This is a genomic window from Candidatus Binatia bacterium, from assembly GCA_029243485.1.
Taxonomy (GTDB): Bacteria; Desulfobacterota; Binatia; order UBA12015; family UBA12015; genus VGTG01.
The window spans coordinates 1-115343 of sequence record JAQWRY010000021.1; the positions used below are offsets into that span (position 1 = coordinate 1).

103 protein-coding genes and 2 pseudogenes (1 of these 105 running past the window's edge) are annotated in these 115343 nt (G+C 64.0%); 54 read left to right on the forward strand and 51 right to left on the reverse strand.

Annotation, left to right across the window (positions count from 1 at the left end; translation table 11 throughout):
- A partial coding sequence (locus P8R42_07300) for a DUF4976 domain-containing protein (protein ID MDG2304451.1) occupies positions 1-522 on the forward strand: 522 nt, incomplete at its 5' end.
- Between the two features lie 127 nt (positions 523-649).
- Here the strand turns inward: P8R42_07300 and P8R42_07305 are convergent.
- Complete coding sequence (locus P8R42_07305; GenBank protein ID MDG2304452.1) at positions 650-2110, reverse strand: TolC family protein; 1461 nt, start codon at positions 2108-2110, stop codon at positions 650-652.
- Between the two features lie 440 nt (positions 2111-2550).
- Between P8R42_07305 and P8R42_07310 the strand changes: the two genes are divergently transcribed.
- Positions 2551-3642: an HlyD family efflux transporter periplasmic adaptor subunit gene (locus tag P8R42_07310; protein MDG2304453.1), complete on the forward strand. Its 1092-nt coding sequence runs from the start codon at positions 2551-2553 to the stop codon at positions 3640-3642.
- Positions 3643-5385 (forward strand): FUSC family protein, encoded by a 1743-nt coding sequence (locus P8R42_07315; protein ID MDG2304454.1) that lies wholly within the window; start codon positions 3643-3645, stop codon positions 5383-5385. It abuts the gene before it with no gap.
- A gap of 159 nt (positions 5386-5544) precedes the next feature.
- On the opposite strand, the gene P8R42_07320 is transcribed toward P8R42_07315, so the two are convergent.
- The 6 genes from P8R42_07320 to P8R42_07345 all read right to left on the reverse strand — a co-directional run bounded on the left by P8R42_07320 (position 5545) and on the right by P8R42_07345 (position 13487).
- Positions 5545-7845, reverse strand: a complete 2301-nt coding sequence (locus tag P8R42_07320; protein MDG2304455.1) for a TonB-dependent receptor — start codon at positions 7843-7845, stop codon at positions 5545-5547.
- A gap of 12 nt (positions 7846-7857) precedes the next feature.
- A complete protein-coding gene (locus P8R42_07325) occupies positions 7858-8052 on the reverse strand; it encodes a type II toxin-antitoxin system prevent-host-death family antitoxin (GenBank protein ID MDG2304456.1) in 195 nt (64 codons plus the stop codon).
- Between the two features lie 7 nt (positions 8053-8059).
- Entirely contained in the window at positions 8060-8299 is a 240-nt protein-coding gene (locus tag P8R42_07330) for a hypothetical protein (GenBank protein ID MDG2304457.1), read from the reverse strand.
- A gap of 93 nt (positions 8300-8392) precedes the next feature.
- Positions 8393-9949, reverse strand: a complete 1557-nt coding sequence (locus tag P8R42_07335) for a hypothetical protein (GenBank protein ID MDG2304458.1) — start codon at positions 9947-9949, stop codon at positions 8393-8395.
- Positions 9950-10255: 306 nt separating this feature from the next.
- A complete protein-coding gene (locus P8R42_07340) occupies positions 10256-11761 on the reverse strand; it encodes a multicopper oxidase family protein (protein ID MDG2304459.1) in 1506 nt (501 codons plus the stop codon).
- Positions 11762-12422: 661 nt separating this feature from the next.
- Positions 12423-13487 (reverse strand): saccharopine dehydrogenase NADP-binding domain-containing protein, encoded by a 1065-nt coding sequence (locus P8R42_07345; GenBank protein MDG2304460.1) that lies wholly within the window; start codon positions 13485-13487, stop codon positions 12423-12425.
- Between the two features lie 906 nt (positions 13488-14393).
- On the opposite strand from P8R42_07345, the gene P8R42_07350 reads away from it, so the two are divergent.
- Complete coding sequence (locus P8R42_07350; protein ID MDG2304461.1) at positions 14394-14603, forward strand: hypothetical protein; 210 nt, start codon at positions 14394-14396, stop codon at positions 14601-14603.
- 19 nt (positions 14604-14622) lie between these two features.
- Here P8R42_07350 and P8R42_07355 read toward each other — a convergent pair whose 3' ends face one another.
- On the reverse strand, positions 14623-16362 hold the full coding sequence (locus P8R42_07355) for a S8 family serine peptidase (protein MDG2304462.1): 1740 nt from the start codon (positions 16360-16362) through the stop codon (positions 14623-14625).
- 302 nt (positions 16363-16664) lie between these two features.
- On the opposite strand from P8R42_07355, the gene P8R42_07360 reads away from it, so the two are divergent.
- Positions 16665-16883 (forward strand): hypothetical protein, encoded by a 219-nt coding sequence (locus P8R42_07360; GenBank protein ID MDG2304463.1) that lies wholly within the window; start codon positions 16665-16667, stop codon positions 16881-16883.
- 205 nt (positions 16884-17088) lie between these two features.
- Positions 17089-17232 (forward strand): LicD family protein, encoded by a 144-nt coding sequence (locus P8R42_07365; protein MDG2304464.1) that lies wholly within the window; start codon positions 17089-17091, stop codon positions 17230-17232.
- A 226-nt stretch (positions 17233-17458) separates the two neighbouring features.
- On the opposite strand, the gene aepX is transcribed toward P8R42_07365, so the two are convergent.
- Complete coding sequence (aepX, locus tag P8R42_07370; GenBank protein MDG2304465.1) at positions 17459-19117, reverse strand: phosphoenolpyruvate mutase; 1659 nt, start codon at positions 19115-19117, stop codon at positions 17459-17461.
- 488 nt (positions 19118-19605) lie between these two features.
- On the opposite strand from aepX, the gene P8R42_07375 reads away from it, so the two are divergent.
- The gene (locus tag P8R42_07375; GenBank protein ID MDG2304466.1) at positions 19606-20328 is read left to right on the forward strand and encodes a helix-turn-helix domain containing protein; all 723 of its coding nucleotides are present in this window, start codon (positions 19606-19608) and stop codon (positions 20326-20328) included.
- Between the two features lie 150 nt (positions 20329-20478).
- Positions 20479-21009 (forward strand): TetR/AcrR family transcriptional regulator, encoded by a 531-nt coding sequence (locus P8R42_07380; protein MDG2304467.1) that lies wholly within the window; start codon positions 20479-20481, stop codon positions 21007-21009.
- A 19-nt stretch (positions 21010-21028) separates the two neighbouring features.
- Here P8R42_07380 and P8R42_07385 read toward each other — a convergent pair whose 3' ends face one another.
- The 7 genes from P8R42_07385 to P8R42_07415 all read right to left on the reverse strand — a co-directional run bounded on the left by P8R42_07385 (position 21029) and on the right by P8R42_07415 (position 28137).
- The gene (locus P8R42_07385) at positions 21029-22081 is read right to left on the reverse strand and encodes an acyl-CoA dehydrogenase (protein ID MDG2304468.1); all 1053 of its coding nucleotides are present in this window, start codon (positions 22079-22081) and stop codon (positions 21029-21031) included.
- A gap of 340 nt (positions 22082-22421) precedes the next feature.
- Positions 22422-22610, reverse strand: coding sequence for a hypothetical protein (locus tag P8R42_07390; GenBank protein MDG2304469.1), 189 nt, complete (start codon positions 22608-22610; stop codon positions 22422-22424).
- Between the two features lie 15 nt (positions 22611-22625).
- Positions 22626-23435 carry an SDR family NAD(P)-dependent oxidoreductase gene (locus P8R42_07395; GenBank protein MDG2304470.1) on the reverse strand — a complete coding sequence of 270 codons (810 nt, stop codon included), beginning with the start codon at positions 23433-23435 and terminating at the stop codon, positions 22626-22628.
- Between the two features lie 41 nt (positions 23436-23476).
- The gene (locus P8R42_07400) at positions 23477-24460 is read right to left on the reverse strand and encodes a PHB depolymerase family esterase (protein MDG2304471.1); all 984 of its coding nucleotides are present in this window, start codon (positions 24458-24460) and stop codon (positions 23477-23479) included.
- A gap of 107 nt (positions 24461-24567) precedes the next feature.
- Complete coding sequence (pyk, locus tag P8R42_07405; protein ID MDG2304472.1) at positions 24568-26013, reverse strand: pyruvate kinase; 1446 nt, start codon at positions 26011-26013, stop codon at positions 24568-24570.
- Between the two features lie 104 nt (positions 26014-26117).
- Positions 26118-27044 (reverse strand): thioesterase family protein, encoded by a 927-nt coding sequence (locus P8R42_07410; GenBank protein MDG2304473.1) that lies wholly within the window; start codon positions 27042-27044, stop codon positions 26118-26120.
- Between the two features lie 169 nt (positions 27045-27213).
- Positions 27214-28137 carry a DUF1592 domain-containing protein gene (locus P8R42_07415; GenBank protein MDG2304474.1) on the reverse strand — a complete coding sequence of 308 codons (924 nt, stop codon included), beginning with the start codon at positions 28135-28137 and terminating at the stop codon, positions 27214-27216.
- Between P8R42_07415 and P8R42_07420 the strand changes: the two are divergent.
- Positions 28114-28455: pseudogene (locus P8R42_07420) on the forward strand (DUF2804 family protein). The gene P8R42_07415 and the pseudogene P8R42_07420 sit on opposite strands and share 24 nt — an antisense overlap.
- 58 nt (positions 28456-28513) lie before the next feature.
- Complete coding sequence (locus P8R42_07425; GenBank protein ID MDG2304475.1) at positions 28514-29437, forward strand: hypothetical protein; 924 nt, start codon at positions 28514-28516, stop codon at positions 29435-29437.
- Positions 29438-29570: 133 nt separating this feature from the next.
- Here P8R42_07425 and P8R42_07430 read toward each other — a convergent pair whose 3' ends face one another.
- Both P8R42_07430 and P8R42_07435 read right to left on the reverse strand, forming a co-directional pair.
- On the reverse strand, positions 29571-31415 hold the full coding sequence (locus P8R42_07430; protein ID MDG2304476.1) for a carboxylesterase family protein: 1845 nt from the start codon (positions 31413-31415) through the stop codon (positions 29571-29573).
- A complete protein-coding gene (locus P8R42_07435; protein ID MDG2304477.1) occupies positions 31412-32179 on the reverse strand; it encodes an alpha/beta fold hydrolase in 768 nt (255 codons plus the stop codon). The genes P8R42_07430 and P8R42_07435 overlap by 4 nt, the downstream gene beginning before the upstream one ends.
- A gap of 541 nt (positions 32180-32720) precedes the next feature.
- Here P8R42_07435 and P8R42_07440 point away from each other — a divergent pair.
- From P8R42_07440 to P8R42_07450, 3 genes are all read left to right on the forward strand, one after another.
- Positions 32721-33716, forward strand: a complete 996-nt coding sequence (locus P8R42_07440; protein ID MDG2304478.1) for a DUF2889 domain-containing protein — start codon at positions 32721-32723, stop codon at positions 33714-33716.
- 46 nt (positions 33717-33762) lie between these two features.
- The gene (locus P8R42_07445; GenBank protein MDG2304479.1) at positions 33763-33903 is read left to right on the forward strand and encodes a hypothetical protein; all 141 of its coding nucleotides are present in this window, start codon (positions 33763-33765) and stop codon (positions 33901-33903) included.
- Between the two features lie 81 nt (positions 33904-33984).
- Complete coding sequence (locus P8R42_07450) at positions 33985-34881, forward strand: pseudouridine synthase (protein MDG2304480.1); 897 nt, start codon at positions 33985-33987, stop codon at positions 34879-34881.
- A 435-nt stretch (positions 34882-35316) separates the two neighbouring features.
- On the opposite strand, the gene P8R42_07455 is transcribed toward P8R42_07450, so the two are convergent.
- From P8R42_07455 to P8R42_07465, 3 genes are read right to left on the reverse strand one after another with little or no spacing between them, the layout of a single operon-like run.
- Complete coding sequence (locus tag P8R42_07455) at positions 35317-36003, reverse strand: hypothetical protein (protein ID MDG2304481.1); 687 nt, start codon at positions 36001-36003, stop codon at positions 35317-35319.
- A gap of 22 nt (positions 36004-36025) precedes the next feature.
- Positions 36026-37501, reverse strand: coding sequence for a carotenoid oxygenase family protein (locus P8R42_07460; protein MDG2304482.1), 1476 nt, complete (start codon positions 37499-37501; stop codon positions 36026-36028).
- Between the two features lie 51 nt (positions 37502-37552).
- The gene (locus tag P8R42_07465; protein ID MDG2304483.1) at positions 37553-40024 is read right to left on the reverse strand and encodes a hypothetical protein; all 2472 of its coding nucleotides are present in this window, start codon (positions 40022-40024) and stop codon (positions 37553-37555) included.
- 123 nt (positions 40025-40147) lie between these two features.
- Between P8R42_07465 and P8R42_07470 the strand changes: the two genes are divergently transcribed.
- The 3 genes from P8R42_07470 to P8R42_07480 all read left to right on the forward strand — a co-directional run bounded on the left by P8R42_07470 (position 40148) and on the right by P8R42_07480 (position 43136).
- Complete coding sequence (locus P8R42_07470; protein MDG2304484.1) at positions 40148-40744, forward strand: MBL fold metallo-hydrolase; 597 nt, start codon at positions 40148-40150, stop codon at positions 40742-40744.
- Positions 40745-40906: 162 nt separating this feature from the next.
- The gene (locus P8R42_07475; protein MDG2304485.1) at positions 40907-41914 is read left to right on the forward strand and encodes a class I SAM-dependent methyltransferase; all 1008 of its coding nucleotides are present in this window, start codon (positions 40907-40909) and stop codon (positions 41912-41914) included.
- A gap of 226 nt (positions 41915-42140) precedes the next feature.
- A complete protein-coding gene (locus tag P8R42_07480) occupies positions 42141-43136 on the forward strand; it encodes a serine hydrolase (GenBank protein MDG2304486.1) in 996 nt (331 codons plus the stop codon).
- Between the two features lie 17 nt (positions 43137-43153).
- Here the strand turns inward: P8R42_07480 and P8R42_07485 are convergent, their stop codons facing one another.
- Together P8R42_07485 and P8R42_07490 are read right to left on the reverse strand one after the other, a co-directional pair.
- The gene (locus tag P8R42_07485; protein MDG2304487.1) at positions 43154-43498 is read right to left on the reverse strand and encodes a zinc-binding dehydrogenase; all 345 of its coding nucleotides are present in this window, start codon (positions 43496-43498) and stop codon (positions 43154-43156) included.
- Position 43499: 1 nt separating this feature from the next.
- Positions 43500-43748: a hypothetical protein gene (locus P8R42_07490; protein ID MDG2304488.1), complete on the reverse strand. Its 249-nt coding sequence runs from the start codon at positions 43746-43748 to the stop codon at positions 43500-43502.
- Between the two features lie 331 nt (positions 43749-44079).
- On the opposite strand from P8R42_07490, the gene P8R42_07495 reads away from it, so the two are divergent.
- Positions 44080-44934, forward strand: a complete 855-nt coding sequence (locus tag P8R42_07495; protein ID MDG2304489.1) for a hypothetical protein — start codon at positions 44080-44082, stop codon at positions 44932-44934.
- 40 nt (positions 44935-44974) lie between these two features.
- On the opposite strand, the gene P8R42_07500 is transcribed toward P8R42_07495, so the two are convergent.
- Entirely contained in the window at positions 44975-45235 is a 261-nt protein-coding gene (locus P8R42_07500; protein ID MDG2304490.1) for a hypothetical protein, read from the reverse strand.
- A gap of 84 nt (positions 45236-45319) precedes the next feature.
- Here P8R42_07500 and P8R42_07505 point away from each other — a divergent pair, with 84 nt between their 5' ends.
- The 5 genes from P8R42_07505 (at position 45320) to P8R42_07525 (ending at position 49428) form a co-directional block, all read left to right on the forward strand.
- Positions 45320-45550 carry a sulfotransferase gene (locus tag P8R42_07505; GenBank protein ID MDG2304491.1) on the forward strand — a complete coding sequence of 77 codons (231 nt, stop codon included), beginning with the start codon at positions 45320-45322 and terminating at the stop codon, positions 45548-45550.
- Positions 45551-45721: 171 nt separating this feature from the next.
- A complete protein-coding gene (locus P8R42_07510) occupies positions 45722-47119 on the forward strand; it encodes a hypothetical protein (protein MDG2304492.1) in 1398 nt (465 codons plus the stop codon).
- A gap of 28 nt (positions 47120-47147) precedes the next feature.
- Positions 47148-47606: a VOC family protein gene (locus P8R42_07515; protein ID MDG2304493.1), complete on the forward strand. Its 459-nt coding sequence runs from the start codon at positions 47148-47150 to the stop codon at positions 47604-47606.
- A gap of 65 nt (positions 47607-47671) precedes the next feature.
- The gene (locus P8R42_07520; protein MDG2304494.1) at positions 47672-48565 is read left to right on the forward strand and encodes an alpha/beta hydrolase; all 894 of its coding nucleotides are present in this window, start codon (positions 47672-47674) and stop codon (positions 48563-48565) included.
- Positions 48566-48684: 119 nt separating this feature from the next.
- The gene (locus P8R42_07525; GenBank protein ID MDG2304495.1) at positions 48685-49428 is read left to right on the forward strand and encodes an SDR family NAD(P)-dependent oxidoreductase; all 744 of its coding nucleotides are present in this window, start codon (positions 48685-48687) and stop codon (positions 49426-49428) included.
- Here the strand turns inward: P8R42_07525 and P8R42_07530 are convergent.
- Positions 49418-49858 carry a hypothetical protein gene (locus tag P8R42_07530; GenBank protein MDG2304496.1) on the reverse strand — a complete coding sequence of 147 codons (441 nt, stop codon included), beginning with the start codon at positions 49856-49858 and terminating at the stop codon, positions 49418-49420. The two genes, P8R42_07525 and P8R42_07530, sit on opposite strands and share 11 nt — an antisense overlap.
- A gap of 235 nt (positions 49859-50093) precedes the next feature.
- On the opposite strand from P8R42_07530, the gene P8R42_07535 reads away from it, so the two are divergent.
- Positions 50094-50951 carry an SDR family NAD(P)-dependent oxidoreductase gene (locus P8R42_07535; protein MDG2304497.1) on the forward strand — a complete coding sequence of 286 codons (858 nt, stop codon included), beginning with the start codon at positions 50094-50096 and terminating at the stop codon, positions 50949-50951.
- A 50-nt stretch (positions 50952-51001) separates the two neighbouring features.
- Entirely contained in the window at positions 51002-51700 is a 699-nt protein-coding gene (locus P8R42_07540; protein MDG2304498.1) for a hypothetical protein, read from the forward strand.
- Between the two features lie 34 nt (positions 51701-51734).
- Here P8R42_07540 and P8R42_07545 read toward each other — a convergent pair whose 3' ends face one another.
- The 3 genes from P8R42_07545 to P8R42_07555 are packed head-to-tail and all read right to left on the reverse strand — an operon-like array spanning position 51735 to position 55314.
- The gene (locus P8R42_07545; protein MDG2304499.1) at positions 51735-52958 is read right to left on the reverse strand and encodes an amidohydrolase family protein; all 1224 of its coding nucleotides are present in this window, start codon (positions 52956-52958) and stop codon (positions 51735-51737) included.
- A gap of 26 nt (positions 52959-52984) precedes the next feature.
- Positions 52985-54718 carry an amidohydrolase family protein gene (locus P8R42_07550; GenBank protein MDG2304500.1) on the reverse strand — a complete coding sequence of 578 codons (1734 nt, stop codon included), beginning with the start codon at positions 54716-54718 and terminating at the stop codon, positions 52985-52987.
- On the reverse strand, positions 54715-55314 hold the full coding sequence (locus P8R42_07555; GenBank protein ID MDG2304501.1) for a MarR family transcriptional regulator: 600 nt from the start codon (positions 55312-55314) through the stop codon (positions 54715-54717). The genes P8R42_07550 and P8R42_07555 overlap by 4 nt, the downstream gene beginning before the upstream one ends.
- A 144-nt stretch (positions 55315-55458) precedes the next feature.
- On the opposite strand from P8R42_07555, the gene P8R42_07560 reads away from it, so the two are divergent.
- Complete coding sequence (locus tag P8R42_07560; protein ID MDG2304502.1) at positions 55459-55851, forward strand: hypothetical protein; 393 nt, start codon at positions 55459-55461, stop codon at positions 55849-55851.
- A gap of 200 nt (positions 55852-56051) precedes the next feature.
- Here the strand turns inward: P8R42_07560 and P8R42_07565 are convergent, their stop codons facing one another.
- On the reverse strand, positions 56052-57260 hold the full coding sequence (locus P8R42_07565) for a glycosyl transferase (GenBank protein MDG2304503.1): 1209 nt from the start codon (positions 57258-57260) through the stop codon (positions 56052-56054).
- A 134-nt stretch (positions 57261-57394) separates the two neighbouring features.
- Here P8R42_07565 and P8R42_07570 point away from each other — a divergent pair, with 134 nt between their 5' ends.
- The 3 genes from P8R42_07570 to P8R42_07580 are packed head-to-tail and all read left to right on the forward strand — an operon-like array spanning position 57395 to position 59446.
- Entirely contained in the window at positions 57395-57898 is a 504-nt protein-coding gene (locus P8R42_07570; protein MDG2304504.1) for a 6-pyruvoyl tetrahydropterin synthase family protein, read from the forward strand.
- The gene (locus P8R42_07575; protein MDG2304505.1) at positions 57870-58715 is read left to right on the forward strand and encodes a dihydropteroate synthase; all 846 of its coding nucleotides are present in this window, start codon (positions 57870-57872) and stop codon (positions 58713-58715) included. The genes P8R42_07570 and P8R42_07575 overlap by 29 nt, the downstream gene beginning before the upstream one ends.
- On the forward strand, positions 58712-59446 hold the full coding sequence (locus tag P8R42_07580) for an SDR family oxidoreductase (protein ID MDG2304506.1): 735 nt from the start codon (positions 58712-58714) through the stop codon (positions 59444-59446). The genes P8R42_07575 and P8R42_07580 overlap by 4 nt, the downstream gene beginning before the upstream one ends.
- A 13-nt stretch (positions 59447-59459) precedes the next feature.
- On the opposite strand, the gene P8R42_07585 is transcribed toward P8R42_07580, so the two are convergent.
- From P8R42_07585 to P8R42_07595, 3 genes are all read right to left on the reverse strand, one after another.
- A complete protein-coding gene (locus P8R42_07585) occupies positions 59460-61277 on the reverse strand; it encodes a sodium/solute symporter (protein MDG2304507.1) in 1818 nt (605 codons plus the stop codon).
- A gap of 18 nt (positions 61278-61295) precedes the next feature.
- A complete protein-coding gene (locus P8R42_07590) occupies positions 61296-61856 on the reverse strand; it encodes an HAD-IA family hydrolase (GenBank protein MDG2304508.1) in 561 nt (186 codons plus the stop codon).
- Positions 61857-62624: 768 nt separating this feature from the next.
- Positions 62625-62786, reverse strand: a complete 162-nt coding sequence (locus P8R42_07595; GenBank protein ID MDG2304509.1) for a hypothetical protein — start codon at positions 62784-62786, stop codon at positions 62625-62627.
- 62 nt (positions 62787-62848) lie between these two features.
- Between P8R42_07595 and P8R42_07600 the strand changes: the two genes are divergently transcribed.
- Complete coding sequence (locus P8R42_07600) at positions 62849-64390, forward strand: MFS transporter (protein MDG2304510.1); 1542 nt, start codon at positions 62849-62851, stop codon at positions 64388-64390.
- Positions 64391-64446: 56 nt separating this feature from the next.
- Positions 64447-64599, forward strand: coding sequence for a hypothetical protein (locus P8R42_07605; protein MDG2304511.1), 153 nt, complete (start codon positions 64447-64449; stop codon positions 64597-64599).
- Positions 64600-64603: 4 nt separating this feature from the next.
- Here the strand turns inward: P8R42_07605 and P8R42_07610 are convergent, their stop codons facing one another.
- From P8R42_07610 to P8R42_07630, 5 genes are all read right to left on the reverse strand, one after another.
- Entirely contained in the window at positions 64604-67858 is a 3255-nt protein-coding gene (locus P8R42_07610) for a CusA/CzcA family heavy metal efflux RND transporter (protein MDG2304512.1), read from the reverse strand.
- A gap of 7 nt (positions 67859-67865) precedes the next feature.
- Positions 67866-68777, reverse strand: coding sequence for an efflux RND transporter periplasmic adaptor subunit (locus P8R42_07615; GenBank protein ID MDG2304513.1), 912 nt, complete (start codon positions 68775-68777; stop codon positions 67866-67868).
- Positions 68774-70099, reverse strand: a complete 1326-nt coding sequence (locus P8R42_07620; protein ID MDG2304514.1) for a TolC family protein — start codon at positions 70097-70099, stop codon at positions 68774-68776. Before P8R42_07620 ends, P8R42_07615 begins: the two co-directional genes overlap by 4 nt.
- Before the next feature lie 86 nt (positions 70100-70185).
- Positions 70186-70602 carry a hypothetical protein gene (locus tag P8R42_07625; GenBank protein MDG2304515.1) on the reverse strand — a complete coding sequence of 139 codons (417 nt, stop codon included), beginning with the start codon at positions 70600-70602 and terminating at the stop codon, positions 70186-70188.
- A 259-nt stretch (positions 70603-70861) separates the two neighbouring features.
- Complete coding sequence (locus tag P8R42_07630; protein MDG2304516.1) at positions 70862-71047, reverse strand: glutathione S-transferase; 186 nt, start codon at positions 71045-71047, stop codon at positions 70862-70864.
- 83 nt (positions 71048-71130) lie between these two features.
- Between P8R42_07630 and P8R42_07635 the strand changes: the two genes are divergently transcribed.
- Positions 71131-71940, forward strand: coding sequence for a hypothetical protein (locus P8R42_07635; protein MDG2304517.1), 810 nt, complete (start codon positions 71131-71133; stop codon positions 71938-71940).
- 162 nt (positions 71941-72102) lie between these two features.
- On the opposite strand, the gene P8R42_07640 is transcribed toward P8R42_07635, so the two are convergent.
- On the reverse strand, positions 72103-72918 hold the full coding sequence (locus P8R42_07640; protein MDG2304518.1) for a phytanoyl-CoA dioxygenase family protein: 816 nt from the start codon (positions 72916-72918) through the stop codon (positions 72103-72105).
- 987 nt (positions 72919-73905) lie between these two features.
- On the opposite strand from P8R42_07640, the gene P8R42_07645 reads away from it, so the two are divergent.
- The 4 genes from P8R42_07645 (at position 73906) to P8R42_07660 (ending at position 76489) form a co-directional block, all read left to right on the forward strand.
- Positions 73906-74634 carry a glycosyltransferase family 2 protein gene (locus P8R42_07645; protein MDG2304519.1) on the forward strand — a complete coding sequence of 243 codons (729 nt, stop codon included), beginning with the start codon at positions 73906-73908 and terminating at the stop codon, positions 74632-74634.
- 565 nt (positions 74635-75199) lie between these two features.
- Positions 75200-75358, forward strand: coding sequence for a hypothetical protein (locus tag P8R42_07650; protein MDG2304520.1), 159 nt, complete (start codon positions 75200-75202; stop codon positions 75356-75358).
- A gap of 3 nt (positions 75359-75361) precedes the next feature.
- The gene (locus P8R42_07655; protein MDG2304521.1) at positions 75362-75490 is read left to right on the forward strand and encodes a hypothetical protein; all 129 of its coding nucleotides are present in this window, start codon (positions 75362-75364) and stop codon (positions 75488-75490) included.
- A gap of 36 nt (positions 75491-75526) precedes the next feature.
- The gene (locus tag P8R42_07660; GenBank protein ID MDG2304522.1) at positions 75527-76489 is read left to right on the forward strand and encodes a hypothetical protein; all 963 of its coding nucleotides are present in this window, start codon (positions 75527-75529) and stop codon (positions 76487-76489) included.
- Between the two features lie 208 nt (positions 76490-76697).
- Here the strand turns inward: P8R42_07660 and P8R42_07665 are convergent, their stop codons facing one another.
- Positions 76698-79301 (reverse strand): TonB-dependent receptor, encoded by a 2604-nt coding sequence (locus P8R42_07665; protein ID MDG2304523.1) that lies wholly within the window; start codon positions 79299-79301, stop codon positions 76698-76700.
- Positions 79302-79484: 183 nt separating this feature from the next.
- Entirely contained in the window at positions 79485-80954 is a 1470-nt protein-coding gene (locus tag P8R42_07670; GenBank protein ID MDG2304524.1) for an NAD(P)/FAD-dependent oxidoreductase, read from the reverse strand.
- Positions 80955-81082: 128 nt separating this feature from the next.
- Between P8R42_07670 and P8R42_07675 the strand changes: the two genes are divergently transcribed.
- The 3 genes from P8R42_07675 to P8R42_07685 all read left to right on the forward strand — a co-directional run bounded on the left by P8R42_07675 (position 81083) and on the right by P8R42_07685 (position 83123).
- A complete protein-coding gene (locus tag P8R42_07675; GenBank protein MDG2304525.1) occupies positions 81083-81706 on the forward strand; it encodes a TetR/AcrR family transcriptional regulator in 624 nt (207 codons plus the stop codon).
- Between the two features lie 5 nt (positions 81707-81711).
- The gene (locus tag P8R42_07680) at positions 81712-82575 is read left to right on the forward strand and encodes a phytanoyl-CoA dioxygenase family protein (GenBank protein MDG2304526.1); all 864 of its coding nucleotides are present in this window, start codon (positions 81712-81714) and stop codon (positions 82573-82575) included.
- A gap of 146 nt (positions 82576-82721) precedes the next feature.
- Positions 82722-83123, forward strand: a complete 402-nt coding sequence (locus tag P8R42_07685) for a DUF1330 domain-containing protein (protein ID MDG2304527.1) — start codon at positions 82722-82724, stop codon at positions 83121-83123.
- A gap of 9 nt (positions 83124-83132) precedes the next feature.
- On the opposite strand, the gene P8R42_07690 is transcribed toward P8R42_07685, so the two are convergent.
- Positions 83133-85670, reverse strand: coding sequence for a TonB-dependent receptor (locus tag P8R42_07690; GenBank protein MDG2304528.1), 2538 nt, complete (start codon positions 85668-85670; stop codon positions 83133-83135).
- A gap of 340 nt (positions 85671-86010) precedes the next feature.
- Here P8R42_07690 and P8R42_07695 point away from each other — a divergent pair, with 340 nt between their 5' ends.
- The 5 genes from P8R42_07695 to P8R42_07715 all read left to right on the forward strand — a co-directional run bounded on the left by P8R42_07695 (position 86011) and on the right by P8R42_07715 (position 92485).
- Positions 86011-86334: a hypothetical protein gene (locus P8R42_07695; protein MDG2304529.1), complete on the forward strand. Its 324-nt coding sequence runs from the start codon at positions 86011-86013 to the stop codon at positions 86332-86334.
- A 566-nt stretch (positions 86335-86900) separates the two neighbouring features.
- The gene (locus P8R42_07700; protein ID MDG2304530.1) at positions 86901-89255 is read left to right on the forward strand and encodes a tetratricopeptide repeat protein; all 2355 of its coding nucleotides are present in this window, start codon (positions 86901-86903) and stop codon (positions 89253-89255) included.
- Positions 89256-89504: 249 nt separating this feature from the next.
- Positions 89505-90632 (forward strand): right-handed parallel beta-helix repeat-containing protein, encoded by a 1128-nt coding sequence (locus P8R42_07705; GenBank protein ID MDG2304531.1) that lies wholly within the window; start codon positions 89505-89507, stop codon positions 90630-90632.
- 159 nt (positions 90633-90791) lie between these two features.
- Positions 90792-91364 carry a hypothetical protein gene (locus tag P8R42_07710; GenBank protein MDG2304532.1) on the forward strand — a complete coding sequence of 191 codons (573 nt, stop codon included), beginning with the start codon at positions 90792-90794 and terminating at the stop codon, positions 91362-91364.
- A 188-nt stretch (positions 91365-91552) separates the two neighbouring features.
- Complete coding sequence (locus P8R42_07715; protein MDG2304533.1) at positions 91553-92485, forward strand: acyl-CoA/acyl-ACP dehydrogenase; 933 nt, start codon at positions 91553-91555, stop codon at positions 92483-92485.
- Between the two features lie 64 nt (positions 92486-92549).
- Here the strand turns inward: P8R42_07715 and P8R42_07720 are convergent, their stop codons facing one another.
- Positions 92550-93242: a crotonase/enoyl-CoA hydratase family protein gene (locus P8R42_07720; protein ID MDG2304534.1), complete on the reverse strand. Its 693-nt coding sequence runs from the start codon at positions 93240-93242 to the stop codon at positions 92550-92552.
- A 354-nt stretch (positions 93243-93596) separates the two neighbouring features.
- Entirely contained in the window at positions 93597-95039 is a 1443-nt protein-coding gene (locus P8R42_07725) for an MBL fold metallo-hydrolase (GenBank protein MDG2304535.1), read from the reverse strand.
- Between the two features lie 207 nt (positions 95040-95246).
- Here P8R42_07725 and P8R42_07730 point away from each other — a divergent pair.
- A pseudogene (locus tag P8R42_07730) lies at positions 95247-95351 on the forward strand (DUF3604 domain-containing protein).
- Positions 95352-95366: 15 nt separating this feature from the next.
- Here the strand turns inward: P8R42_07730 and P8R42_07735 are convergent.
- Together P8R42_07735 and P8R42_07740 are read right to left on the reverse strand one after the other, a co-directional pair.
- On the reverse strand, positions 95367-97427 hold the full coding sequence (locus tag P8R42_07735; protein MDG2304536.1) for a hypothetical protein: 2061 nt from the start codon (positions 97425-97427) through the stop codon (positions 95367-95369).
- A gap of 65 nt (positions 97428-97492) precedes the next feature.
- The gene (locus P8R42_07740) at positions 97493-97627 is read right to left on the reverse strand and encodes a hypothetical protein (GenBank protein ID MDG2304537.1); all 135 of its coding nucleotides are present in this window, start codon (positions 97625-97627) and stop codon (positions 97493-97495) included.
- A gap of 290 nt (positions 97628-97917) precedes the next feature.
- Here P8R42_07740 and P8R42_07745 point away from each other — a divergent pair, with 290 nt between their 5' ends.
- Both P8R42_07745 and P8R42_07750 read left to right on the forward strand, forming a co-directional pair.
- Positions 97918-98361, forward strand: a complete 444-nt coding sequence (locus P8R42_07745) for a hypothetical protein (GenBank protein ID MDG2304538.1) — start codon at positions 97918-97920, stop codon at positions 98359-98361.
- A 130-nt stretch (positions 98362-98491) separates the two neighbouring features.
- Positions 98492-99922, forward strand: a complete 1431-nt coding sequence (locus P8R42_07750; protein MDG2304539.1) for a carotenoid oxygenase family protein — start codon at positions 98492-98494, stop codon at positions 99920-99922.
- Positions 99923-100036: 114 nt separating this feature from the next.
- Here P8R42_07750 and P8R42_07755 read toward each other — a convergent pair whose 3' ends face one another.
- The gene (locus tag P8R42_07755) at positions 100037-100528 is read right to left on the reverse strand and encodes a hypothetical protein (protein MDG2304540.1); all 492 of its coding nucleotides are present in this window, start codon (positions 100526-100528) and stop codon (positions 100037-100039) included.
- A gap of 122 nt (positions 100529-100650) precedes the next feature.
- Between P8R42_07755 and P8R42_07760 the strand changes: the two genes are divergently transcribed.
- Positions 100651-101067, forward strand: coding sequence for a nuclear transport factor 2 family protein (locus P8R42_07760; GenBank protein ID MDG2304541.1), 417 nt, complete (start codon positions 100651-100653; stop codon positions 101065-101067).
- Positions 101068-101181: 114 nt separating this feature from the next.
- Here the strand turns inward: P8R42_07760 and P8R42_07765 are convergent, their stop codons facing one another.
- The 3 genes from P8R42_07765 to P8R42_07775 form a co-directional block, all read right to left on the reverse strand.
- Positions 101182-102366, reverse strand: a complete 1185-nt coding sequence (locus tag P8R42_07765) for a hypothetical protein (GenBank protein ID MDG2304542.1) — start codon at positions 102364-102366, stop codon at positions 101182-101184.
- Positions 102367-102427: 61 nt separating this feature from the next.
- A complete protein-coding gene (locus tag P8R42_07770) occupies positions 102428-103570 on the reverse strand; it encodes a right-handed parallel beta-helix repeat-containing protein (protein MDG2304543.1) in 1143 nt (380 codons plus the stop codon).
- Positions 103571-103694: 124 nt separating this feature from the next.
- A complete protein-coding gene (locus P8R42_07775) occupies positions 103695-104432 on the reverse strand; it encodes a hypothetical protein (protein MDG2304544.1) in 738 nt (245 codons plus the stop codon).
- Positions 104433-104605: 173 nt separating this feature from the next.
- Between P8R42_07775 and P8R42_07780 the strand changes: the two genes are divergently transcribed.
- The 4 genes from P8R42_07780 to topB all read left to right on the forward strand — a co-directional run bounded on the left by P8R42_07780 (position 104606) and on the right by topB (position 110995).
- Positions 104606-105088, forward strand: coding sequence for a YchJ family protein (locus P8R42_07780; GenBank protein MDG2304545.1), 483 nt, complete (start codon positions 104606-104608; stop codon positions 105086-105088).
- A gap of 934 nt (positions 105089-106022) precedes the next feature.
- Positions 106023-107891 carry a glycoside hydrolase family 2 TIM barrel-domain containing protein gene (locus tag P8R42_07785; protein MDG2304546.1) on the forward strand — a complete coding sequence of 623 codons (1869 nt, stop codon included), beginning with the start codon at positions 106023-106025 and terminating at the stop codon, positions 107889-107891.
- A 27-nt stretch (positions 107892-107918) separates the two neighbouring features.
- Positions 107919-108644, forward strand: coding sequence for a DUF2293 domain-containing protein (locus tag P8R42_07790; protein ID MDG2304547.1), 726 nt, complete (start codon positions 107919-107921; stop codon positions 108642-108644).
- A gap of 173 nt (positions 108645-108817) precedes the next feature.
- The gene (gene topB, locus P8R42_07795; protein MDG2304548.1) at positions 108818-110995 is read left to right on the forward strand and encodes a DNA topoisomerase III; all 2178 of its coding nucleotides are present in this window, start codon (positions 108818-108820) and stop codon (positions 110993-110995) included.
- Here topB and P8R42_07800 read toward each other — a convergent pair.
- Entirely contained in the window at positions 110992-111744 is a 753-nt protein-coding gene (locus tag P8R42_07800) for an HAD-IIB family hydrolase (GenBank protein ID MDG2304549.1), read from the reverse strand. The two genes, topB and P8R42_07800, sit on opposite strands and share 4 nt — an antisense overlap.
- Before the next feature lie 236 nt (positions 111745-111980).
- On the opposite strand from P8R42_07800, the gene P8R42_07805 reads away from it, so the two are divergent.
- Positions 111981-112148, forward strand: a complete 168-nt coding sequence (locus P8R42_07805) for a hypothetical protein (GenBank protein MDG2304550.1) — start codon at positions 111981-111983, stop codon at positions 112146-112148.
- 61 nt (positions 112149-112209) lie between these two features.
- Positions 112210-113217 carry a hypothetical protein gene (locus P8R42_07810; protein MDG2304551.1) on the forward strand — a complete coding sequence of 336 codons (1008 nt, stop codon included), beginning with the start codon at positions 112210-112212 and terminating at the stop codon, positions 113215-113217.
- Between the two features lie 319 nt (positions 113218-113536).
- Here P8R42_07810 and P8R42_07815 read toward each other — a convergent pair whose 3' ends face one another.
- Positions 113537-114139 (reverse strand): TetR/AcrR family transcriptional regulator, encoded by a 603-nt coding sequence (locus P8R42_07815; GenBank protein MDG2304552.1) that lies wholly within the window; start codon positions 114137-114139, stop codon positions 113537-113539.
- An 81-nt stretch (positions 114140-114220) separates the two neighbouring features.
- On the opposite strand from P8R42_07815, the gene P8R42_07820 reads away from it, so the two are divergent.
- On the forward strand, positions 114221-115343 hold the 5' portion of the coding sequence (locus P8R42_07820; protein MDG2304553.1) for an acyl-CoA dehydrogenase family protein. 41 nt of this gene lie beyond the right edge of the window; only the first 1123 of its 1164 coding nucleotides appear in the window; it begins with the start codon at positions 114221-114223; the stop codon falls past the right edge of the window.

Below are 115343 nucleotides of genomic sequence, written 5' to 3' on the forward strand. Positions count from 1 at the left end.
GTCGTGTCTTGCGCTGAATGTCGCGGACGACCTTCTCCGCGCTTTGTCCCTTTCCCATCGGATTCTCCTTCCGTTTGGGCCGGGAGTGTCTCTTATTTCATCGACCTATTTGGTCCAACCGTCTCTGAACCCGAACACCCGCTCCAGATTCCGGCGGCGCGTCAGGAATCGCAGTTCGTCCAGCCGATCGACTTCTATCCGACGTTTGCCGAGCTCGCCGGGATCACCGGTGCCCCGGTCAACGGCCAAAGCCTCGTGCCGTTGTTCCAGGGCAACGCGGGCAGCTGGCGCCAGTCGATCCTCATCGAGCACTTCAGCCCCGCGGCCGGCGTCGACACCTCCCACGGGATCCGCACGCACGAATGGAAACTCATCCGCACCGAGGCCGTCTCGGGCGTGACCGTCGAGCTCTACAACATGGAGAACGATCCCTTCGAGCTGAACAACGTCGCCGACGAGCCGGGGAGGGCCGGGGTGGTCGCAAGCCTCAGCGCGCAGCTCGATCTGTTGAAGCTGGAATAGCGGGGAGACCGCGGATAGCCGACATGAAGCCCCTTTTTGGCTCCAATCCGACCTAATGGCGCCTTACCGGACGTATGCGTGCGCCTCTTTCTGCCTCATGGACGGCTACAGTTTCTTTCTCAAGCCCCTACCAATCCGAGTAAAGCGCGCCAGGCGAACGCTCAAGTTTCCTCCCCGCTTCGAGAAAACTCTCACTCATTTCCCCCGCCCCCAGAGCCAGATGTGCGAGCGAAGAAAGCAGGGCTGCATCGCTCTCAGCACGCGCCCGCTCTGCCTGCGCACGGGCCGCACGTGCGAGAACCAGCGTCGGCATGTCGACCAACCCCTGATTGAAACCTTCCAGAGCACTCGCAAACCGCGTATTGGCCGCGGCAACCAGCGACTCGACCGATTTGCGACGGGCGATCGCATTGCGTGCTTTCACGTAGTCTCGCCAAACCTCGGCGATCGCCTTGTCGCGCGCTTCTTCTAGTTTGGCCTCCGCAGCCGCGAGAGCCGCCCCCGCCATCCTTTGCGTATTCATGCGAGCGAAGCCGTCGAAGATCGCCCACTCGAAGGTCAGAAAAGCAGCGTACCTCTGCAAATTGAAATCGAGGTCATCCAGGGCTGGCACCTTGCGAATCGAGTTGTTCATCTGACTCCAGCCCGCGACGCCGAGCATCCCGATGCGTGGCAGAGCCGCGGCTCTCGAACGACGCAGGCTGGCTTCACGTGCTTCTAGCGCAGCCGCTCGAGCCAGCAGATCAGGCCGCTGCGCCAGGGCGCGGTCGATGAATTCCTGGAGAGGCACCTCAAGAGACGCTGGAAGGTGGCTCACATCGAGGCGTGCGATCAAAAGCTCGGTTCCCGGAGGCAAACCCGTTACCTGCGCCAATTTCACGTAGGCAACTTCGGACTCGGCGCGCGCCCTCTCCCTAGCATAATCGGCCGCAACCGCCTCGCTACGAGCTTGAAGCAAGTCCGGTTCGGTCAACTTACCCAGACGGTAACGTGCCTCGGCTGCTTCTTCGACGACCCGAGCCGCTTCCAGGGACACCTCGGTCGCGCGTTCGTGATCGGCGGTCGCCTGCCAGAAGGAAAATGCCTCGACGACCGCGAAGGCGACGAGTTGGTGAGTGGCGTCAAAAGTCAGATTGGCAACCGAAAGGTTCTTCTCGGCGACCTCCACCACCGCCTCGCGCGCTCCGAAATCAAAGAGCAACCAGCGCAAATTCGCTGAAGCACTACCGCGCGTGAATCCTGCCGCCACATCGAGATTGAGAGTTTTTTCTCCAGCTCCCGCCAGCAACGCGCCCAGAGCATCGTCGCGCCGGCCCAGTGCGCTCAGGTCGGCGCGGGTCTCGACATCGAGATCCCAGTAACCGCCCCCGTAGGAAGCGAGGAGTGCAAGGGACGGATAGTATTGCGCTTCCGCGAGCCCAACACCTGCCGCGGCGGCGCGAGCCACCTCCCAGGCGATACGGGTCGCCGGATTACGACGCTGCGCCAGGTCAATCAGCGCCGGAAGATCATAGACGATACCGAAGTCCGGCGGCGGAATCTCGCGGTGCGCTTCCTCGACCTTTACCGCCAGTCCCGCTTTGGGCACGGGAGCCCGCCCCGCCGCGGGATCTTCCCCCACGAGGCGCCCAGGTGCGACTGCCGCACAGCCACCAAGCACGAGATTCATCAAGAAGAGGGCAGCCCATCTGCGGTGGCGCGCTTGCAACATCGACTTCTTCCTACTAGTTCGGGCCGAGAGGTCTAAATGGACCTGCGAAGAATTCAGCACAAATCTCCGGGTGTACCGCCGAGCGCCTGGACACTGCCCCTACCTTTCTTGACCGGATGTTCTCCATATATGGAGATCGGAGGCGCGTACTTTCCCGGCTGGCTCCTCTCCTTATTCCTCGGGGCTGCCGCCGGCGCAATGCTGCGCACGGCACTAGTACGCAACGGCATCGATTCTTTCATCGAACCTCATGCCCTAGCGTGGCCTGCGATCATCACTGCCCTGAGCGCCTTTTCTTGGCTGCTATTTTTCTCCCAATGAACGAAGACGAGACCAACGAAGCACCGCTGGGCCTGCGAGAGGCAGAGCCCGACCCGCGTGCCACCCGATTGGGTCAAATCATCGGTTGGGGCGCCGTTGTGGCCGCGATCATTCTGGTCGGCGCCGTCGCCTGGATTACCACCAAACAACCGCGCTCCGACGAAGGACGGGTCACCGCCAACGTCGTCGGCATAGCTCCCCGCGTCAGTGGCCCCATTATTGACATTCCGATTGAAAACGACCAGGCGCTCCAAGCCGGCGACGTGCTCTTCGAAGTCGACTCTGAACCTTACGCGCTGGCCGTCGCGGTTGCACAGGCAAATCTCGACGCGATCGAAGGCGAACTCATCAATGCGCAAGGAGCGGTCAAAGCCCAGAGGCTCCAGGTCAAGGCAGCACGTGCGGTCTTCGTGCAGGCAAAGACCGCCCTCGCACAGGCGGAAGAAACCTACGAACGACTCGAGCCATTGCTCGAGAAACGATTTGCGACGCCCGAAACTGTCGATACGGCGCGGCACGCTCGAGATATGGCCGCCGCTGCCGTATCCGTCGCGGCGGCCGAGGTTGCCGCTGCTAAGGCAATCGTTCGCGACATCCAACCACTGAGGGCACGGCGGCGCGCCATTGCGGCCCTCCTCCAGGAAGCCGAACTCGCCCTGGAACACACTGTGGTTCACGCACCGTTTGCTGCACGCGTAGTCTCACTGACCATATCGGAGGGGGCGTTTGCCCGTGTCGGCCTAAAAACGATCACGCTCATCGACACGCGTCGTTGGTGGGTCGTCGCAGATTTTCGCGAAAGCGAACTGCGCCACATTCGGGTCGGAGACCGGGCCCAGATCACTCTGGCCACCGATCCCGATATCGACATCGGTGGTACGGTAGACGGAATCGGCTGGGGGGTGACCCCCATGCCCAAGGACCCCTTCCCGGGCCTGCCTATCGTTCTGCGCCAACTCGACTGGGTGCATATCGCGCAAAGTTTTCCGGTTCGCATTCGCCTCGACTCCGATACCCCTCCCCACCTACTACGGGTCGGCGCGACGGCCTCAGCAAATATCCTCGGCAATCTCGCCCCCGAGAATTAAATGTTTCGCGAAATAGCCGGGACTCTACGCGAAGAACTTCGCTACGATTCAGAGCGAGCTCGACAAGCAATTCAGGTTACAATCAGCGTACTTCTCGTCGTGCTCGTGATGCTTGCGACCCAGATGCCTTTCATCGGCATAGCGCCCTACATGGTGTTTCTACTGTCGCAGGGTGAAAGCATCTCGACGCGGGCGGCGGCGATTCTCGCGTCGGCAGTGACCTTGACCGCCTGCCTTCTCATCGTGCTTATCACCCTCATCGCATTCGACGCCCCCTGGTTTCGGGTGCCTCTATTCACACTGTTGTTCTTCGGCGGCTTCTATCTCATGCGAACATTCAGCCAGCCCAAGGCTGTTTTGGGTGCGCTGGTGATCCTCGGACTCGCCCTCGTCGCTTTCGACAAAGTTCCGACGCCCACCTATCTGTTTACCCAACTCGCGTGGCTCGTAGCGGTCCTCGGGCTCGTGATCGCTGGGAGTCTATTGGGCGGATGGGTCACCCGTATCCCCAGCGGACGCGAGCGGCTTCGGCATGTGCTGGTGACCCGAATGATGGCCACCGAACAAACCCTCCGAGTTTCCCTCAATCCGCAAGCCGGATTGCGCTTGGCCCCCCTTCCCGGAGAACGCATCAAAGTCCAGGAAACTCTCGAGCGTACGATTCTCGTCGGTCGCCTGACCGCGCGCCAGGGGGACCACTATGCGGCCATCGAGCAACTCTGGACGGATCTCGATGAAGCTTGTGACGCGTCGGGGCGCGAAACTACGGCGATCGATCGAGGCTCGCTCGCGCGAGCAGTCACGTCCCTTCGTTGCGCAATTTTGGAGGAACGCGCACTCAGCGAGTGCGAGCGCCGCGCGGTCCACACCGTCGGGGAAGGGACGTACTCCCCCGCTCTGCGGTCCGCCGTCCAAAATCTCGACCGGGGCTGGACTCGCATCCTGATGGAAGGCGAGACGATCGCTTCCTCCGTAAAGTCGCCGGAAATGCTCCCAGACGACTTCGGAACCAATCCCCTATATGCCTCCTTCGCGCTCCGCGCGACCCTGGCCACCATGGGCTGCTACCTCCTCATGGTAACGACTCACTGGGACGGCATCCATACTTCCATGGTAACGACCGTGGTCACGGCATTGGCAACGACCGGCGCACAAGTACACAAGCAAGCCCTGCGTATTTCTGGAGCCGTAGTGGGCGGTGCGGTCGGAATCGTCATGGTGACCATGGTGATCCCCCGCTACGATTCTCTCATAGCCCTGCTCGTCATCATTGGTCTCGGCACCCTGGCCGCCGCCTGGATCTCGCTTGGAAGCACGCGAATCTCCTACGCCGGCTGGCAGATCGCACTCGCTTTCTTCATGACCGTACTCCAAGGGGCACATCCAGCAACCAACCTCGACGTCATCTGGGACCGCTGGGCAGGCATTGCAATCGGCATCTTCGCCATGCAACTCGCCTTTCGAATCGCTTGGCCCCAAACAACTGTCGAAGCGCTTCGAGACCAACTCCAGCGCATCCACGGGGTGATCGACGCATTCGCGCGACGCGACGCCAACTCGTCGGATTCCGGCACGGGCTCCCCGCGCGAAATCGCAGCGGAACTAGTTCTTGCGGCCGAAATAATGGAAGAAGCCGGAGTCGAAGCGCGCTTCCGCAAAACCGACCAGGTAAAACTGGCGAAGGAGAGCCGTGAACTCTGCAAGATGCGCTCCCGCTTTGCGGCTGCACTGGCTGACTCTTGAGCACGGCCAACCTTGGCTACCAAAAGCCGCCTGAACTTCACCTCAATCTCAACAACCGATTCTGAATGCAAGGCGATGGTCGGCCCCGGGGAGAGAAAGAGAAGGAGCGGATAGCCGACATGAAGCCCCTTTTTGGCTCCAATCCGACCTCACGGCGCCTTACAACTGGTAGCTGAGTTCGATGCCGACCGTGCGCGGGATCGCGAAGTACCGAGCCACGGTGCCAAGGTCCTCCGCGAGGGGAGGAATCCCCCAGTTGAGGTAGGCTTCGTCGGTCAGGTTCTTGGCCCACACCGCCACTTCGCTCCGGGAGTCATCGAATCGGTACCCGAGTCGCGCGTGTAGAAGATTGTAGCCGCGTTGGATGAGCCCGGTGAGCTCGGGTTCCTGAAAGTGAACGCTGCTCTGGTAGTACCAATCGAGGCGTGGCGTCAGGGTGCCCGCGAGCCACGGGGTGCCTGCCCCGGCGAACTCGAACGAGTACTGCAGGGCCACGTGCGCTTGTAGTTGTGGTGCCTGTCGGAAGGTCTCGCCGCCGCGTTCGAGCGGTTCGCCGGTCAGTCGGTCGAAGCTCTCGAACTCGTCGAAGCGTGCGTCGAGCAAACCCAACGACCCTTGGACCAACAGGCCGTCCAGGGGGATCGCCAGGAGTTCGATCTCGGCGCCTTTGTTCGTCGCGCTGGCGGCGTTCTGCACGATGACCTCGATCGTGTCGGGCAGTCCATCCCCATCTTCGTCCGGGCCGCTGACGATCGTCGACTTCTGGATGTCACGGTACTTGCCGAGGAAGATCGACGCGTTCAGCGTCAGGCGCCGCTCCCATGCGATCGTTTTGAGGCCGAGCTCGAAGGAATCGAGTGTCTCGGGGAGAAACGGCTCGAGCCGATCCGAGCTCAGGTTTCCGAACGTGCCGTTGAAGCCGCCCCCGCGGAAGCCGCGGCTGTAGGTGAAGTAGGAGAGGGCGTGCTCGAGCGGCAGCGCCTCCAGATACTCTTCCGGGAGGCGCATCGCGATGCTCGCCATCGGAGTCCAGGCGGTGAAGATGGCGCTGTTCGACGCGGCGGCGGACGATCCCCCGGCCAGGAGGTCCACGTTGTTGCGCGAGAGACCCTTCTTCTCCTCGGTGTAGCGGAGACCCGCCGTCACGCTCAGCCAGTCCGTCGGATCGCCCGTGACCTGGCCGTAGAGAGCCCAGTTCCAGTTGTCGACGTCGGTCAGGCTCTCGACCTGGGTCACGTCACCGATCCCCGGGAGGCTGATGCGCGTCGTGAACGCGTCGTTGGCGACCTCCCAGAAGCCGAAGGCTCCCGCCACGAAGTTGATCCGTCCGTCGAGGCTCTGGCCGTTCGCCTGCACTTCCTGGCTGAGCTGTCGTGCGAATCCGGGCTCGCCGTCGAGCGGGCCACCGCCCACGGCGGACAACTGCACGACCGGCAGCTCCGTCATGTCGATATCGTCCCGCGAGCGCGGCCTCTGCTCACGCCAGGCGCTCACGGACTTGAGTTGCAGGTCCTCGACCGCGCCGACGTCCCCCACGCTCCAGGCAATGGTGCCCCACAGCCCGTAGCTCTCCACGTCGGCGATGCTGGCGACGTCGGCGCCGAAGCGAAAGGGCTCCGAGTTCTCGCAGGCCTCGAGGAACTCGTCGATCCGGACCGGCGGCGAGTCGTTCTGTACGACGCACTGGCCTCCTCGGCTGCGTGCGTGGTTGCGGGCCCAGGTCCCGCTCACGTCGATCGTCACATCGTCGTGCGCGAGGAAGCGCAGCGATCCGAGGAAGGCGAGCGAGTTGCGGTCCGTCCATCGCTCCTCCCGAAACCAGTTGTCCGTGTAGCCGTCTCGGTTGGTGGAGGCGACCGAGAAGCGAGCCAGAAGGCGATCGTCGAGGGCCTTGCTCGCGATGGGGAGGTTCAGGGTCGCTCGTGTCGCAATGGTGTTGAACGATCCGGCGCGCACGAAAACGAAGCCCGTCGTCTCGGGCTGAGGCTTCACCGTAGTGATGTTGATCGCGCCACCAACCGTGTTCTTCCCGAACAGGGTCCCCTGCGGACCGCGCAGAACCTCCACCTGCTCGACGTCGATCACGTCGATGATGGCTCCTTGGGTCCGGGAGAGGTAGACGCCGTCGACGTAGATCCCGACGCCCGGATCGAACGCGATCTCGCCCTCGCCTCGAACGCCGCGAATGACGACGGACGCTTCTTGATCCGTGCGCCCGGTCAGGAACTGGAGGTTCGGCACCAGCTGCTGGATGTCGTCCAAGCGGGTCACGCCGGCTTCGCGCAGCGTCGAGGGGCCGAGGGCGGTGACGGAGACCGGCGTGTCCTCGAGGAGTTCGGCCCGCTTGCGTGCGGTCACGACGATCTCCTCGACCGCGGACCCCGTCTGGGCCTGGGCTGTTGCCATGCTCGCGAGGATTACGAGCAAGACGAGGACGGAGACCCGCTGGGCATCGACCATCAGTCAACGGTATCATGGCGGGTGCCGGCGGTCTCGGTGACCCGGGGCGGACGGACCCGCCGCCGGCACCGACGACCGAACCCGCGAGTCGCGCCTGATCTCAGACCTCGAGCGATCCGTCACGAGAACGGTTTCCCCGCGCGCTGCGATCCGAACGTACTCGCTGAGCTTGCTCTTGAGCGTCTTGAGGCCGACGGCAAGACCCATTCCCGCCTCACTCCGGCACGATCACCAGCCGCGGGGGCATCGGCCCCTCCCTCGAGTCGAGCCACAACGTCGCCGGGCCGCTCTTGGGTTCCTTGAGGACGGCCCAACCGTGGTTGGGCGTGCCCGACAGGAACGCGGCCACGTCGGCCGTGACGTCGAAGACCACCTTGCCGGTTTGACGGTTGCGGATAGCCGCTGAGGCGCGTTCGTGCCCGCGACATACCCGCGAAACGCCCAACTGCTTCAAGAGCCCAGAGAAATCAAAGGGCAAAAAGTGGAGGCGGGGGAAATCGATCTTCGGCGCTTGGCTTCTCGCGAGCAAAGTGACGGTAGCCGTCAATCAGCGCTGCCAGACTTCGACCCGATTCCATTTAAACTTGTACGTTTTCTTCGAGAAGCCGAGGGAGCCGAGCGCTCGGTCGGCGGGGCCGTGCTCCAAGGACGGCGGCTCGGTGATGTGCACGAGTACGCGCTCTGCGTGCCGCGCCCGGGAACGGATCCCTGCGTCGGACCCTCGTTGAACCGCCCACTCGCCAATCACGTACACTCTCGGGTCCCTGAACACCGGGGCGAAACCGATCTGATGGCTCGGCGTCGCAACCAGGTCCAGCGCCTTCGACGAACTCGCCGCGTGCGCGAAGGTACTCGTGTTGGTGACGATGACCACGTCACCGTCGCGCATCGAAGCCTCGATGAACTTCGTGGCCGACTCGGAACCGGAAAAGAGAGCCGGCGGGGCGGGCCGATAGCCGACGATCACTATCGTCGCTGCGGCGGCGACCGCGAGTGCATCGAAACTGAACCGCAGAGCGGCGACCGAGCCTATACGCTGACGGGCTCGGTGGACGACCGCGCCGAGGCCGAACGCGATTGAGGGAACGAGCCAGAGCATGTGCCGGCCACCGGGCGATACGACGAAGGCGTTCGAGGGCCCGAACGGGAGCTGGCCGAGGAAGGATCCAAAGAAAGCGATCATGATCAAGAGCAGGAGGAAGCGCGCCACCAGGTTCTCGGAGCGGGAGCGAGTCTTGATCGCGGAAACGACCAGCCCGCAGATCGCGAGGACTACGCTGAGCGCAAGCCCTTCGCCCGAGCCCCCGGGGAATACCTGGGCCACGCGATGCAAGTGCTGCCAAACCTCGTGAGCCAGATCGACCGGGCTCCAGGAGAAGGTCATGTGGGCATCGAACTTGCGCGCCAGCATTTGGTTGAGCTCGGCGACGTCGACCCTGGAGCGGGCGACGACGAAGTACAGCAGCTGAATGGCGGCCTGGGAAAGGAGTGCGGCGATCCTGACAGCCCGATCTCCCACCGGGTGGAAGACCAGCACGATTGCTGCGGCCGCCGTGGCAATCAGAGTGTAGCCGCTGAAGGCCCCGATGGTGATCGCGGCGGCAACCCAGCCGACCGCGAGCGGCCAACGCCAGGTACGGGCGGCCAGCCGTGGCACAACGAGCGCAAGGACGAGAACCCACAGAGTGTCAAAAGTATACCCCTTGACTCGCCCCGAATAGAGGATGTGGATCGGCGCTACTGCGAACGCTGCACTCAAGAGTCCGGCGATGGGAAATCCGTAGCCGACGCTCCGGAGTGCAATGTAGAGGAGCACCACTCCCGCCACTCCGGCGCCTAGCGAAGGAACGCCAAGGTCGGGCAACTGACCACTTCCCAGCCGGTTTACGGCCATCAGCAGTCCGGTGAAAGCAGGGTGCGCAGGCCCAACGGTCATGAGATTCGTCATGCTGCCGTGGATGGCGCCGGCGGCGACCCACGAATCGTCGAACCAGAGGCCGTCCGAGGGGAGGCTACCCCGCCGCAAGAAAAACGAGACCAGTCCCAGAGTGGCAATGGCAACTACGTCGAGAGCGCGCCGAAGCGGGCTGGGGAACCGCGTCACCCCCGGCTAAGCCTCAATACTGCGTCGCATGAACAACCGGATTCTCCCACCAGACGGATCCTCTCAAGAGGCCAAGGCCGATGCTTCTAGCAGATCCCCCACTCCAGCGATAACAGACATGACGGTAGCCCATGAGGCAGAAAGAGGCGCACGCATACGTCCGGTAAGGCGCCGTTAGGTCGGATTGGAGCCAAAAAGGGGCTTCATGTCGGCTACCGCCACTTCTAGCCGCGAAGTCTCTCGCACCGGCACTGCGCCATCGCCCCCGCACGTGAGCCCACCTCCACAACGAAACTCCGGTTGACCTCAGGCTCGGTAGCGAAACTCGCGCGCCATGCCGGATGCCAAATGGTAGAGATTGTGACAGTGAAAGAACCAATGCCCGGGGTTGTCGGCTGTAAACTCAAATTCAATCTGCTCGCCCGGCCCGGCAATGACCGTGTCTTTCATGGGGGCCATCGGGTCACTCCAGTCGCCCGGCTTCCGAAGCAAACGGAAGAAATGTCCATGGAGATGCATCGGGTGATACATCATCGTAGGATTGCTGATCCGAACTCGGACGCGTTCTCCAGACCGGATCCAAAGTGGCTCCGCTTTGCCGTCGGGCGAAAACAGTTCGGGGTAGTACTCCCCGTTGATCGACCAGAGATATTTCTTCATGTCGCCGCCCAGCTTGATATCGAAGGTTTTCACCGGCCCCTCGGGCAGCGTCGTCGGATAGGGCGATCGCAAAGAGGCATAGTCGGCGGAGCCGATGCTTGGACCTGAAACGACCGGGCGTTTCCGCGAGGCACGGGCAGGAACGTCCCGTGTGTGCACTACGCCGATCGCTTGCTTCGTCGAACCGAGCGCAGCGGCATGAAGAGTAAAGCTCCCAGACTCCTTGAGGGTCACCAGAAAATCATACCTCTCCGCCGTGCCGATCACGATATTGTCTCCGCGCACCGGATCTACAGGTTGACCATCTGCCGCAATCAATTCCAGCTCGTGCCCCTCTAGAGACACGCGAAAAAAGCTAGCCGTTGATCCATTGATCAACCGAAAACGAATACGCTCACCCTTCCGAGCTTCCAGTGTCCACGGATCTTTTTCGGACTTCCCGTTCAGCAGGTAGCCCGGGTAATTCACATCGATGTTGAACGTCTTGTCTCCCGGAAAGGTGTACCCACTTTTGGGCGCTGGCTCCGCGGCCGCGGTGGCCGGCACTTCACCTCGAAATTGCGGAATCATCTCGTAGGGTGACTGGTTGAGCCAGTCAGAGAGAAACACAACCGCTTCGCGATCGTAGGCGTGGATCTCATTGCGAGCCTCAATAATCAACGGCCCATGAAGACCCGTCTGCTCCTGCAACTCATAATGCGAATGATACCAGTAGGTCCCCGATTGAAGCAGAGGATACTCGTAGTAGACCGATTGGCCGGGCCCAATCGGATACTGGGTCAAACCGGGAACACCGTCCATGTAATTCGGAACAATCATCCCGTGCCAATGCACAGTTGTCGGGACAGAAAGCCGATTCTCGACGAGCACCTGAAATCGTTCGCCCTCTTTGAAGCGGAGTTCCGGCCCCGGCAACTGATCCCCGACAAGAGTCGCGGGTGTCGACTTGCCCAGCGGCGAGACATTCTCATCCGTAATCGAGAGCACCGCCGCGGGGCGAGTCTGAGCCGGAGGCGCCGTCTGTTTGGGTCCCTCTTTACTTGCGGAGGGCGTAGAGCTCAAAGCCGCGCCCGGTCGCGCTAGAACCAGAGGAAGGGCCGCGCCGGCCACAATCACACCGCGCCTTGAAATCTTACGGCCTTCAGAATCCATCAAATCTGCCTTTCCTCTGTTTCTGCAGAAACGCGTGAACGCTTCCCCCGAGTTGGATAACACTTATCCCCCAGGCGCTCCTCGTTGAAGCGGCTTGGCTTCCCTTTTTTTCTGTAGACCAATCAAAATCCCGGAGGGGTGAGACGTATATCACAACTTCTCAATATTCCCTGGCTCATCCCCGGCCAACGAATTTGAATTCACACCGGGGTTCTCGGCAACATGCTAAAGGCCCTTGGCTTCCTTGTGCCCCCAACACTGCGGGATAGCCACCGTGCAGGGCATCATCTCGGAAGTGACACGAATGGAGATTTCAATTTTCCCAAACTCCGACTCAACCTCGACGACGTCGTGATTGACCAAACCAAGCCGATCCGCATCTTGAGGAGAGCCAATAGGGTTTTCCCGGTACCCGGCTTTCCCTTGACGGGCAGGGGACGCTCCAGAGCGATCGACTTGGCACCGTAGGTGCTCTGCTGAGAGGTCCCGGGCGGTCGAACGGGCTCACGAGGCGTTTGGCGTCGAACTCGACGTCGGCGAGCTTCGCGCCGCCGAAACCGTGCTGAACCACCGGCAGCGGCTGCATATCGCGCTCGAGCGTCGACCAGAGTCGGATACTCGAACTCCCGATGAAGACGACCGCGTCCTCGGCCATCGAGCCTTAGGGCACGGCGAGCTTCAGCCCGCGCCGCTCAAGGTCGGCAAGGTAGGGGGCCGGCTCGATCACCTGCTCGGGCAGCCACACGCCCGGCTCGACATCGCCGCGGTGGACGTGCGCGGCCAGCGTGGCGACGCCCTGGGAGGTCCATTCCGCTTCGCTCGCCCCGACGGCGCACAGTGAGGCGCTCTTTCCGTTGCGCGATACCTCGACACCAATCAGCATCGTTCCCTGTTTCGTGCCCGCCGTCACCCGCAACAGGCCGCGTGCCACGAGGCGACGGATTCGGGGCACGGCGAGCGCCTTCGTGATCCGAGCCCTCGCCGCAAGGTGCATGACTTGGCGCAGCGAGGCAGGCTCCATGAGGATGGCCGTCACGGATTCGGCTCCGAGGGTGTCGGCGTAGGAGAACCAATCGCGCACGGCGTAGGCCGTCACCTGCCCGCGCGGCTCGGGGAACCGGAACTGGACGGAGACGGCGTAGGGCATCGTCGGCCGTGCCGCTTCGGGAAGGACAAGCGGCTTGGCCGCCTCCCGGAGCATGTAGCTGAAGGTCTGGGGGCCGAGCGACCCGGCATCGCCTACCGCGGTGGAGACGATCCTGTCGGCGCCTCCCAAGTCGGCGCTCAGCTTGCGCGCGATGACGTTGCTGATTCCCGGCATCACACCGGTCCCGAGCAGGATCCGCGAGCCACTGGTCCGCGCGTCGTTGTGGCGCGCCCGGATTGCCTCGACGTCCGTTCCGACGACGCCCACGTAGTTCGTGCCCGCCGCGATGGCGGCGCCGACGACCGCTTCCTCGAGCGAGTCGACGGTGTTTACAACCGTGCGGTGGTCGCCGAGGGCGGTGGCCAGCTGGGCGGGATCGGCGGCATCGACGGCGATCCCCTGCATACCGTGACCAGAGGCCTCAGCGAACTGCTGCGCCTTGGCTTCGTTAGGCCCGCCGACCACGATCCGACCCTCGAAGAACTCGTCCAGGAGTTGTGCCGCCCGGCCGCCGATCGTTCCGTAGCCTCCGATGACGAGCAGCTTCTCTCGTTCACTTGCATCGCTTGCCTTTGGCATACCTGACCCTTTCCCTTGATCGGGCAGTTTGTGCGGACAGGAAGTTCAAGAGCCCATTCTGCATCCTTGGACGTGCATGATGTCTACTCAATGAGGGAAAATCAGGGATTTCGATGACTGGCCCGGGCCCGTAAGCGACCGACAGCCCAGAGGAGCAGCTCCATCTTTCGATACCAGTGACTCACGACACCGTGCACGGGGCCTCCTTGAACTGGTCGCACTCGGTGGCGCTGACAACAGCCTGCCTGCCTTTGATGTCGAGACAGGCGAGCAGATTCTCTATCAGGGCGCGCACGCGGACTGGGTTCTCTGCACGACCTTCCCGTCCGACGGCACTCACCTCGCCTCGGTTGGCCGAGATCGATCCCTCAAGCTGACCAAGTTCGCCCACCCAACAATTCATCGACAATGTAACCAGCATCACACCCGGGGTCCTGAAGGGTGGCCTGATGGCCATCAAGCGTCACCCCGGGCGTGACGAACTCCTGGCCGGAGGTGCTGATGGTGCTCCCAAGCTCTACCGGATGTATCGCGAGAAGAAGCGAGCCCTCGGCGACGACTACAATCTGATTCGAGCGTACGAAGGGCTGCAGTGCGTGTCTACGACACGGGAAAAGAGATGGGGCATGGACCTACCCAGTTCCCGCCCTTCCCTCCCCCATCAAATGGCGAGCCGGAAGGACTGGGTAGCCCGATCGAGGCATCCAGCTCTGCCCGGGCAGAAGAAATCGCCCCCACGGACCGCAAGGACCAGAACTCATGATGATGCTTCAGGGAACACTCCTCCTCGCACTGGCCCTCACCCCGTCCACGGGTGAAGCCAAGCGTTCCCCGTAACCGGCAGAGCTCGACGACCCCGACCTCCTCACCGCCAACAAACGAATCACCAACCTCGCACTCGAGCTCATGCGCGCCCAGACGCTGCAGAGGCTTGCCGGCGAGAACGATGCGCGCACGCACCGTTTGCAGGCGCTGCGCGACTGGGGCAACAACGTGAAGGAGCACGGTCTCAAGGAGGCCTTTCGCCGGCGAGACGAGCCGTTCGGCGAGGGGTTCGCCCGCGTCGGGAAGCCCGAGGGGCGAAACACCGCGGTGCGGGGCACCCACCGGAAGTGATGGGGCCCCACCCCTTCGATCAGAACGCGCAGACCTCGACCTCACAGCTCTGAGGATCACAGGTCTCCGCAGCGGGATCGCAGTCCCGCTCGAAGGGGCACGTGTCCGGCGTATCGCACGTGTCGGGAATATCGCACGAATCGGACACCGGGCAGGTCGCGGCGACCTCGCAGGTGCACCAGACGTTCGAGCACGAGCAGCTCATGCCGCTCAGTATGTCCCATGGATGGAACAGGATCTCCTCGACCCCGCAGATCGCCGCGTCCGTGATGTTCTTGATGCCGCAGATCACGGTATCCCAACCGCACTCGAACCCATCGACGATCTCCTCCATCTGACACTCAGCCCACGCCCACTCGATCGGTGAGACCTGGCGGTAATTCGCGAGCGGCGCCGGAAGAACGAGCACCGGCGACCAGAAGATCGCGCCATCGAGCTGAATCCGCGGCGTCACGCGCCCTTGACGGAGGTCGGTGATCGGCACGCCGGTGTCCTTTAGCGCCTGCAGCACCTGGTACTGACCCAGGTCGCCGCGGAACGACGTCACGGCCGCAAACGCACCGGCGACATGCGGCGCCGCCATCGACGTGCCACCCAGCGTGAGCCCCGCAGCGGTGATGTCCGTACCCGGCGCGAGAAGATCGAGCGACGTGCCGCTGTTCGAGAACTCGGCGACCGCATCGCGCTCCGTCACCGCGCCGACGGAGACGGCGAACGGCGAGCATGCCGGCACCGAGATCAGGTTGGCCTCGGAGTCATTGCCCGAAGCGACAATTGGCATGATGCCCACCGCCTGCGCCTCCGCGAACACCGAGTCGACCGGCGAGATGCAGCGGCCACGCGCACCCATTCCATCGGTACCGAGGCTCAAGTTCATCGCAACCGTATTGAAGAGAAATTTCGTGCCGATCAGGAAGTCGATTGCAGCGGCGATACCGACCACGTTCGTGACCGGACCGCTCGGCAGCATCTCGAACACGTCGAGAGCGAGGATGTTGGTCTCCGGTGCGGTGCCCAACACGATCCCCGCGACGTTCGTGCCGTGCCCGTCGTCGTCGAGCGAACCGTCCGGAAGCGCGAACTCGGCCGCGAACGCGACGCGGCAGCCCGCCGGCTGACCGGGCGACGTGCAGGACCCAAAGGCTGGATCCGTGAAGTCGACCCCAGTGTCGAGGACTGCCACCGACGTGCCGCGACCCGTGGCGCCCTCGAAGGCCGCGGCTGGCTGGCCGACCTGCGGCAAGCTCTCGGCCAGGAAGGGCACGAATTCGAAGTTCTCGTGCACCGCCACGACGCCACCGACGCGCTCGAGGCGCTCGATCTGCTTCTCGTCCTGGACATGAACCGCAACGATCGGCAAGTGCTTGAAGGCACGCTCGATCTTCACGTCGTACGTCTTCGCCGACTCGGCGAACGATTGAGCGAGCTTCGCGAACTGGCGGGACTTGTAGCGCCGGATCCCGCGATCGTCTTCCTGAATGCGGCGACGCGAGCGCATCTTGTCGACGCGCTTGTGAATCTTCGAGGCGTCGAGCTCGATGATCATGCTCCGCGGACCACTGTAGTCGTTCCGCGGAGCATCCGCGGGCTTCGGACCAAGCTCCGGCTTCTTCTCGGGACTGCGCTCGAAGCGCGGCTTCGGGTCGTCGAATAGACGGCCCGGATTGAGCTTCTCGATCGGCTTGGCGTCTCCTGCGACGGCAGAGAACAGAACGGTGGCGATCGCCACCACATGATACACGGCGTAACGTACACGCATTGGAATCCCCCTTTAGGTGAGCGGCAAGCGGCGAACCGCCGACCGGATGGACGGCGAACAGCCACTTCCGCAAGCGGGATGCCAGGAAAAGCCTCCCCATTTCCGGGGATCTGCAAACCGCGCGAGCGGCCAGGCGCAAAGCTTGGTTTCCGATCACCGCCTCGCGCGGTTGGCGGACGATGCCTCGGGGAGGCAGGCCCCGCCGCACAAGAGAATCTACATTCCCCGGGCGAATCGAGCTGTGGTACCTGAGGGATCATGTGCCACCCCCAATTCTTGATATGACTGCGAGGGTTCGAGAAATGTCCGCGGCGGCGCTGCTCTGCGTCGCCGTGCTTGCCGCCGAAGCCGCTAAGCTGCCACCCGCCCGGAAGCTCTTCGTGGTCGATACCGGTACCGGCCACCGTCTCGGCGAAGCGGTGTCGATCGACGGCGAGATCGCCGTGATCTTCGCTCCGGGCGACGACCGCGGTGACGTACGAGGCGCCGCGTACGTCTACGAGCGCCACGGGGACCAGTGAAGCCGCGTGGCGCGCTTGCCGGGAAACGCGCAGGCGGTGGTCTCCGGGCGCACGGTACTCCACGGCCGTTGGGGCCCCGAGGTCAGCGAGGTCCGAGCCTACGAGCACGACGGATCGCGATGGGTCGACCGAGGCGAACGTCATTACCGCCAATCTCGAAATCCATCCCAAGATTCACGAACTTCTCGCGATTCTCTCCGATGTCTTGAACTCAGCCAAGATCGAGTACTGGGTCGACCAGGGAACTCTTCTAGGTGCCTATCGCCACGGAAAGTTCATCGCACGCGACTCCGAGGCAGACATCGCGATCAGGAACGAAGAGCATTTCGAAGCGCTTCCCCGGATGTAATCTTTCCCACCGGTCAGATCGAGGGTGAGGCAAAAATGTGCCCTTACCCAGCAAGAGTGCGCGAGTGTCTCCAGATCCAGCACGGCTACATCGGGGAGGGCGCAATCTGGGACCCCGGTGCGAACAGGTGGATAGAAGACTAGCTGACCGTCCTTCACAGCCGGCGTCACCCGTGGTCGGGGCGTCGCAAGCCGCCATCGCAGACATGTCGGAAGTTCTTGCTCAGCTACACGATTGCCGGACGGCCCAATTCGAAGCTCCCCGCCTGAACGACGTCCGCGAGCGTGTCGACGTCGAGCCAGTGGCCCGCGATGTACACGACGCGGACCTCCTCGCCGGCCTCGAGCAGTGCGTTGAGCAGGTCGGGAATCTGCGCGGTGCGGTTCTCGGGAGCGCACAAGAGCTTGTCCACCAGCGCACTCACCCGCTCCCGGGCAGCGGCCGAGACCTTGAAGAAGCCCGTCCACTCCCCGTGGAGTTGCTCGGCCGGGAGCTGGCTCGCGACCCGTACGAGCTTCACGGTCGTGTAGAAGCTGCGGCGCGAGTCCGGCGCAGAACACTCTACGTAGTCTGCATGCCGCCCGAGGTTCGTGCTCGCCTGCCAGCGTGTGTCGACGACGACAACGAGGTCCCCGTCCGACTCGAGCAGGACCTGTGGGATGTACTTGTGGAAGAGGACGTCGCCGTAGGAGATCAGCAACACCTCTTGGCCGGACGCACGGCCGGCCCCCCCGTCCGGCTCCGCCAGCGCGCACGCGAGCGAGTAGAGTTCCCCAGTCGAGTCGTGCTCGTCGTTGTCGACGTAGGAGACCCCCTGCAGGTCGAAGGCGTCCTTCGAGAAGCCTCGTACGACAGAGATATTCTTGACCCCAACCGCGTTGTACGCGTCGACGATATGCTGCAGGAGCGGCTTCCCGCGCACCTCGATCAACGCCTTCGGTCGCGACTCGGTCAGCTCGCCGAGTGCGTCCCCCCGCGAAGCCGCCAGGACCACCGCGCGAGCGGTGCCGCCCGCCTGCGGCAGGTAGCGATCCTCGGCCTCCTGGAGTTCGGCGGCGCCCTGTAACCGAAAAATCTCGCCGACCGATGCGACGCGGTCCTCGAGCGACAGCAGGTTCTGCTCATGCATCAGCGTGGCAGCGGCACTCTGCATCGAGGTCACGGCGGCGCGCAGCATGTGGTTGGCCCAGATCACCACCGAGAAGCCCGCCGCGCGGAACGCCTCCGTGGGCGTCGCGTAATACTTGGTGGGCACGATCACGACCGGAGCTCGGTCCCCCCACTCTTGCTTGAACACGAGCACCTCGTCGGCCGTCGTCCGGGCGCTGTGGATCAAGATGGCGTCCGCGCCGGCCTCGGCGTAGGCGGCCGCTCGGGTCAGCGCCTCGCCCTGCCCCCAGCCGGCGACTAGCGCCTCGACACGCGCGACGATCGAGAAGTCGTCGTCGCGCTGGGCATCCTTGCCGGCCTTGATCTTGCCGCAGAACTCGTCGATCTCCTCGAGTGGCTGCGCCCCACCGTTGATGAAGCTGTTTTTCTTGGGAAACAGCTTGTCCTCGATACACACCGCAGCGACCCCGCGCTGCTCAAGCTTGGCGACCAGTCGCCGGAGATTGTTGAAGTTGCCGTAGCCCGTGTCCCCGTCGAGCAGGATGGGCACGCTCGTGGCGTCGCTCATGAACTCGAGCATCTCGAGGATCTGCGTCCAGCTCGCCTCGTTCGAGTCGCGAACTCCGAACTGCGCCGCGAGGCACAAGCCGCTCGCCCAGATGCCCGAGAAACCGGCCTCCTCGCCGATTTTGGCACTCAGCCCGTTGTGCGCCTCGATCAGGAACTCCAGTTCCTGCGACCGGAGCATTCGCCTGAAGCGTGCCGTCTTGGTCATGTTGCCCCTTTCCGTTCGCGAAGATCGCCGCCGGCCGCACCCTGCCATTCCCGACCATTCATTGACCTCGCGAGGCGACTCGCGAGCACTTGGCGTATAGCCGCCTCCGGTCGCCATGACACGCGAGCCCCCCCGAGGAAGACCACGAACGGGCCTCGGCACGACCGTTCTCACCAGAGTGCGGGACGCTCGGCCAGGGGTCGGGAATCCCTGGCCGGCAGCTACCTGCCCCGGCTGCGGTATCTGCACGAGACCATTGGGGGTTCCAATCGAGCATCGCTCCTCGCGAGATGACGACGAAGCCCGGCGTCCAGCGGGGTTAGTCGGTTAGAGGGACGACTTCTTGTACGGCGTCGGGGGTGCAGTTCGGGGGATCGTTGCCGGCGTCCTCGGCGACCGGTTGGCTCTCGCCCCCGCGCGGCTCTCGAACAAGACGTCCCGTGCCTCCTCCCTGGCACAGTCAACACCGTTTACGTAGAAACCATCCTGTGCCCCGGGCGACGAACGAGAAGGCGCCACGACGGCGCAAGCGCTCGACTCCACTAACCCGGTCCAAGATCGCGGAGGTCACCCTCGACCTGATGCGCGAGGGCGGGGTCGAGGCCGTATCCATGCGGCAGATCGCCGATCGACTCGGGGTGGACGTCGCGGCTCCCTACCGGCACTTCGGCAACAAGGAAGATATTGTGCAGGCAGCCGGAGATCTGGCTGCCCGCGCCGTCGACCTTCGAGCGCCGGCAAGTGGCGACTGGGAAACGCGATTTGCCGAGCTCTGCACGACCATCCGTAGCCGCCTGCGCCGACACCCGGAGCTCAGCCTCTTCGGGGGCGGCTCCGCCGGCTCCAGCCCTTTCAACGCCAAGGCGTTCGGCCTCATTGCCGGTGTCCTCTTCGAGGCCGGGCTGCGCGGAAACGAGATTCAGTTTGCCGCTCAGCACACGCTCGACACCCTCACCGCGATAGCGCATGACGAGATCCTGCGCCTCAAGAACTCATCGGAAGACAATCATCGCTTCCACGAGACGTTCATGGAGCACCTCCCGGACGAGGTGCGTGCCGATCTCCCACCGCAGCGTGGCCGATCGACAGCGCGACTCTTCGACGAGTACTTCCAGTACGCGGTCGACGCCCTGCTCCGAGGCCTGGTTGGCCAACTGAACCCGAAGGACGCACCGCCGAAGCGGCGGGCAAGCCTCCGCAAGACCCGCTAATTCCTACGCCAGTGGTCGGCTCTACGCACTGCTTGGGGCAAACCGCGACGGTGATCCGAAACGGCGCGGACGACATCTGCCTGCCCAGCCACGCACAAGTAGTGTACAACCTCATTTCGCGTTCGGTCACGCCTGCTAAGGTGCTCGTCCATGACGGAAGACGCGCGCAGTGGTCGCGAGCTCTGGCTGGAGGCGGGACAGGAGCTACTCCGTCGTGGCGGCATCGTGTCCGTGAAGCTCCAGGCGCTCACCGATGAGATCGGCCTCACCACCGGCAGCTTCTACCACCACTTCAACGGCATGAAGGACTACCTGGACCAGTTGGCCCGCTTCTACGGTGCCGATCAGGTGCGGAAGAACCTCTTCACCGTCAATGATGCAGATCCGCGCATGCGACTGCGTAAGCTCGGGGCAATGGCCATCAAAGACCGAATGGTGCCGTTGGATGCAGCGATGCGCGACTGGGCGGGCAGCAACCGCATTGCCGCGGCCTCCGTGCGAGCCGCCGACGAGCACTTGATGCGCTTCATCGCCAAGGCGTTCCGAAATCTCGGATACCCACGCCGTGAGGCGCAAGTCCGAGCGCAGCTCTTGCAGTCGGTCGGCGTCGCCCGCGTCATGCCACCGTGGAAGACGCTCGCCGGCGATACCGGCCTGGTGCTCAAGATTCTGGCGCCCTGACCACCCGCGACGTCGAACGTCACACCATGTCGGTCGGCTTCACGGGAAGATCCAACGCGACTCGTCCGGCGAGCTCCGTCGTACGGTCCCAGTCGAAGATCACATGGCCCTTCAAGACCTCGAGATCGCGTTGGATCCGCTGGAACGGGGATGAATTGAAGTAGACGCTCGCACCCGCGCCTTCCGCGATCGTGCCCACGATCGAGCGAGCCGCGCGTACGGTCGCCGCAGCCGTGAGTCGCAGCGCCATCCGGCGCTCCAGCGGCACGTTTCCAGTTCCCGCGCAGCCCTCGAGCTCATCGATCGCGACATCCCAACGGGACCGAGCACCAGCGAGTTCGCTGACGACCGTGCCGAGGCGCATCTGCGCGGCGGGCTGCTCGACGGCGCGATCTCCGAGCGAATAGGCCAGCACACGCGCGGCGATCCGCTCGCGGTACAACGCCACGGCGCGTTCGGCCGCACCCAGTGCCGGCGCGGCCGCGACAAGGGCCAGCACCGGTGGCATCGGCAGCATCGACATCCCGTCGCCATCGAGCACATCACCGCCGAACATCAGCTGCGCCGCCAACATTGCGCGGTGCGACGGGACGAACACCTGCTCGAGGCGCACGGCGTCACTGCCGGTCGCGCACATGCCAGACGTGTGCCACACGTCGTCGATGGTCACCTCGGACCTCCGCACGACCACGAATCGAGTCACCAGTTCCGGTTCGGCCTGCACGGCGTGCACCATCACCCAGTCCGCATGGTGAACGCCGGTCGCCCACTCCCACCGACCGTCGACGAGGAAGCCGCCCTCCGTAGCCGTCAGCGTTCCGGTCGGTGCGAGTGGTGCCGCTGCCGACGCCCAAGGGTGCCCGGGAGGGAACAGTTCCGGTCGAGCCGCCGCGGGGAACTTGCCAAGCATCCAGCTGTGCAGAATCAGGAACGAGACGGTCCACGCCGACGCGGCACAGCCTTGGCCGAGAATGCGGGTGCTGCGCGCGAGGGAAGACACCCCGAGGCCATGTCCACCGAGCGAGGTCGGCACCACCATGCGCAACAAGTCGAGGTCAACCAAGTCGGCCATCGTCGACGGTGGAAGTCGTCGAAGAGTCTCTGCCTCATCGGCCCGTTCGGCCAGTGAGTGCGACAACTGCTCGGATCGATCGAGGGCGTCTGCGTGAGTGAGGGGCATAGCTGTCTCCGGCAGCGTAACCGTCCCCTTGCGGTCTTGTCTATAGGTTTACTTATGGAGATTGAATAGACTGAAGCTCCTCCACATCGAAGGAAATCCGAAGGGATCCCGACCGGGGTCCTCCCAGCTGGCAGCCGCATTCCTTTCGGCCTACCAGGCGACTCATCAAGACGACGAGATCGAGACGCTCGACGTCTTCTCGGCCGACCTGCTTGCCGGCTTCCGTCAGAAACTAGAGCTCGACCTCGGCCAGACTCGTCGGCGCGCTGAAGCTCTCGGCCGCTTGCCGTGCGACGCGTTCACTCGACACGACATTGCCTCCCTTGATCATCGCATCGAGCGTAGCCGCCGCGTTCTTCGGTGTCGGCAGCGGCTGGTCGTACGCCCCCGCGTTCGTGCCGATGAGGTAGCCGACCCTCATGGAATCCCCTTCAGATCACATCCCGAGGTCGCCGGCGGTACCTCGCCACGCGAGCGACCCCCCGTCGATGAGAATGTAGGCGCCGTTGATGAAGCCAGCTTCGGGGCTCGCGAGAAAACACACGAGCTCGCCGACTTCCGACGGCTCCCCTAAGCGGGGAACCAGGCCGGTCGCGATCAACGACTGCTTGAAGGCCACCGGGTCGTCGGACTGCTTGATGTAGTCGGTCACCATGTTGGTGGCGATCGCGGTCGGGCCGTAGCAGTTGACGCGAATCCCAAGCGGAGCAAGATCGACGGCCAAGTTCTGCGTCTGGAGCCGGATGCCGCCCTTGCTCGTGCCGTAGGCGGAGTTGTTCGGGTACGCCGATTGGCTTCCGGTGGACGCCGCGTTGATGATCGACGCGTTGTCGCTCTCGCGCAGGTACGGCACCGCGAACTTCGAACATACCCAAGGCGCCACCGCGTTGACCTCGATCACCTTCTTGAAGACGTCGATGGGCATGTCGGCCACGTTGCAGGACGCCGGGTCGGTCAGACCCGTCTCGTGGATGCCGGCGTTGTTGTGCAGCACGTCGATGCCACCGAAGGCGTCGGCGGCGGCCTCCATGAGCGCCTTCACCTGATCCGAGTCCGTGACGTCGCAGTGTTGATAGACCGCGTCCCCTCCGTCTTCCCGAATCGCCTGCGCGACCGCCTCGCCGTTCTCGTCGTTCATGTCGCTCACCACCACCCGCGCCCCCTTACTGGCAGCGAGCTTGGCGGTGGCTTCGCCGATGCCGGTGCCCGAACCGGTGATGACGAATCGAAGGTCTTGGACACCCATCTGGCTTCTCCTTGGTGTGAGGTGTTGGTGTGACCGGATCTCTAGTGATCGGTGTAGACGCCCACGACGCACGAGAACCCATCGGGCGGCGTGGTGAGGACGAAATCTTCCACGGGTGTTCCCTTCGGGTGGGACAAAACGGTTTGCGCGGCCCAGGCCGTGAAGGCGGGAGGCCACACGTGCCCGTGGGTGCCGGAGCAGGAGACGGTCACGACATCGGATTGGGCTGCGTAGTACTCTGACGCCAGTTTGGTCTCCACGTCATAGAACGACGTGCCGCCAAAGGTGTCTTCGGGGCCTCCCCAGAGCACGACCACAATGGAGCTGTCCATGATGATCGGGTCGACCGGCTCGATGTGGAGTTGGCTCAAGTATCTGTAGTTGCCCGATGCGGCCACGCCGCCGGCAAACAGATCGGAGTTAAACATCATGTTGCGATGGGTCATGGTTCCGCCCGCCGAGATGCCACCCCCATAGATGCGGTTCTCGTCCACCCGGTAGGATGCCGCGACACACTTCACCATCGATTCGATGAAGCGGACGTCTGGGCCTTCATCGTTGGTTTGGGTGATCGCGCCGTCGAACCAGGGCTCCCAGAAGCGTCCGTCGTTCGTGCCCTGAGGCCCGATTCCTCGGCAGGTTCTGTTCTCGGTGGTGCAGGTCCGAAAGGGGGCGACCACGATCCAGCCGCTGTCGACGAGGCTCTCGAGTTGGGATCTCTCGTTGGCGACGAACTCCAACTCGGTCGCAACGGTCCCGGTGAGAGAAACGAACAGCGGGCGCGCGGTATCGAGCGTCTCCGGAAGGAAGACGTGGAACTCGCGGGAGTCCCCATCCGAGAGAAAGCCGCCATTCCCGCCTTCCTGCGCGGTGAAGTTCTCGGGGCAGCTGCCTAAGAGCCGAGCCGGATCCTCGTGATTGCTGTTGCTACCGTCGCCATCAGAACAACTGCTGAGCGCGACGGCGGATAGGAGAACCAGGTTGCCTAAGGGGAACCTCAGCACCGGAACTTTGACGAGATCCACTCGCGCTCTCTAGCACCGCATCCGAGATTGTCGGCATCCTACGGAAAGCGACCACGTTTCCCGCTTCACCCCACGTACCATGAGACCGTGTTTCCCAAGATCTTCCGCTACTCCGAGCGCCGGAGCTGGATGCCGGTGACCAGATCCCCGCCGGTCGTAGCGAAGTCGGACACGACCACGACGTCGTCTCCCGACGTCACCGCTCCCATGTCCCGCAGCTTCTGCAGCCCGGCGTCGATGGTCTTCTCGGGGTTCTGGGAGAAGCGTATACGCAATGCGACGATCGAGCGCGTGAGCCAGAGCTTGCGGCGCGTCGTGCTCATGTTCGTGAACGCGTAGATGACAGCTCTCTGCGGCCGATAACTCGCGACCAGCTGACCAAAGGATCCACGGCGCGTGATGACTAGGATGGCACCGGCGCCGATCGAGTCGGCAAGGCGGCAAGCACTCTGAGCCAAATGCTCCCGCTGGGTCTCCGGAGCAGGTCGTTCCTTGTAAAACGGCAGTCCGACCTCGCCCTCCGTCGCACACGCGATCTTGTCCAGGGTCAGAACGCAGCGCTCCGGATGGCGCCCCACCGCGGTCTCGCCGCTCAGCATGATCGCGTCGACCTGCTCGTAGACCGCGTTCGCAACGTCAGTAACTTCGGCACGCGTTGGCATGGGATTGTCGATCATCGACTCGAGCAGGTGCGTCGCCACGATGACCGGCTTACCGGCGATCGCACATTTCCGCACCAGCCGCCGCTGCAGCGCCGGGAGCTCCTCGAACGGGATCTCGACTCCGAGGTCGCCCCGGGCAATCATCACCACGTCGGTCGCCGCGAGGATGGAATCAAAGTTCTCCACCCCTTCATGGTTCTCGATCTTCGCGATCAACTTCTGATGACCGCCGGACGCCTCGACGATCTCCCGGACATGCGCGAGATCGTCTTCTGAGCGAACGAAGCTCAGCGCGATAAAGTCTAGGTCGTGCTTGATCGCGAAATCGATGTCGTGCCGGTCCTTCTCGGTGATCGAAGGGAGGTTCACGCGGATACCGGGCAGGTTCACGTGTTTCCGCGAACCCAGAGTGCCGCCGTCCAGGATTCGGCAGCGCAATCGATGATCCTCGACCTCGAGGATCGCCAAGTTGATGAGGCCGTTGTCCACGGTCACCTGATCGCCCACGTTCAGATGCTGTACGAGGTCTGCGTAGTCCACGTGCACGGACCGCTCTTCCGCGTCGTCCGCGATGACCGCGAGGTAGACTTCCTCGCCGGTCTTCAGATCCAGGCTGTCGGTGAGCTCGCCAGTGCGGATCTCGGGGCCCTGCAGGTCCATGAGGATCGCGATCGGGTGCTGTAGCTTGCGGTTCAGCCGCTTGATGGTCCGAACCACCTCTAGGTGCGACTTGTGGTCTCCGTGCGACATGTTCAGCCGCGCTACGTTCATCCCCGCCTGAGCGAGCTTGGTGAGGATGTCCGCCTGACCGGTAGCGGGACCCACCGTGCAAACGATCTTGGTCCGCCGAGTCTGGTGATGGTTGAGCCCGACCTTTTCCTTTTCCGCCATCGCGCTCCGAGAGTGCGGATCCAGGTGCCGCGTGTCAAAGCGAGCGCACCACGCGCTAGGAGCCTAGAACAGACAGGCGCCATGCGACGCGGACGAAGGCTCCCTTAGAGAAGATCCGGATGGCACTGCGACTCGAGTCGCTTGCGAGCCGCCGCCGGAATCTCGATCGCGCGTCGCGCCCCCGTGTCGAAGGCGATGTCCACGGTCGAGCTCATGCAGAGCACGTCCCCTGAATCGACATCGAAAACCCAGGAGTGCCGGTACGACGTCTTCCGTCCCACCTGAACCTCGGTCCCGAAACTCTGGATGCGCGTCCCCGCGCAGGGAAGCCTACGCAGGATCCCCCGGCTCTCCAGGATGGCCCAACCGAACTGCCCACCGCCCTCGAGTGGCTGAAGCGGCATGAACCCGCTCCGGTCCGGAAGAGGCACCCCGCCCCACACCAACTCCCCGTAGCGAACTGCGGGGAAAAACCCGGCGTCGGTGCATTCGTCCTCGCGCAGTTCCCTCACTTCCCGCATCGCGATCCCGCGAGTGCGCGCTTCCTCGAGAGAGAGCCCGCGCGGCTCGCGAGACAAGTCTACGGTTCGGGGTCGGCCGTGCTCCGGCCACTCGACCCGCTGCTTCGCGGCCCGGTCTGCAACCATCTCAGGAATCGGCCGGAGGGCCCGCGTGCGCTCGTCGCACAAACCCATGTCGTGGACGAACGTCGCCGCGCGCTCCCCACGCTCCGGATTCAGGAGTTCGTGGTACAGCCGCAAACCGTCCGCGCGAACATCAAGAACACCGCCCTGCACGACGAGCCGTGCACCCTTCATCTGCTCGCGATAGTGCCGCGTAAAGCTGCCGCGAAGCTCGAGGACGCTTCCCTCGCCTGCGCACCATTCCGGCGTGAGGCCCATCTGGCCGACCAGCGCACGCGTCGCACGGACCGCCTTCTCCGCGTAGAAACGGACGTTCATGTGCCCCAGGTGGTCGATCTCCTCGGGGCCCACCGTTGTCTCGTGCAACACCTGCAACTCGGTCGTCATCACGTCAGACCGAACCAAACCGCCGGGGCGCCGTCGACTTGACAGCCGTGCCTTCCCCACCGAGACCAATCTCGGCACATTGGGAGAACCCCATGCCCGAACCCATCATCGCCCGCGATCTCGCCGAGCCTTCAACGAAAAGCTGAGTGCCTCGGGCAAGCTCGACCACTTACCGGAGGACATGAGCTACATGGTCGCGCGCGGCTTTCAGATTCACGACGTGTTCCATGTGCTCACCGGCTTCGACTCGAGTCCGATGGGAGAACTCTCGCAAGCGGCCTTCCACTTCGCGCAACTGCGGCATCCGCATCACGCGCAGGAAGGACGAGATCGACGCCCCACCGGCGACACTACGACGCAAGTGGAAGCTGGAGTCGCGCCGACGTCGAGCATCGGCAGAGCGAGAGCCACGCCGCCTGCTTTCAACAACGTTCGTCGGCTGAGTCGTCGATTCCACATTGTTAGCGCCTCGAGAAGATGCTGCTGGTCGCGAACCCGCGGATCGTCGAACGGAATGGATAGTCTGCACCGCTGCACCGGTTCCCAACGTGACGAGCTGCGACACCAGGTTGCGGGCCACCTGGTCGAGCTGTTTGTCGAGCAGCACGCTCTTGTACTCAACGATCCCATCGAAGGTGCGGCCACTCGGCGTAACGCCGGTCGCGTCCACCGGGACGTTCCGACGATACTCCGTTCGGAAGCTTCCGACGGGATCGAACTGCTCGAGCGCGAATCCCGGGCGGTCGACTTGGTCGGCCACGGTCGCGGGGTCGGAGAGCGCGCCCTGCTGCGCCAGGTCCAGGAGCTCGTCGTCCGGCCCCCCCCCCGGCCACAGGAAGTACGCGAGTCGCATCGCGATCTCAAAGTCGTCGAGCTGTCCCGGCGCGTAGGCTTGGAGGTGATCGAGGAACTTGAGCGAGGTGGGAATTGCGGCGAGGGGGACGCGTACCGCCTCGACGAACGGACGAGGAGGGGCCGCCTGCCACGACCTCGTGCTACGGCGGTCCTTTGGAGCCCGTGGGTCGGGTTCAAGCAGTTCCAGTACTTCGGTGTGATTCGTGACGGGCTCATGTTCGGGTGCGCACTCGCGCATCTGAGACACGCCGCGGCGGCCTTCGCGAAGTCTACGAGCCCGGCACCGGAATGCGGGTGGAGCGAAGCGTGCAGGTGCCGCTCGGCCTTCTGGAACTGGGCCTTTTTCTCCGGACGCTCCGAAGACGGCACGAACATCGCACTCAACGTCTCGTGCGGTGTGAATAAAACGAGCTTCTCCGAGAACTGCCTTTGGTTCGATGGGAGACGGGTACTCGTTGGCCTGTGCCCGTTCGCCTACGATTGGAAGGACCCACTTCGACCATGGCGTGTCGAGAGCGAGGGCGGCGCCGTGAAGCTCGACTTCGCCCCAAGAGGCCAGCACGCGAAGTGGTCGGGGGCTTGGTTCGGCTGCCGGATTTGTCTAGGACCACGTGGTGCATTGGATTCATGTGATCGCCGTTTTCGGAACTCTTCTCTCCTCTCCCGCCCTTGCGGCCGAGCAGGCAAATGCAGAAGCGTCACTCGCCGCCCCCGAGAAGACCAAGGCGCGGCATACCATTCGCGTCGAATGGAAGGGCCCGCGCGGGCGCGGCGATGCCATCCAACTCTTCGACCCGAAGGGAAACGACGGCCACGGGCAACAGGTGCGTGAGATGCGTCTCATCCCGCGGCGCGCCGTAGATCCAATCGTCGAGTTCGCCGCTCCGGCGGAGCCCGGAACGTACGAGCTCCGGTATTGGAGCGGAACGAGAAAAACCGCACTGGTCACCCGTCTGATCGAAGTAATCCCCGGAACGATCGAGATCTCGGCTCCCGCGACCGTCGAGGGCGCCGGCACCATCACGATTCAGTGGCAGGGCCCGGGCGGCGAGTACGACATTGTGCGCCTGCACGACGAGAATGCAGACTACGGCAACCACGGCGAGCGCCAGATCGTTCGCCAAAGGCGAGTCCGGGCCGGGGACTTCGAGGGAAAGCGAGTGGAGCTCATCGCTCCGACCGTTCCCGGGAAGTACGAGCTGCAGTACATCAGCGGGCAGCACCACGACACGGTCCTCGCCTCGCGGCCGATCGAAATCGAGGCGACCCAGGTAACTCTCGACGCCGCGGCGAGTGTGGTCGCCGGCGAGCCGCTCGAGATCCGATGGGTCGGACCCGCTGCGACCGACGACGAGGTGCAGATCACCGACGCTCAGGGCAAGCGGCTTGACGGTGTCATGGTGAGCCGAGGAGAGAAGACGGTACAGATCACCGCTCCGAAGATCCCCGGCGCGTACGCCCTGCGATACTGGAGCCATGCCAACTTCGCCGTGCTCGCAACCCGACCGGTCCAGGTCGTCGAACCGGCCGCGGGGTAAGCGCGCGGTTCTCGACCGGCCCGCTCACATCGGGCGACAGCGGAAGCTCGTAGGAGGCTTCGACGACGAGCCCGGGAGACACCCTGTCCTCGAGCTGACCGGGGCGCCGCAGAACCGCTTGAAAGGCTGAGCCTCAGGCCCCTTCCCAGGGGTACATCGCGATCGGATAATCGTCGCACTCACCCGCCGCGTACTCCGCGTATTCGGCGGCATCGGATTCAGGGCCGCGGCGCGACAGATCCGCAAAGACCTCACAGCGGTCGCGGGTCGTCTCGAGACGAGGGTCCGCACGAACCTGAGCGAGGATCTTCGGGAGATCGAGGTCGTCGGGCGAGGTCCGAATCCCCCCGTCGTTGCTCGTGTCGAACAAGAGCATCTTCGGCTCCCCCGCCCCGCGGCCCCAGGCGGGCCACGCCGGAAGGTCGCCGGTGCGACCCCGACCGGGATCACCCGCGTACGCGAACTGCGTCCAGTACGACATCATCGCATCGGAAAGCTCCCGATCCGTCGCCTCATTGTCCGGGTCGAACACCAGCCAGGTCGCCGGCCCAAGGGTCAGCCAGCCGAAGACGAAGGGGATCTCGAGGGCGTGCGCCGCTCCGACAATGCCCGGTAGGTCCCAACCCAGCGGCGAACGCAACTCATCCCAGTCGAAGCGATACGCCCAAATGTTCGGATGGTGCTCGCGAATGCCGCGGGCGGGATCGTCGACACCCAGCAGCTTCCACTTCTTCGTGCCGTACTCGCTCGCCGCGTCGTACAGGGGCTTGTTGTTCACCCACAACGGCATACCGCCGACCTGCGTCACGTTGTGCGAGCCTCCCATCGCAAACAGCTTCACTTCGTCCCGGTTCGTTCCGAAAATCGCGGGAACAGCGTTGAACCGACCGGCCGCGTACGCGTCAGCCGCCGGCACTTCCGGCAAAACGAAGCCGTCACGAATCAACCCAGGCGAGGGATACATCCCTCCGAACCCGAACCCATCGAAGAACGATAGGATATCGGCCGGCGATTTCGCACGAAGATACGAGGCGATCTCGGGCGCGGACATCTTCTCGACGACCGCCTTCGCGGTCTCACGATCGGTCGCTTTGTCGTCCTGCTGGAGGAGATAGAGAAGAAGCTCCGCTGAGCTGAACGGCGCCCCCGGCACCGCGGCATCCTCGTAGTTCTCCGCTTCATCGCGGGGCGTCGTGCGCGCCGTGCCACTCTGCGCAATGGCGCGATGGAACAGCCCCTTTGCCTGGGGAGACAGCAACATCGCGTGGGTATCCGTCCCGCCCGCCGACTCGCCGAACACCAATACTCTGTTGGGGTCACCGCCGAATGCGGAGATGTTGTTCTGAACCCATTCGAGCGCCGCAACGACATCCAAGGTGCCGTAGTTCCCCGAGGCGTCCGCCGGCCCTTCCCCTGCGCGCAATCCCGGATGCGTGAACCATCCGAACACACCCAGCCGGTAGTGAATGGTGACAACCACCACGGGACCCGACTTCGCGAGTAAGCTCGCGTCGTAGACCTTCGCGTCGCCCACGCTGTTCCCGCCACCGTGGATCCAGACCATCACGGGGAGACGATCCTCTCCCGTCGGCACGGCGTCCGGCTGCACCGCCGGGGCGTAGACGTTCAAGTACAGGCAGTCCTCGTCCCCCACGGGTTGGCCCTCAGGCACATCGGCGTCGGGTGAAAGACCGGGAAACTGTGGGCATGCATTTCCGTGCGCCAACGCCTCGCGCGTCCCCGTCCAAGAGTCGGGCGCGCGCGGAGCGCGCCAGCGCAACTCGCCCACCGGCGGGTTCGCAAACGGGATCCCCCGCCACGTGTGCGCGCCGTCCTCGGTCACGAAGCCGACCAACGTCCCCTGTGGAGTCACGCGCTCCGTTCCCGGTGCGGCCTCCGGCGGCAGAGCTTCGTTCGAAGAACAACCCATTCCAACCGTGACGCAACTGAGAAGAAGGCAGCGCTGAATACGAGTCATAGAGGCCTCCCAAGCCACGTCTCGAGAATTCCTTCGAAAGCGGGATCCGTTGAAACCCAGTGGCCGCAGTCGAGTCCGAAGACCGAGCCTCCACCACCCTCGACGTAGTCGATCCATTCCGGCGAGTGGAACGGAAAGGGTTTTCTTTTCCCGTACACGAAGAGCACCGGCCCTTGTGGCCAGTCGCCCTTCGTCTGCGGCATCCCGCGCCCACGGGGCAGATCCCGCCAGGCATTGCGATACGGGTAGTTCATGCCGGAGTGGATCTGCGCGAGCGGCATCGGCGCACCGAGGGCTCGAGCCAACGTGCGCGTCATCCAATCCCCGATCGGGCCCCCGAGCAGGAAGGCGGTGATCAACCAGCCCTGGTAGGCGAGGACTCCGAGAATCGCGAGCGGCCCAGCTTCCACGTGCGGCGCGATGTCGAGCGCGGCGAAGCCTCCGATGAGATCGCGGCGTTCGGCGAAGAGGCGGTAGGCCCAGTAGCAACCCCAATCGTGGGCGATCAGCGTGACCTTCTTTCCGGGACAAACCTCGCCGATCATCTGGGCGAGCGCTGCGACGATCTCGTCGGTGTCGTGACCCCAACGCGCAGTTCGTCGACCATCGAAGTTGGGCATCGTCGTCCGCACGCAGCGGTAGCGATCGGACAGCGCGGCGACCTGGGGCTCCCACAGCGTCGCGTCGTCCGGCCAGCCCTGGAGGAAGACGAGGGTTTCGGCCTCTTCGGGCCCCTGGACAATCGGGCTCAGACGCAAGCTCATTCCGGCAGTATCGGGGATGGGGGGCCAGCGGCGCAAAGACTCCTCTCCTGTGGCTCCTGGCGCACACGACGCTGTGATTGGATCCCGGGATGAGCGAGCAGAACCGAGATGCAGACGTATCAGGGCTCCTGCCATTGACGGCGCGTTCGATTCGAGGTGGACCTCGACCGCCTGCGCTCCTGCGACTGCTCCATTTGCAGCCGGAGGGGCGCTCTCATCCACCGGGTCGAGGCGAGTCAGCTTCGGATCTCGACGCCTCTCGACGACCTAACTCTGCACCAGTGGCACACCCGCACCGCGGAGGACTACTTCTACCCCACGTGCGGGATCCTGCCGTTTAGGCGCCTCCGGGTACCGGGCCCCGACCGAGGCCGCCGACGGGACCCCGGAGTTCTCCGGCTGGAGCGTAAACATCCGGTGCCTCGAAGGCGTCGATCTCGCGGCGATCCCGGTCGTGCGCGTCTAGGGAAGCCGGCTTCCCTAGAGCGCCGGTCTCGATCGGCCACGTGCGCTTCGACCACCTCATTCGATAAGGAATCGAATGCAATTGCCGGTGAAAGGCCAGCCGCTCCACACGCGTTCGCTGACGATGTCCGTGTCCGTCGACGAGAGCGGGCGATGGCGCGCGCGAGGCAACGTGATCGACGTCCGCAAGACGGGGTTCGCGGCCATGCCCACGAGCCTCCAGCCTGCGGGGCTCATCCACTCGATGTCGATCGAACTCCAGATCCATCCGGACACGCTCTGCATCGAGCGCGTCGAGAGCCAACAGTCCGTGGTGGCGGTCGAGCCCTCTTCCCGCAGCGGAGGGGAATGCTGCCGTGATCCTGCCGACAACTTGAAGGCGCTCGAGGGCGAGCACCTTGGGCCCGTCTTCTCGAAGAAGCTCTCACTCACTTTCGGTGGACCGCGCGGGTGCTCTCACCTGCTGGCGCTCTTCTTCTTCATGGCGGCGGCCGTACCGCGCGCGCAAGAGTTCGAGCGCGAACGGGCCGCCACACGCGGCTCGGAGCGTGCCCCCGGCGAGTGCCTCTTTCAGCGCAGCCTCTCGCTGGACGGACTCGAAAACCATGACGGGAACGTCGAGCTCTCGGTTCAAGTCGGTGACTACCACCTGCTGCCCGAGAGAATGACCGAGGGAACGATGGAGCGACTCGAACGCGAGCACGACATTCGTCTCTTCGCGCACGTCGACGCGAGCGATCAGACTCTCAGCGACTTGCGCGCCGTCGAGCGAGAACGAGACTACGCATCCCTCGCGACCGCGGAGTGGCGCGACCGACCGGAATGGGGCCGGGAACTGGTTGGATCTCCGCTACTTTCCGGGTTCGCCGCTCGCGTGATGCAGAGCTGTGGCCCGCACCCCCACCAACGCTTGCTCTTGGACGCTCTTCTGCAGCTCGCACCGGGCCACTACCAGGTCCTCGCCGCGTTCGCGGATCAGTGGGCGGCGGGCGGAACGGTCTCCGGCGGTGGCAGCGGGATGGCGGCGAACTGCTACATGTGGCGCCCCGACGGCACACTCGGCCCCCCCTAGACGCGGGCACTCGGTCTGGTCAGACCTCGCGGCCGTCATACTCTGCATGGCCGCCAGCCGGACCGTGGACATCCTCTCCGACGGCCCGGTAAATGCGATGTTGTTCGTCTACCTCGCCGTCGAGATCGTCGTGATGAGCCTCGCGCTGTTGGGGCTGCGCACAGCGCCGGCCGCAACCGCCGCTTAGGCACGCGCGGGACTCGATCGAGTCCGATCGGACAGACAGGTGTTGTTCGAGGCACCGCGGGCGTTCTAGGATCGACACGGCGTGGGGCTCAACCAGGGATTCCGATACCACGAGAGAGCCGGGCGCACGGACGCACCGCGCACTCTTCTCGACCACCTATCCCAGGTGCATCGACACTCCTCGCGGGACGAGTGGGAGCAGCGCATCTTTAGCGGGGAGGTCCAACTCCGAGACCGGACCGGCCGCCCCCTCGACGAGGTACGAGAAGGCGACGAGATCACCTGGGACCGCCCGCCGTGGGAAGAGTCCGACGTCCCCCGATGTTGCGCGCTTCTCTACCGCGACGCGGACCTCCTCGTCGTCGCCAAACCCCGCGGGCTTCCAACCGTGCCGGCCGGCGGTTTCCTCGAGAACACCCTGCTCGCCGTGGTCCGCCAACGGGAACCAACCGCGACGCCGATGCATCGACTGGGCCGTGGCACATCGGGCTTGGTCGTCTTCGGGCGCACCAAAGCCGCGCGCTCTGCGCTGGCTCGCTCGTGGCGGGACGGTACCGTGCAACGCACCTACCGTGGACTCGTCGAGGGCACGCCATCGCAAGCGGTCTTCACGATCGAAACACCCATCGGCTTGGTCGCACACACACGCCTCGGAACGGTCCACGGCGCGTCGGACGAGATTGGCGCGCGGGCCGCCCGAACCGACGTTCGCGTACTCCGCGTCGGTCCGGAGGGCACGGTCGTGGAGATCGACATCGAGACCGGACGGCCGGATCAGATCCGCATCCACCTCGCGTCGGCTAACCACCCGCTCGTCGGCGATCCGCTTTACGGCCCCGGGGGGATTCCGCACCCGGGATCCGAAGCCCTTCCCGGGGAGGGTGGCTATTGGCTTCACGCCGCACGCCTCGCGTTCCCCCACCCGGCCTCTCGCGCGCAGGTCGTCGTCGAATGCGCTCCGCCCGCATGCCTCCGCTAGTGCACCCGCAGCGCACTGGTCTCGGTCGCCAGCCCGCTTCGACGCCGAGCCGAAGCCCGGAGGTCAGGTGCCCGTCGTGGCGAGCGCTTCGAGAATGTCGTCGGGGCGTGGGCCAACCCGCCGACTCCCCTTTCGGCCGCGAGCGCTCCCGACATCAAGGCCAAGCTCCCAGAGGGCCATAGTGCCAGCGCGAAGTCGTTCAGGGCGCACCTCGACGGCTCCGATTTCCTTCCGCACCTGACCGGCAAGGCCGACAAAGGCCCCCGCAGGGAGTCGTGCGACAGACCCACGATCCCGCTCTCATTGAAAATGGGATTGTTGAGCTGCGCATCGGTCGAAACGATCATCCGGAACGAGGCAGAACTAATTGTAGTCCGCGATAATTAGTTGCCGAACCGCTGTTCAGGCGCGGCGTCCGCACGGAGATTCCGACCCTCAGAAGATGGAGAACCGAGGGCCTCGCGGCTGCGGAATCTTCTGGTCCTCGGGGAGCATGCAGAGTCGATCCATCCGTGTGGTGCTGCCGTCGGCGTACTCCCAGATCAGCTGGTCGCCCTCGAGGTAACGCTGGACCACGACGGGGCCCCAGCCGAACACGTGGAAATCCAGAACCCCGTCGTTCCAGATCATGCTGGCCGATGTCCGCCCGCAGTATTGTTCACCGCCGATCGTGAACAACACCGACCCCTGGGTGTCATTGGTGGTCTCGCCGAGCGTGCTGTTGGGGCCGGCGTCGTGAATGATGCCTGCAGAGGTAACCACCGTACGCCGACCGCATTGTTCCACGCGTTCGACGTGACCGACATGCCCACCCTCGACGCCGATCCACAGACCACGAATATCCGCGGCGCCGTCCACGAGCGGCTCGGTACATTTCGCCAAGATCGGCAGAGGAAAGTGGCTGTAGCCGCAACCCGGCGTGTTGCCCTTCGGAATGTCCGCCGCCGTTTTCCCGCTGCCATCGAGCTCGCGCAACTCACAGTAGTCGACCGTGCTGCCATCGCCCGCGAGTGTCGCCGGATCCGTCGTCAGCGGCGGACGCGCGGAGAGATACAACTGCCAGAATGCCGCGAGGAACAAGACAACGACGGCAACGACGACCCGAAGGAACCATTTCTTCACGAGACGCAACTCGGATTCGATCTCAGGGCTCGTCGATCCACATGCCGTGGAAGCCGGCCGGAACGCGCACGGGGATCTCCACGGTCGCCACTTTCTCCATGGCCTCGGCATCGTAGATGGCCAGATGACTGCGATTCGATCTCGCGTCGTGGCCGAAGCCCACGAGGTAGCCGTGATCCTCGGCGCTCCCGTCCGCGGCCGGCACGAAGTAGACCTCGTCGCTCGCGTGTCCGGCGGGCAGATCCAGTCGTTGCGACGAGCCTCGCTCCAGATCGTACTTGATCAGGCCATTCACACCGCGGAGTACGCCTTCCGGGGTATCGACTCCGAAGTGAGCGGCGTAGCCGTATCGGTTCTTTCGGCCCAGTAGACTGCGGTCGAACTGAGGGAAGTCACAGATCTGTTCATCGAGCTGCTCTTCGCGCACAGTCCCCGCCGCGGGGTCGATCGTGTAGCGCCACAGATTACCGGTCTGCCAATTCGAGGGACCGCCCCGCCAGAGCTCGGGCATCCGTGCCACCTCCAACACGACCTTTCCGTCCTCGGTGTCGTGGGCGTTCATCGTGTGGACGATCATGCACTGGTCGATCTCCACCCACACGACGTCCGCGTTACCACCGTTACGGGGCATGACGCCGAGTCGACTCGGGTGCTCATCATCCCAAGCGAGCGGGAATCCGGACGTGAGCAGGTCGAAGTCGAAACCGATCGGTACATCGATGAAAACAACGTGATTTTCGCTCACGGCGAAGTCATGCATCATGCTGAAGGCGGGCAGGTCGATCTTCTCACTGCGAACGAGAACGCCGGCGGCGTTCACCTGATGGTAGGTGAGAAAGTCGCTGAAACCGTACCCGAAGAAGAGCATCTCGCCCGTGCGCGGGTCGACCTTGGGATGGGCGGTCATGGCCGTCGTGAGCTTGCCGTCGTAGTCGTACCACCCGCGCGTCCCGAGCTCTCGATCGATCTCGTACGGCAGGCCCGTCTCGGCCACGGCCAGCACTCGACCGTCGTGCACCGCGATCGCGGTGTTCGCCTGATGAGCCGTACGCGAAGGCGGCCCGAGGCCGCCCTGCGGCGGGTCCGTCAGCAACTCGGTCTGGATGTAGCGATTCCGGTACCACTCGGCGGCACCATCGCGGATGCGGACACCGTGCAGCATTCCGTGACCGAAGAACCAGTGGGCGCTCTCTCCCGTGACCGGGTTGGGACCATTGCGCATGTAGACGCCATTAAGCTCGGGCGGAATCGACCCCACCACCTTCAGGTCAAGCACGTCGCGCTCCGCGTCGACCGGCGCGTAGTTTCCGTTCAGCCACCACGTCGCCGGATCTCCAACCGGGATCTCGGGGTCGACCACGCCGGGACGTTCCGCTCCCGAAGCGTCGAAGGGTGCATCGACATCCGAGCAAGCGGCGAGCAGGCCGCTGCCCGCAAGAGCCGCCGCACCGGCGCCCGCGTAGTGTAGGGCCTCACGCCTCGAGTAGTTCTTCTTCATCGCAGTTCCTGCCGGTACCATCGCATAGACCCTGCGCCTCCGCTAAAACGTTCATTCTGACTCCTCAACGTTCCTCCACGGATTCCACGCGTAGGTCCGAGTGTTTTCCCGCACGAAGACGCTAGCCGGCTCGCTCCCGATGAACACATCCCACGGTGTCGTGACCCGCTGAAGCTCGAACGCATCCCGCCCGGCGCGGACACCCTCCTCTTCCATCGTCTGCCCGTCGTAAAAAACCTTGTCGCAGCTCCCGTTCCGTCTGCAGACCCAATCACCCGCCTCGACGAAGTCGAGCGTTGGAAGTGCGCTCTCCGTTTCGCCGAGCCGGATGTCGGCCTCGAACACGAGCGCACCGGATTGTAGCCGAGTTCGCAGCCGATTCGATGACAGCGTGTGCTCGACGACGCTCGGCAACCGAAGAATCAGCTCCGGATCGGCGGCGACCTCCTCGGTGAGCAGATCGATGATCAGCGCATGAGGACGCCCGTCGTCTCCTTTCACGAAAACAGTCCACTCGGCACGAGTGCCGCTCGGCATTCCGTCCACGTCGTAGACACGAAGCGAGAGATAATAGTCGGCCTCGCCGTCACTCTCGAGAAGCCGCAGCGGTACGAGGCGGGTGTTCTCGGGCAACTCGAGGGCGTCCTCCAAGCCGCCGGGGTCGGTGATCACGAAGTTGAAGTACGCCGAGGGGACCGCCGTTCCGACCGTGAAGCCCGCGAGCGCGTCTCCTTCCCCCGCAACGGCAGCTTCCGCGATCCCGAGAACCGCGGCCGGGTAGAAGTTGTTCTTGAAGTCGACCAACGACTGCAGATGATCCGCGGTGACGTCGAGGTATTCGGCATCGAGGTTCCACCACGGCGAGATCACGATCTCGAGGGGATTGAGATAGACGTAGGAGTGCTTGGGGACCGGCTTGAGGTACATGCTCCAGTGGCTGTTATCGGAGATCTCGATCTCGGCCTCGGGAATCCGGACTCCCTCGCGGTTGTGCACCGTCGCGTTGTACAGAGTGCGATCCGCCACGCCGTTTCCCCAATGGATGAAGTCGTTCGCGGCCACGAACCGCCGTGCGAACGCGACGCGAGCTTCGGGATCCTGGGGCCAAACGACCCTGGAGGAAAAGTAGAGTCGCTCCGCACCCCCGTCTCGATCTTCGACCCCCACGTACGAGACGATGCCCCCATCCTCGAACTCGTGCGAAACCGGTTCCGGGGAAGTGAGGAGGTTGACGGAGTCCGCGGAAACGTTGGCGGCCGCCGCCTGCACGACGAGAAAACGCGGATGGCCGTTCTCGGGATCCTCGACGAAAACGGACCACTCAGCGCGCGCGCCGGCGACCAACCCTCCCGAGGAATTGTAGATGTTGAGCACGAGGAAGTACGTAGGCTCGTCGGTCTCGAGGATTCGCAGAGGAGCCAACACGAAGCCCTCGGGCAGCTCGCTCGCCTCGAACGCCGCGATCTCCGCCGGCCCCTTGAACTCGAAGTTGATAAAGATGGAGTTCGGATTCCCGCCGACGTCGAAGTTCATCCAGGGCACGTTGCCCCCGTCGGAGACGCTCTCGGCGTAGTCCACCGCATCCATTGCGTGGACGAGCTTCTTCAGAAGAACGCGCGATTCCAGAACCTCTGCCGGAGTCTTCTCTAGAGACGAGCTCGGGATCTCCACATCGACCGTGCCGCTCTCCCCTACGGTCAGAGGCGCCGTACCCGTGCCCGCGATCAACGCGTTGAATCGCGCGACGTACTCGGCGGCATTGTCGCTGTGAATGCGGACCCGACCCTCGAACGAATTCGCCCCGAACGTGAGCGCACCACTGACGACCTGCGCCTGTCTCAACGTGGCGGCACCCGGCCCCTGCGCATCGACTCGTCCGTAGAGGGCCGGCAATCCCGAGAGGAATGCGAACGGCTCGGCTCCGTCCAAGGCGAAGAGGAAGGGGCCGATCTCACCCGCGCCAACGCCCGGATCCTCTCCTTGAAGAGTATCGATCGCCGCGTGGAGAGCGGCTTCGCGGCCGACGAGGAGGCGACCATCGGGGAGAAGGCTGAGCTGCAGGTCCGACTCGCGGTCGGCGTAGATCGTGTGGCCCTCATACGGCGCGGCCTCTGAGAGTTCCGCCCTGTCGAACAGATCGCCAAGCCTTCGGACCTGCAGTTTTGCGACGAGGAGGAACCCGTCCTGCACATCCGTGGTCTGGGCGAGAAGGACCCTCTCCATCGTCGCGGCGATGTCCGCACCCAGAGTGAACTGCTTGATCGTCTGGAAGGGGGCATTGAGCGCCGCATCCGCGCCTTTGCCGTGAAGAAGACCCATGACGGCTTCGGCCGCATCCCCGGAGAAGAGCGCGTCAATCTCCAGTTCGAGAATGGCCCGAGTACTCTCGGGCAAAACGGTACGGAGCGGCGGCGGATCGCCGACCGGCGGACTCACTGCGCCCGAACCATCATCGCCGCATGCGCTCAGAAACAGGACCGGCAACAGCAAGAGAATCACAGAAAGGAGCCGCAGAGGTCCCATGGGTCGCGACCCTTTCAAGGAAGGAAACGAATGACTAGGGCCATCGGCCTAAAAAGCGCATGGACTCAGCCGATCCGAATTCTCCGGGGTAGATCGGCGGCCCGCGCGGTGTAGTCTCCTTCCATGCAAGAGCCCCTTCCCGGAATCTTCACGTGGGCAGCATTGTCCGAGCCACACGGGTACGACTTCAACGGCACCGTCGTCCTGCATCCCGAGGGAAACCTCTGCATCGACCCGGTCGAACCGAGCACAGACGTGCTCGACCAACTCGACCGACTCGGCATCTCCCGGATTCTCGTCACCAACCGCAACCACACGCGCGGTGCGAACGCGGTGCGAGATCGAACGGGAGCACGGCTCGCACTCCACCCGGCAGACGCGCCACATGCTCGTGAGCAGGGTGTGCCGCCGGACGACGAGTTGGCAATCGGGCAGCGCGTCGGGCCGTTTACCGTAGTACCCGTGCCCGGAAAATCTCCGGGCGAGATCGCCCTCCACGATCCGGACCGTCGGATCCTGGTCGTCGGCGACGTGCTCATCGGAAACCCGCCCGGTGGACTCTCCTTGCTCCCGGAGAAGGTCATGGACGACCCAGCCTTGCTTCGCAAAAGCGTCTCTAGCCTCCTTGAGATCGACTTCGACGTGGTGCTGGTGGGTGACGGCGTTTCGGTCCTCACCGGCGCCAAGGAGCGACTTCGCGAGTTGGTAGCGGGCTTCTAGGCGGCGGAGAACCCAGGGGCGACACGAGCACGGGCCCATGGGATCCGAGACCGAACACGACTCCTCGTCCGTTTCGGGGACGTCGCAGTTGATCGGATCGCGCGCCACTGCGCAGGTCTCGCACCCTCATGCTAGGGCCTTCTCGAACTACGGAGGCATGCAGTGAACTCGTACAGGATCAAAACCGCATTCATCGGACTCAAACGCTTGGCCACTCTGCCCGAAGAGGACAAGCAGGCATGTATCGACGCGTATAAGTTCTTCCAACGAATGCAGGCCGGCGAGAAGACCGAGACCGCAGACGAGACGAAGGCGGTCGCGGACTACTACAAAGTCCTGAACAACATGCTTTCGGTCTTCGACCTGGAGAAGCTCTACATCCCTCCACAGCTCGATGAGTCCGAGGGCTTGTACGGGAATCAGCTGCTGTGCGAGCAAGCCGTGCTGAAGGAGATGGAACTGAAGGACCCTGCGGGTTCTCACCTCCTGGACATGGGATGCGGGCGCGGACGAATCTCCCACTACTTCGCCACGATGACCGGCGGCCAGGTCTCCGGCTACAACATCGATCCGAATCAGATCGAAAATGCGATCGACTGGGCCGCGGAATGTGCGATGAGTGACCGGCTCCACTTCAAAGTCGGCAACCACCACAACCCGCTCGAGTACGAATCCGAGACCTTCGACGGATGCTTCTCCTTCCAGGCCGTTTGGCCGTTCTTCAAGAAGGACGAGTTGGATGCCCACGCGAGAGAGATGTACCGCGTGCTGAAACCCGGAACTCGGTACGCCTGCTCCGAGTATCTGCTGAGCCCTTACTTCGATTGGAACAACGAAGAGCACGCGGCCCTTCACCGATCGTTCCTGCCGACTCTCGCAGCGACGCAATCCATGTATCCGGCCGACGTGTGTGCCGCCCTGGAGAGGGCCGGATTCGAGATTCTCCTCTCGGCGCCGTCGAAGAGCGAAGCCTGGCCGCTCTGCGAGCAAAAGCGAGACTTGATCCTCATGGGTCGGAGAGCGGTTCGTGGTCTCCAGGCGATTCGCGTCTTGCCCCCGTGGGTCGAAGAGTCTCTCGATCTTCTTCAAACCGGCGGGCAGGCCTGGACGGACGCCGAGAAGGCCAAGATCGCGGATCTGAATTGGAGGATCGTCGCGGAGAAGCGGTAGTCGAAAAACCCACTTCCGGGCTTCAGTGGTCGAGGTATGTCGCTCATACCCACCCCTGGGTCCCTCGCTCGGTGCTCCGCGAGAGCTTCCGCGGAGACCGCGTTGCCGCTGATCGCACCGGGCGACCCCGACGGCAGCCGGCGATACCGCATTCGGGCTGATCTACGTCGCGTACTTACTCGGCTGGCAAAACGCGCACACCCCGCGCGTGTGGTACCCAGCCGGGATGCTCGAACAGAAGGTCGACCTACAGATCGGGGCCCTCATCGCGATTGCGGCCTCGTGGGTTCTGCTCCTCTACGCGGGATGTGCGACGGCCGATGAAGTACCCGGCGGAGAGATCGATCTCGACCTCACGCCCAACTTTCAGCTCGACGACGGGTCGGACCTGCACTCGCTCGCGGATGCCGCTACTCGAAACCTACTGACCCCGGTGCGAGGGCGAGGAGCACGCTTCGGCCCGCGCCAGAAGGACCGATACTGTCGTCTCAAGGGGTCCAACAGTGTCCAGTGGGCCGTGAACGATCTCTCGACGGGCGAGGTCCTTTCGCGGAGCCCCGGAGCCGACCGACTCTTTTTCGGGGCGTCCACCTCAAAGATCTTCGTTGCCGCCGCCTTCCTCGACAAACAGAAAGGCGAGCCCAACAAGGAGCAGCTGGGGCTCCTCGCTCGGATGATCGTGGTCTCCAACAACGGCGCGTGGCTCGCGCTTCAACGGCAGACCGGCAACGACGGCACGAACGACGGTGGCCGCGCCGCCGTGGACGCGTTCGTGAAACGCATGGGCTATCCGACGATCAAGGGCTTTCAAGGTTGGATGAAGCGGCCCGACGGCTCCCGCGTGCACGGCAACGAGCTGAACGCGATGGAGGTCGCACAGTTCCTGCGCGACACCTACCAGCGCAAGTACGAAGGCGCGGACGTGCTCTGGAAGATCATGCAAGCCACCAAGACGGGGGGCTCCAAACTCAACAAGTACACACCGAGCGACGTCTACATCAGCGGCAAGACGGGCACCTACAGCGGCCCGAACGAGAGCCCGCAGACGGTCAACCTACCGACCATCAAGTCCCGAAACCACGCTGCCGCCGTGAGCATCGACGGCCGGATGTACGGGCTCGTTGTTCTGACGAACACGGGCGACAACGAGGACGTCGCCGTCCTCGGGGGCGGGCTCCAGCGAGAGTACCTCGGGGTGACACCGAAGGTGTCGTGCCCCTGAGGCTCTTCGACAGCCTGCTAGGGAACCAGGACCGCGCGCCCCGTGATCCGACCGTGTTCGAGTTCATCGAGCACCGAGTTCACATCGTCGAGGCCGTAGCGCTTCGCGTCGACCCGAATCCGCTGCTGCTGCGCCAGGTGGAGCAACTCGGCCAACTCGTTGTGCGAACCCCAGTAGCTCGTCGTCAGCACGCCTTCCGCCCGCAAGCTGAAGAAGGAGAACGGAAGTGTGCCGCCTCCCAATCCCACGATGACGACGATTCCCTGGCGCGCGGAAACCGCGGCGCCGAGAGCCATCGTCGAATCGACCCCGACGAGATCAATGACGGCCTGCGCGCGCGCGGCTGAACCGGCTCCAGAAATTCTACGGCGCGTCGATGCGGTGCATTGCGCCCTGTCCGAAGACGCGCCCGAGGGCTCGACGTGTGCCTGCGTCGACGTCGGAAAAGCGAGCCTCGACGAGGGTCCGCTCCGAGTCGAGGAGCCACGGCCGCCCCGTGCACTTTGCTGCCGGCATCAGGATCCCGGAGTTCAGCAAGACGGAGAGAGGCGGAACCGCGACCAGCGTGTGAGCGACCCCATTCTCGTAAAGACCGAGAAGAACCGCCTGCACCCACGGCGAGTGACCGACTCCGAAAGCCCTTGCAAAATAAGGCCCGGGGGCCGGCGGGGGAGCATTTCGGGCCCCGCCACGAGGCGGGCCTCTAGAAAATGGCCGCCGGGAGTGCGATCCGGGGCGGTCACACTCCGAGCCCCCCGGGGAATAGACCACGAACCCTTGGTAGAGAGCGCCTAGAGGACACTTCGTTGTGATCGCTCCCCCATGGGCTACGTTAGTCGCGGTGACCCCTTCTACGGAAACGGACTTTCAGCGACAAAATCAGGCCAAGGCGGACTTTTCTCGCATCTACAACGCCCCAACGCCTCACGCCTATCTGAGCGAGATGGCTAATTTGGGCTACCAGATCGGCGAACAAGCCAAGCCCTACCTGAGTGCCGCGACCGAATTCCTCCGAGCGCGCAACGATTCGGAACAGCCGGTTCAAATGCTGGATCTGGGATGCTCATACGGGGTCGCCTCCGCACTCGTCAAATACGGGTGTAGTCTCGAAGAGCTGTTGGCCTTCTTCGACAACCGCGCACCCGAAGCGCGACCCGAGTGCGTTCAGTCAACCAAGCGTTGGCTCGAAGCCGTACCTCCCCAGCAGGACATGGGCGTCGTCGGCTTCGACTCGTCCGAGTCCGCGATCGCCTTCGGTCAGGCCACGGGCCTTCTCGATGCGGGAATCGCACACGACCTCGAGCAACCCGGCGTCTCAGCGACGCCGGCGGAACGCCAGATTGTCCGGAGTTCGAACCTTCTCGTGAGCACCGGCGCCGTCGGGTACATCACCGAGCGCACGTTCTCACAGGTCCTCGCCGAGCTTGGGAAGGATCACCCGGGCGAGTTCGGCCCCGCCGCGGTCCTTACCGTGTTGCGGATGTTCGACATCGAACCGATCGAACGCTGCTTTGCCAACGCAGGCCTGGAGTTCGCGCCGCTGCCCGGCGTCCTGCTGCCTCAGCGAGCCTTCGCCGATGAACAGGAAAAGAACGAGATCATCTCGATTCTGAGTGATCGGGACATCGACACCGAAGGCGCCGAGTCCGATGGAGTCCTCTTCGCGGAGGTTTGGCTGGCCGCTCCCCCGCAAGGCCTCGACGACTTCCGCCGATGCATGGCGAGAGTCGCCGCCCAGGACGACATCGAGCCTCTGTTGGCGACGCACTGCGAAGTCGCGATGGCCGGCTGCGCCTGATCAGTTTGCTCTCGCGCGCCGTCTACTCCCGCTTCGGATCCTACCGGGCCCGCAGCCGGGAGCCGGCCGCACGGGGTTGGATGTCCTCGAAGATATGCGCGAAGCCGGTCTTTGCGATCATCCACGTTCCGTCGATCTTCACGAACTCGTCCTGGTAGATCCCGGTGCCGTGCAAGACGGTCCCGGCGGGCACCCCGTCACTCGGTTTTGGACTGATCACGAAGAAGTTCGCGGATGGGCGGTAGGGGCCCACGGGGCACATCCACACCATGGCGCTCGATCTTCCCAAACAAGACGACATCTCACTCTCCTACTCGATGGCGTCGTGCTTCTGGATGACGAAGATGCCCTGGATGGGCGAGCTCGACTTTTTCCATGTCGACCGGTGGCCCTACGGCGACGCACGGCGTTCTGCCGCGAGCTCGTGCGCCGGCAGATCTACCTCAACGAATCGAACAAGATTCATCTCGCGAAGAACCCTTACTGGACGGGCCGGATCGAGTCTCTCATTGAGACCTTCCCCGATACAAAGTTCATCGTGAACATGCGCGACCCCCGAGCCACGATTCCGAGCCTACTCAAGCTCAACCGTGTTGCCTGGAAAGGACTCGGCTAGGACCAAGCAAGGCAGCAGCCGAGCCTCGAAATCCTCGCGGAGCAGTCGTGGTACAACTACCGGCATCCGCGAGCACCTCGGCGACCCTTTCGATCGCTTCGGCTGGGACGACGACGGAAAAGCCAAACCGATCCGGTAAGACTCAGATCCAGTAGGGAGGAATCGAGGCTCATGGCGACGGAGAACGAGAAGCAACTGAACGAGGTCCGCGACGATCTCAGGTCGGCGTTCGACGATTTGATCGGCGAGCTTCAGGCCGCCCGCGACACGATCGACGATCCGCAGTACTTCCCGCCCTCGCCTTCATCGCGCGTCCTGGCCGAGGGATATCGCTACCTCGCGGGTTTCGTCCACCATGGCATCGAGCGCGCCTTCCACGAGGACCCGGACTTCCCCGCCTTTCGCAACGCGTTGTCGATCTTCAACAAGTCGACGATCGAGAACGCCGATGCGATCTATTTCTACGCGCCGATCGACGGCCGGAAGAACTACCGCGTAACGGGACAGGTCGCGGATTCCCGTCACTGGCGGGGCGAGCCGCGGCTCCCGAACGGGGCGGCCGCTCCCCAGTATCTGATCTTCGAGGTCGCCACCGGACCGATGGCCGGAGACAGCGGGTCACTGACCGAGCTCACGCCGGGCTTCCGAACCGGCTTCGGAACGATCGACTCCTCGGCACTCGGCATCGATGACCACGGCCGCTTCGAAATTCTCCTGGGACCCGACAAGCCCGCAAGCTACGACGGCAACTTCATCTGCACCAAGCGGGACCCGAGCCGCCGGAATCCTGAAGCCGGCGACCGGTACGCCGAGTACATCAGCGGACGCCAGCTCTTTTACGACTGGGCGAACGAGGAGCCGGTAGCACTCTCGATCGAATGCCTCGACACGGCAGGCTCGCATCCGGCGGCTCTCACCCCGGAGCGCGCAGCCGCGAATCTCCGACGAATGGGCGGCATCATCCGCGGCCAGATGCGTTTCTGGCTCGAGTTCTACGACGTCATCCTCAACTGCAATGGCACGCACGAGCACGATGGACGTCCCTACTTCATGCCCGTCAATTCCTACAACCAGCCGAACGCCGCATCGAGCGAGACCGGCGGTGGCATGAGCACCAACATCTACGCCGGCGGAATCTACGAGCTCGCCGAGGACGAGGCGTTCTACATCGAAGCAACGTTCACCGGGCAGCCGGTATACACGAGCATGCATCTCGGCAACATGTGGGGCGAATCACCCGACTACGCGAACCATCAGAGCAGCCTCAACCACCATCAAACGTACATGGGACCCGACGGCGTCCAGCGGTGGGTCGTCGCGCATCGCGATCCCGGCGTCCAGAACTGGATCGACACCACGGGACTCCCGCGCGGGTACCTCTCGCACCGCTGGGCGTACTCGAGGCAACCGGACAAGGCCGATTGGCCGAAGATCACGGGACGGAAGATTCGCTTCGACGAGATCGCGAGCGCGTTCCCGAACGACCAGCCACGCGTGAGCCCGCAGGAACGCCGCGAAGCGATCCGCATCCGCCAGCGTCACGTCCAGCGACGGTATCGCGTCTTCTAGACCCCAAACTCCCGGAAGGAGAATCACCGTGATCCTCGGTGTCCACCACCCCGCCCTGGCCGTTCCCAACATCAAACAGGCGCTCGACTTCTATTGCGGCGTCGTTGGCTTCAAAGTCGTCATGGACGTCGATCTTCCTTCCGGCTTCGAGGCGATGAGCACAGCCCTCGGCCTCGCGGACGGGGGATGCGCGATACGGATGCTCCGCAAGGGAGGCTCCTGTCTCGAGCTCTTCGAGTTCAAGGAGAGCCAAGCCGGAGACCCGGCACGCCCGGTGAATCGGGAGGGCCTCACGCACTTCGCCCTGGCGACCGACGACTTCCAGGCCGACTATGACCACCTCACGTCTAACGGAGTGAAGTGGAATGCAGAACCGTTCGGGCAACCGCCCCTGCGCTTCGCGTACGGTCGCGATCCGTTTGGCAACGTATTCGAGCTGCTCGAGCAGCGGACGGAGGGGCCGACCTCTCTCCGCTTTGAGGACTGACCGCGCGATGCGTCGCAGACGAAAGCGGCTCGATCGATCCAAAGACAAGGGGAGGTCCGAGGTTCATGGCTAGCGAAGAATTCAACGCGGTGATGAAGATCATCCCCGCGAGCAACGTCGATCACGAAGATCCGATCGACATCGTCCGCAAGAAGATGCACGCGATTCACCCGAACTCGGCAAGTCCGGAGACTCATGTCGAACCGGTTGACCTCGACGGCATCGATGCCAAGTGGATTGCGACCCCCGGAAACGAAGCCAGCGACCGGGTCGTCCTCCACGTTCACGGCGGCGCCTTCGTATCCACCGTGATCGACCACTACCTCCAGTACGGGGAGCACTTGTCCCGTCACATCGAAGCAAGAGTCGTGTGCTTCCAATGGACCTGGGCGGACGAAGCACCCTACCCGCGTGCGGTGGAGGATACCGTGCGCGCGTACCGCGCCCTGCTCTCTCGAGGCACACCCCCCGAGCGGATCGCGATCGTCGGAGACTCGTGCGGCGGCGGCATTGCGCTCGCGGCGCTGGGCGCCCTGCGCGACGCCGGTGTGCCACTCCCCGCCTGTCTCGTTGGCCTCACACCCTGGCTGGATGCAGAACAGACCGGCGACGCCGCGATGAGTCCACGCGGGCTCGACCCGTTCGTCACGGCCGACTGGGTCCGTGCCCGCTTCCGCGACTACGCGGGCGCAAGCGGCGATCTCCGCGACCCAGGCCTCTCCCCGCTCTACGCCGACCTGCGAGAGCTCCCGCCAATTTATCTGTGCATCGGGCAGATCGACACGACCGCGGACGACTCGACCCGCCTTGCGACCCGAGCCGCCAAGGAGGGCGGCTCCGTCATCGTCGACTCCGTCGAGGAGATGATCCACGGCTTCGTCGGGCTTTGCTGTGCGTTCCCCGAGGCGACGCAGGCGATGGAAAGAGTCGGCTACTGGATCAGACAACGAATTCCGTAGCCGGGCACGCAACGAGTGCTTCCAGTACGCGGTCGATGCCCTGCTCGGTGGCATCGTGGCGCGGCCGGACGCCACATCCGCCGACGAAGGCTCCACCAACCGAAGACAAAGGGGTACTCATGTTCGACCTGACTGGACGCTCTGCGCTCGTGACGGGCGCGGGGCAAGGGCTTGGGGCCGGCATCGCGCGACATCTTGCCGAGCAGGGTGCTCACGTGATCGTCAACGATCTCGTCGCATCCAAAGCTGCTTCAACCGTCGCCACGATCCAAGAACTGGGAGGAAACGCGGAGCCGCTCGCGTTCGACGTGACGCAACTCGAAGCCGTCGAGCAAGCCTTGGCCGCGCGGCCGCTCGACATCGTCATCAACAACGCAGGAAATGCCGGTGCGACCGTCATGCAGCCAACCCCGTTCCGTGACATGGACCCGAAGCAGTGGGCTGCCCCGATCGACGTGAACCTTCACGGCGTAATGAACGTCACACGCACCGTCTTGCCCGGCATGTGCGAGCGGCAGTTCGGCCGACTCATCACGATCTCCTCCGGCGCTGGCGTGATCGGCCTTCCCATCGGCGTTGCGCCCTACGGCGCGGCGAAGGGGGGCGCGATCTCGTTCATGCGCCACATGGCCATCGAGAACGCGAGTTTCGGCGTGACCGCGAACTCTCTCGCATTGGGCCTGATGGAGATGACCGACATCCACAACCCCGACCTCGTCACGAAGCTCGCGAAACAGGTTCCCTGTGGTCGTCTCGGAACCGGCGACGACGTCGGCCCAGCGTGCATTTGGCTGGCGTCCAACGAAGCGTCCTGGGTCACCGGACAGACGATTCACGTCTCCGGGGGATCCGTCACCACCTGAGCACGCACCGCGCCGCGGCGTCCCGCCGGTAGAACACCACCCGACCGACGCGAGGCCGCACCGGTGACGAGCGCAGCCCTGCTGTCGATCTCTCCCCTCTCGTCAAGGCTCCCAACGGGCGAGCGTTCGCACCTGGAGGCGTGTCGACGAATGCGACCCGAATGCCCCCATACTCGGCCTGGTAGGCGGCCACCGCGTCCTTAACCTCGTGCACGTGAGTCAGCTCCACTTGTACACGCCCAGCCATACCCAGCACGGCATCGGTGACCTTGCGACCCCGCCATCCCCGATACTCGGCTTTCTCGACACGCACCGTAAAGTCCCGGAAGGGGCCCCAGCCGAAGCACTCGACGCAATCAGTCGCACTCGCCGCGACGTCGTCGACGACGAAGCAGACCTGGGACGGATAGAGCCTAGGGAGTGCGGTCATGGAGCGATTCGCAGGCCGATTTCCGCGCGGAGTCAACATCGTTGACTCCGTACGAAATGCGATGGTACGCCGGCAGGGACAACGCAGGAGCTATCATCCTGAAGGGTAAGACGGTTCTGGCCTCGGGCGTCGGCCCCGGCCTCGGCAGTGAGATCGCCCGCCGCGTCGCGCGCGACGGCGGAAACCTCGCGGTCGGCGCACGAAGCGTTACCAACGAAGCAGGGAGCAAATCGAGATGGCAGATATTGCATTCGTAACCGGGGCGAGCCGAGGAATCGGGCGGGCGGCCAGTATCGCGCTCGCGGAAAAGGGATTCGACGTGGTTCTCGCGGCCCGCACGATGCGCGAAGGCGATGGTCGCGCTCGCGGCTCGAGCGTGAATGACGAACGCGAGGTGCCCGTGGAGGGCAGCCTCGAAGAGACCGCCGATCGCGTTCGCGCCCTCGGAAGCCGGGCGCTTCCCCTGCGGCTCGATCTTCTCGACGCCGAATCGATAGACGCGGCCGCCGACGCCGCGATCGCCGAGTGGGGCCGCGTCGATCTGCTGCTCAACAACGCGATCTACCAGGGTCCCGGGCGCATGGACCGCCTCCTCGACCTGCCTTTGGAAACCGTGAAGACCATTTTCCACGCAAACGTGGTCAGTCAGATCCAGCTGACCACGCGGCTTCTGCCCGGGATGATCGAGCACGGCGGCGGAACGATCATCAACATGACGTCGGGCTCGGGACAGATGGATCCCCCAGGCCCCGTTGGACAGGGCGGTTGGGGATTCGCGTACGCCGCATCGAAAGCCGCGTTCCACAGGATGGCTGGTATCCTACACGTGGAGCACCGCGACGACGGCATTCGCGCCTTCAACGTCGACCCCGGCTATACGCCGACGGCGGCGATGCGCGCACTGCGTGGCGCGTCGAATGATTTAGACGACCACTTCCGTGGGGCACCACCCGACGTCGCGGGCCGCGTCATCGGATGGCTCGCGACGGACGCGGGCGCGGCCGAATGGGAAGGCAAGGCCGTGAACGCGCAGAGGCTGTGCCGCAAGCTGAAACTGCTCCCGGGGTGGCCCGCAGAACGGCCCGACTCGTAAATGATGCTTCCGGACGACAGACGGGCGCACGCAAACGGAAGCGATCAACCGTGACGGGCGACGGCTACCTCCTCCTCGCTTACACGCGCTGCAACGCTGCGAAGCGCCTGACGGAGTGGGCGGAGTGGTACGACCGGACCCACCTACCCGCGATGCTCGGGGCCGGGGCCGACGCGATCACGCGATTCGAGCTCACACAGCAGCCGGTTCCAGGCATGCCTTCGATCGGCTTCTCTCATATCGCCGTCTACGAGTTCCGAGGCGCCGGGGCGGAAGATCGCCTCGAAGAGATGCGGGCGCGGGGGCGCCGCCTTCGTGATCAGCGCCAGGTGCATCCCAATCACTGCCTGATCAACGTGGACATCCTGAAGGCGCACGGCGCGCTCGGAACGAAATCACTTCCGTCGGCAGATCTCGAAGGACACATCTTCGCGTACGTGATGCCGAACCAGTCTCATCGCGAAGACGAGTGGGACTCCTGGTACGACTCCGTCCATCTGCCGGACATGATGCAGTCTCAGGCGTTTCGCGCCGGCAGCCGTTGGCGTCGAAGCGTTCCTGCACCCTACGGCGCCAACGACCTCACGCTTTACGACGTTGCGGGGATGTCGATCGAAGCGGCGGTCGAACGTTCAGCCGGCATCATGCCGTCCCTCACGGAACGAGGGCGGAAGCTCGACTGCCACGTCGGTGCGATGACGTTCACCGTCCGCTCGAGCGGGCAGTACGGCGGGGCCGGACTGAAGTAAGACGCCGGGGGCCCCGAGAGGCCCCCCGGCTTCGTTACTCCGTGATGCCGAAGCGCTCGAGCCCGTAACAGGTAATCGCGTTCGTGCGCAGAACCTTCCGGCACTCCTCGGCATCCATCCCTGCCTTGGAAAAGAGATCCTGAGCGACGTTCCTCGACTCGGGGAACGTCCCGTCCGAGTGCGGATAGTCGGTCTCGAAGAGAATCGCTTCGATGCCAATCTCGTCCCGGTTTTTGAGACCCGTCAGGTCGTCGAAGATGCACGACCACACCCGCCCCTTTGCCTGCTCGCTCGGTGCGACCGGGAAGTCGACGCCGCCGACGCCGTCGCGCCAGACGCTGTCCATCCGCTCGAGTTGGAACGGAACCCAGCCGGCCTGACTTTCCGCGTACGAGATCTTCAGCTTCGGGAAACGCGTCAGAGTGCAGGAGAAGATCCAGTCGGCGAGCGAGGCCTGGGCGTTCTGCGCGTAGAGACACATGCTGGTCGCAAGCGGTGCGTCCGGCGAAGTCGTCGGCATCGAAGACGACGAACCGATGTGCATCGACACGGTGGTCTCCGTCTCCTGGCAGGCCTCCCAGAGCACGTCCCACTGTCCGGTGTAGAGACTCGGGAAGCCGAGCTTCGACGGGTTCTCGCTAAAGGCGATCGCGTGGCTCCCCTTCGCCGCGCAGCGGCGCACTTCATCGGCTGCGAGCTGCGTATCCCAGAGCGGAACCAGCGTCAGCGGGATGAGCCGCCCCTTCGCCGGGCCGCCACACCAATCGTCGATCATCCAATCGTTGTAGATCTGAAGGCATCGCAGACCGAGCTCTTTGTCGTCGCGCTCGGCGAAGCCCTGGCCAGCAAACCGGGGGAAGATGTTCGGGAAGCAGATCGCCGCTTCGACGTGATTGAGCGTCATGTCCTCGAGCCGCGCGTCGCGGTCGTAGGTTCCACGGCGCAGATCCTCGTAGACGGCGGGAACGTTGCGCTGCTCTTTGCGGGGGATACCGGCGGGAGCGTGAAGAAGACCCGTGGGCGTCGCCAGATCCTCAAAGAGCCATACGTCGCACCAGTCGCCATCCTCAGCGTTGCGATGAACCCCGTAGTGGCCACCGACGAACTCGAGCTTGACCTTCTCGCGGACAACTCGCGGCCCGCGTTCCCGCATGCTCGGCGGCAGCTGTTCTTGCCACAGCGTCTTCGGCTCCATCACGTGGTCGTCGACCGAGATGATGGCCGGGAGGTCCTTCGCTTCGGGTGTCACAGTGCTCATGTCTTTAACTCCTCAAATCTTGTGAATCAGTCGGAACCGGGACTCACGACATTGCCCGGATAGCCACAGCCTTCGACGAGCGCTCCATCGATGACGATCGGAACCCCGTTCACGATGGTGGCGTAGACGCCTTCCGGTCGGCTCGACCAACGTCCCACTCCGTTGGGAAAATCGTGTACGAACTCTTTCTTCCCGGGACCGATCGTGTCCGGGTCGAAGATCATGATGTCGGCCGCGTAGCCCGGCAGCAGCATCCCGCGCCCCTGGAGGCCGAGCAGCGCCGCAGGCTGTTGCGTGAGCTGGCGTATCGCCTCTTCAAGCTCCCACTTGCCCCACTCCCGCACCCAGTATCGCAGGAAGTACGAGCTAAACTCCGCTCCGTCGTCACGACCGAGATGCGCGCCACCATCCGACGTGCCGATGACCATGTTCGGGTGTTGGGAGGCGACGAGAGTCCCGTCTTTCCACTCCTCGGTCTCGGTGCGCCAGATGAACTCGACGGCGAGGTCTTCGGAGAGCGCGATATCGACCATCAGATCCATCGGGGCGACGCCTCGCTCGCTTGCGATCACGCGGAGCGGCCGGCCGATCAGTTCCTGGTTCTCCGGCTTCGTCGCGGCATACACCTCGAGCGCGTCGAAGTGCGGCGGCGGAAGCGTCGAGCCCTTCGCCGGGTCCGTGTTCGGGCTCTCCACCGAGTCTCGGATCTCGTCGCGATAGCTCTCATCGCGAAGCAGGGTGGCGCGTGCCTCGACGGTCGCTGCTTCGACGAAGAGTCGCGCGAACGCGGGGCAGCCATCGTAGAGGCCCGTGCCTTCGGCGATCGTGAAACGCCGATTGAAGGGGCGCGCCATCAGCATCGAGTAGACACCCGCACCCTGACCTCGAGCGCGCTCGAGGTACGCACGTGAATGCTCCCAGGTCGCGGTGGGCGCATCGACCTTGTTCCGGGCGCCGAGCCCCTGAATGATGATCGGCAGGCGACTGCCGAGCGCGAGGTCGATCAGGTAGTCGCCGTCCGCCTCGTCGAGACCGCCGATCGAGCTGTACGGGAGATACGAGATGGAGCCGCGGTTGCTGAGGCCGACCTCTTTCACGAGCGCCTCGAGCTCCTCCTTCGAGGCGAGCCGACTCGGCACGGGGCGATCTGCAGCATCGAGATGCGTCGGTGCATGGGTCGAGGAAAGTCCGGCCGCGCCGGCCTCCATCGCCTCACCCACGATCACGCGCATGGACTCGATCTCTTCCGGCGTCGCTTCGCGCTGATTGCTGTCCTCACCCATCACCCAGCGGCGAATGTTGCAGTGTCCTACGTAGAAGGCCGCATTGATCCCGAGCTGACCTTCTCGACTCTTGAGGAACTCGGGAAAGCTCTCAAAGGTCCACGGAATGCCGTCGAGCGCATCCGGCGCCATGTCTTCGACGCGCGTGAAGATTTGCGCGAGAAAGGCTCGGTCCTGCTCCTTCACTGGCGCGATCGAAAACCCGCAGTTGCCCGCGAGAACTGTCGTCACACCGTGGTAGCAGGACGACGTTCCGTAGGGATCGAACGTGAGCTGCGGGTCGTAGTGCGTATGCGGGTCGATGATGCCCGGAGCGACGACGCGACCTTCGACGTCCAGCACCTTCTCGGCGAGAGACTCTTCGAAGTGTCCCACTCCGACGATCTTGCCGTCGCGAATCGCGACGTCGGCCCGCCGGCGCGGAAGCCCGGTTCCATCGACCACGAGGCCGTTTGTGATGAGCAAATCGTATTTCATTCGGCTTCCATTCTGTCAGCACTCTCCCGATCGGGTCGCGCCGCACGTAAGGCGGCGCGCACCTCAGCCAAACTCGTCTCGGCGGGCGAAGGAACCGGCGCTCCGGCATCCGGCGCCTCGAAGATCGCGGAGAGCAGTTCCAGCGCGAAGTCGATCTGTTGGATCTCGTCGTCTGAGAGCGGCGACAGCACCCGCTCCGCGCTGTCGCTGTAGTCGGCGAACGCTTTGCGCTCCGTCGCGGCGCCCTTCGGCGTGAGCCGGATGCGTGCGCGACGACCATCTTCGAGATCGTTCGTGCGCTGCACGAGCCCGCGCCGTTCCAAGCGATCGATCATCTTCGTGAGGCCGCCCGGCGTGCAGCCCAGTGCGTTGTAGAGGTCTTCGGGTTGGAGCTGACGCGGACGTCCGGCGCGTCGTAGAGCTCCGAGGATGCTGTAGTCACTCGGCGAAAGGCCGTGCGGTGCGAGCACGTTCTTCTGAAACACGGGCACCAGATGCGACAGCCGCGAGAGGCGCAGCAACGGCTGCACCCGTTCGAAGTTCCGATCCGGGTGCTCCGCCTTCCAGTATTCTCCGATTTCGCGAAGGGACTTCATTGCTCGAAAGGGAGTATGGTATTTTCCATGGAAATTATCAAGGAAAATATTTTTCCCCAATGTATTCAATAGGTTATTTAGATACATGGCCTGAGCGGCGCGAAGTAGATCCCGGCGTCGTTTGAGCCGGGGGAAGAGGTGCCGATGGCCAAAGGGCATGAGGGGGAGACGACGAATGGACACGAATCACTCTTGGGCGCCGTCCAACTGACAGAAGCCATCGCACGAGCGCCGATGCGCGCGCTGGCCTACTCCGAACCAGACGGACAAACCCAGGTCGCGTACAACGCCTTCGACGTCGTCCTCGGTAGACGTAGGCTCGCAGAGAGCCAGGCCGGCGAGAAGTACGACGCGATTCTTCGCGAGGTCACAAAAGCGGTCGGCGTTCCCGTGCGCGCCACGGCGCTTCCCGTGCGAGACGACGACGACTTGATCGTCAACGATGCCGTGGGGAGCGTCCCCGAGTTGGGGCTGGACCAGTTCTGCCAGAAGGTCGTGGCGGGAGTGCACACGGCGCACAACGACATCGAGTGGTAAAGCGAGCGCCGAGGAAGCTCTCTATCCATCCCGAGACGGAAGGTCCGTCTCGGTCTCGGCCGAACCATCCGAGGCGCCGCGCAGCCGTAGCTGGCTGTTCAAACATCGGGTCGAAGGGGCACGCCTGGCGACGGGAGGAGCCCTTCAGCAGCCTGCGGGACCGGATCGGACACGTCGAACCAAAGGGCGAACGGTACGAGCTAGGCGATCTGCCGAGCCGCTTCCCGCAACCGACTCGGCAGATCGGGGAACGCCGTGAGCACGCGGGTCCAGTTCGGGATCGCCGCCCCCCCCGAAGGATCCTCCTGGAAAGCATCGCCAGCCGTCTGAATCTGCCGGGCGAAGCCTTCGACCGCTCGCTCTTCGTACTGACGGTCGTAGGCCAATCCGTTGACCAGGGCATCGGCGTGATATTGTCGAACGATGTCCTGGGCGACGCGGAGGTAGGCCGCACGTAGCGTCGAAACGTGTCCGGCGTCGATCACCGTTCCCCGGGTCGCAAGCGTGCGGAAGAGCGTACTCAGGATCTCGGTGGCCATCTTCATCAGGCCCCGATCCGGGTCATCCAGAGAGAGGTCCTGGTGCTTGTGCTCGTATCGAACACACAGATCGACCTGGCACACCCGCTTGGCCGAAGTGTTTCGATACACCTCGGCCAGTGCCCCGATCTCCAACCCCCAATCACTCGGAACCCGGTTGGACCGCGCAAGCGCCGACGTGATCGCGAACTCGCCCGACAGCGGATACCGGAAGCTGCTGAGGAAGAGCAGGAACGGGTCACGCCCCAAGAGCGCGATCAAGCTCTGCAGAAGGGGCGACACGAGGAGGCGCGTGACACGGCCATGCATTCGATCCGTCGAGCGATGGTAGAAAGCCTTCGCGAACTCGAAATCGAGGCTTGGATGCGCCATCGGCAGACAAAGCCGCGCGAGCAAAATGCGGTCGTAGTCGACGATATCGCAATCGTGGAGCGCAAAGGCCTTGAGGCGCGGATCCGCGAGCAGGTATCCGAACGCGGTCCAAACGGAGCGGCCCTTGCCGGGCACGCCGAGCGGAAAACCGGACTCCGTTAGTTCCCTATACAGGAGCTGCATCGCAGGGCCGTCCGTCCACAGAACTTCCGCCTTGGCCCCGAGGGGCCCGACGAGTTCTCGAGCGTCGCGGGCGTCCTGCGTCGCCGGTGCGTCGCCGAGGACCACGCAGATCTGATCGATGTAGTCGATGGCCCGTAGTTCCTCGACGATCCGAGCGAACGGGGCCGCCCTCAGGTCTGCCGCAGTGACGGGCAGGACCAAGCCGATCGGGTACTCCGGCGTTACTCGCGAAAGCAGATCCTCCAGGCGATCACGATCCGCATCGCCCAGGTCGTGCAGGGTCGTGACGGGACCGTCCTGGTGGAAATCCGACATCTGGGTCAGACCATACTCGAAGGGATCCCGCCGTGCTGGTGGTCCTGGTTCCCCATCCCTAGTATTCTTTGGTCACTGAGAACCTGTAAAGTCGCTACGCAGTGGCGCACGCGGGTTCGGAACCTCGGAGCAAGATGAACAGCTGGGCAATCAAGTTGAACAAGGAGTACTTCAAGTTCTCCTGCGCGCACTTCCTGATCTTCCCCGATGGTTCGAAGGAGCGGCTGCACGGCCACAACTACCAGGTCACCGTGGAGATCGAGGGAGATCTCACCGAGCAAGGTCTGGTGATCGACTTCCTCGACGCCAAGCCCGTCGTGCGGGACCTGTGTGATTCGCTCGACGAGCACTGGCTCGTCCCATCCCAACATCCCGAGCTCACGGTCGAGGAACTCGACGACGGCCACAGTCGCATCGTGTACCGCGACTGCCGCTACGTCGTTCCGACCGCAGAGGTTCTCCTCCTGCCGATCAACAACACGTCCGTCGAGAACCTCGCTACGTGGTTCGGCGAGACTCTCCACGCCCGCCTGGTCGACGACTTCGGCGTGACTCAGGTGCGACGCCTGACCGTAGCCATATCGGAGACGAGCGGACAGAGCGGCATTCATGAGTACCGAGACGATGACCGCCGCTGACTCCTCCATTGACCCGCTGGCGACGCGGCCCGCGGGCCTTCGCGCACCGAAGCTGCTCGGCGTCGTCAACCTCTCGCCGGAATCGATGGTGCGGAACTCGATCGTCCGCAATCCCGACGAGGCGCTCGAGCGCGCCCGAGACTTACAAGCCAACGGCGTCGACGTAATCGATCTCGGCGGCCGATCCATCACCCCGGACGCTCCGCAGATCGACGACGAGGAGGAGCAGCGACGACTCGCACCGACCGCCGAACGCATGCGCGACGAAGGCGTCTCGTTTTCGGTCGACACCTGGTCGGCCGCAACAGCGATCGCCGCGGTGGGCTGGGGGGCCGACGTGATCAACTTCACTGGGCGGGAAGCTTCGTCCGCAATGCTCCAGGCCGTCGCGCGCGCGCGCGCGTCACTCATTCTCACCCACATGCCGTACGAGAACGCTTACGAGATGCGCTCTCAGCCCCGGGTGCCGACACCGGCCGATCTCGTTGGCGAGATCATCGCCTCGCTGAAACCCCGCGTCGAAGAAGCCCTCGCCGCCGGCGTGCACGAAGTAATCGTGGATCCGAACCTGGGCATCATCCACCCCGACACCGACGACTTCGAGAAGATCCATCTCCAACTGGAGATCGTCTGGCAGGCAGAGCGACTCCGCTCGCTCGGTTGCCCGCTCCTGTTCTATGCGGCGCGCAAACCCGAGCGACTCGCACGCATCATGATGGCTTCGGCGGTGCTCCATGCACAGGCCGAGTACGTCCGAACGCACGAGCCCTCGATCCTCCGTGAGCTCCTGCGAGCGGCCGGACGGAGCGCCTCATGAGCACGCTCGCGCTGGAGGGCCGACGCGCCCTCGTGACGGGAGCGGCGCGCCGAACAGGCCGCGCCCTTGCCCTTGCCCTCGCCCACGCAGGCGCCGACGTCGCGGTGCACTATCGCTCGAGTGCAGAGGATGCCCTCGCCGTCGTCGAGGAGATCCAGCGCACGGGCCGTCGCGCCACGGCCGTCCAAGCGGACCTTGCCGATGCCGAGCAGGCGCAGCGCGCGGCAAACGAAGCGGCCGCCGCTCTAGGTCCGATCGACATCCTCGTGAACAACGTCGGGGCGATCGTGTGGAAGAGTCTCGACGAACTCTCTCCCGAGGATTGGAAGACCTCGCTCGATGGGACGGTCACGGCGACCTGGCACGCTTGTCGTGCCGTCACTCCCGCGATGCGGACGGGCGGCTTCGGACGCATCGTGAACATCCTCGACGCAGACGCAGACGCCCTCGCCCCGGCCGTGTTCGCGACGCCGTACAAGATCGGAAAAACCGGAGCGCTCGTCCTCACGAAATCTCTCGCGAAGAACGAGGGCCCCTACGGCGTCACCGTCAACGCGATTTCCCCAGGCGTTCTCGAGGACTCCGAGAAGAAGGTACCCCTGGAGCGAATCCCCGCCGGACGACCGGGCACCTACGCCGATCTCGCAAGTGCGCTGCTCTTCTTGGTGAGTGACGACGCGGGCTACGTGACCGGCACCAATCTCAAAGTGTCGGGCGGCTACCTGATCTAGTGCACCGCCGGCGCTAGTAGAAGTAGAACAAGACGAACGTGACCGACGCGGTGAGGAGACCCGCGAGAAGCCGGTCGTCGAGCATCGCATGCCCCTCGCTCGGCGCGTCTTCTCTCGCGCGCCATACGTAGGTTGCGAAGATCACCAGCGTGAGAACCGCGCCCGCCGCACCGGCCCCGAGAGGGCTGAGCGCGCCCCGCACGAGACCGACGGCCAACGCGATATTTCCCACGAGATAGGCCCCCCCCCACTGCGCGAGCCTCACGAGATGCGACGGACTCGTCCCGGTGACCGACGTGAACAAATAAGCGCTCGCCTTCGGGTCGCGAGGTTCGGTTCGGCTCACCGCCGCGTGAACGCCGACACACGCGAGGACGGTCAGGAAGGTGCGGTGCATGAAGTTGAGTTCGCGACCGAAGAGCGGGGCCGTCGCCATGCCCTCCACGCCCCAGGCGTAGGCCCACTCGAAAGAGAAGCCCAGCACCGGCCCCGCGAGAATCGCCGCAACCGCTCCGCGCGCGGTCGCTCTCGCTGAGAACATCCCCATCAAGAAACTCACCATCAGCCCCGGGGTGAGGTACGAGATCTGTCGCGAGAGACGGAGGAAAAAGTTCCCGCTCGACGCCGGATCGTAGGTCGTCGCGGCGAGCAGCGCGGCGCCGGACACGAGTACGACGACCACCCAACGCCCCAACCGCACGAGATCGGCGTCGTCGGCCTGGGGTTTCCAATGCTTGCGGTAGATGTCGTACGCGAAGAGCGCCGCCGCGGAGTTCAGCATGGAGTCGATCGTGGACAGGATTGCGCCGAGCAACCCGGCGGCGATCAGCCCCATCAGTCCATTCCCGGCAGGAATGACGAGGCTCATGAGGACCGGAAACGCTTCGTCGGGCGCGACCGTGGCGGTTGCCATCCGTGCGCGAACCAGGTGTGCCGCCGCGACGCCCCCAGCGATCGAAAAGAATGGAACCAGAAGTTTGAGGAAGCCGCCGACGAGAATCCCGAGGCGCGCCTCCCTCTGGCTCTTCGCCGCGAGTGTGCGCTGCACGATGTACTGGTTCGTCCCCCAGAAGGAGAGATGCAGCGCGATCAGCCCTGTGAACACGCCGGTCCACGGGAGCGAGGGATGGTTCATGGGGAGGTACAGGTGCATGCGTTGCTCGGCACGCGGTAGCATCGCGTCGCTTTCGAGAAGGCCCGAAAAACCACCGATCTCGGGCTGCGCGAACGTTGCGACGGCGACCAGGATGCCCGACACGAGAAGCAACGCCGACTGGATGACGTCCGTCCAGACGACGGCCCGCAGACCACCGATGATGGTGTAGACCCCGGTGATCGCCGCAAGCGCCGCGACACCACCCATGTAACCAAGGTCCAGCACACTCCCGCGCATGAGCAACGACATCGAGCGCGAGCCCACATAGAACAACGCCGTCATCTGCGCGCCAATCAGAAAAAGTGTCGTGACCGAGTAGAGCAGACTCGCTCGCTCGTCGTAGCGACCCGCCAGGTACTCCGAGAGCGTGTGCACGCGTAGCCCGGCAAAAACCGGGAGCAGTAGGTAGGCGAGTGCAAGCAGAGCGAACACCGCCCCTAACTCGAAATGACTCTGCGCGAATCCGATCGAGAAACCCACACCGAGCATGCCGACGAGGTGATTGGCGGAGACGTTCGTACCGAACACGGAGCCGGCAACGCCCCACCACGGCATCGAGCGGCTCGCCAGATAGTACTCGTCCGAGGTCTGGTTCCGCCCGCCGGCCAGAAGGCCAACACCCATCACGGCCACCAGGCACGCGAGGAAGACGAAGAGATCTAGCCCCGCAAGCACCCGCTGGTCCTCCGGAGTCTACAGCGCGAAGCCATGGGCACGGGCCTCTCGCAGAAATCGTTCATGCTGCTGCGGATCGTAGTAGACGGACAGGAAGCCTGCTCGCCTGCCGGCATCGACGTTCTCGGGGCGATCGTCCACGTAGAGCGTCTCTGCGGGGCGTAGGCCGAGGGTCTCGATGGCCGTCCGGTAGAACTCGGGATCAGGCTTGGCACATCGACTACTGTACGAGTAGACGCCGTCCTCGAAACTCTCGAAGATTTCGAAGTCGCGAAACAGCGACTGCTTATGAATTTCGCTCGTATTCGAGAGAAGAACTAGCCGGTAGCGATCACGCGCAGTCGTGATGGTCTCCCACATGGCGGCGTTCGGCGTGAAGATGTCTTCCCAGATACTCCTGAACTCCTCGGCGCTCCCGCGGTATCCAAGGATCGAGATTCCTTCCGCCACGAACGCGGCGCCATCGATCTCACCGATCTCCAGCCGCTGCTTGAGTGGAGCAAGAAGTTCGAGCGGGTCGCCCTCCGCCGCACTCGATTCCGACAGCCGCGCCTTCGTGCGAGCGAAATCGAAGTGCATGATTACATTTCCTATATCGAAAAGAAGCGAGTTCATTCGAGAGGCGTGACGGGCGAGCGCCCGGCTGCGACGCTACTGCGTTGTCGTACTCCTCGTCGGCACCGAGGTCTATTGCCGAGCGCCGCTGGATCCGAAAGTCCCGAGGAACTCATGCCGACCGGGCGGACCACGAGATCCGAAGCACGCGGGAGAGTCTAGATCATGGGTTCGGAAACAGAACGCAATCGATGGGCCCGGGGTCGGATATGAGCCAGGGCGGCGATCCTCAGGTTGGCCGTCTGGGCCCTTGCGGCGACGGGGAGAGCGCATCGGACGGGGGCGGGCACGGCGCCTACGAGAACGGCTTCCAGGTCAATGGCTGGTACTAGCGATGCGTCGGGGTGGGTCGTCGGAGTGCGGCCCTTCCAACTGAACTTCAGGCGATCGCTCCTCTCGTTGTCCTCATCGATGATCTGGACGGTGGCTTTGGCCGGCGTTCGGCATCCGATCATCGGCTCGTCGCCACACTAAAAGCCCCGGGAAAACGGAGCGTAGTCCACGTACACCTGTTCATCGGTGGGGCTCGAGAGAAGCGGGCCCTCGAAGTCGCGTGCAGTTCGACGAAGGATATCTCGCCGTTCGTCGAGTCGCGCACGAACGACACGAGTCCCCGATCTTGCCCAGGAGAGTCCCCGAACTCCCCACCGTAGACATGCGAGCCGTCGAAGCTCATCGCGACCGTACCGGGGTCGTCGATGCGGTGAAGCCACCCGTCACCGGATCCCTAGTCTAGGGACGCAGCGTCGTCAGGAGATTCTTGTAGGGGATGCCCAACTCGCCGCCGAGCACACCGACGAACGCGGAGTCGGGGCTCGACCCGCTCGCATCCCAAGCGTAGACGGCGATGGAGTCCCTGCTGGGCACGAGGGGCTGGGCGATTCTTCCCCTCATTGGTTCCCCGCGTGTAAATCCTTCTCCCATCGGGTACAGCCGTTGAACCCGGACGGAGCTGAATGGACCCCAACCCCGTATCCCCCGCAGAACAGGCGGACAGCACCCCGAGCCTCGCGCCCGACCGAGCCACGGACACTACACTCGACGCGGGAATCCGCCCCGCCGGCCCTGCGGTGCCGCCGCTCACCATGGCCACGAAGCTCTGGTACGGCATCGGGCAGGCGGCGGAGGGGATCAAGGACCACGCATTCACCGCGTTCCTCCTTTTCTACTACACCCAGACCCTAGGCCTCTCCGGGACACTCGCTGGCTTCGCTCTAATCATCGCACTCGTCTTCGATGCGGTGACGGATCCTCTGACCGGCGTCCTTTCCGACCGCCTCGATTCAAAGTGGGGACGGCGACATCCGTTCATGTACGCCGCAGCCTTACCCATGGCCGTGACGTTCTACTTGGTCTTCGCTCCGCCCGCCGGATTGAGCGATGGTGCACTCTTCGCCTGGCTCACCGTGTTCACGGTCCTGACGCGCGCCTCGATGACGCTCTATCACGTCCCGCACATGTCGCTCGGAGCAGAGCTCTCGACGGACTACGACGAACGCACGCAGATCGTTCAGCTGCGCAGCATCGGTGGCTCCCTGGGCATCGCGGCATGCACGGCCGTGCCGGCGCTCTACTACTTTCGACCAACACCGGACTTTCCCAACGGCCAGCTCAACCCCGCCGTCTATCCGCCCTTTGCGTTCGTGTTCGGCATCTTGATCTGCGTCGCGATCTTCGTGTCCGCTTTGGGCACGCACAATCGTGTGCCGTATCTTCCGAAGCCGGACGGATCCGCGAGCGAGCGCAACGCCTTGTCCGGAATCGTCCATGACATGGGCGAGCTGCTGGAGCTCGAGTCCTTTCGAGCGCTGTTCTTCGGAACCACGACGATCTTCATCGCCTTGGGGCTGTCGGCCGCGCTCGGCCTCTACGCCGCGACGTACTTCTGGAAGATCACGATGACCGAGATGCTGATCGGCGGGGCCTGCACGGCGCTTGGCGGGATCGTCGGCTTCATCGTGTGGCCCGTCGTCGCGAATCGGATCGACAAGAAACCCACCTTCGTCCTCGGCGCCACGATCTTCATCATCTTCGCCGCGATCCCCTACCTCCTGAAAACCGCAGGGCTCTACCCGGCCGAGGGCAGCGCCGGCTATCTGCCCGTCTACTACGTCAACCAATTCCTGTGGACCTTCGGCATCATCGCCGCCGCCATCACCGGCGGGTCGATGATGGCGGACGTGACCGACGAAGACGAATGTCGCAATCGCCGACGCCGGGAAGGCGTGTTCTTCGGCGCGAGTTCTTTCTCCGCAAAGTGCGCTTCGGGAATCGGCATCATGCTCGCAGGCATGGTCGTCGACTACGTCGGCCTCGTGACGGACATGGCCCCCGAAGACGTGACGCCCGCAATGCAAGCCAATCTCGGCTCGGTCGTCGGCCTGACGCTACTCGTCCTCGTTTCGATCGGTACCGTCTTCTTCTCCCGCTACAAGATCACACGAGAGATTCACGCGGGCTTCCGCGAGACCCTCGACGCGCGCGCGAACGAGGACTGAAGAGTCCGGATCACGCGGACGCCCAGAAGCATCCCGGTGCGGCATTCGAGACGGAGTTGGTCTTCGATGATCCGCGAGAGACACTCCTCGGTAGCGGGACCGTGTTCTTCGGAGGCGATACGTACATCGCCGAGGTGACCGGTCATCGAATCGACCCGGTAGAGCTCGACGGGGCACACGCGTGTCCCGACTCGGGCCTTCTCCCCTAGAAGCTCACGAGCCCGCCGTGTCGCCGTCGTCGCCTGCCGCGAACACCCGGTAGAGCGCCGGGAGAACAACGAGCGTCAGAATCGTGCTCGAAAGCAGCCCCCCGACGACCACGGTCGCGAGCGGCCGCTGCACTTCGGCACCCGTGCCGGTTGCGGTCGCCATCGGCAGGAACCCGAGAGACGCTACAAGTGCCGTCATCAGAACCGGACGAAGGCGGGTGACGGCTCCATCGATGATCGCACGATCGCGAGCCATGCCGCCTGCCCGTAACTCGTTCACGAACGTAATCATCACGAGCCCATTGAGGACCGCGACACCGGACAACGCGATGAAGCCCACGGCGGCCGAAATCGAGAAAGGCATGTCGCGCAGCCACAGGCTCAGGATTCCACCCGAGAGTGCCAACGGCACGCCCGTGAAGACCATCAGCGCCGGCCGGAAGGACCCGAAGCTGGAATAGAGCAACAAGAGGATCACGAGAAGGCAAAGCGGCACGACCAAAAGCAGTCGCTCCTTCGCTCGCACCAGGTTCTCGAACTGGCCGCCCCACGAAAGCCAAGTACCGGCCGGCAGCGTGACATTCGCGCCCACCCGTTTCTGTGCCTCCGCGACGAACGATCCGATGTCTCGGCCGCGTACGTTGGTCTGTACGACGATTCGTCGTTTCCCGTTCTCCCGGCTGATCTGGTTCGGCCCCTCCGCGACCACGATGTCCGCCACCGCGGAGAGCGGGAGGTACGGAAGCGACGCACGCTCGACGTCGTCTCCGCCCAGGTTCAAGGAAAGCCGTGGACGATCGATGTGTGACAACGGCACCGGCAGGTTCTCGAGCGCCACTCGGTCCGCGCGCATCTCCTCCGGCAGCCGCACGACAACGTCAAACCGCCGATCGCCCTGGAACACCTGCCCCGCGGGCCTCCCTCCCACCGCAATTTCCACGACCTCGTGCACGTCAGCGACGGTGAGCCCGTAGGGAGCGATCGCTTGACGGTCGACTTCGATGTTCAGTACCGGAGCGCCGGACACCTGCTCGACCCGCGTATCGGCAGCGCCGGGGATGCTGCGCAGTTCGGCGGCGATCTGTTCGGCGACGGGCAAGATCTGATCGAACTCGTCACCGAACACACGCACCGCGATGTCGGCGCGCACACCCGCGATGAGCTCATTGAAGAGCATCTGGATCGGTTGTGTGAACTCGTACGCCTGGCCGGGGATCTTCTCGAGGAGTACTTGAACCCGTGCCTGAAGGTCGGCCTTCGTGTCACTCGGATCCGGCCACTCCTCGCGAGGCTTCAGCATGAGGAAGGTGTCCGAGACATGCGGGGGCATCGGGTCGGTCCCAAGCTCTCCCGTACCGGTGCGCGAGAACACGAACGCGATCTCCGGTACGTCGCGCAGTCGCCGCTCGAGATCGCGTTGCATGTCGGTCGCTTGGGCGACACTCGTGCTCGGGATCCGGATCGCGTGGACGAGGATGTCCAGCTCCGAGAGCGTCGGCGCGAACTCCTGGCCGAGCGAACGCGAGAGGAGGAGCGTTCCCGCGAAAAGGACCACCGCGGCCACCACGACCACGTGACGGAACCGCAACGCCCAACGAACGACGGCCTCGTACATCTGCTTGGCCGCGCCGAACAGACGCCCCTCGCCTTCGCGAACCCGGCCGGTGACCACCAGCGCGACCATCGCCGGCACGAACGTGAGGGAGAGGACGAAGGCCGCCGTCAGCGCGAAGATCACGGTCAACGCCATCGGCTGGAACATCTTCCCCTCGACCCCCGACAACGCGAGGATCGGAAGATAGACGAGGATGATGATCGTCTCGCCGAACGCCGTGGCCCCGCGAACCTGCCGGCTCGCATTGAAAACGGTCTCGAGGCGTTCTTCCCGCGTGAGAATCCGGCCGAGCTCCGCCTGACGCTGCCCGAGCCTCCGAAGACAGTTCTCCACGATGATCACGGCGCCGTCGACGATCAGACCAAAGTCGATCGCACCGAGGCTCATCAGGTTTCCGCTGGTCTTTGTGTGCGCCATGCCGATCGCCGCGAGCAGCATCGACAGTGGGATCGCAAGCGCGGTCACCAGCGCGGCGCGCAAGTTCCCGAGCATGAGAAACAAAACGACGATGACCAGCAGTGCACCCTCGACCAGATTGTCTCGTACGGTGCGAATCGTCGCGTCCACGAGTTGGGTTCGGTCGAGCACGGTTTTGGCTCGCACGCCCGGCGGCAAGCTCGCGCGCACCTCCGCCATCTTCTGGTCGACCGCTGCGGAGACCGTCCGGCTATTCTCACCGATACGCATCAAGGCCGTACCCAGGACGACCTCCTCACCGTTCTCCGATGCGCTTCCGCGACGCAGCTCGCCGCCAATCGCGATGGTGGCGACGGCAGCAAGACGCACCGGAATCCCCTGGCGCTCCGCGACTACGATCTCGTTGAAATCTTCTGCACGGGTCAGGCGACCCGAGGCGCGAACGACGAAGCTCTCGCCGTTGCTCTCGACGAAGCCGGCACCCGTCGCCGAATTGCTCCGCTCGAGCGCGCGAATCAGATCCGAGAACGTGAGCCCGAAGGCGGCGAGAGCATGCGGGTCCGGCTGAACCTGGTACTGCTTCACGTAGCCGCCGACCGCGTCCACGCCAGCGACCCCCGGGACCGTGGCGACCTGCGGACGGATGATCCAATCCTCGACGGTGCGAAGAAACGCCGCGAGCTCCACCTCGGTGCGCAAGGTCTCGCCGGCGGGCGTGCGATACGAACCATCGGTCTGCCAACCCGGCTTCCCGTCTCGCACGTCCGCGCCCTGTCCACCGGGATGCTCGTACTCGACGGTCCACATGTAGATCTCACTCAGACCGGTCGAGATCGGGCCGAGGAACGTCTCCACGTCGTCAGGCAGGCTTCGCGCGATCTCTCCGAGTCGCTCCGAGACCTGCTGGCGCGCGAAGTAGATGTCGACCGAGTCCTCGAAGACCGCGGTGACCTGGACGTATCCGTTGCGCGACAGGGAGCGGGTGTAGTCCAGCCCAGGAATCCCGCTGAGTGCCGTCTCGAGCGGGAACGCGACGAGCTTCTCGACTTCCTCGGGCGTGAGGGATGGCGCCAGCCCGCTGATCCGCACCTGGCGATTGGTGATGTCCGGAACCGCGTCGATGGGCAGAATCGAGAGAGAGTGGGCGCCGTACAGTGCAGCCGCGACAACCGTGGCCAACACCAGCCCGCGCTGCTCGACAGAGAATCGGAGAATGCGTTCGAGCATGGCCGCCTCAGTGATCGTGGTGCGTGTCGGCGTCTTTGCCGAGCTCGGCCTTCACGAGGAAGGCGCGCTCGTCCGCGAATCGTTCGCCGGCAGCAAGCCCCGCGGTAATCTCGGCGCGCGTTCGGCCCATCCGGCCGACAGTGACTGCGCGGGGCACGAAGGAGTCGCCCTCGACGACGAACAGGACGTCTTTGCCGCCCTTCGTGTACAGCGCACGACGCGGAACGACGACGGCCGCCGCCTGATCAAGAGCAACCGTCGCGACGGCAAACGTACCAGGACGCCATGCCCGATCCTCATTCGACAACACGACACGGGCCTTCGCCGTCCGGGTAGCCTGATCGACGATCGGTGCGATGTAGGAGATCGTGCCTTCGGCCTGAAGACCCCCGTTTGGAGCCGCGATGACCACCGGCCGGCCCACCTGCACGTCGGGCAACGCCTTTTGGTACACGGCGATGTTGACCCAGACGTCGGAGAGGTCCGCAATGATGTACGCGGGGCGATCCCGCGTTACCGCCTCGCCGGGAACCACGTGCTTGTCGATTACGGTCCCGTCGAACGCCGCGCGCAACTCGAAGGCGGCGAGCTTGTCACTCTCGATGACCGCGAGCACGTCACCCGCACGGACCGGATCGCCGACCTGCTTCTTCACCTCGCGCACGATGCCCGCGAACCGGGGCGCAACGTGGGCGAGACGGTCCGCGTTGGGGCGCACTTCCGCGGGGAGTTCGATTCCTTCGTCGACGATGCCCGCACGGGCTGTCGCCAACGTCACTCCGTGCCGCTCGAAGTCGTCGACCGAAAACGGCCCGGCCTCCTCGTGGGAACCATGCTCGTGGTCGTCGCCCCCTGCTCCCCGAGCCACGCCCGGGATCATCAAGAACAACACCAGCATGCCGATCTCGAGCTGCTTCATCGTGGGGCTCCGTTTTCCGGGTCTGCATCGAACGCCGTCGCCGTGAGTCGTTCCAGGTCAGCGCGAGCGAGGTGATACGAAGCGAGAACGGTCAAGTACTGAGAGCGCAGCTCGAAGAGCGTACGCTGCGCATCGAGTACGTCCATCGATCGAAACAGGCCCTGCCGATGGCCGTCGCGAGCGCCCGCGAACGTCTGTTCGGCTGCAGGAAGCGTATCCCGACGAAGGGTCTCCGCTTGCCCATGGGCAGCAATGAGCTCGGCGTATCGTTGCCTAACCTGCGCGCGGGCCGAGAGCTCCGCCGATGCCCGCTGCGCCTTCGCCTTCGAAAGATCTCGGGTCGCGGCCAACACGTTTCCCTGGTTTCGATCGAACACCGGCAACGGAACCGAGAACGCGAAGACCACGGCGTTGTCGCCATTGTCACTAAAGTGCCGACCTCCGAGACTGAGCGTCGGGTCCGGGAGACGCCGTGCCTCCGCGAGCGAGAGAGCTGCCGATCGCCGATCGAGCTCCGTCACCCACCGAGCGATGTCCGGGTTTTCGTACACTCGTTGCTCGAGCTTGGCCAGAGGAGGTGCCGCGACCAGCTGCGCCAGGTCGCCCGCGACGGAAGAGAACTGCGGCACGACGCTTCCCCAACTCACTGCGAGAGCAACGCGCGCTGCCGCGAGGGCTCCTTCCGCGCGTTGACGGCGAACACGGACGGTAGAGAGCTCCACCTCGGCGCGCGTTCGCTCCACGTGCGACGCCCCGCCCGCTTCGGCAAACGAGCGAACCTGTCGGACCGAATCTCCTACGAGGCGTTCCATCTCCCGAAGAAGCTCGAGTTGCTGCTGTGCGGACAACGCAGCCACGAACGCCTTCGTCGTGTCAGTCAGAACGCCGAGTCGCACGGCCTCGTACTGCCACTGCGAGAGATCACGCTCCAACTCGGCGACGCGGCGCCGCCGCGACGGCTTGCCGCCGATCGGAATCAACTGAGAGAGCCAGACGGTCGACTCGCCTTGCTCGAACGCGGCGCGATCGCCCGAGCCGCCCAGGTTCTCGAGCTCGACCAGAATCTGCGGATTGGGCAGAAGGCCCGCCTGAATGGCGCGCGCATCGCGACTTCGCACCTCCAGCGAAAAGACGGCGAGCTCCGGGTTCCCAACCAGCGCCGCGGCGACGGCGTTGCGCAAGGTCAGCGCGCCCGTCGGCTCGTTCAGCGGCGCGACGGATTCGGGCGATGGAGGCCCGGTTTCCGCGCGGGAGAAGTTGAGCCCACCGGAGGCGAACAGCAAGACGCCGGCGAGCGAGCAGAGAAAACGAACAGTCTTCACAGTGATCCTCGAAAGTCATTAGGAGCGCATGCGGTCCGGGGGACACCCACGGGCCGCGACGAAACTGGGCTCGAAAACGACTGGGATCAGACCAGCAGGACGATCGTTCTGCGTTGCAAGACTGCGGGCGCATGCGCGGCCTCGCCGAAGTGCGACACGCGCGCGACGGCGTCGGCAGCTTCGGCCCCCGCGGGATTCGCCACGACGTTCGCCAACGACCTGATGCGCGGGTGCGAAGAACTCGGACCGCACTGGCTCGTTCGCAGGCTCAAATCTCGGCACGGGTGGTGTGCGAACTCGTCGGGGTCGAGTGCTCCCCACTCCGGATGGTGGCGTTCCACCTCTTGCGTACACCTACCGTCGGCGTGGGAGAGCTCGAGGACGGTATGACCGTCTTCGGCGATGCAGAGGTTCAGATCGAACGGCGCTTCGAGACCCGCCGCGAGCTGCAGCAGAAGGGCGAGGCAGCCCACTGCGGCCCGCTGGGTGCGACGTCGATGCATCCGCGCCAATCTATCCATCTCGCCGCGTACAAGCCAGCCGGGAGGCGAATGGGGTCGCCTACTCGCCCCAGCCCTTCACTCTCGGGAACAACACGCTGCTCAGCTTTGGGAACATGCCGCTCACCTTAAAGGGCATGATGACCAGGAGTTATCGTCGTGTACGAGCAGTTCACGCAATCGCAAGAGATCTACTTCGGGCCGCTCGAGTTTCGGAAGTACGAGAAGATCGGCTTCGCGAGCCCCAGCGGGAAAGTCGATCTCAAGCCCTCTGTTCTCGAAGGACTTGGCTTCGATCCGCTGCCGTCTCGGTGATGACGGTGTCTCCGTGTACCAGGGTCGGCACCTTGCCCATTGAATTGATCGCCCGATACTCCGGCGTCTTGTTCTCGCCGGCCGCGAAGTCGACTACGATCTGCTCATGCGGCGCATCGAGCTCCTTGAGCATCCTATCTGTGGTGAGCCCTCGACTCATCGGGTTGAAATAGTGCTTCATCATCCGGCGGTACCACATCGGAAAGGAACACCCACATGAAGCTCAAACTCCTCAAATGCGACTGGGGCATGGATCACCTCGGCGACATGCCGGACCGTCTCCGGACCTATTCCAAGGCGGGCTACGACGGGGTCGAGTGCGCGGCGATCGGGATGAAGCCGGATGCCTTCGGCGAACTGACCGGAGAGCTCGGGCTCGATTATGTCGCGATGATGTTCTGCGACGACGAGAATGCGTTCCGAACGCAACTCGAAGCCGTGAAGAAGACGCGGCCGATCCTGGTCAACTGCCACCCGGGCCGGGACTGGTTCGATCTCGATCGCAGCATACGCTTCTTCAACGAGGTCCGAGACGTGGCAGAGAGCGTCGACGCACAGGTGGTCTTCGAGACCCATCGAACGCGGTGCCTGTATTCGCCGTGGGGAACCGAGCGCATTCTCAACGCCCTGCCCTGGCTGCGCATCACGGCCGACTTCTCTCACTTCACGAACGTCGCCGAGAACCCCCTTACGCAGCCACCCTACAGCGACATGATGGACCTCGCTATCGAGCGTACGGATCACATCCACGCTCGAGTCGGCAGCCCCCAAGGTGCACAAGTGCCCGACCCGCGCATCGGCGCGGGGCTGCGCTGGACGGAACGCTTCGAACGCTGGTGGGATCGCATCATCGAAGCACGGCGCAACGAGGGGCGAGCCTTCCTCACGATCAACCCAGAGTTCGGTCCGCCCCCGTACCAAGCCGTGAACCCGGAGACGGACGAGCCTCTGGCCAACATCGGTGAGATCTGCCTGTGGATGACGGCGCGTTTCCGCTCCCGTTGGGCGGGGCGACTAGGCGACTAGGCAAGTCTCGTCACTCGACAGAGTACTCAGAGCCCCCCTGGCACTGGCCTCAACTCGCCGGGCCGCGCATGCTGCGCCTTTAAAGTTGCATTTGACGATCGAGCCCTGATTCGCGCCCCGGCCGGAGGCGGCCCCCTGACCGCGGAATTCCGAAACGGGTACTCAGCGATGCTTGGCCCAGTCGGGCCAGACGATCGAAATCGGCTCGTTCGACGCACCCACGGGCTCGCCGTGGCGGAGGACCTCCACCCAATCGTGGTTGAATGAGATGTTCCCGTCGCTGAGCGCGTTCGCGTAGTGGTAGACCATGGCGGCACGCATTCCGTCGGAGACGTTGTCGGTGGAGCGGTGGCGAAGGTGAGAGTCGAAGATCAACAGATCACCGGCGCTCATCAGCACCTGCTTCTCGGCGGACGTGTCGGCGTCCTGGATCTCGACGTACCCGAGGTTCGCTCCCTCGCGCGGGTCGGCGACCACCTTGTCGTGCACCTCTTCGAGGTGCGAGCCAGGCACGACCCACAACGGCCCGTTCTCCGGCGTGGCATCACTGCAGGCCAACCAGACGCCCACCTGGGGCCTCGGCTTCATGCGGAAGTAAAAGTTGTCCTGATGCCACGGCTGGCCGATAGCGGTCGGGTGTTTGAAGATGAACTGGCTGAGGAAGCAGTCGACGTCCGGGCCGATCAGGTCTGCGAGTAGGGCGAGGAGCCGGGGCTCGGTCGCCCACTCGTAGAAGACGTCCTCGGTGCGCATGACCCGGAAGATCTTCGAAACGCGACCTTCCGGTGTCGGTGCATCTGCAAGGAGGGTCTCGGGTGAAACGAGAAGATCGTCGCGCGTCTCACCGCTGCCGATCGCGCGAGCGAGATCGACGATCCGCTGCATCATCGCGTCGAGGACCGAGCGCTCCGACCAGCCGCGCTCGATGAAGTATCCCTTCTCATCCCAGTTGGTCCGCTGTGCCTCGGTAAGCGTCATGCTGTGAATCCTCCTACCACACGGTCCGAGACGTCATGCAGCGAGGGTTCCGGGGACGGCAGGTCGAGCAGGCGCTCCGCCTCTCGGATCCCCGTCACCACCGCTCCTTCGACCGTGCTGCCGTGCGTAGATGTCGTACCGTCTCCGGCGAAGAAGGGCCTTGTGCTTGTAGGAATTACAGACCTCTTAGGACAATCGGGTGTATGAGTTTCACCCCTGAGCCGAGAGGAGATCGCTCCTGTCCAATGAGGAGCGGGAGATTCGCCGCAGGCTTCGGGTCCTCGAGCATACAGACCAGAGCGGAAACATCCGTCTGACCTGCCGGTACTTCGGGATCGCACGTTCTCCGTTCTACGTCTGGGGAGGGAAGTATCGGACTCGAGGCCGAGCTGGTCGCGCACGGCAGAAGGCGGTCGGTGCGGTCTACCCTAGGGCCATCGCACCAGAGGTCGTCGAGAAAGTCCTTCACCTGCGCCGCAGGACCGGAAACGCCGCGACCGTGACGCCCCCCAACTTGATGGGGATCATGTGGTAACGATACCAGTCGCTCCGCGCCGATCCGCGCTCACCAGTTCCCACCACAGGGTGCGACCCTTCGGAACGAACGGCGCAAAATCGAGATCGAGCAGATCTGTGACGACCACCAGGGGTTGCGCGGCGGCCTTCTCACGAGGGCCTCGGCGGCCACGACCGTCTGGTCGAACTCACGCCGCAGCAGCGCCAACATGATCTCCGGCTTGGATGGGAAGAGTTGTACAACGTACCGACCGCGAGCCCGGCGACGCGCGCAATGTCGTTCATGCCCGTCTCGGTGAACCGGTGTGAGGCGAAAAGCTCCTGCGCAGGGCCGAAAATCGCGGCGCATGGCTTCTTCTTCTGTCATTCGCGGATCCCCGGTACGTTCCTCTCGCTCCATTCCGAAAAATAGTTAATCAGTTCATGTTGTGCCCAACTCAAGCCCGGCGTGCTATCGCCTCGGGAGCCATTATGGACGAGGATCAGATTCAGCAGCCGGCTCCCGAGGCGCGGCCCCTTCTCTCGGTCGTAATCCCGATCTTCAACGAAGTCGGGACGCTCCGGGAGATCGTCGATGCGGTACGAGCTATCGGCATCGAGCACGAGCTCGTGCTCGTGGACGATGCGTCGAGCGACGGCACCCATGAACTCTTGGAGGTCATGGCGGACGAGCCGAACACGCGCGTCTTCTACCAAAGCCCGAACCAGGGCAAGGGTGCAGCGCTTCGCCGCGGGTTTGCGGAGGCCACCGGCCAGATCGTGGTCGTGCAGGACGCCGACCTCGAGTACGACCCGGCGGAGTACCCGAAGCTCATCGGGCCGATCATCGCCGGCAAGGCCGACGTCGTCTTCGGTTCCCGCTTCGTCGGAAGCGATGCGCATCGTGTCCTCTACTTCTGGCACTCCGTCGTGAACCGCTCGCTCACGATGCTCTCGAACATCTTCACGAATCTGAACCTCACCGACATGGAGACCTGCTACAAGGTCTTCCGCCGCGAGGTGCTCGAGTCGTTCACGCTCGAGGAGAACCGCTTCGGAATCGAACCCGAGGTCACGGCGAAGGTGGCCAAGGGCAACTGGCGCGTCTACGAAGTCGGGATCTCATACTCCGGACGCACCTACGACGAAGGCAAGAAGATCGGCTGGAAAGACGGCGTCCGCGCGCTGTTCTGCATTCTTAAGTACAACCTCTTTAGGTAGGCACCGAGTAGGCCCGCGTGGGCCCCTAAATGCGATTTCGGGCAAGTTCCGAAGAAGCAGAGGTGAAGAGGCTCAACTGGCGGAGTTCTTCTAGAATGGCAGCGCCGGCCTGCACTGCGGCGACAGCATCATCCTACGGGTCAACCAGATCGATCTCGAGATGCTCGGGTATCGGTGAGAAGACTACATCGGAAGGCATACCGCGGAGTTTCACGCCGACCCGGACGTCATCAACGAGACCCTCCAGCGCCTCTCCGCTGCTGAGACCCTAAGCGACTTCCCCGCCCATCTCTTCAAGCCCGGAACGCACCGGGACCCCGACGAGTTCTAGAAAGACGGCCACTCCCACCCGCCTTCTCACGGACTTCGGCGTGAGCCAGCTGGGCGCTCTCGAAGAGGGCTGCTGGAGCGACACCCCGGCCCACTACGGCCAACGCCGTCCTCGGTTGGATCGACGACCGACTTGCCGGCCGTGCCCTTGTGGCGCGATTCCGTCGACTCCCTGAGCGAGGCCAGCCAACACGGGGGACCTAACCGCTTCTCAGTGTGGTACTCGACGGCGATCATGAAAATCGCCTTGAGAGTTCTCGCCGCAATCATCAACGGGGTACGCTTCGTACTCGATCCCGCAGGCGTCACGGCGAGACTCGGGATGGATCTGCAGACTGGTGCCAGCGCCAGCACCCAACTCGGCGACATCGGCGGACTATTCCTCGGCGGCTGAATCGTGCTGACCCTCGGGCAACGCCGCGGCGCGAGCCACTGGTTCTATCCGGCCGCGATCCTGATCGGCAGCGCTGCCCTAATGCGCACGCTGGTCGCGGCCGCACGCGCCCGAGCCGACGAAGCCACCTGAGTCGCACACCCGACTCCGTATCTCTAGACTCAAACCATGATCCACTACAGCAACCCGCCAGTTCTGCTCCGGAACGTGTTCGAAGACGTCGGCGACGTCACGCGCCTTCTCGAACGAAACGCGCCGTACACGCCGCTCGGCGGCTGGTACCGACCGGGCGCCGATCTCGACGTCGCGAGCAGCCCCATGTGGTTTCAGAACGACTGGGTGCACGCCGATCTTCGCGTCGAGGGAAGCGAGCTGTTCCTGTTCCACAAGCGAGTGACGCAGGCCGCCCGCGACTTCTACGAAGCGCAGGTGATCGTTCCGCACAGCGTCTACGTCAACATGATGGCGGCTCTCGATCGCGCCGGGCCGGCCCACACCGACAACCCACGATTCCACGGCCGCGACCGCAGCAACACGCCGATGTTCCTTCTGCGCACGATGCTGTGGTCCGGATTGTTCGACGACTTCGCGATCGTCCAGGCAACCTCTATCTGGTGGATGAACGACGTCGAAGGCGGCGGGCTCCTCTATTGGCCCGACGGCCCCGACTCCGCGCCGCACGAACACGTGGGCAACATGGCGAACACCGCACTCGTCGGAGACAACCACGGGATGTTCCACCAGGTGGGTCCGGTCGGCCCGTTCGACAAGGGGACCCGCCTCGTGACGCCGCGCGCCGAGTGCGCGCCCGCCGCGGACGGAAGCGCGGATTGGGCCGTCGTCGATCGTGGCGAAGTCCGGTATCAGGCGCCGCTCGATCGGTATCGCGTGAGCGTGCTGTGGAAGGCCGACGTCTACCGGGACGAAGCCGAGCAGAAGCGGCAGCTGGCCAATACCCTGTCGATCCCCGACGTCGTGGAGATCTTCAACCGTGACCTCGAGGCCAAGGGACAGGGCGTCCGCCTGGACGCCGACCGAATCGAAGACGCGGGGCTCATCGCCGAGGTGAGCGCGATCTATCCCGAGGCTGTCCCGGCCGGACGCGCACCCTCGATTTTCGACGCGGCCTGAACACACCGAAACGGGACGAACCCGCACCCGGTGTGGGCCCGAACGGAGTGCGACTTCTGCGTTTCAGGTGCAGATTCCGCATCGAGAAAGACTCGGCCGGCGCTGAAGGTTCCCTGGAACCACGCCTCCGCCCGGGGCACGGTGATTACTCCCTATCAGATGCAGGACTCGAACGATGCCCTTTGGAGAAACCGGAGCCTGATTCGAATCAGAACCGGTGGCTGAGTTCGACGCCGAACCAACGCGGCGGGTTGTAGTACTTCAGCACCGCAAGCGTGAGCCGCGGCCCAATCGCCAGGGAATCGCGGAAGTACTCGCTGTCGAGCAGATTGTTCGCGAAGAATGCGATCTGCGTGAAGTTGTCGTTGAAGTCGTAGCTCATCCGGAAGTTCACGACGTTGTACGCCGGCTGACGAAGCTCGGGCAGCTCCACCGCCCAATACTGCGTGTCGCCCTGATACGACCAGTCGACCCGCGGCGTAACCCAGCCGTGCATCCACTGCGGCTGATCGGCGTCCGGCAGCTCCATCGAGTACTGCAGCCCGATGTGCGCCTGCCACTGAGGTAGGAAGGCAAAGCGCTCCCCCGCACGGTTCAGAGGTTCGCCGGTCCGGGCGTCTTGTGTCCCGGGGAAGTCATCGAACTTCGCATCGAGAAAGCCGACGGACGCATCGAAGAGCATACCGTCGATCGGCGAGCCCTGCATCTCGAGCTCGAACCCGCGCGTCGTCGAACCGGCCGCGTTGCTGACGATCACGTCGGGGACGGAGACCGCAGGACTCACGACTGCGGTGATGATCTGGGGGATCTGCTGGTCGGTTCGGTCCTCGATGAAGAACGAGAAGTTCAAGCTCAGGCGGCGCTCGGCGAAGATGCTCTTGAAGCCCCACTCGTACGAGTTCATCGTCTCCGGCAGAAACGGCTCGATGGTGCGGACGTCCGCCGTACGCGCGCCACCGTTCCAGCCACCGCCGCGAAAACCCTTCGAGTACGTGAAGTAGCCCATTAAATGGTCGAGGCCGACGACGTCGAGCCACTCCTCGGGCGTCTGCAACGCGAGGCTTGCCGTGGGCGTCCAATCCGTGAAGATCCGCGAGCCTTCGAAGTCAACCGGCAGCGGGTCGTTAACGCCTGGAACCGCGAGCGGCTGCTCGAGTGTGCGCATCAGGCCCTTCTTCTCCTCGGTGTAGCGAATGCCCGCCGTGAGACTCAGCCAGTCGGTGAAGTCCGCGGTGCCCTGCGCGTAGATCGCCCAATCCCAGTTGTCGGTTTCGGTGAATCCACTCGAGGGGGACAGGCCCACCGGCGCCGATCCGAGCACGCCGCCTGGGAATGCCGTGATCCCGGTCGTGGTATTGGCTTTCTCCCAGAAGGCGAACGCGCCACCGACGAAGTTCAGGCGCCCGTCCCAGGCGCTTCCGTTCAACTGAAGCTCCTGCTGAATCTGGCGCTGGAACCCGGTCGCACCGCCGAGATTGACAGAACTGCCGGCGTTCGGGCCGGCAAGGGTGTCGACGAAGGGACCGTCGCCCAGATTGTCGACGACGCTCACCGGGAACGGGCCGCCGTCCCCGTCGAGTCGGTTCGCGGGATACTGCTCGCGCCACGACGACCTCAGAGTGAGAGCCAGATCGTCCACGACAAAGAGCTCTCCGATCTCCCAGCGCAGAACGCCCCAGGTTCCGGCGCTCTCGCTGATGGCGAGCTGCCTGGCGTCGTTTTGAACACGGAACGGCGTCGAGGCATTGCACTGATCTCGGTAGTCGTCCGGAAACGTGCCGCCCGCGTCTGTCACCGTCGTGTCGATCGAATCGATGATCGCCTGAAAACCTGGCGTGATGTTCTCTGGCGGGAGGTACGTGCACTTGGCTCCCTGCGGCTGCGACTGACTCTTCGACCAGTTGCCCGTGATGTCGACGGTAAGATCGTCGGTCGGTGTGAAGCGCAGGCTCCCGAGGAAGTTGAGCGAGTTTCGGTCGGAAAGGTATTCGTCGCGTGTCTCGTTGTAGACGTACCCACTGTTCTTGAAGGTCGCGAAGGTGGCGCGCACCGCGAGTAGGTCCTTCAGGATCGGCACGTTCAAGGTCGCCCGCGTATCGATCTGGCCGTAGCTGCCGGCGCGCATGAGAACGAAACCTTCGAGCTCGTTCTTCGGTTTGATGGTCGTGATGTTGATCGCGCCGCCGAGCGTGTTCTTCCCGAAGAGTGTGCCCTGCGGACCACGCAACACTTCGACCTGGTTCACGTCGACGATATCGAGAACGCTGCCCTGGTTCCTCGAGAGGTACACCCCGTCGACGTATACGCCGACGCCCTGATCGAAGTAGATGGTCGGGAAGTTGCCGACGCCGCGGATGTTGACAGAGAGTGTCTGGCCGGAGAGTCCACGGAAGATGCTCAAGTTGGGGACCAGATCCTGGATCTGATCCAAGCGCGTCGTGCCGGTGACACGTAGCGTCTCCTCGGAGAGTGCGGTGACCGAGATCGGAGTATTCTCGAGAAGCTCCGCGCGCTTGCGGGCGAAGACGACGATCTCCTCGATGTTCTTGCCGGTTCGGCGATTCGATCCCGATTTCTTCGCCGCCGCGGCTTGCGCTTGTGCCGAGTCGACTTCGGAAGCAACGCCCGGACCCGTGTCGGGGCCCTCCACCGCCTCGAGATAGCTGGACGGCGCCTCGATACCGGCGGGAGCCGCGTCCTGAGCGAAGGCTCCGGGCGCACCGATAAACGTCAGAAGCCCAACAAGGGCCCAGAGACCGGCGCAACCGGCCACCGACAAGAGAGAGGTTTCAAGACAACGATTGGATTCCACTGCATTCTCCACGCGCACGGCGTCACCTCGCCGGCGCGGCTAGTCTTCGAGACAAGCAAATTGATTGAGGCTGGAGTTCATTATGATGATTTCCGCACAGGGCATATCTCATCGGGCCGGGGGCCCGAAACGCCTACCGCGCCCCGAATTCGCCAACCCGGCTCCTGAATGGGCCTGACCGGTTCAATTCAATTCGTAATCTTCGACGCGCGGCGTCGTCATCTCGTCCCGAAACCGATCGAACGTGAAGGGCCAGGCGGTCGGCAGGCCCTTCGCGTCGAGGTACCAGCTCTTGCAGCCGGTCGCCCAGATCGTAAACTTCGCCGCCTCCTTACGCTCCGCGTGAAAGCGGTCCATCGCTTCGTGGGAAGGAGCGATCTCACGGCACGCCCCAGAGCGGACCTTCTCGAGCATCCCCAGGATGTAGTCGACCTGAAGCTCGGCCACCTCGATGAGCGAGAAGTTGCCGACGGGGCCATTCGGGCCCTGCAGCATGAAGAAATTCGGGAAATCCGGGACTGAGATCGCCATGTAGGCGAACGGCCCTTCCCGCCAAACGTCGTCGAGCGCGACGCCGCCGCGTCCGGTCACCTTCATCGGTCGCACGAAGTGATCGACGTGAAAGCCGGTGGCCATGACGATCACGTCGAGCTCGTGCAGCGTGCCGTCCTCGGTCACGAGCCCCGACGGCTCGGCCCGTGCGATCGCCTCCGTGACGACCGCCGCGTTGGGTCTTTGAATCGCGTCGTAGAAGTCGTTGGACATGATGAGCCGCTTGCAGGCCGCCTGGTAGTCCGGTCGAAGCTTCTCCTTCAAAACGGGGTCCGTCACGCTGTTCTCGAGATTCGCCTCGCACGCCGCATGGATTCCCTGGATCACCGGGCTCTGCGCATCGACGAGCACATTCGCGAAGCCGTCTGTGTACGTGCGCGCGATCTCCGTCCGAACCGCCAGCATGGCATTGGGGTTTCGTCGGAACTCCGCCTTTTCCTCCTCGGTAAAGTCGGTGTTCACGACGGGAATGACCCACTGGGCGGTACGCTGAAACAGCTCGAGCTTCTCTACCTCGTCGACGAGGGCGGACACGATCTGGATGGCCGACGAGCCGGTCCCGATCACGGCGACGCGCTTCCCCTTCGTCTCGACTTCCGGATCCCAACGCGAGCTGTGGAACGCGGTTCCCTCGAAGTTCTCGAGCCCCGGGATGTCCGGGTACTTCGGGTGGTGGAGAACACCGGTCGCCGCTATGATGAAGTCGCCCGCCTCCGTCGAACCGTCGGACATTTCGAGCTGCCATCGTCCGTCCTCGAAGGCCGCGCGCGAAACCTCCTTCCCGTACTGAATCTCGCCCGCGACCCCGAACCAGTCGGCGACTCCCTCGAAGTACGCCTGGATCTCGGCCCCCGGAGAGAACTGTTTTGTCCAATCCGGATTGAGCGCGAACGAGTAGCTGTAGAAGTGCGACGGCACATCGCACGCGATCCCGGCGTAGACGTTCTCGCGCCAGGTTCCGCCGAGCCGATCGGCCTTCTCGAAGATCACGAAATCGACGCCGGCTTCCGTCAGCTTGATGGCAGCGAGAATGCCGGACATCCCGGCGCCGATGACGACGACACGAAAATCGTCGCGAGGCGCTGCGGCTTCGGAGGACATGCGGGCTCCCTTCGGCAGCCGCCATCGGCCACTTTGGTGGTTGGATCGGACATCTGTCTGATGTATCCCACAGATGTCCGGTCAGCCCCACAACGGACCGTATTTACCGAGGAAAAGACCTGGAAATCATGCCGAAAGCGCCCGCAGAGCTGCTCCAGACCTACCGCCGCGACCAGATCGTCAACGCCGCCCGCGAGGCGATCGGCGAGCACGGCTACGAGCATACCTCGATGGACCAGATCGCAAAGCACGCCGGTCTGAGCCGCAGCACGGTCTACGAGTACTTCTCTTCCAAAGAGGAGATCCTGCGCGGCAGCTTCGCCGCGCACCGCGAGCAGCTCGGCCACGAACTCGAACGCTGCCTGGGCGAGGCATCGACCACCCTCGAGCGGCTCACCGCATTCTTCGAGGTCTGCCTCGCCAGCGTCGACGAGCATCGCGAGTACTTCGTGGCGGTGGTGTTCCCCCTCTCGCTCGACGAACCGACGCGCGCGGACGGACCGGGCGGCGCGGACTTCGCAGGCGTCGTGCAGCACTTCTACGAGACCGTCGATCGGATCCTCGATGAGGGCGTAGCACGCGGCGAATTCCCAGGCCCCGTTCAGCCGACCGACCGCGCCTGCCTCGGCACACTGATCGTCGGCGCGATGGGTACGCGAGGTCGGCTCGCGGCGGCACCGCCGGCCCACGAAGCGGCGGCGCAGTTCGCCCACTTCGCACTCAACGGACTCGGGCTGTCGCCCATCGGATGAATATCATGTCGAAACGCGCGTACACGAATGAGGACGGTACCGTACTCCCCGAGGTCGTCGCCGAACGAGAAGCGGCGCTCGCGGCGGCGAACCTCACACACGGCCTCGACGAGTCGTACCTCGAGACGCTTCTCTCCTCCGTTCGAGAAGACGGCTACGTGATCCTCCCGCGCCTCCTATCCGAGGAACAGATCGAGGCCATCCGGACCGAGTCCGAACCCTACCTGCAGTACGACGGGCGAACCGAGTTCGAAGGCTACAAGACGCGGCGCATCTACTCCGTGATCGAGAAGACTCTCTCCTGCAATCCCATCATCGATCACCCCGTGGTGATGGCACTGCTCGACCGGCTCTTCCTGCCGAACTACCTTCTCTCGCAACTCCAGGTGATCAAGGTGATGCCCGGCGAGATCCAGCAACCGCTGCATCACGACGACGGCTTCTACCCGATCCCCCGACCACGGAAGCCGATCGGAGCGGCTCTGATCTGGGCGCTCGACGACTTCACCGAGAACAACGGCGCGACCCTCGTCTACCCCAAGAGCCACTTGTGGGGAGACGTCCCCTCGGCCGACATCGACCTCGAACAGATGGTCCCCGCGGTCATGCCCGCCGGGTCGGCCGTGTTTTTCGTCGGCACACTCTGGCACGGCGCGGGCCCGAACCGCACCGACAAACCCCGCCTCGCCGCGACCACGCAGTACTGTGAGCCCTGGGCTCGCCAGCAGGAGAACTACTGCCTTGCGATCTCGCGAGAGCGGGCCAAGCAGTGCAGCGAGAAGATCCAAGCGCTGCTCGGCTACAGCATGCTGTTCCCGTTCATCGGCTTTGTCGACGGACGCGACCCGGCAAGATTGCTCCGAGACTAGACCGGGCGATGCCATGGGCTGCTTCTCCTTGCGTCGAGACGCCGCGCTTCCGGCACCCGTGAGGAAGATAGATCTCCGCAATTGCTCTAGCGAGCATTGAATACCGACATGAATACTGCCAAAAGATCTCGCGAGGATAACCGCAGATGAAGATCGCCCAACTTCCCGAGCCCGAGCAGTTCAAGAAACTGATGGAAGGCCCCACCGACACCCCGGTCGTGATGCTCAACTTGCTCTCGTTCAAAGAGAACGCCGACGAAGGCAACGAGGGAATGAGCGGTCGCGAGTCCTACATGCTGTACGGCGGCAAGATGCGCGAGTACGTCGAGTCGAAGGGCGGCCGCTTCTTGTGGATCGGCACCGTCGACTCGATGGTCATCGGCGAGAGCGACGCCGACTTTCAAGTCGCCGCGCTCGTCGAGTACCCGAGCCGCAAGGCGTTCGTCGAGATCGCGTCGAGCCCGCACGTCGCGGAGATCGGTCAGGACCGCAAGAAGGGCCTGCTCGGCCAGTGGCTCATCGCCACCACCACGACCGACGCGCCGTAGTCCGACGACTCAGAAGTTGTGGCTGAGCTCCGCGCCGTAGCTCCGGGGTACGCCGAAGAGCTGCTGGGCGATGCCGAAGCTCGTCACGAGCGGAATCGTGTTCGTCTTGTAGCGCTCGTTGGCGAGATTCTGTCCCCACAGTGCGAACTGAGTGCGACCGTCGTTGAAGGCATAGCTCAGACGCGCCTGAAGGAGATTGTAGCCCGACTGTAGACCCGGAGTGAGTTCCGGTCCGAAGAAGTGGACCTTCGACTGATAGTACCAGTCGACCCGCGGCGTCAGGTAGCCGTCCATGAAATCCGTGTCGAGATCGATTGGGAACGAGTACTGCAGGGCGATGTGCGCCTGCATCTCCGGGACCCGGTTGAAGGTCTCGCCCGAGCGGTCGATCGGCTCGCCGTCGACGTCGCTGATGCCCTGGAACTCCTTGTACTCGCCCTCGAACAGACCGAGTGAGCCCTCGATGTTCATGCCTTCGATCGCATTGAGCAGGGCTTCGAACTCGAGACCCTTGGTCGTCGCCGACGCCGCGTTCAACGTCTCCTGAGCGATGTTCGGAACACCGTCGCCATCGGGGTCGCCCAGATCGCGAATGCTCACGACCTGAATGTCGTCGTAGTCGGCATAGAAGATCGACAGATTCGTCGAGAGGCGACGGTCGAAGCTCAGAGCCTTGAGACCCACCTCGTAGGAATTGAGCGTCTCGGGGTCGAACGGCTGAAGGCTCAGTTGGCCGGTAACCGGGTCCGGCAGGGGGGTCACGTTGAACCCGCCGCCGCGGAAACCTTTGGAGTAGGTGAAGTACCCCATCAGGTGATCCAAGGGGGCATCGCCCATCAGGTCTTCCGGGAGCGTCAACGAGAGCGTTCCCGTGGGCGACCAGGCGCTGAAGATGGCCGAGTCGGACTCGTTGAACGCCTCGGTGTAGCCCGCACACGTCCCGTTCGGGCCTGGCGTGCAGGCAAACCGCTCCGAGGTGACGCCCTTCTTGTCCTCGGTGTACCGGATGCCGCCGGTGATCTGCATCCAATCCAGGACGTCGTAGGAGCCCTGGGTGTAGATCGCCCACGTCCAGTTGTCGGTGAACTGCGGTGACACCTGGCGCGTGTTCAGCACATCGACGATCGCGCGGATCCCCTGCTGCGTGTGCGAGGTTTCCCAGAAGGTGAAGTAGCCGGCGACGAAGTTGAGTCGGCCATCCAATGCGGATCCGTTCACCTGCAACTCGCCCTGGAGCTGCTGTGCCTTCGTCGGACGCCCCTCGAGCGGCGCCTCGAGATCTCCGCCAGGCGGAACCGGAACCGTCGCGTTGCCGGCGGCCGACGCGTTGACCGCAGGCGACGGGGTCAGGTCGGTGTCTTGACGGCCTCCGATGGTCTGTTCGCGCCAGGAACCAATCGCCTTCACGCTGAACTCGTCGAGCCCCGGAACCGGGCCAACGTCCCAGTTCATGATACCCCAACTGCCGACGCTGAGGACGTCGTACAACTGAGGCCAGTTCGCGGAGAAGTGATACGGATCCGTTTTCTCTTTGCAGTAGTCGGCGAGCCCCGGCGTAAGGTCCTGCAGACCGGTCTCGGTCACGAAGACACACTCCCCGGCTTCTCCGTAGTTCCGCGAACGGTCCCAGTTGCCCGAGATGTCGATCGTCACGTCTTCGTGCGGGATGATGCGGAGGGACCCGAGGAACGCCATCGAGCTGCGATCGTTCCAGCCCTCATCGCGGAGCTCGTTGTACATATAGCCGGCACGGTTCTGGGATCCGAACGCGAGCCGCATGAAGACATGGTCTTCCAGAGGGCCGATGTTGATCGGAAGATTCAGCATCGCCCTCGTGTCGACGAGGTTCAGCCCATGACTGTTCGGTGCATCGATGTTGCCGGTGCGCATGAACGCATACGCCTCCAACTCCTCGCTCGGCTTCTGGGTCGTGAAGTTGACCGCACCGCCGACCGTGTTCTTTCCGAAGAGCGTCCCCTGCGGTCCGCGCAAAACTTCGATCTGGGCGACGTCGACGACGTCGAGCAGTGAGCCCTGCGCACGCGGAAGAAACACGCCGTCGACGTAAATTCCGACACCCGGGTCGAACGACGTAAGCGCACGCGGCGTGCCGACGCCGCGGATGTACACAAGAGCCTCGGTGCCCGTGGAGGAGGTCTGAAAGCTCAGGTTCGGGACTAGCTGCTGAATGTCGTCGATCCGGTTCACACCCGCTTCGCGCAGAGTCGTCTCCGACAGCGCCGTCACGGAAACCGGTGTGTCTTCGAGCAGCTCGTCGCGTTTACGGGCGGAAACCACGATCTCTTCGACCCGGGCCTGACGACGCGGGGTCTCGAAGCCCGGCGTGTTCCCGTCCGCGATCTCGTCCGCTTCCGCCTGGATGCCATCCGACTCGTTCATGGCGTCGGCACTCACGTCCGTCGGGGTCTCGATGCTCTCGAGATAATCGGACGGCGCAACGTTCTCGTCCTGCGCCAAGGCCGGACTGGCTATCAGCCAGAGCAGGGTCCCAAGAACGACGGTCAAACGATACCGGGCTTCAATCACGTTTCTCTCCTCCACGCTGGACCCGACCGAGCGCGCCCAGCCACCGCTTGCAATCACCCGGCGGCTACGATGCAGGCCGCCGGCGACACGAACCGGCCCTATTGGCACGCCGTCCAAATATGCGAAAAGCAACCGAAATTGAAGCAACGTAAGGTATTTTAACGAAAATCCGACGATGCGCCGGAATCAGCGAGGATGTCGCCTGCGCGGATGGACCGCGTGACGCTCGGCGCGCAGGTACGGGGTCCCAGGAGGCCGAGGTCCGGCTGATCACCCAGAGCGAAAGGTCAGCAGAAATCGTGCTTGGATTTTAATTAATAATCTCGTGAACTATTCACCAATGGGTTCACCAAATGATCCAAGACCGGATCCCGCGCAGCGGATCGTCCCGGCCCTGAACTGCGGCGACGCTACCGCGGCCATCGAGTTCCTCTGTCCCCCCTTCGCGTTCGAGGAGCGTTATCGACACACGGACGGCGACCGCGTCGGCGTTGCCTCTCAACTCTGCGTGTTCGCCGCCGATCTCGACGCGCACTTCGCTGAGGCGCGCGACGCCGGTGCGGCCGTGCTCGAGCCGGGCGAGAACCACGGCAGCCGCCAATACCGTGCGGTCGACCCCGAGAGCCATCGCTGGATTTTCACGCAAGCAGAGGTCGAGCCGTGAACGGAACCGCGCTCGACCAGACGCGGTCCGCCCACGCCGACCCCACGCGCCGCGGCGTCATCGACCTCTTGAGCCGTGGCCCCAAGCCCGCGTGCGCATCTACCGTCTGCGTCGAAACCCCTTCGAGAGTCTCGACTCGTGGCTCCGTCAAGTCGAGTCGTTCTGGACCAACTAACAGGACGCGTTCAAGCACCACGCCGAACGCAAGCCCCAGAGAGAGAAGCGATGAGCGCAAATTAGGTAACCGTCTGGACGATCGTCCACGTCGATCCGGGCACGGCGTTCGAAATCTTCACTGAGAACGTCGACTCCTGGTCTGGGATGACCTCGCGGACCCAAAGAAACCTGGAACTCGATCGGCGCCGAAGCCGACCGAGTCCTGCGGCCAAACTCCATGCGAAAACCGACCCCTGTCCTCGTCATGCTCATGTCCGGATCTGCGTTGTCGCTGGGCATCGCGGTTGCAGCCGGCGCATCGGACGAAACCACACGGCACCAGGGAGTCGCAGAGGAGAAGAACTGGACGGCGCTTTCTCGAGAGTCGCCGGAAGCGTAGAAGTAAGGCTATGTCGGGGCATCATAGTTCCATCTCGATCGCGGCCGCTCTGTCGCTGACTCTTCTCGTGGTCCTCCTGGGCTCTGGCGCAGGTCTCTTTCCGAGCACTCCGCAAGCTACAGCGGCCTCCCCCGCGGACGCGGAGGCCCAGGCGTTTCGGATCACCTATCCGATGGACGGCACCCTGTTCCCTCCCGAAATCGTCGCGCCGACATTCCTGTGGGCAGGCGGACCCGAGGACGTCGCATCGTGGAGCATCGTCGTCCGTGACGATTCAGGCGACGTAGTCGTGAAGGCCTCCGCAGCCGAGCCTCGGTGGCGGCCGTCCGAAGAAGAGTGGAAGCAGATCAAGGAAGGAAGCCTGGAACGCGACGCCGAGGTGACCGTGTCCGCCACAACCCGAGCGTCGGCTCGCGTGAAGATCCGCACGTCCAAGGATGCGGTCGGCGATTCTCTCTTCTACCGGGAGGTCCCGCTCCCCTTCCTCAAAGCCGTGCAGGATCCGTCCAAGATCCGCTGGCGCTTCGGAACGATCGACATGGAGGACGGTCCCCCGATCGTGCTGCAGGACCTGCCGGTATGCGGCAACTGTCACTCCTTCGCCGACGACGGGAGCGTGCTGGGCCTCGACGTCGACTACGGCAACGACAAGGGCGGCTACGGCATCATGCCCGTGTCGTCCCACATGGTGATGGACGACGAGACCATCATCACCTGGGCGGACTACAAACGAAAAGACGGCGAGGTCACCTTCGGGCTCCTCTCGCGCGTCTCACCGACGGGACGCTACGTCGTCAGTACGGTCAAAGACCGGTCGGTATTCGTCGCGCTCGACGATCTCATGATCTCGCAGCTCTTCTTCCCAATCAAAGGCATCCTGGTCGTCTACGACCGCGAGACCGAAACGTTCCTCTCGCTTCCGGGCGCCGACGACCCCGAGTACGTGCAAACCAACGCCGTATGGAGCCCCGACGGCACTGAGATCGTCTTCGCGCGCGCGAAGGCCTACCGCCCGGAGCACCTGGAGCAGAGCAACTCCGCGCTGCTCGACGAGACGGACGTCCCGGAGTTCACCGTGGACAACAAGCCATTCCGCTACGACCTCTACCGCATCCCCTTCAACGACGGGAAGGGAGGAACGGCCGTGCCTCTCACCGGAGCACACGACAACGGCATGAGCAATTACTTCCCGAAGTACTCGCCCGACGGGAAGTGGATCGTGTTCACCAAGTCCGACAACTACATGCTGCTGCGTCCCGACAGCGAGTTGTACATCGTTCCCACCGCGGGCGGCGAAGCACGGCGGTTGAAATACAACACGGCGCGCATGAACTCCTGGCATAGCTGGTCCTCGAATAGTCGCTGGCTGGTCTTCTCGTCGAAGGTGAACGGTCCGTACACGCAACTGTTTCTCACCCACATCGACGACGAAGGAAACGACACTCCGCCCGTCCTTCTGGAGCGCTTCACCTCAGCGGACCGCGCCGCGAACATTCCCGAATTCGTCGCCATCCCCGGTGATGCCATCGAGGAGATCCGCGAACAGTTCTTGGACCCGTACTCGTTCTTGCGCGCGGGCACGGCCAACCAGCGTACCGGCGACATGGCGGGTGCACAGCGCGCCTTCCGCCGCGGGCTGGAGCTCGCCCCGGGCGACGCCGAGCTTCACAACGCACTCGGGTGGAGCCTGTTCCAGGACGGGAAACCCAAGGAGGCCGCCAAAGAGTACAGGAAGGCGCTCGCGGCCGACCCGAAGCTAGCGAAGGCGCACAACAACCTGGCCCTGGTCTTGGTCGAGCTCGGCTGGCTGCCCGAGGCCGCCTCACATTTCCAGGCCTCCCTCGCAATCGAGCCGCGCTGCGAGATCTACAGCGACCTCGGATACACGTACTCCTCGATGCGTCGACACGGCGAAGCGGAAGCGGCTTACCGAAAGGGCATCGAGCTGGATCCGAACTGCTCGTCCGCACACGCGAACCTCGGGATGACGCTCACGCGAGCCGGCTCATTCGCCGAAGCCGAGTCCCACTACCGCACGGCTTTGCCCGGGAAGCCCACCGCGGAGAACTACAACGGCCTCGGATTCACTCTCGACCGGCAAGGGCGCACGGATGAAGCCATCGCCGAGTTCCAGCGGGCAATCGAAATCGATCCGCACTTCACGCCTGCCTACAACAATCTGGCCAGCTCCCTGGCGAGACAGGGAAAGCTCGACGAAGCGGTGAACTACTACCGTCGTTCGATCGCGGCGAAGCCGACCACGGCTGCCTACTACGCGCTCGGTGGCATCCTACAGACGCAGGGCAAGAAGGAAGGCGCGGCAACCCAGTTCGACAGGGCGCGAGCCCTCGCGGCGAGCAGGTAACTCCACCTGCCAATCCCTCTCGCTCTGTGAGACTCTCATTGCGTGAGAGCATGCGCCACTCCCGTACGCCGTCGACGGTTCAAACGGTCGGGCGACCGGATCGCCGACGGCAGCCGAGCGCACGGACACCTATGCGGCTCCGCAGCGGTTCTCCCTTGACTGCCCTCATACAGGGCAGATATCTCTGACCATTCTCAACTACATCTTAACGCTGCACCAAGTCCTTGGAGCAAGGCAGGAGAAGCACTCATGAGATCAGCCCGTCTGGGTTCCATCGCGGCATTCGCTCTCGGCTGCGCAGCCGCATTTGTGCCGAGCACGGCGCAGGCAGCTGCGATCACGGTCAGTCCCGGAGAGTCGATCCAGGACGCAGTTGACGCTGCAACTCCCGGCTCCACCATCATCGTCCTACCCGGCGACTACGTGGAAACTCACGGCGGCTTCGCCTCGGTGCGAATCACCAAGTCTCTGAAGCTGGTGGCGAAAAGCAAGCTGCCCGACCTGAAGGTCCGCATCCTGCCCGGCCCCGGGCAGACGAGTGGCATCCTGATTGAACCGGAGAATCCTGGTGATCCCGATGTCGAGCGCGTCACCGTCCAGGGCTTCACAGTCGAGGGCTACTCGCGGAACGGCATCTGGACGCGACACGCCAATCGGTTCCGCATCATCGGAAACGAGTTGATCAACTGCGACCACGTCGGGATCTTCCCGACGCTCTCGGCGAACGGACTGGTGAAGAAGAACCTCGCCTATGGCACGCTCGATGCGGCCCTCTGGGTCGAGGCGGCCACCAACGTTCGCGTCATCAAGAACGAGTTCCGCACCAGCCCGACCGGCCTCGAAATCTCGATCTCGACGAACATCAAGGTCAAGAAGAACCACGTGCATCACAACACGGTTGGCGTCGGCCTTTACCCCGCGAACTTCGCGTCGATCGCCTCGCCGTACACGTCGGAAGAGAACGGTGATTGGGACATCACCGGAAACTATATCCACGACAACAACTTCCCGAATCCCGTGACGGGCGGGCTCGTAGGCGCGCTCCCCGCGGGAATCGGCGTTTTGCACCTCGGGATCGATCGGGTCACCTACAGGAAGAACCAGATCCTGAACAACGACTTCCTCGGACTCGGGTTGCTCGACTACTGCTTCGTGATCGACGGCGAGACGTTCGACTGCAACAACGACCCGCCCATCCACAACCCGGCACCGGATGACAACGTGCTCATCAACAACGAGATCACCGGCAACGGCGGGAACCCGCCCAGCGGAGGAATCGGCTTCCTCGCCGCGGACGTCCTGTCAATCGGCAGCACAACCAACTGCCGGAAGAACAACTCGATTGGCTTGCTGGTCGGCGTACTCGCCCCCTGCTAATCCGCATCGTCTTCGACCGCGGGGGACGGTGCTCGGCTTTCGGCTGAGCACCGTCCCCCTGCCGCCCCACACATTCTGACCCACCGCAGGAGAACTGTTCACATGAACCTTCCCCACGTCACTTCTTGCATTGCCCTTGCGGGCCTCGTTGCTCTTCCGATGAGCGCTCATGCGTACGGCGGCGGCATCTCTTCAGGCGTTCTTGGCCCAAGCGGTTGCAACACCTGCCACACTGGCGGCACCTCGCCCGTCGTATCGCTCACCGGGCCGACGACCGTCACCGCGGGAACCACGAACGAGTATCTCCTGATCATCACGTCCCCTCCCGGCCAGCTGAGTGGTGGTCTCAGCGCCTCTTCGCTCCTCGGGGACATGTTGGTGGGCGGCTCGGAGTCGGCCCTGACACAGGTCACGGCGAGTGGTAGTGGCAACAACGACGTCACCCACCTGAGTGCGAAAGCCGGGGATGGAACGGACGTCCGCTTCAGCTTCTTCTGGGAAGCACCCGGCTCGGCCGGACCCGCAACCATCGATGCCTGGGGCAACGCCGTCGACGGGACCGGGTCCCCCACCGGCGACGCCTCAACGTTCGCGTCTCTCGCCATCACCGTCGAGGCCGGCGCGTCGCCGCTCGTCCCGGCCACGTCGCCGTGGTCCCAAGCGGGCATGATCGCGCTCCTCCTCGGAGCCGGCAGCCTGTTCGTTCTGCGCCGTCGTTCGTCGCTCTTCTAGAGCAGAGCAACCTCTCGGAAGGATCCGGTTCCTGCACGCGAGTCGCAGGGACCGGGCCTCACCGCGCGCCCGCGCCATAGTCCACGAGACTTCTTCTCGCGTCCGACCAGCCTTCTCCGCCAGTGCGTCACCGCACCGCCGGGGCTTTTGCGCACGCGTCGTGCGAAGCTACGTCCGTGGCCACATCGATGACCCTGGACAAGCTGCTCTCAACCCTGTTCGAAACCCCGGAGCCGGTCGACGGCTCGAACATGCGCCGCTTCCTAACAGCGGCGCGGGGGGCGACCGACACGCCGGATCCCTTCGAACGGCTCGTACACGTCGCCATGCGGGCGGACCGGAGAACCGCGGCGGCCGCGGCCGGACATCAGGCTGCCATCTTACGACTCTTCCCCGAGGTCCCACCGGGTGCGATCACGGCATTCTGCGTCAGCGAAGAAGGCGGGGCACGCCCCACGGCGATCCAAGCGACACTCCAAGCGCAGCCGGACGGCCGCCATCTACTTAGCGGCGAAAAAAAATGGGGCACCATGTCCCCAGACGCCGATACCCTGTTCATCGCAGCGTCCATTGGCACCGAGACCATCGACGGGCGCGAGCGGAATCAGATCCGCATGGTCGGCATCCCCGCGGACCGCTCCGGCATCCAACTGACGCCGCGCACGCACGATGGAATCGTCTCCGAGATGCGGATCGCCGACCTGAGCCTGCGCGACGTCGAGGTTCTGCCCGACGAGGTCCGAGAGGGGGACGGCTTCCAGAAGTACGTGAAGCCCTTCCGACTGATCGAAGACGTGTTCGGGAACGCCGGCACACAGATCGCCGCCTTCGGGTTCGGTCGGAGGCACGACTGGCCCCAGAACGAGCTCGAAGACCTACTGGCGCTCATCACCCAAGCCTGGGCGATCTCGCAAACCGATATGGCGGCCGCGCCTGCCGTGCTCGCAATGGCCGCCTACTTCCGCCGCTCGAACGAAGTATGGGAGTCGTTGTCGGATTCGTGGTCGCGCGCCACTCCGGCCGAGCTCGAACGCTGGCACCCCGAGGTGGGGCTTCTTCAGGTCGCGCAGAAAGCCCGTGAGATCGGCCGCGAACGGGCGTGGGGTTCGCTCCAGAAGTGATATCGAGCCGCGCTTCCGCAAGACGCCGGAGGCACGAAAGACCCAGCCGCGGCGCACCCCGGAATCAGGCGAACGCGCTCGCCATGTCTTCGGCGAGCGTGGCTTCGATCCGCTCGAGCGTCGCACCACGGACGCGCGCCCTCGTGTTCACGTAGGCGCCGCGGGGAAGCTGTGCGAGCTTCTGGGCGTGCGCGAGCGCCGTCGGGAGCAGGTCGTCGGGACCGACCACCGCATCGAGAAAGCCCGCATCGACCGCAGTGTCGGGGCCGTAGATCTCGGCCTGAATGGTCGCGCGCTGAAGATGACGCTTCGAGAGACGGTCGGCAGCGAACTCGAGCAGGAAAAGCGGCGCCGTCATCCCGATGGCAACCTCGTTGAATCCGATCTTGAAGTCTCCCGACGTCCCGATCCGTTGATCGCCGGCACAAAGGAGAACCGCTCCCATTGCCAGCGCATGTCCCGTGCACGCGAGAACGACCGGAGTCGGGTGGCGGGCTACCTGAACAGCGAGTTCCGCACCCGCGGTCACCAGCTCCCGGCCGGCATCGGCACCGGCCTTCAACACGCTGAGGTCGAACCCCGCGGAGAAGCGGCCGGGGCGACCCGTCAGAACGACGGCTCCGGCCTCATCACCCGCACGGCGAAGCGCGTCGCTGACAGAGGCGATCAGATCGGGGCTCAGGGCGTTCGCCTTACCGTCGTCCAGCCGCAGGATGGCGACGTCGCCGTCGCGCTCGCATGTAAGAGAATCGCTCATGCCCGCAAGCCTATCAGATGAATCCGGGCTCCGCGCACACGCCCTTCTTTAGTTCAGCTCGCCTCCTAGTTCAGCGGATACGTCGGTCGGAACCACGCCTCGTCGCCATTGCGAAGGAGGCCCGGCCCGATCGTGCAGCCGTTGTCGAACGCCCCAGCGAGACGGCGAAGCTACGCCCCTCTGGTTCCCCGCGATTATCGTAGCGCTCGACAACGCGTCGAACGACACCCTGATAACGACGAATCACGTCGCGGAGATTCTCCGGATCGAGCGGTGCCTAAAACGGTGTCGACTCGACCAGGTCGCAGAACATGATCGTGATCTGACGTCGCTCCGCGACATCCTCTGTCGGAGTCACCCCTGGTCAGTGACGACGACGCCCTGGGCGAGCGCGAGCTGCTCTTGCGTCTTTCGGATCCTCGAGTTCAGCCAGTCGATCTCGTAGGCGTTCCGCAATCCCTCCTTTGCGGCCTCTCGAAGTGATTTCAGGACGCCGAGCCGCGCCTCGAGGCCCGCGACATGAGCTTCGTCTGCCGCAAGCGCCACGTCGAGCAGCTGGATCGCGCGGATCGGCTTCCCTTCCGCGAACTCCAGCTGCGCTCGCTCGACCAGGGCATCCACCCCGGCGAGTTCGGCGATTGCGGCATACGAGTCGCTTGCCGGCACCGGATACAGCTCTGCGGTCGAATCGAAATGGAACCAGGTCGCGTAGTATTCCCAGATGCTCTTCACGCCCCAAGAAACACGCCCGTGGATCTGGCGCAGCTCCAGTTCCGGCGGCAGCGTGATCTCCGTCATGAGCTGATGGACGGTCTTCCCGGCGTTCATCCCTTTGACCGTCTCGTCGTGCACGTACTGGACCGCGTCGCGCATGCGGACCAGGTCCGCCCGGATCTTGTCGCGACCTTCGATCGGATTGTTGTGACTCGGGATGATGATCTCGGGTTCGAGTGCGATGATCCGGTCGAGCGACGCGATGTACTCGATCGGCTTGCGAACCTTCTCACCGCGCATCGTGAAGATGTTCGGGAACTGCGGGAAGAGCGGGCCGAAGAAGTCGCCACTCAACAACACCTTCGACTGAGGCAACCACAAACAGATATTGTCGGCGCCCTCGGCACCCGGCGTCGGCAGAACTTCGAACCGAACCCCACCCTGCTCAAACACGAACGGCTCGTCGCCGACAACGATCGTCGGCTCGACTCCGCCGTACGAGATCAGCGGAATGTTCGGTAGCTCCTCGGGGATGAACGGAAACAGCGTGCGATTCCGCGCGTGGAAGTACGGCTCTAACTGCTTCAGGTAACGCTGCTCCTCCTCGAACTCGCGATGCGCAACGATCTCCGTGTCGCTACTGGTCCAGAAGGGGGTCCCGCCTTCGTGATCCGCATGGGAGTGACTGACGATTACGTGCGTCACCGGTCGGTCGGGAACGATCTCCTCGAGAACACGCCGCTGCTTCGCCGCCTGGATCGAGAGGCCCGTGTCGAAGATGACGTTACCTTCGTCCGTCGAAATCAACTGCACGTTCCCCACGCCCCGCGCCTGGTAGACGTTGTCGGTGAGCTGGCGCGCCTCGATCGGAACATTGATCAAGTCGGCCGCACGCTCCATCTCACCGGACTCCGAGACCAGACCCTCGAGTCTCTCCTGAGCGATGTTGCCTACGGCCTCCCCGGCGCGAAGCTTCGCCTCAGTGCGAAGATCGTCTGACAGCAAGAAGAGAGCCGCCACTGCGGCGAGGACTGCGAGGACTGCGCCCAAGAGGACCCCTGTTCGCGACTTGTTTTGACTCATGCACCCTCCGGAGCGGCCTCGCGGGAATCCAACCGCCGTCTCGGTTCAAATATAAGCCACTCGCCTCAACTGAAAGAATGCCCGTCATGCCCGAAAGGCCGACGGTTTCGCCTCTTAGTCCCCCGAACTTCCGAGTATCGCAACCAGCGCGTGGGTCAACGATCGAATGAAACCTCGCGATCTTTCGCGTATCGCTTAAGCCGCCTCTGGACCGCGTTTGAGGCCAAGAGCTTCGACGTGACCATGCCCGATGAAGTCTCGATGACCACACAGGGGCGCGCGTACTCCTCGCCGATCCGGTACACGCCGTAGTCCGGATCTTCCGCCTCACATGTAGTAGCGCCAGTCGAACGTGAACCGGAGGCCGAACGACCACACCGTCTGCAGGTCTACAGTCTCGCCCCCTTGGGGGAGCACCACGCTGACGTTCGACGGCACGTCCGCGCCGACAAAGAGCTGGAACAAGAGCTGCGAGCTCTGATCGCTCGAGAAGGATCGGTAGGGGCGATATTCAGCGATCGGCAAGTCGAAGAGCGTCGAGTCGTAGTCCAACAGGGTATCCACCCCGGAATCGATCAGACCGCCGGGAGCCGCGAGGCGGTCCGAGTCGCCCAAGATACCGTAGAAGTTCACTCCGAGTTCGCGTCCCAGCACGAACTGAAATCGCCCAACCCGAGTGGCCATTCCCTGTTGCCAGGGGATGAAGCCACCGTTGCCCGCCGTGACCGCCATCTTCGTGTAGACGTCGGGCGCAACGAAGAGGAGCGGCGACATCAGCAACAGGTCACCGGGAATGAGAAAGAACGGCATGCGGAATCGAGTCGCCAACCCAATTCGTGACGGGATCGTCGCGCTGATGCTCCCAAAATCCTTCGTAGCCTCGCTGTCGGAGAGCGACGAACTGGAAGCCGTATCCGCCCGCAACCCGACCTGCGCGAACACGAGGCCATCACCGGATTCACCGATCACGCCGTCGAGACCCAACCCGGCGCGCGCCGCGATGTCGAGGCCGCCTATCGCGCCCGATTGCTCGCCGGGAACGAAACCGCCCGAGACAGCACGAGCGTCGATCGCAGCGGCGAGACCGACGAACGGCCCGATCTCCGCGCGAAACCTGGGCAACGCGCCCAACCCAGCGCCGAGTCCGGGCACGGCCGTCGGCAACAGGATCTCGTAAACCGACTCACTGACGTCGCTCCCCCGAGCCTGGCCCGGGGGAGCCGCCGGCATCGTGTCACTCTTGCACACATCGAACGCTTCAACGCTCATCGGAATCTCGCGCGTGAGTTCGAAGTCGACCGCATGCTCGTTGCCGGCCGCCGTGTCCAGGACCTGGTTGAGGCTCTTTACGATCGCTTCGGCGGCAAGCTCCGCATCCTGCGGTCGCATACGTGCATCGCCCATCAGGACGACGCCTGATTTCTGACGCCCCCACGTGAAGGCCTCGAGTCCAACCTCGTTGTAGTAGTCGTGCGTCCCCTTGCGTTGCGACGCGTCGCCCCAGGTACCGGCCACGTGCCCGGCGGCGAACATGTCCTCGAGGAAGTGCAGACCGAACGCCTCGTCGATGAGCATCGCGCGGGCATAGGCCTTCCGTTGCTCCAGCGTGAGCCCGCCCTGCGCAATTCGCCTGGCCTTCTCCAACGCGCGCATGTGGTACCAGGCGTACACACCCATCGCGTTGATCTCGGAATCCGCGGCAAGCGTAATCTTGCTGTAGGGGACGGCCTCGGTATCGACGCTCGGGCGCGCGAGCAGAAAGTGCGCGTTGTTCGCCCCCGCGCGTGTGGCGTACTCGGGGTCCGCGTTCTGCAACCGCGTATCCGCGGTGCGCAAGGCGTTGGTCCGCTCTGCGCGAACCGCCTCGCTCGCCATCCGACGCTGAAAGTCACTCAACGGCCCCGTCGAGACGTCCTGCTGGTCCACCGGCACCGACACCTCGACCTGCGCGAGATCCTTCTTGAGTTGAGCCGACACGTCGGCGACCTCGAGGATCCACTCCGACTCGAGTACGGTTTCCAGCGCATCTGCGGCCGAGCACGAGTGATCCCCCGCAATCGCGGAGAACGCGGCCCAATCGATACAGGTCGGCGTGGTCGACTGTTCCCGATCGGCGCCCTGCGCACAAAGCCGCGTGGTGCCCGAGCGCGCTTCCTCCCAGAAGGTGTCGAAGACCTCCCGTCGCTCGGGGTCCAGGGTTTCGACGCTCAGGAGCGCGATGTCGCGGTGCTCGGGGTAAACCCAAGCCGAGGCGGGCGACCCCGATAGCACCGAGACGCTCGCTACGAGCAAGAAGACCGCAGAGACGAAACGACGTCGCGAAGCGCACCGCCGCAAGCGGCTCGCAAAAATCAACGCCTCGACGGAACGAACTCGGTAGACCCACATGGCGTAACCCCCTCGGTGAGTCGGCATACCTCCATCGTGAGGGATGGGACAAACGACGGACGGGGTCACGGCTCGGTTCTTGACGTCGAAAGATCCTCCTGCACGTGCCCCGCGACCGCCTCGATGAGCACTTCGCGCGGGAAGTCGTTCTCGTCCGCGCCGAGGTCGGCGATCCACGAGTGCGAGCGGGCGATCGGCAATGCGATCGCAAGATGGTCCGCATTGAGAAAACCGAGAAGCGCGCAGCCCCGGGATGATCTGATCGTAGAAGATTAGCTGGCCGTCGTTGCGTGGATCGACCTGACTGAGCTCTTCATACGCGCCCTCGGGGCAATTGGAGATCCGATCGGGTTTCGGGAACGAAACGAGTGAGTAGTAGCGAATGTCTTCGGGCAAGGGGTGTTCAGCGAGCCATCGCTGGCGCCGTTTTGGCTTGAGGCTGTCCAAGGCCTCCAGAATGTCGACGATTGCTTTGGAATGACCGATCAAGATGAGGCCGCCCTTCCCCTGCAGGTCCTCGCGCGACACGAGCGCGTCACGGATCATCGCGGCGTTCTTCTCGCTGCTCGAAAGCCCGTTCACGCGAATCTCGGTCAGCTTGAAGCCGTCCCGGGCGACGTACCTCGGGGATCCGGACGGGAGGCTCGAGGAAGCTCTTTATGCAGCTCCCACCGAGGCCGAGAACAGCGACGAAAGTGGCCTCGCCCGAATCCCGGTCCAGATCGACCGGCCGTCCCGTTCCCGGGGGCTCGAAAGCAACTTCCGTCAATGCCTCATCGCACGGGCGATGGTCCGCAAAGGGCTCTCCGCGAGCTTCGTTCACCGCACAGAAGATCTCGCGGAAGCGCGCCACGGGAGACCACCGAGCCTGCCCTCGGACGGGAATGCGGCCCTGAGGGCCCGATCGGCCGACATGCGCTCTGCCGAGTTGTAGCGAACCGCCCCTTTCAAGCTATGGTTGAGCCCGTCCGATCCGGAGCAGCCGCGGCAGTAAGCGCCGACTCCCGATTCGGTAAAACCCCTTCCTACGAAGTCTTATTTCGACCGATTGAGGAGTCTGCCCGATGAGTGCCGTGCCCAATGGAGTCACCAACACCCGCAACCAACCGTTCCTCGCCGGACAGCTGACGCCGGCCTCCGAGGAACTCGACGTCGAGGCCTGTAAGATCACCGGCGAAATCCCCGCGAAACTCCGCGGGATGTTCGTGCAGAACGGGCCGAACCCTCGTTTCGAGCCAACCGGCCGGTACCACATGTTCGACGGCGACGGCATGCTCCACGGGATCAACTTCAAGGACGGCGCGGTCTCGTACAAGAACCGCTGGATCCGCACCCCGATGCTTCAAGCGGAGCTCCGTGCCGGCCGCGCACTCTATCCCGGCCTCGCCGACCTGATGAACTTCCCCGATGCCGAGCTGGTCGGAGACGCCGGACCGATCAAGAACCCGGCGAACACCCACATCGTCAAACACTCGGGCCGATACTTCGCGCTCTACGAGACGGGCAACCCCGTCGAAGTCACCGCCGACCTCGATACCCTCGGCATTCGGGATTTCGACGGCAAGCTGCCCTCGGGCATGACAGCTCACCCGCGGATCGATCCCGCAACGCAGGAGATGTTCTTCTTCGTGTACTCGCCGTTCGAGCCCTACCTTCGCTACTTCGTTGCGGACGCGGAAGGGAAGCTGGTCCATTCGGTCGACCTCTCTACGCCAGCACCCGCGATGATCCACGACTTCTTGATCACCGACGAGCACGCCATCTTCCTGGACTCTCCCGTCGTCTTCAACATGAACGCGATCAACGACGGTGGCTCGATGGTCAAGTACAGCCCCGAGAATGGCACGCGCCTCGGTGTAATGCCGCGCTTCGGCAAGGCGGAAGACATCACCTGGTACGAGATCGAGAACGGCCACGTTCAGCACTTCTGGAACGGCTGGCACGAGAACGGCATCGTCGAACTCTCCGGCACTTTCAACTCGAACCCTCAGTTCGGGATGGACACTGGCGACGACCTGCACGACTCGAGCGCGTCCGGCCAGGCGGGCGTGCCCACACGCTTCAAGATCGACCTCGCGAAGGGCAAAGCCACCGTCGAGAAGTTCGACGACATGGAAGGCGACTTCTGCCGCTTCAACGACGAAATGAACGGTAGCCGAACCCGTCATCACTACATGGGTGGCTTCCTGAACGAGCGCGGAACGATCGGCGAGTTCGACACTGTCGTGAAGTACGACGATCAAACGAACAAGCGTGACGTCTGGCACTCCGGCAAAAACCACCATGTTGGGGAGGCCGTATTCGCGCCCAACCCGAACGCCACCGCCGAGGACGACGGGTGGCTGCTCGTCACCGACCACGACCACGTCGAGAACACCACCGACGTCTGCGTGGTGGATGCTCAGAACGTCGGTGCCGGCCCGATCGCCCGCGTTCACATGCCGCAGAAACTGCCCTTCGGCTTCCACGTCAACTGGTTCAAGGACGAGAACTAGTCGAGCGCTCCACCAGGCCTCGATTCCAACACGAGCCCGGCGCTCGAAGGCCGAGTGCCGGGTTCGTGTTTCTTTTTCACCGAGCGGCGGTTCCTTACCGATTCCGGGGACGCGTCAGGTGAGGCCCTCACGCGCGATTGCCTCGTTGAGCTTGCCGCCGTCGTAACTCATGGTCTTCACCGGCGTGAGTTCGAGCACAACGCGACGCTTGGTGTCGAGCATCCCGCGCATCACATCCTGAGCGTCCTGCATGTCTGGGAGGAGCGTTTTCGAGAACTCGGAGAAGAACCAATCGAGAGTCTCTCGATCGGCGTGAACCACGCACGTCGTCTTGATGGTCAGCGTGCAATCGGGTCCCATCTCGGTACCGTCTCCCGTGATGACGACGCAGCTCTTCGGTCGCTTCTGCAGCGCACGAACCCGCGGGCGCTGGCTGCTCGTCGTGACCCAGATCTTGCCCTTTGCCCACATGTAGCGATGGCTCACCCCGACCGGAGCACCGTCGGTCGTCGTCCAGCACACGACACACATGCGCTGCAGGGCGAACAGCCGTTCTTGCTGCTCGGCATCGAGGGGATATCCGGACACTTCTTCGAGATTGGCCATGCAGTGAGTTCTAAGAGGAAATCTGAGGAATCGCCAGAAAGAGGGCCCGAGTCGATTGCACGACCCGCCGCGACCGCGGGATCCTCACCTCGGAGATCCACGAGAGCCAGGGAGTACAAGTCATGAGCAACGACGCACTACGAACGCTGACGGACAAAAGCGAGATCATCGACGTATTCAATCGCTATGCCACCGGCATCGACCAGCGAGACGAAGCGCTCTTCCGTGCGTGCTTCGTGGAGGACCTCCAGGTCGAGATGGAGGGCGTGGAACCCATCACGGGAGGCGCGACCCAGTGGGTCGATCTCGCCCTCTCCGCCGTCGGGGGATACGAGACGACGCACCACATCGTGACGAACCACGACATCCGGATCGACGGCGACCAAGCGACCGGCGTAGCCTACCTCCAGGCCCAGCACTGGAACCCGGACTCGAGCTTCCTGGTGGGCGGCTACTACACCAACGAGTTCAGACGCACGAATGACGGCTGGCGCATCAGCAAGCTCACCCTGAAAGTCACCTGGACCAAACCCGGATAGGGGACGTTGGTTAGTCTCGCGATTTTTGTTTAGTCGCGGACGCCAACCGCGCCTGCTCGAGCTGGAGTTCCACCGCGACTAAACAAAAATCGCGAGACTAACCAACGTCCCCTCCTAGAATCCCGTCGGCTTCAAGGGAAGCATCGCGATGACCTCCGCCTCGCAGAGAAGCTCGGGGCGGCACAGCGGAGCATCGACGAATGCGTACGGGAAACCCTCGAAGCCGCGGCGTGCACAGATCGCGCGGACCGCCAACGCGTCGCTCGGCTGCTTCAAATACATCACGCCCGACATCAGACTTCCGAACGTCGTGCCCTGGCCTTCGAGCAGGGACTCGATGTTGTCCAGCATGCGTTCGGCCTGGCGCTCGAGGTCGCCGACGTGAACCGTCTGTCCGGCCGCGTCGATGCTCGCGGTGCCGGAGACGTGGAGCACGACCTTGTTCACTTCTACGACTCGCAAGCCACGGGCGAAGTCCGCGCCGTAACTCCATGCTTCGTTGAGAGACGGTGTCGACATCTGCTGGATGTCGATCGGCCGCGGCGACTTCATCGCGTGCAGGCTCAGAGAGAAGTCGTGCGCGCCAGAAAACGGGATGCCCTGGACGCCGGTGCTCGCCGGACGCTGTTCGACCCCGCAATCCTCGAAGAACTCCCGGCGGGCTGCGTTCAAAGCGTCGTAGTCCCGGCCGATGTCGCGCAGATGGATCCACGTGCGGACGACGTCGTGAAACCCCATCCCAGCGTGGGCGAGCAGCTGCTCAGCGACGCGGAACATGTCCTTCACCTGCACAGCCGGATCCGCGCCGAGGCCGTAGAGGTTCGACGCGTGAAGCGAGACCTGGTCTCCGAGCCGAACCAACCGTGCACCCGAGAGCGCGCATCCTTCACACGAGCACGACGGCTCGACCGAGAGATCCTGCACCGACGATGCGTCGCGATCTTGGGGGACGACGACCGATGCGGCGAGCTCGAGGGCGGCCGGAGCCTCCAAAGGCGCCTGCCCAATGACCACCGGGCGCGGCGCGTCCCCGGCCTGGCCGAGCTCGCCTAGGACCTTCGAACGCGCCTCCAGAATCAGCGGAAGATCACGGCCGGCATCCCGAACGAAAAGGGTCTCGCCGGAGAGATCGCGGAAGGACGCACCTTGCCCGGACAGATTCTCGGCAAGCGCCCGATACGCGACGCGAGCCTGTTCTGCCGGATTCTGCTCGTGGTCCGGGCGGCAAAGAACCGCGACCTCGTCAGCCTCCGGCCCCGTAAACCGCTGGAGCGCGGTCGAGCAGTCTCCCGCAGACACCGCTTCAACTCTCAACCGACGAACGAGTCACGTGCCGGGCGTCCACTCAAGCCCGGCGACCTCAACACCCCGGCAGGTCTCCGGTAATGGTGCCCACTTCGTTTCCGCTGCCGCAGTTGTTCGTGCCGCCCAAAACGAGAAAATCGGAGGCGAGTGGCGCGAACGTGCCCTCCGGAGGATCGGCGGCGTTGCCGGTGATCACGTTGTTCGTGAAGCGATTGTTATCGGGCGACGTGTCGCTGAAGGCGGGCGGGTTGTTCTCGCAGCTGTTCGCGGTCCCGTCCACGGCGATGCAGTAGTCCACCATCGCGACCCCGAAGAGATTGTTGTTCGTGATCTCGTTGTTGTCTACCTCGACGTCGTCGACACCGAGAACCAGCATGCCAATCCCCGACGGTAGCGCCGCGACGAGCCCGCTCGAGACCGGGTTCGGGAAGTTGTTGTCGTAGATGCGGTTGTTCACGAGGGTCCAGGTGTGGAACGTCGTCGACGGCCAGTCCTCCGGAGGCAGGCCCGCGCCCGACGGGTGGTACAGGCCGACGCCCACGACGTTGTCGTGGACGTCGTTGCCTTCCATGTAGACCTCGTTCGAGATCGTGACCTCGAGGCCGGTCGGGCTCTTGTAGAGCTCGTTGTCGATGACGCGGACGTTCTCGGAGGCCTCCACCCAGAGTGCGGCATCGAGGGAGCCGTAAGAGATGTTCTTCCGGACCTCACCGTGTGCGGACAGCGTCGGCCAGATGCCGTTCTCGAGATTGTTGATCGAGACGTTGTTCGCGATGACGAAGTTTTGCACGTGCCGCAGCCAGATCCCCATCTTCGAGAATCCCTCGATGGTGAACCCATTGATCTCGATGCCATCGACGTCCGGAGCTAGGAAGTCCTCCGGCTCGACGAGGATGCCTTGCCGCTGTCCCGGCCCCGGCAGAATGCGCACGATCTGGCCGTCCGAACTCTCGGCGATCAGCTTGAGCGACTTGGTCACCCGCACGGCGGCGTCGCCTGGATGCGACTCGACGTAGTCACCCGGCATCACCCGGATGGTGTCTCCGGGAGAGGCCGCGTCGACGGCGGCCTGGATCGACTCGCCCGGGCGGACGACCGTGCCGTCTCCGGGGCTGGTCCCGTTGCCACTGGTGCTGCTGTCACCGCAGCCCGAAGACAGAACAAGAACAGCACCGAGGGTAATCAAGGCAGATCGCATGAAACCTTCTCTCTAAATGTTTTTGCAGGCGAAACGCCCGCAAGGATGCGACTGAGGCAGTATATAGGCCGCGCCGAAACCGTGTGTCAAGAATCCAAATCCGTACGCCGCCCGCGGCGTACGGTCAGTTGTTCGCGGCGCCCTCTAGGATCCAGTTCCGGATCAGAGCCTGCTTCTCGGCGTCGAGCGGCGAGCCGTTGAACGGCATCGGCGAACCGGCACCCGTGCCGTCGATCTTCGTGAACACGTAACTCAAGGCCGGATCGAACGGCTTGATGAAGTCCCCTTGGGGACCGTTCGTGCCGTTGGAGTCCACGAGGAACGTGTTGCCGTACGAAACGTCGCGCGCAAGGATCACGTACTGTGCACCGTTTCCGTGGCACACGGCGCTCGTCGCACACGACCGATTGTAGATCGGCTGCACATTGCCCGCGTAGGTCGCCTTGGTGTTCGTCGGCAAGAGAAACGATCCCGGGATCGGCCCGACTGCAAACGGCGGGTCCCACTGGTTGTCACACGGCGCCTCGGCGCACGGCCCAGATCCGCGGCAGTCCATGAAGTACTGCGCATCAGCGGGGGCGTCCGCCTGCTGGACGTCGGTGATGTTGCAAGAGAGGAACGTCGGGGCGCCCCCATCGGTCGGGAAAACGTTGCCACTCACCGTCTTGGTGTCGAGGTCGTAGGTGATCGCCCAGCGGTCGCTGCCCACGTCCTTCGTAATGAAGTAGCGGTTCGACTCGGGCGCCAACTGGATCCCGGACTCCCGCTGGGCCTCAGCCGCGCCCGGAAGACCGGAAACGAGCCCCGCGACCAGGGCAAAAACGGCCGCGATGCGGGCCTTCTTTTGAGCGTGTGCCTTCATGACTGAATTCCTCTCGTTCGGGCCGAAATCTCGCGACCTCACGGCAAGGTAGAAGTCCCGCCCGGAATGGCAACCGGGCGAGCTTTTCGACCTCCATGACGCTGCCGGGCGACATCAGATGGTGCAAGCCGGTTTCTGGACCCCGGGGCCCCGCGATACCTAGAATGGCGGGGATGATCCTCTGTCCGTGTGGAAGTGAGGCGGGCCTCGACGACTGCTGTGCGCCGGCGATCGAGGGCCGACAGGCGGCGCCAACCGCCGAGGCTCTGATGCGGTCCCGCTACACCGCACACGCGACCCGAGCGACAGGCTATCTGAAGGCCACCCACGTTCCCCCGCGCGATCAGGCGGATCGATCCGGCCGGGAAACCGACCCGCACTCGACCTGGACGCGGCTCCAGATCGTCGACACAGAAGCCGGCGGAAAAGAGGACGAGACCGGCGTAGTGGAGTTCCGCGCACACTATCGAGCGGCCTCGGGCGAAGCCGGGGTTCTCCACGAACGGTCGCGCTTCCGGAAGGCCGACGGTAGGTGGGTCTACGTAGACGGTGACCTCGTCGTGCCGGCGCCGGTCAAGGCGGCACCGAAGCGGGGGCGCAACGATCCGTGTAACTGCGGCAGCGGGAAGAAGTTCAAACGCTGCTGCGGCGTATAGGCGGCGACCTCGGAGACTCCGTTCGGTTGCACCTCGCGATGGTGGTCTTCACCCCACTCTTCGACCGACTCGCGAAGATCCCCACAGGAGGAACGGCGTATCCGCCATTCGCTTTGGCCGCGCTCGTGCCCTGGACCGATTTCATACACGCGCTCAGCCGGTGCACCACATGTCTCGTCGAGAACCAGGGCCTTCTCGAGCGGATCTACTTTCCCCACCTCACCCTCCCGATCGCAGCCGTCGTGGCAGCACTCGTGGACTTCTTCATCGCCTTCGTCGCTCTCCTGATCGTTCTTCTCGCTTGCGGGCTCTACCCGGGGGTCGCAATTTTCACGCTCCCCCTCTTCCTCGCGCCGGTCGCGTACGCATCCGACCTGACCCCCGAATCCTGGCGCCTCGTCTACGCCCTGAACCCGATAGTGAGCGTCACCAACGGCTTTTGTTGGGCCCTTCTCGGAGCCCACGTGCTTCATCGCGGCGAGGTCGAGCAGAACGAGGCTCCCCGGAGAAAAGGGAAGATAGGGATTCGAGGACCGCGCGCCCGATGGACCCGGCCGCACCCACGATGGCGATCCGAGATCCGCGCAGTCGCTCCGTGGGGGAGGCTCGGTTGGCTTCGATGTCCTCTGCAAAAAGCGAGACCACCCGGCCCGTCGCCAGAGACTCGAGCTCGCCCTCACGGCTCGGGGCTCGTTCCCCCTTCTTCCTCACACCCCGCTCGGCCGACGTCTCCATGCTGCCCCTGGGGATTCCTGATCGCAGGTTTCGCCAAGGGGGCCCGGCGCTAGACTGTACACGACAGCTATGATGCAACGCTGCGGAGACTCGATGCACGGGCGTGGGCGAGGGCGAGGGCGAGGGCGAGGGCGGGTGTACCTTCCAACCGGCTACGAAATCATCGTTTCGAACCGAGACTGAGAAGGGGAAAACTGGCGTGCTCTGGTTCGTATTCCTCCTCCTCGCGCTCGCCGGCGCCGGCGCGGTCTACATCCGGCTTCTCCCGTGGCTCCGCGACCGCCCTCCGCTCCTTCCTCTCGAAACCGAGTGGGCCGATGCCGCGCGCACCGGCCAGCCGCTCCCGGAGTATCCACGCCCGCAGCTTCGCCGAACGCGCTGGCAAAACCTGAACGGGTCGTGGGACTTCGCGGTGCAGCCGCGCGAAGCCGACCGGCCCGACTCGTTCTCCGAGAAGATCCTCGTGCCGTTTCCGGTCGAGTCCGCGCTGAGTGGCGTGGGACGGGCCGTCCTCCCCGAAGAACGGGCGTGGTACCGCCGAACGTTCGAGTCTCCAGCCGATTCGAGCGACCGCCTGCTTCTCCACTTCGGTGCCGTCGACTACGAAGCGGAAGTCTGGGTGAACGACCACCGCATCGGCGAACATAGCGGGGGCTTCGACCCGTTCTCCTTCGATGTGACCGATGCTCTCTCGGCCGAGGGGCCGCAGGAGGTCGTCGTTGCCGTGTGGGACCCGACAAACGAAGGCCGCCAACCCCGCGGAAAGCAGTCCCTTCGACCGAAGTCGATCTGGTACACCGCGGTCACCGGGATCTGGCAGACCGTCTGGCTGGAGCCGGTATCCGAGAGCCGGATCGAACGCACTGTCGCAACCACCGATCTCGGGGCGAAGTCGATCACGCTACGCACCCGGCTTACCGCGGTGCTGCCGGGGGATCGCCTCCAGGTCGAGATCCTCGGCGAGGGCGACACCGCCATCGCCGAAGCGGTCGTGCCCGCCTCGGGAGACCTCGCCCAGCACACGTTCCATCTTCCGGACTTGCGCCCCTGGTCGCCGGACGACCCGCACCTCTACGACATCCGCCTGCGGCTCCTGCGCGACGGAGACGCGGTCGACGACGCCCGTAGCTACTTCGGTGCCCGTGAGATCACGACGGCCAAGGACGAGAACGGCACCTGGCGCCTACTTCTAAACGGCGCGTCGGTGTTCTCCCTCGGCCTGCTAGACCAGGGCTGGTGGCCCGACGGGTTGTACACGGCGCCGTCGGACGAAGCGCTCGCATTTGACATCGAAGCGACCCGCCGGATGGGCTTCAACACGATCCGCAAGCACGTGAAGGTCGAGCCGGCTCGCTGGTACTGGCACGCGGACCGCCTCGGCGTTCTCGTCTGGCAGGACATGCCGACCGGCGGTCCGAAGGAACACCACTCCATCCCGAAGGAGATCTGGTGGCTCGTCGTCAACACCCCGCACGCCGAGCGAGGCTACGACCTCACACGCTCTCCCGAGGAAGCCGCGAGCTACCGGCGCGAACTGAACGCGATGATTGACCTACTGGAGCCGTTCCCGAGCGTCGTGATCTGGGTTCCCTTCAACGAGTCGTGGGGACAGTTCGACACCGACAAGATCCTCGCAGAAGTGAAGACACGCGATCCCTCCCGCCTGGTGGACGGGCCGAGCGGCTGGGTCGACACCGGAAGCGGCGACCTTCGCGACCACCACACGTACTTCCGCGAGGGCAAGCAGCCGGATCTCGAGCCCGACCGACCCATGGTCTACGGCGAGTTCGGTGGACTCGCGCACGAAGTCTCCGGCCACCTCGGCGTGGCAAAGGGATTCGGATACGCGGTCTTCAAGGATCGTGGAGAGTTCGCAGACGCGTACGCGAAGAAGCTCGGGATAATTGCGAAGCTGAAGTCGCGCGGGCTCGCGGGAGCCATCTACACGCAGACCACGGACGTCGAGGGCGAGATCAACGGCCTGCTCACGTACGATCGGGCCGTGTTCAAGATTCCTCCGGAGCGCCTCCGCGAGATCCACCGATCGCTGACTGAAGAGCCGGAATAAATCCACCGGGCGACGACCCTCGGGCTCTTGTCGACCGCCGTAGAGTCGCCTACGTTCCGCGCCGTGCCCGAAACGACCCGAGAGGTTTCCCCTGGACCGCGCGACCGTTCCATCCGCACCACCGGAGGCGACGTGCTCGACGTTCCCGACGGATGGGAATTGCTCCCGCCCGGCGACGCGGGACTCACCCGCCGTGTGAAGAAGGCCGGCGCTTCGTGGACCGTGAAGGAGAAAGTCGGCCGCCGCATGTTCTCTCGCGGCGTCTGGGCCCCCGCCGGTGCGATCGCCGCCGCACGGGCAGATCTCGAGCACGAACGCGCCGACCCGAGCTACACCCGCAAACTCGAGGCCGGGCGAGCGCGCCGCGTGAAGGAGCAGACGAAGTACGCCGAAGACTTCGAGCAGCAAGTGCAGGAGTTCCTGCGCTTCGCGAACTTACACCGCGGCCTGGAAAGCCGGCTTGCACGCGCCATCTCCGATCACGCCGTCCCCGTCGGCAGCGGAACCGTCGCGCGAACCGCCCGCATCCCCATCGAGCGCCGAGCCGAATCCGCAACCATCGCCTGGCTCCGCCACGCCACCACGGCCTACGACCACATGACCCTCGCCCGCATCAAAGGCGAGCGCCGCGCGGTCCGCCGAATGCTCGCCGCCGAATCCCGCAAACTCCTCGACCGCTACCGCCGCGGCGACCCCATCCCCCCCACCCAATGCCCCCTCCACCGCGGCCTCGCAGGTGGGGACGTTCTTTAATCTCAGCCGGATCCTTAATCGTTACTTTTTTGGCGATCTTGTTGGCGGGGCGGTTCTGCTGATTTCCGCCCGGCACGGGAGTCGCGGGTCACCCTATCAGGGAACCTGGGCCTGCAATTTTTGTGGCGCGGGCACGTGAGCGACGTCCCGCAATCTACTAGGGTGCCCCCACGATGAACGTGCTCGTCGCCGAAAAACCCTCCGTCGCCCGCGACGTAGCCAAGGTCCTCGGCGCGACGCAGCGCCGGAACGGCTACCTCGAGGGGAATGGCTGGCAAGTCACCTGGGCGCTCGGCCATCTCGCGACGCTGAAGGCACCCGACGAGTACGACCCCGCGCTGAAGCGCTGGTCCGTGGAGCAACTGCCGTTCGTTCCCAAGCGCTTCGAGCTGAAACCAACGGGCGACCGCGGGCGGAAGGAACAGCTCGACATCGTCGCCGACCTCTGCCGCAGCGCGGACGAGCTCGTGTGCGCGACGGACGCCGGACGCGAAGGCGAGCTCATCTTCCGCTACATCCTCGAGTACGCGGGCTGCCCCGATCGCGCCCATACCAGGTTGTGGCTCAGCTCACTCACCGAACAGGCGATCACCGCCGGTCTCGCGGCGCGAAAATCCGGGGCCGAGTATGAGAACCTGCACCACGCCGCTCGAAGTCGCAGCGAGGCCGATTGGATCATCGGCCTCAACGCCACTCGCGCCTACACGGTGCGGTACGGTCGTGGCAGCGTATTGTGGAGCCTTGGACGCGTCCAGACACCGGTCCTCGCCCTGATCGCGCAGCGCGACGACGAGATCCGGGTCTTCGACGCGCGACCCTTCTGGGAACTCCGAACGAAGTACCGGGACACAAGGTTTCACTTCACCGGGGACCGCTTCCGCGAACAGGCCCCCGCCGCCGAACTCCTGGAAAAGGTGAAGGGGCAGTCCCTCGCGATCGAGAAGATTGAGCGCCGCGCCGAGGCGCACCAACCGCCGCTCCTCTTCGACCTGACGCAGCTGCAACGCGACATGAACCTCCGGTTCGGCATGTCGGCGGCGCGTACCCTCGTCGTGGCCCAGGAGCTCTACGAGAAGAAGCTTCTCACGTACCCACGAACCGATAGCCGCCACCTGTCGCTCGACATGGTCAACATCGCGCGCACCACGCTGGGCCAACTGCGGGCCTGGAAACCCGAGACCCTCGCCCTACTAGCGAAATACGTCTCTGGTGCGCCGGAAGGCGAACGCGGGCCCCGCGCAAAGCCTCGACGGGTCTTCGACGACGCTAAGGTGACCGACCATCACGCGATCGTCCCGACGGGCAAGACCGAAGCGCTCGCCGGCGAGTACAAGCAGGTGTTCGATGCGGTCGCGACGAGATTCGTGCAAGCCTTCCTCGGCGACAAGAACCAAGAGGTGACGACGGTGCACGCCAAGTCGGCGACGGTCCCGTTTCGCGCACGCGGCGTAGTCGTGACCGACCCCGGCTGGAGCGCGCTGGAACCGAAAGCCGACACCGGAGCGGCGAAGAGCAAGAGCGCTGCCCGAGGCAAAGCGAAGGACAAGGCCGGCGTCATCGACGACTCACAAGAGCTCCCGGTATTCACAGAAGGCGAGAGCGGCCCTCACGAACCCGAACTGCACGAGGGCAAGACGAAGCCTCCGCGGCCCTATACGGAGAACACCCTGCTCGCCGCGATGGAGACGTCCGGCAAACTCGTCGACGACGAACAGCTCCGCGATGCGATGAGAGGGCGCGGCCTCGGGACACCCGCAACGCGCGCCTCCATCGTCGAGACGCTCCTGTCGCGCTCCTACATTCGGCGGGACAAGAAGGCGCTCCGAACCACCGACCTCGGCCGGTATCTGATCGCGATCATCGCCGACCCGGTGCTCAAATCACCTGAACTCACCGGCGAGTGGGAGTTCAAGCTCGGCGAGGTCGAACGCGGCGTGCGCGAACGAGACGCGTTCATGCAGGAGATCGTGCAGCGGATCCAACAACTGATCGACAGCGGACTTTCGCCGACGCCTTCAAACCAGGGACTCGGCCCCTGCCCCCGCTGCCAGGCTCCGGTCATCCAAGGACGGGAATCCTACGGGTGCTCCCGTTGGCGCGAGGAGTGCGCGTTCCGCTTGCCCAAGATCTACCGCGGACTCCGCTTGTCCGACCAGAATGTAAGGGAACTGTGCGCTCGCGGCGTCGTTCTGCAACCGCTGCCGATCGAAGGAGCGCCGCGCATCCTATGCCGCACAGCCGACGGGTCGGCGTTCGATCTCGAACCACCAAGCCGTGATGCGCAGCGCGCCCGCAGTGGCCGGTCCGGCTCGAGGGACCACACAACAGCGCGCGCCCAGGCTGGTTCTTAGAGACCCGCGCCCAGGCACGCGAGGATCGCCTCGATCACTCGCTTCGATTCGTCCGGGTCCCGGATGTGAATGGAATCGACGCCGGCTTCCTTCGCGGGGTAGTCATTCCCACCCGGGAACATCGCGTCCCCGATGAACACCATCTCGTCGATGGAAACGTCGAGCGTCTCACTCAGCTTGCGGATTCCGTACGACTTGTCGATCCCCGGCTTGGTGACGTCGAGGGACGTCGTGCCACCCATTCGGACCGAGAACTCCGGGATCAACTCGTCGAGCAGTGCCTTCATTCCCCGGCGCTTCGCGAAGTCGGGATCCCAACCTTTCTTCGCGTCGAGCGGCGCCTCCTGGCCGAGGGCCGAGAACGTGATCTGGCTTCCGCGGTCTTCGATCTGCTCGCCCCATGTCTGGTCGATCACCACTCCGGACGACCCGATCACTTCGTGCAACGACTTCACGATCTTCTCGCGCTCCAAGGTCGTGAAGTCGTCTGAGTAGAGCTGCGTCCACCCGGACTCGTGGCGGTAGTATTTCGTGCCACACGTCGGCAGGAGGAAGAGCTGCTTTACATCCGCCTCGGAGGACAGGCCCCCGAGTAGTTGCTGCTGGAACTGGGGCCAGTCGCCGCCCGAGATCACGGCTACCCTGACGGTCGCAAGCAGGCGAACGAGCAGCGCGGACATCTCGGCATCCACCGCGGATTTGCTCTCAGCGAGCGTGCCGTCCAGGTCGAAAATGATCAGCTTCTTCATGAGTTCGTACCTCCGGTCCGGACCGGCGCCGCCGCGGACTCCTTGCGTCGCCGAATGACGTCCGTCCGAATAACTGATGACGGCGGCCGATGCCCTCCCCCGGGCGACCGCCCCTGGGGGAGGGGACATGCGACGGCAGGTCGGCTGGACATCGATGCGGCTCCGTCAGCTCGACGCCTCGATCCCGGATGCGCGCGTCGTCCGTCGTCTCGGCGTGGCGTCGATCCCGCTTCTCTATGCCTACCGAGTTGGGACGCGCGCTCCGCCTCACTCGCCACTTCGGGCTGCGCTGGTGGCATACGCCACCGCTCGTCAACCTCGCGTTCCTCGTGCACGGCTTCGAGACCTTGGGGGTGTGGCGCGCCCTTCGTGGGCGCAACGCCGGCCCGACTGTATATCGGTGATACCAACCCCTTCCCTTACCGGCCCCATCGGTCATTGTTGAGTCTTCCGGAAGGAGTTCGAATGCCGCTACAGATCGATCGCAGCCGCTCGAAGGAGCTCGCACCTCGCCTCGACGAGGCCCTCGAAATCATCTCGAACGAGTTCGAAGGCCTCGACGCGCATCGCCAGTATCGAAACGCGTTCTCCCGACTACTCAAACCCGATCCCCTCGGACGCGTTGCAATGATGGGAACCGATCAGCGCGATCTCTTCGTACCGCTCCTCCGAGAGACTCTCTCGACATACGTCCCGACGGTCGGCGGACAGATCTTCGACTTCGGTGCCGGCGACGGCCAGACCTTCGCCCTCGCCGCCGACGCCGCCCCGGAAGGCACGACCGTCTCCGTCGAGGAACCCAACCCGGGCTATCTCGCCGACTACGCGGCATTTCTCGAGCGCCATCCCCGTCTCCGCGTCGGGACTCTTCTCGAGTCTGGCCTCGACGAGATCGACGAGATCGCAGAGCGCACAGGAGCAATCCTCCCTCCCGATGCGAGCATCGATCTCGGCCTCGGACTTCACATGATCTACTTCGCGACGGACATGGAAGCGTGCTTCGCCCGCATGCTCCGATTTGTGAAACCCGGCGGCGCGTTCTTCAACGTCGTCGCAGACGAGACGACAGCCTACTGCGGCCGTGTCCTGCGTGCCCTCATCGACGCGGGCGGGGACACCGGCGCGAATGACCACCAACTCGCCGCGATCGACCACCGGCAGCGCCTGTTCGCACCCACCGAAGACGGCGGCGGCGCGATCGCCCGCGTGCTCGAGGCGGCGGGCATCCAGGTGGAGATGACCTCGCAACGCCAGCCGAGCCGCCTCTACGGGCACTCGCTCTCAGACATACTCGCCCTCTCCAACATCGCCACGCTGATCGACGCACCCGGAACGCTCAAGTTCGAAGTCGCGACGCGCATCCTGCGGGACGCGCCCGAGGAGATCGACCTCCGAATCGAGACCGACGGGCCAAGGATGGGGATGTGGAGCGTCGCGCAGCCGCAGTGGGTGACAGTGCTGCGGAGACGGTGAGACCGGTCGGCCAGATCGATCTCGCGCCGACCTTCTGCCAAATCGCCGTATTGGACGTGCCCGACTGGATGGAAGGCACACCCCTACCGCAGGCATCCGGCTCCGATGGGTGTCGCGTCCCCACCGAGTGGGACAGCCAGTTCGACCTCTGCGGAGTGCACCTCCGAACGATCTACCGCGACGGCTACATCTGCACCATCTACCTCCCGAGCACGCGGGACATCGGCTTCCCGGGTGAGGTCGTCTTCCGCGCGATGGGATACGAGGGCGCGCTTCACCTGCCGAAACCTCAACCCGTAACCTCGCGGCGATGCGATCTTCAGGAGGGGACGTCCCCGTGGAGCTTCTCTTCGATCAGGGGGATCAACCAGCGGTATAGGAAGGCACGGAGCTGCCTTTCCGTTCGGGTGGGACCGCGATCGGCGAGGAAGCTCTTCAGGAGCCGCAGGAGGATCTCGGCCAACTCGTCACGCGCCTTGGCATCGAGACCGAGGTCCCCGTCACTCAAGGCAGTCATCTCTTCCTGGATGAAGAAGAGCTTCAGCGCCGCGGAAACGGCGAAGGAATCGCCGGACCGAACGAGTTCGCTCAAGTGGGGGTCCTTCGGGATCTCGTGAATGGCGATTACGAGGGTTTCGACCATCCGCTCGGCTAGTCCGTCGTGCTGGACGACGCGCTTGCGCATTCTCTCCAGGAACCCGCCGCTCGCCAGAACGGCAGACGCGTGGAACAACTCGTCCGCCGTCGTGAAGTACCGGTAGACCGTCTGGCGCGTGACCCCGGCCGCGCTGGCCACATCCGAGAGGCTCACCTTCTCCAGACCGAACCGCTCGATGCAGTCCTGCGTGACGTCGAGCAAAAATCGGCGCGCTGCCGCCTCGGTTCTCGGCGGGTTGCCGTTCCAGGCTTTTCTTCGTTGCACCGAAGGTGCTCTATCATACATCATACATCTTTTGTATAGATGCATGATCGACCGAGAACGATCCGACCATCAGGAGACACCATGCCCGATACCGCCCTCATTCAAGCTGCTCTCGACCTCCGCGCACTAGTCGAACACGAAGCCGACGAGATCGAGGCCAAATGCACGATGACCGAGCCCGTCGTCGATGCGATCGAGAAGACCGGCCTTTTCCGGCTGAGCACGCCGAAGGAACTCGGCGGCCTGGAGGCAGACGTCGAAACGATCGCGGCCGTCTGCGAGGCGATCTCCTTCGCCGACGGTGCGACGGGTTGGGCGTTCACACAGAATACGATCACCGGCTCCTACCTCGCTTACATCGACCCGGAGTATGCGAAGCCATTCGCCACGATGCGCGCTGGAGCCGGGCACTTCGCCCCCCTCGGCATGGCTCACGAGGAAGAGGGCGGCTACCGCGTTTCCGGCAACTGGCAATTCGCGAGCGGCTCGGGCCACGCCGAGTTTATCGGCGGCGGGGCACTCATGATGCGCGACGGCGCCGTCGCGCCGATGGGCGAAAACGGCAAGCTCCCCCTCGTCGGCTTCTTCGTCCCAGCGGACTGCGCCATCCTGAAGGGCAACTGGGATACGATGGGGCTTCGCGGAACCGGCAGCTACGACTACGAGATTCCCGAACGGTTCGTCGAGGCGGGTGCCACCTGGAACATCACGATGGGCTACGCACCGCACCAGAGCGGTGGTGCCATCTTCGCGCTCGGCCCACAGTCGTACGGAGGCATCGGTAGCTGCTCCTGGGCGATCGGCGTCGCCGCGCGCGCCCTCCACGAAATCGCGGAGATCGCGATCGGCGGACGCGCGCGACTCGGCTCACTTCCACTCAAAGAACAGCCCGAGTTCCAACGCAACTTTGGCGTCCACAAGACGGCGATCGAGGCGGCGCGCATCCAACTCCTGTCGATCTACAACGACACGGTCGCGCTGATCGAGAGCGGTGCTTCAGACGCCGCGTGTGGCGACGCCGTTCGCCGGACCAAAGCCCACGCGAACTACATCGTGAGGAGCGTCGCCAAGGAAGCCGTGCGCTTCGCCTGGGAGGCGTCCGGAAGCGCCGGAATGCGAAATCCGAGTCGACTCCAACGTTGCTTCCGCGACATCCACATCGGGGCGGGGCACCAGGTCTTCGATGATCGGAACTACTGCGAGT

Excerpts from the sequence above, each read along its gene's own strand:
- P8R42_07415 (MDG2304474.1), bottom strand. The coding sequence starts at position 28,137 with ATGCGCGAGTGCGCACCCGAACATGAGCCCGTCACGAATCACACCGAA.
- P8R42_07560 (MDG2304502.1), top strand. The coding sequence starts at position 55,459 with ATGGCCAAAGGGCATGAGGGGGAGACGACGAATGGACACGAATCACTC.
- P8R42_07310 (MDG2304453.1), top strand. The coding sequence starts at position 2,551 with ATGAACGAAGACGAGACCAACGAAGCACCGCTGGGCCTGCGAGAGGCA.
- P8R42_07800 (MDG2304549.1), bottom strand. The coding sequence starts at position 111,744 with ATGAAGAAGCTGATCATTTTCGACCTGGACGGCACGCTCGCTGAGAGC.
- P8R42_07810 (MDG2304551.1), top strand. The coding sequence starts at position 112,210 with ATGCCGCTACAGATCGATCGCAGCCGCTCGAAGGAGCTCGCACCTCGC.
- P8R42_07390 (MDG2304469.1), bottom strand. The coding sequence starts at position 22,610 with ATGAGGGTCGGCTACCTCATCGGCACGAACGCGGGGGCGTACGACCAG.
- P8R42_07650 (MDG2304520.1), top strand. The coding sequence starts at position 75,200 with ATGAAAATCGCCTTGAGAGTTCTCGCCGCAATCATCAACGGGGTACGC.
- P8R42_07445 (MDG2304479.1), top strand. The coding sequence starts at position 33,763 with ATGGCCGCCAGCCGGACCGTGGACATCCTCTCCGACGGCCCGGTAAAT.
- P8R42_07510 (MDG2304492.1), top strand. The coding sequence starts at position 45,722 with ATGGCGACGGAGAACGAGAAGCAACTGAACGAGGTCCGCGACGATCTC.
- P8R42_07580 (MDG2304506.1), top strand. The coding sequence starts at position 58,712 with ATGAGCACGCTCGCGCTGGAGGGCCGACGCGCCCTCGTGACGGGAGCG.
- P8R42_07535 (MDG2304497.1), top strand. The coding sequence starts at position 50,094 with ATGGCAGATATTGCATTCGTAACCGGGGCGAGCCGAGGAATCGGGCGG.
- P8R42_07355 (MDG2304462.1), bottom strand. The coding sequence starts at position 16,362 with ATGCGTGTACGTTACGCCGTGTATCATGTGGTGGCGATCGCCACCGTT.
- P8R42_07325 (MDG2304456.1), bottom strand. The coding sequence starts at position 8,052 with ATGGGTCTTGCCGTCGGCCTCAAGACGCTCAAGAGCAAGCTCAGCGAG.
- P8R42_07470 (MDG2304484.1), top strand. The coding sequence starts at position 40,148 with ATGCAAGAGCCCCTTCCCGGAATCTTCACGTGGGCAGCATTGTCCGAG.
- P8R42_07575 (MDG2304505.1), top strand. The coding sequence starts at position 57,870 with ATGAGTACCGAGACGATGACCGCCGCTGACTCCTCCATTGACCCGCTG.
- P8R42_07430 (MDG2304476.1), bottom strand. The coding sequence starts at position 31,415 with ATGACTCGTATTCAGCGCTGCCTTCTTCTCAGTTGCGTCACGGTTGGA.
- pyk (MDG2304472.1), bottom strand. The coding sequence starts at position 26,013 with ATGGCGGAAAAGGAAAAGGTCGGGCTCAACCATCACCAGACTCGGCGG.
- P8R42_07660 (MDG2304522.1), top strand. The coding sequence starts at position 75,527 with ATGATCCACTACAGCAACCCGCCAGTTCTGCTCCGGAACGTGTTCGAA.
- P8R42_07435 (MDG2304477.1), bottom strand. The coding sequence starts at position 32,179 with ATGAGCTTGCGTCTGAGCCCGATTGTCCAGGGGCCCGAAGAGGCCGAA.
- P8R42_07395 (MDG2304470.1), bottom strand. The coding sequence starts at position 23,435 with ATGGGTGTCCAAGACCTTCGATTCGTCATCACCGGTTCGGGCACCGGC.
- P8R42_07640 (MDG2304518.1), bottom strand. The coding sequence starts at position 72,918 with ATGACGCTTACCGAGGCACAGCGGACCAACTGGGATGAGAAGGGATAC.
- P8R42_07350 (MDG2304461.1), top strand. The coding sequence starts at position 14,394 with ATGCGCGCCCAGACGCTGCAGAGGCTTGCCGGCGAGAACGATGCGCGC.
- P8R42_07735 (MDG2304536.1), bottom strand. The coding sequence starts at position 97,427 with ATGTGGGTCTACCGAGTTCGTTCCGTCGAGGCGTTGATTTTTGCGAGC.
- P8R42_07625 (MDG2304515.1), bottom strand. The coding sequence starts at position 70,602 with ATGCATCGACGTCGCACCCAGCGGGCCGCAGTGGGCTGCCTCGCCCTT.
- P8R42_07615 (MDG2304513.1), bottom strand. The coding sequence starts at position 68,777 with ATGAAGCAGCTCGAGATCGGCATGCTGGTGTTGTTCTTGATGATCCCG.
- P8R42_07745 (MDG2304538.1), top strand. The coding sequence starts at position 97,918 with ATGAGGCCGCCCTTCCCCTGCAGGTCCTCGCGCGACACGAGCGCGTCA.
- aepX (MDG2304465.1), bottom strand. The coding sequence starts at position 19,117 with ATGACCAAGACGGCACGCTTCAGGCGAATGCTCCGGTCGCAGGAACTG.
- P8R42_07770 (MDG2304543.1), bottom strand. The coding sequence starts at position 103,570 with ATGCGATCTGCCTTGATTACCCTCGGTGCTGTTCTTGTTCTGTCTTCG.
- P8R42_07710 (MDG2304532.1), top strand. The coding sequence starts at position 90,792 with ATGAGCGCTCATGCGTACGGCGGCGGCATCTCTTCAGGCGTTCTTGGC.
- P8R42_07545 (MDG2304499.1), bottom strand. The coding sequence starts at position 52,958 with ATGAGCACTGTGACACCCGAAGCGAAGGACCTCCCGGCCATCATCTCG.
- topB (MDG2304548.1), top strand. The coding sequence starts at position 108,818 with ATGAACGTGCTCGTCGCCGAAAAACCCTCCGTCGCCCGCGACGTAGCC.
- P8R42_07570 (MDG2304504.1), top strand. The coding sequence starts at position 57,395 with ATGAACAGCTGGGCAATCAAGTTGAACAAGGAGTACTTCAAGTTCTCC.
- P8R42_07725 (MDG2304535.1), bottom strand. The coding sequence starts at position 95,039 with ATGAGTCAAAACAAGTCGCGAACAGGGGTCCTCTTGGGCGCAGTCCTC.
- P8R42_07720 (MDG2304534.1), bottom strand. The coding sequence starts at position 93,242 with ATGAGCGATTCTCTTACATGCGAGCGCGACGGCGACGTCGCCATCCTG.
- P8R42_07750 (MDG2304539.1), top strand. The coding sequence starts at position 98,492 with ATGAGTGCCGTGCCCAATGGAGTCACCAACACCCGCAACCAACCGTTC.
- P8R42_07530 (MDG2304496.1), bottom strand. The coding sequence starts at position 49,858 with ATGACCGCACTCCCTAGGCTCTATCCGTCCCAGGTCTGCTTCGTCGTC.
- P8R42_07590 (MDG2304508.1), bottom strand. The coding sequence starts at position 61,856 with ATGCACTTCGATTTCGCTCGCACGAAGGCGCGGCTGTCGGAATCGAGT.
- P8R42_07480 (MDG2304486.1), top strand. The coding sequence starts at position 42,141 with ATGCTCGAACAGAAGGTCGACCTACAGATCGGGGCCCTCATCGCGATT.
- P8R42_07410 (MDG2304473.1), bottom strand. The coding sequence starts at position 27,044 with ATGACGACCGAGTTGCAGGTGTTGCACGAGACAACGGTGGGCCCCGAG.
- P8R42_07715 (MDG2304533.1), top strand. The coding sequence starts at position 91,553 with ATGACCCTGGACAAGCTGCTCTCAACCCTGTTCGAAACCCCGGAGCCG.
- P8R42_07495 (MDG2304489.1), top strand. The coding sequence starts at position 44,080 with ATGGCTAATTTGGGCTACCAGATCGGCGAACAAGCCAAGCCCTACCTG.
- P8R42_07600 (MDG2304510.1), top strand. The coding sequence starts at position 62,849 with ATGGACCCCAACCCCGTATCCCCCGCAGAACAGGCGGACAGCACCCCG.
- P8R42_07680 (MDG2304526.1), top strand. The coding sequence starts at position 81,712 with ATGTCGAAACGCGCGTACACGAATGAGGACGGTACCGTACTCCCCGAG.
- P8R42_07345 (MDG2304460.1), bottom strand. The coding sequence starts at position 13,487 with ATGCCAAAGGCAAGCGATGCAAGTGAACGAGAGAAGCTGCTCGTCATC.
- P8R42_07315 (MDG2304454.1), top strand. The coding sequence starts at position 3,643 with ATGTTTCGCGAAATAGCCGGGACTCTACGCGAAGAACTTCGCTACGAT.
- P8R42_07465 (MDG2304483.1), bottom strand. The coding sequence starts at position 40,024 with ATGGGACCTCTGCGGCTCCTTTCTGTGATTCTCTTGCTGTTGCCGGTC.
- P8R42_07340 (MDG2304459.1), bottom strand. The coding sequence starts at position 11,761 with ATGGATTCTGAAGGCCGTAAGATTTCAAGGCGCGGTGTGATTGTGGCC.
- P8R42_07635 (MDG2304517.1), top strand. The coding sequence starts at position 71,131 with ATGAAGCTCAAACTCCTCAAATGCGACTGGGGCATGGATCACCTCGGC.
- P8R42_07760 (MDG2304541.1), top strand. The coding sequence starts at position 100,651 with ATGAGCAACGACGCACTACGAACGCTGACGGACAAAAGCGAGATCATC.
- P8R42_07320 (MDG2304455.1), bottom strand. The coding sequence starts at position 7,845 with ATGGTCGATGCCCAGCGGGTCTCCGTCCTCGTCTTGCTCGTAATCCTC.
- P8R42_07460 (MDG2304482.1), bottom strand. The coding sequence starts at position 37,501 with ATGAAGAAGAACTACTCGAGGCGTGAGGCCCTACACTACGCGGGCGCC.
- P8R42_07670 (MDG2304524.1), bottom strand. The coding sequence starts at position 80,954 with ATGTCCTCCGAAGCCGCAGCGCCTCGCGACGATTTTCGTGTCGTCGTC.
- P8R42_07685 (MDG2304527.1), top strand. The coding sequence starts at position 82,722 with ATGAAGATCGCCCAACTTCCCGAGCCCGAGCAGTTCAAGAAACTGATG.
- P8R42_07520 (MDG2304494.1), top strand. The coding sequence starts at position 47,672 with ATGGCTAGCGAAGAATTCAACGCGGTGATGAAGATCATCCCCGCGAGC.
- P8R42_07645 (MDG2304519.1), top strand. The coding sequence starts at position 73,906 with ATGGACGAGGATCAGATTCAGCAGCCGGCTCCCGAGGCGCGGCCCCTT.
- P8R42_07775 (MDG2304544.1), bottom strand. The coding sequence starts at position 104,432 with ATGAAGGCACACGCTCAAAAGAAGGCCCGCATCGCGGCCGTTTTTGCC.
- P8R42_07705 (MDG2304531.1), top strand. The coding sequence starts at position 89,505 with ATGAGATCAGCCCGTCTGGGTTCCATCGCGGCATTCGCTCTCGGCTGC.
- P8R42_07550 (MDG2304500.1), bottom strand. The coding sequence starts at position 54,718 with ATGAAATACGATTTGCTCATCACAAACGGCCTCGTGGTCGATGGAACC.
- P8R42_07380 (MDG2304467.1), top strand. The coding sequence starts at position 20,479 with ATGACGGAAGACGCGCGCAGTGGTCGCGAGCTCTGGCTGGAGGCGGGA.
- P8R42_07385 (MDG2304468.1), bottom strand. The coding sequence starts at position 22,081 with ATGGCCGACTTGGTTGACCTCGACTTGTTGCGCATGGTGGTGCCGACC.
- P8R42_07565 (MDG2304503.1), bottom strand. The coding sequence starts at position 57,260 with ATGTCGGATTTCCACCAGGACGGTCCCGTCACGACCCTGCACGACCTG.
- P8R42_07555 (MDG2304501.1), bottom strand. The coding sequence starts at position 55,314 with ATGAAGTCCCTTCGCGAAATCGGAGAATACTGGAAGGCGGAGCACCCG.
- P8R42_07630 (MDG2304516.1), bottom strand. The coding sequence starts at position 71,047 with ATGCTCAAGGAGCTCGATGCGCCGCATGAGCAGATCGTAGTCGACTTC.
- P8R42_07805 (MDG2304550.1), top strand. The coding sequence starts at position 111,981 with ATGCCTACCGAGTTGGGACGCGCGCTCCGCCTCACTCGCCACTTCGGG.
- P8R42_07700 (MDG2304530.1), top strand. The coding sequence starts at position 86,901 with ATGTCGGGGCATCATAGTTCCATCTCGATCGCGGCCGCTCTGTCGCTG.
- P8R42_07610 (MDG2304512.1), bottom strand. The coding sequence starts at position 67,858 with ATGCTCGAACGCATTCTCCGATTCTCTGTCGAGCAGCGCGGGCTGGTG.
- P8R42_07525 (MDG2304495.1), top strand. The coding sequence starts at position 48,685 with ATGTTCGACCTGACTGGACGCTCTGCGCTCGTGACGGGCGCGGGGCAA.
- P8R42_07440 (MDG2304478.1), top strand. The coding sequence starts at position 32,721 with ATGCAATTGCCGGTGAAAGGCCAGCCGCTCCACACGCGTTCGCTGACG.
- P8R42_07500 (MDG2304490.1), bottom strand. The coding sequence starts at position 45,235 with ATGTCGTCTTGTTTGGGAAGATCGAGCGCCATGGTGTGGATGTGCCCC.
- P8R42_07755 (MDG2304540.1), bottom strand. The coding sequence starts at position 100,528 with ATGGCCAATCTCGAAGAAGTGTCCGGATATCCCCTCGATGCCGAGCAG.
- P8R42_07780 (MDG2304545.1), top strand. The coding sequence starts at position 104,606 with ATGATCCTCTGTCCGTGTGGAAGTGAGGCGGGCCTCGACGACTGCTGT.
- P8R42_07595 (MDG2304509.1), bottom strand. The coding sequence starts at position 62,786 with ATGAGGGGAAGAATCGCCCAGCCCCTCGTGCCCAGCAGGGACTCCATC.
- P8R42_07695 (MDG2304529.1), top strand. The coding sequence starts at position 86,011 with ATGGGTTCACCAAATGATCCAAGACCGGATCCCGCGCAGCGGATCGTC.
- P8R42_07360 (MDG2304463.1), top strand. The coding sequence starts at position 16,665 with ATGTCCGCGGCGGCGCTGCTCTGCGTCGCCGTGCTTGCCGCCGAAGCC.
- P8R42_07675 (MDG2304525.1), top strand. The coding sequence starts at position 81,083 with ATGCCGAAAGCGCCCGCAGAGCTGCTCCAGACCTACCGCCGCGACCAG.